Below are 112,648 nucleotides of genomic sequence, written 5' to 3' on the forward strand. Positions count from 1 at the left end.
CGGTGGGGTCGGTCAGCAGACGCCGCCAGGTCCCGTCCTGAGCCAGCTCACGAGCCATCGCCGCGGGGATCGGCCCGTAGGAGCCCAGGAACCCGGGCTGGTCGTCCAGCCCGGCCAGAGTCGTTGCGGCGATGGTGACGCCGATGGTGATCGCGTGGCCGTGGCGGCGCGGTAGCGGGGTCCCGTCCGGGGTCGCCTGCCGGTCCACGATCGAGGTGAACACGTCAGCGAACGCGTCCGCGCGGCGCTGGTCCACGCTGCGGTCATCCCCCTGCACCCGGGTGGTGCCGGCCAGGGCATCCAGAACCGTGAATGCCATGACCGCCTCGGGTGCGGGCAGGTACGCGGACAGCCACGCCATCCCATCCACCGACGCCGTCAACGACACCCCCCGGTCCTCCCGCGCCGCGACCAGGCGCTCCTGGGCCGCGTGGGGGTCGGTGGCGATCACCGCGGCGCGCACATACCGGACCAGCTGCGGACCCGTCATCCGCTCCGCCGCCGCCAACCCGAGGGCCAGGACCGCGTCACGCCCCGACGGGTCCGCGACCATCACCTCACCCATCAGCACGTCGACCTTGCGCGCATCCACCCGGCCCGCGGCCCAGGCGTCCAGGACCACCGGATGCGTGCAGGCCAGGGCTGCACGCACGACCAGCATCTCCGCCGAGCGCCGCGTGATCACCAACGCACACGCCAGCTCATCCGGCACCGGAGACGGGTGCACCGGGCGGCGGACCTCCAGCTCATGGATCGCGACCGCCTGGGCCGCCTGCGCCGCGCGGATCAGCTGCTCGAAGCCTTGGACCACCCCGATCACCGCACCCGACGGCAGATCGGCGACCTGCACACCATCAAGCAGGCCCGCCAACTCCAGAAGAGAAGCACCCGGCACCGGGAACTCCGGCAGACCGGCGGCGCGCCCGGTCGCGGAGATGGACTCGGGCGCAGGGGCGCACTCGGCGCTCGCCGCGGCGGCGGGAGCCGGGCGGGGCGCGGCGGCTGACGCCGGGTCGGACGCGTCGGGTGGTGTCGTGCTCATTCGTCGCGCCGCCCCCTTGTCCGCCGGATCGATCCGTTCGAACAAGTGTACGATCGACCACCGACACGCGACAGGGCCGCGGATGCGATCTGTGGACAACCGAGGCGAGCACCCCGAGAAGGCCGAGAGCCTTACAGCAGCCGGCGGGCGGCGGCCCAGCGGGTCAGCTCGTGGCGGCTGGACAGCTGGAGCTTGCGGAGGACCGCGGAGACGTGGGTCTCGACGGTCTTGATGGAGATGAACAGCTCGCTCGCGACCTCGCGGTAGGAGTAGCCGCGCGCGATGAGCCGCATGACCTCCCGCTCGCGGGCGGACAACCGGTCGAGCTCGTCGTCACCGATCGCGACGTCGCCGGCGGACGACCCGAAGGCGTCGAGGACAAACCCGGCCAGACGCGGTGAGAAGACGGCGTCCCCGGAGGCCACGCGGCGCACGGCGTCGGAGAGGTCGGTGCCGTCGATGTTCTTGGTGACGTACCCGCGAGCGCCCGCGCGGATGACTGCGACGACGTCCTCGGAGGCGTCGGAGACGGACAGGGCGAGGAAACGGGTCGTCCCGAGCAGGTCGGTGCAGGCGCGGATGACCTCGGCGCCCCCTCCCCCGTCGCCGCCGGGCAGGTGGACGTCGAGCAGGACGACGGGCGGCTTCAGCGACCGCACGAGCCGGATCGCGTCGTCGACGGTGTCGGCCTCCCCCACCACCCGCACGCCGGCATCGAGCGAGGCCTTCACTCCCGTGCGGAACATGTGGTGGTCGTCGACCAGGACGACATCGACGACGTCGCTCATCGTTCTTCCCTCTCGGTAGAGCCCACGGGAACCAGCAGGTGCACCTCGGTCCCGCGGCCGGGGCGGCAGGTCACGGTCGCGGAGCCTCCGCGACGACGCACGCGGCCGATGATCGACTCGCGCACGCCGAACCGGTCGGACGCGACCTCGTCGAGGTCGAACCCCTCGCCATGGTCCCGCACGAACACCTCGACCTGCGACGCACCGACCTCGAGGTAGAGCGAGACCGGCGGCAGACCGTGCACGACGGCGTTGACCAGGGCCTCGCGGGTGGCCTGCAGCAACGCCTCGGTGTCGGCGTCGGGCACGCGGTCCCCGACGACGACCGACTCGATGGCGACCGGGTCACCGGACGGGCCGGAGCGGGAGTCCTCGACCTCCGCGACGATCTCGCGCAGCGACGCGGCGACGGACGTGCCCGGCGCGGGGCGGTCGTCGTAGAGCCACTCGCGCAGCTCGCGCTCCTGCGCACGGGCCATGCGAGCGACCTCAGCGGAGTCGTCGGCACGCAGACGGATCAGCGCGAGGGTCTGGAGCACGGAGTCGTGCAGGTGGGCCGCGATGTCGGCGCGCTCGGACTCGCGCGCGCGGGCGGCCCGCTCGTCGCCGAGCTCTCGCACGAGCCGCAGCCACCAGGGCGTGAGCACGAGCGCGACCCCGCCGAGCATGACCACGGCGGCGATGATCGACTGCGCGAGGGTCGCGGGCTCGACGCCCTGGCCCGACCCGAGGCCGATGAACAGGAGCACCCCGACGCCGGCCAGCAGGATCCCGCCCGCGACGCGCAGCAGGCTCACGGGGGTCCGACCGCCCGCACGGTCCTTCAGGCGGTCGCGCTGCGCGGCGTCGAGCTGGCTCCACGCCAGCCACAGTCCGGCCAGCACGATGAGCGCGGGCAGCAGCCAGTCGGCCTCGACGTCGGCGCCGGCGCGCACCGCGACGAGCAGCACGGCCGCGACGACGAGCACCACGCCGATGGCGATGTCGGTGACCGGGATGCGTCGGCCGGGCTCCACGACGTTCTGCCGCCGCGCCAACCGGGTCAGGGTGCTCGGCCGCACGTCCTGCGCGGCATCGGCAGGATCGCCGACGGGGATCGCGAGCCACCAGAACACGTAGAGCATCGGCCCGACGGCCGCCACGGGCGTCAGCACGAGGAACGCGAGCCGCACCAGCCCGACGGGCACGTCGAGGTGCGCGGCGAGGCCCAGGGCCACGCCACCGAACCAGCGCCCGCGCACGGGGCGGCGCAGCGGCAGCCGTCGCGGGGCGACGAGAGGTTCGGTGGGGTGCACGGTCCGATCGTCACATGCCCGCAGGCCCCCTGGGGTGCATCTCGGGGGCGCTTCAGGGCTGCGGCCCCGCAGGATCAGGGTGCTCTCAGGGGCACACCCGATGCCGCCCGTCCTCGCCGACGAGCAGGATCGAGACATGGACACGAGCACTCCCCCCGCACCGGAGGAACCGGCACCCGCCCCGGCGGCCCGAGCGACCGACGGCTTCTTCGCCGCGGTCCGCCGCCTCGGCATCACGCGTGCCGACGACCGTTGGGTCGCCGGCGTCAGCGCCGGCGTCGCCGACAGGTTCGGCATCGACCCGCTGCTGGTCCGCGGCATCTTCGCCGCGTCCCTGCTGCTCGGCGGTTTCGGGCTGGTCGCCTACGGCATCGCCTGGGCCCTGCTGCCCGAGCGTCGCGACGGGCGCATCCACTTCGAGGAGATGATCCTCGGCCGGTTCGACATCGCCCTGCTCGGCGCACTCGCGTTCGTGCTGGTGGGCCTGGGCCGCGGCGACAACTGGTTCTTCTTCTGGGGACCTCCCGGATGGATCCAGGGGCTCCTGTGGCTGCTGTTCGTCGCCGGGATCGTCGCGATCGTGCTCGCCGTCGTGAACCAGCGCCCGCGACCCGTCGCGGCTCCGCCCTACGGAGGACCCATGCCCGCACCGACGGACGCCCAGCAGGACCAGACAGCACCCGCCGCGACGACCTACGCCGCCGCGACCGCGGCCCCCGCGTACACGGCGCCCGCATACTCGGCACCGGCATACACGGCACCCGCCTACACAGCGCCGGCCCCGACCGGGCCGACCTACGCCGCTCCCGCCTACGCACCGCCCGGGTACAACCCGCCCCCGCCCGTCCCGCCGAAGCAGCAGCGACCGCCGCAGCCGCCCAGGCCGCCGAAGCCGCGCACCCCGGGTGCCGGCGCCGGAACGGTCGGCGTGGTGGTCGCGCTCAGCCTGCTCACGCTCGCCGGGCTGCTGATCGCAGAGCGCTCGGGCACCTTCGACGGACCCGTCGCCCTCACGGCGCTCGGCATCGCGATCGTCCTGGCGGGCATCGGGATCATCGTCTCCGGCCTGCGCGGCCGCACCAGCGGGGCGCTCGGCGCCCTCGCGGTCCTCGGTCTGATCGCCTCCGTGCCGCTCGGGGTCGTGACGAGCACCAGCTCGTTCTGGCGAGGCGACGGAGAGCGTCAGCTCAGCGCCTCCGACGTCGCGGCCAGCAGTCGCCAGGAGGCGGCCGACGGCTACTCGATGGGGTTCGGCGACGTCGTCATCGACCTCACGGACGTCCCGATGACCGACCAGACCCTCGTCGTGCCCATCTCGCTGGCCGCGGGCGACCTCACGGTCGTCGTGCCGGAGGGTGCGAGCGTCGACGCCGACGTCAACATCGGCGCCGGCGAGATCACCTGGGACGTCGACGGCGAGAACCGGTCGCAGGACGGCGTCGCCATCGACGACGGCAACTTCACCACAGGGAGCGACGACCCCGAGCTCCGGCTCCAGATCCGCGTCGGCGCCGGTCAGGTCGCGATCACCGACTCCAGCCCGTCCGGCAGGCCGCTCCCGACCGTACCCACGCCGCCGTCCGTCCCGACGGTTCCGGCCCTTCCCGGGGAGGAGACCCCATGAGCACCGACAAGAACACCCCCGACGACGAGACCCAGGTCATGGACGTCGTCGACAAGACCCAGCAGCCCGTCGACGAGACCGAGACCACGGTCCAGGAGACCGCGCCGCTGGTCGACGAGACCGAGGTGCTCCCCGCGCTCGAGGAGCTCCCGGAAGCCGGCGCGCACGACGACGTCGTACCCGAGCCTGTGCTCGCCGAGACTCAGCCGCTCGCAGCGGCCGTGCCGACGATCGAGGACGAGCCGACGCCGACGCGTACGACGCCCGTCGAGGACCCGGATCCGTTCGAGCTGTTCAGCCCGGCACCCGCGGCGTCGGAGGGCTGGCAGCCGGCTCCGGAGCCCGCGGTCGTCGTCGAACCGAGGATCGTCGAGCCGGCAGCCGGCGAAGCAGACGCCGGACGACGCCGGCTCCGTGTCGGCACGGTGGTGTGGGGTCTGGTGCTCGCCGCCTGCGGGCTGGGCGTGATCGCCTGGGCCTCCGGGGCGCGCATCGACTTCCAGCTGGCCCTCATCGTCCTGCTCGCCGCCGCGGGCGTCGCCCTGCTGGTCGGCTCGATCGTCTCGGGGGCACGCCACGCCCGACGCTGACCACCGACGTCCGGCCCCGTCGCGGGGGCCGGACGTCGGCGTGCGTCACTGGACCGGCGGAGCCGGCGGCGCGGTCGGCGGAGCGCTCGGCGGTGCCGGAGGTGCTGCCGGCGGTGCCTGCGGCGGGACGGACGACGCGGGCGGGACGGGCGTCGTCGGCGGTGTCGGTGCGACGTGCGCCGGAGCCGACTCGGTGGCCGGACGCGTCGCGACGACGGGATCCGGCGTCGCTGCCGCCGGAGCACCGAGCCCCGCCACCGCGGCTGGCGGAGCGGCATGCGCGGCCGGCGCCGGAGCCGCGGCAACGGGAACCGCGGCGGCTACGGGTGCCGCGCTCGGCACGACGGCGACGGACCCCTTGCCGAGGTGCCGCACGGCCCAGCCCAGGAGGATGAGCACGACGCCGATCCCCACGACCAGCAGAGCCACGCCGAAGGCGACGACGGACGTGAACAGGGACGCCCGCAGGAACGAGGCCGTCATGACGGTCTGCCGGGTCGGGTCGTCCTGGGGCAGCTCGGCGTAGGTCTTCCCGCCGGACGCCTCGAGCGCGTGCGTGTTGATGATGTCGGCCTGGAACCAGGCCTCCCAGGGCGTGTCGACGAGCTGACCGCCGAATGCCTGCGCGTCGTCGGAGACCGTGATCTTCTCCGCCGCCAGGTTGCTGGACACGGCCCCCCACGTGACCCCGCCGGCCACGATGAAGATGATGCCGAAGATGATGGTCAGGAGCCCGATGACGCGGACCCCCTTGGACCCTTCGGTCCCAGTCGTCGTCGTCGTCATTTCTACCCTTCCGAATCCCGCTGCGGAAACTACGGGCCGCAAGGGCCGGATGAGCGCCGCAGCTCATGCCAGAAGTACCTAACGCGTCCACGTTAGCGAGAATTGTCCGAGAAAGCCCGGATCAGTTGGTTCGACGGTGCGTCTGATCAGGCAGAGCGCACCAGGGAACGCGCTCGCGCGTATTCCGCGTCGGCTGCGAGGAGCACGTCCGACCACCCGAATGCGGGGGGCGTCGAGCGATTGTGCGCGATGATCGTGCGCAACAGCTCGCGGTCCTTCGCCAGGCGCACGATGACGTCGGCCATCTCGTCGTCGTCGGCCACGAGAAATCCGTCGATCCCGTCCTCGACGAACTCCGCCATCCCGGTCCCCCGTCGCGCGACGACCACCAGCCCGGCGGTGCGCGCCTCGAGGGCGGCGATCCCGAACGCCTCGAGCTCGGCGGACGCGAGGAACACGTCCGCGTGCGCGTAGGCGGCGCGAACGGCCGGGCGCGTCAGCCGACCACGCAGGTCGACGACGTCCTCGAGACCGCGCGACGAGACCGCCGCGGTCACGCTCCCCTGCGCCGGACCGGAGCCGATGATCGACAGGCTCACCGCGCCGGGCCCCAGGCGACGAGCAGCACCGCCGACCAGCTCGACGAGCGGGACGGCGCGCTTGCGGGGGACGAGCCGCATCGTCGCGACGAGCCGCAGCGGTCCGTCCTCGACGGGCTCCGCCTCGGTCGGTCCCCACGCCGCCAGGTCGATCCCGTTCGGCAGGACCGCGACCTCGGCGCCGAACACCTCGCGGACCCGGGCGGCCGCCTCGTGGCTCACGGCGTTGAGCGCGGCCGGCGCCCGGTGCCAGCGCGTCCGGCCGACGACGGCGCGCAACGGCGCGACGTACCCGTCGAGCATGCAGTGCCAGGTGATCGTCATCGGCAGACCCAGGTCCAGGGCGATGCGGGCACCGTCGAACGCGAAAGGCGACAGCACGCCCGCGTGGACGTGCACGACGTCCGGCCGCAGGGTGCGCAGCGCGTCCCGGATCAGCCGGGGCCCGACCGGGTTGACCGGCAGCTCGAACGGCAGGCGAGCGCCGAGGCGGTGGACGTGGACGCCGTTCTCGACGTCGACGACCCCGCCCCGCTCCCCGGCCTCGCCGAGGGTCGCGGTGAGCACGTGGACCTCGTGCCCCGCGGCGACCTGCCGGCCGGCGAGATCCCCCACCTGCGACTCGATCCCGCCCGTGCGGGGCGCGAAGCAGTCGGAGACGTGGGTGATCAGCACGTCACGCCCACTTCACGACTGGGCGCCGGCGGCCGCCTCGATGCGGGCGACGGCCTGCGCGTGGACCTTGCGCTCCAGGATGAACGACATGACGGGCACGACGCCGGCCGCTGCCATCGTCGCCAGACGCCCGACCCGCCAGCGCATCTTGGACCACAGGTCGAACACGGTCACCAGGTAGATGACGTAGAGCCAGCCGTGCGCGTACGCGACCCAGGCGCCGATCACGGGGTTCGGGTGCCCGTCGGCGCCGACGCCGGATGCGTGGAACCCGTACTTGAGGATGAGCTCCAGGCACAGCAGCAGGAGCATCGACCCGGTGATCCAGGCCATGATCCGGTAGCGCAGCAGCGCCCCGCTCGCCCGGCGCGGCCAGGTGGCTGCCTTGTTCGTCGTCGCAACCGACTCAGTCATGGGTCGATTCTCCCCTACGCGCGGAGTCGCTCACTCCCACTCGATCGTGCCCGGCGGCTTGCTCGTGACGTCCAGGACCACCCGGTTGACCTCGGGCACCTCGTTGGTGATGCGGGTCGAGATGATCGCCAGCACGTCGTACGGCAGGCGGGTCCAGTCGGCGGTCATCGCGTCCTCCGACGACACCGGCCGCAGCACGACGGGGTGACCGTAGGTGCGGCCGTCGCCCTGGACGCCGACCGAGCGCACGTCCGCGAGCAGGACCACCGGGCACTGCCAGATGTCGCGGTCGAGGCCGGCCCTGGTCAGCTCCTCGCGGGCGATCACGTCGGCGGCGCGCAGGATGTCCAGGCGCTCGGCGGTCACCTCGCCGATGATCCGGATGCCCAGGCCGGGGCCGGGGAACGGCTGGCGCCAGACGATGCCGTCGGGCACGCCGAGCTCCAGGCCGACCGCGCGGACCTCGTCCTTGAACAGGGTGCGCAGCGGCTCGACGAGGGCGAACTGCAGGTCGTCGGGAAGCCCGCCGACGTTGTGGTGCGACTTGATGTTGGCCGCACCCTCGCCGCCGCCGGACTCGACGACGTCCGGGTAGAGCGTGCCCTGCACGAGGAACTTGACCTCCTCGTCGCTGCCCTCGACGATCTCGCGCGCCGCGTCCTCGAACACGCGGATGAACTCGCGGCCGATGATCTTGCGCTTGGTCTCGGGGTCCGTGTGGCCCGCGAGCGCCCGCAGGAACCGCTCCCGTGCGTCGACGACCTTGAGCTGCACGCCCGTCGCGGCGACGAAGTCCTTCTCCACCTGCTCGGCCTCGCCCGACCGCAGCAGGCCGTGGTCGACGAACACGCAGGTCAGCTGGCTGCCGACGGCCTTCTGGACGAGCGCCGCCGCCACCGAGGAGTCCACGCCGCCGGACAGCCCGCAGATGACGCGCGCGGAACCGACCTGCGCGCGGATCTTCTCCACCTGCTCCGCGACGACGTTGCCGGCGTTCCAGTCGGGCGCGAGCCCGGCGCCCTCGTAGAGGAAGTTCTCGATCGCCTTCTGGCCGAGCGGGGAGTGCTTGACCTCGGGGTGCCACTGCACGCCGAACAGGCGGCGGGACCGGTCCTCGAACGCGGCGACGGGGCTTCCCGACGAGGTCGCGAGGACCGTGAAGCCCTCGGGCGCGGCGTGCACCGCGTCGCCGTGGCTCATCCAGACGGTCTGGCTCTCGGGGCTGCCGCCGAGCACGGTCCCCGGATCGGTCACCGACACCGCCGTGCCGCCGTACTCGCGCTGGCCGGTCTGCGCGACCGTGCCGCCGAGCGCCGCGGCCATCGCCTGGAACCCGTAGCAGATGCCGAGCACCGGGACGCCGGCCTCGAAGAGCGCCGGGTCGACGAACGGGGCGCCGGCGGCGTACACCGACGACGGCCCGCCGGACAGGATGATCGCGGCAGGGTTCTTGGCCAGCAGGTCGGCCACGGAGGCCGTGTGCGGCACGATCTCGGAGTAGACGTTCGCCTCGCGCACGCGGCGCGCGATGAGCTGCGCGTACTGGGCTCCGAAGTCGACGACGAGGACCGGCTGGTGGTCGGTGGTGGCGGGCGGCGGGGGCGTCTGCGTCACGGGTTCAGGGTACCGGCGTGGCGGGACGCCCCGGGCCGTGCACGGCACAGTGCGAAGGCACCCCTCGTCTGCGAAAAGGGTTCGGGGCGTGTCAGTACCGACCCGTAACGTTGCCTCTCGTGCGTTCCCTCCCTCTGGCAGACCCCGGCAACCCGCCGCTGAGCGGGCCGTCCGCGCTGCTCTGGTGGCTCGCGCGCAGGCAGTGGGGCATCCTCCTGGTCGCCGTGCTCCTCGGCGTCACCATGTTCGCGGCCCAGGCCTTCACCCCGTTCGTCGTCGGCAACGCGGTCGACGACGGCCTCGAGCACGGGTTCGGACCCGAGCTGTGGCGCGCCTGCGGCAGCCTGCTCGCGCTCGGCATCGTCGTCATCGTCACCTCCGCGATCGGCCACCGGTACGACATCGCCAACTGGCTGCGCGCGGCGTTCACGTCGTCGCAGCTCGTCGGCCGCACGGTCTCGCGCAGCGGCCACGCGATCACCTCGGAGCTGCCCACCGGCGAGGTCGTCTCGGCCGTCGCCAACGACGCGCTGCGCATCGGCGAGCTCTACGCGCACGCCGCGCACTTCCTCGGCAGCCTCGTCGCGTACGGCGTGGTCGCGGTGCTCATGCTGCGCGTCTCGGTGCCGTTGGGCCTCGTCGTGATCCTCGGCCTGCCGACGGTCGCCGCCGCGCTCGGCCTGCTGGTCAAGCCGCTGCAGCGCAAGCAGGCGGCCCAGCGCGAGGCGTCCGGACGGCTGACCACGCTGGGTGCGGACACGGTCTCCGGCCTGCGCATCCTGCGCGGGATCGGCGGCGAGTCGGTGTTCACCGGCCGCTACCGGGAGCAGTCGCAGACGACGCGGCGGCGCGGTGTGGAGGTCGCGCAGACGCAGTCGATCCTCGACGCCCTGCAGGTGCTGCTGCCCGGCACGTTCGTCGTCGTGCTCATCTGGATGGGTGCGCACATGGCGCAGGCCGGCACCCTCACACCGGGCCAGCTCGTGTCGACGTACGGGTTCGCGGCGTTCCTTGCCTGGCCGGTCCAGAACGCCACGATGATGCTGCAGGCCGCGAGCCGCGCGCACATCGGCGCCGGCAAGGTGGTCAAGGTGCTGCGCGTGGTCCCGTCGACGGGCGCCACGCCCGGCACCGCGGACCTTCCGGAGGCAGGCGTCCCGCTCGCCGACGAGGTCAGCGGGCTGGTGGTCGAGCCCGGACGGGTGCTCGCGCTGGTCAGCGCCGACCCCGACGAGACGGCACGCCTCGCCACACGCCTCGGCCGGTTCGACGACGAGGCCGAGCGCGAGACGCCGGTGCGCCTCGGTGGCGTGCTGCTGGCGGACCTCGACAAGGACGACGTGCGGTCGCGGATCGTGGTCGCCGAGGCGACGCCGCAGCTGTTCTCCGGACCGCTCGGCGGTGAGCTCGACGTGCGCGGCACCGCGACGCAGGACGACCTGCTGCGCGTGATGGCGACCACCGACGCGCACGACGTCCTCGACTCGGTGCCCGACGGCCTCGCCGGTGAGCTGCCCGAGAAGGGCCGCTCGCTGTCAGGTGGCCAGCGGCAGCGCGTCGCGCTCGCCCGCGCCCTGCTCGTCGACCCCGAGATCCTCGTGCTCGTCGAGCCGACCAGCGCCGTCGACGCGCACACCGAGGCCCGGATCGCCGTGCGGCTGGCGGAGGCACGCCGCGGCCGCACGACGGTCCTGGTCACCGCGAGCCCGCTCGTCCTCGACCACGTGGACGAGGTGGCCTTCGTGCAGGACGGCGTCGTCGTCGCGCGGGGGCGGCACGAGGACCTGCTGGACGACCCGGCGTACCGCTCGGTCGTGGGACGACGGATGGACGAGGAGGTGCTGGCCGGATGAAGCTCCCCATCGCTGACACCGCGACGGTGCGCGCCTACGCCACCGTCCTCATGCGGCGGCACCGCCGGCCGCTGATCGGCATCGTCATCCTGCACACGCTCGCCGCGACGGCGGGTCTGGCGGGTCCCGCGATCCTCGGCCTCCTCGTCAACGCCGTGACCCGCGGCACCACGTCCGCGTACATCAACACGCTCGTGCTCGCGGGCGTGGTCGCCGTGCTCGCGCAGACCGTGCTCATGCGGTTCGCGCAGCGCACCTCGATGGTCTTCGGCGAGGAGGTGTTCGCCGAGCTCCGCGAGGAGTTCATCGAGGCGGTCACCGCCCTGCCGCTGTCCACCGTCGAGCGGGCCGGGACGGGCGACCTCGTCGCGCGCACCACCAACGACGTGAACAAGCTCCAGCACGCCGTGCGCTTCGGGGTGCCGCGCGTGATCGTCGCGGTCGTCACCATCGTGCTCACCGTGGTCGCGTGCCTGATCATCGCGCCGCTGGTCGCCCTCGCGATGTTCGTCGGCGTGCCCACGCTCGTGCTCCTGACGCGCTGGTACCTCAAGCGCGCGACGCCCGCCTACCAGCGCGAGTCGGCTGCCTACGCGACGCTCAACGGCAGCATCACCGAGTCCGTCGAGGGTGCGCGCACGGTCGACGCGCTGCGGCTGGGGTCGCGCCGGCTGGCCCGCGTGGACGCGGACCTGTCCGAGGCGTTCGAGGCCGAGAAGGCGACGCTGCGCCTGCGCACCATCCTGTTCCCCGGCATCGACTCGGCGTTCGTCCTGGCACCGGCCGCCGTGCTGCTGTGGGGCGGGTACCTGGCGTCGCAGGGCGTGGTGACGGTCGGCGCCGTGACCGCGATCGTCCTGTACTGCTACCAGGTGGCCGGCCCGGTGTGGGAGCTGATCTTCTGGATCGACGAGATCCAGGTGGCCGCCACCTCGCTGGCCCGCATCGTCGGCGTGCAGCTGGTCGACCCCGACCGCACGTCGCGCCCGGGCACGCCGGTCGACGAGACCATGGCCGCCCGCGACGTCACGTATGCGTACCGCGAGGGCCACAACGTCCTGCACGGGATCGACCTCGACCTCGCCGTTGGCGAGCGCTTGGCCGTCGTCGGTCCGTCCGGCGCCGGGAAGTCGACGCTGGGGCGGATGCTCGCGGGCATCCACCCGCCCAGTGGCGGCTCCGTCGCGGTCGGCGGGGTGCCGCTCATCGACCTGCCGCTCGAGGAGCTGCGCGGACACGTCGCCCTGGTCACCCAGGAGCACCACGTGTTCGTCGGGTCGGTCGCGGACAACCTGCGGCTCGCCCAGGTCGACGCGACGCAGGAGGCCCTCGAACGCGCGCTGCGCGCCGTCGACGCCTGGGACTGGGTGCAGGCGCTGCCCGAGGGCATCGCCACGGAGGTCGGTTCCGGCGGTGCGCCGCTGACCCCGGCGCAGGCGCAGCAGATCGCGCTCGCACGCCTCGTCCTGCTCGACCCGCACACGCTCGTGCTCGACGAGGCGACGTCGCTGCTCGACCCGCGGGCGGCGCGGCACCTCGAGCGGTCGCTGTCGGCCGTGCTCGAGGGCCGCACCGTCGTGGCCATCGCGCACCGGCTGCACACCGCGCACGACGCGGACAGGGTGGCGGTCGTCGACGACGGTCGGATCGTCGAGATCGGCGCGCACGACGACCTCGTGGCCGCCGGCGGCGACTACGCGGCGCTGTGGCACTCGTGGCAGCACGAGTGATGGCGCCTCACCGCGCGGGATGATGCAGACCATGAACGGGCCTCTCGAGCTGCGCGGGGGCGTCGTCGTCCCCGACGACGCCCTCGCGTGGCGCTTCTCCCGGTCCAGCGGACCCGGGGGGCAGTCGGTGAACACCACCGACTCCCGGGTCGAGCTGTCCGTGGACCTGTCGCGCATCCCGTGGACGTCGCCCACGCAGCAGGACCGGGTCCTGGACCGCCTGCGGCCGCGGCTGCGCGGCGACGTGCTCACCGTCGCCGCGTCCGAGTACCGCTCGCAGCTGCGCAACCGCGAGGCCGCCCTCGTCCGGGCCGCCGCGCTGCTCGACGAGGCCCTCGCTCCCCCGGGACCGGTGCGCAAGGCCTCCCGCCCGAGCCGCGCCTCCCGCGAGCGCCGCGCGCAGTCGGAACGCCAGCGCCGCGCCACCAAGCAGCTGCGCCAGCGCCCCCCGCACGCGTGACCGGCCCGCGAGACGCCGACGGCACCCCTCGCTCGCGACGGCCCCTGTTCTAGGTGGCGCCGTCGCGCGTCTCGGGCGCCGTCGGCTCGTCCTCGTCGTCCGACGCGCCGCGGGCCTCGTCGCGGACCAGCCGGAGCCACAGCAGGACGGCGAACGCGCCGAAGATCCACCACTGCGCCGCGTAGGCGAGGTTCTGGATGTTCAGGCCGGAGCCGGGCTTGGTCGGCGGGTCGAGGAGCGCGACGTCGGCGGACTGCGCGGGATCCGAGGACGACACGACCAGGTATCCCGTGTAGATCGGCCCGCCCCAGGCGTTCAGCAGCTCGGGCGAGCTGATCGCCTCCGTCTGCCCGTCGACCACCCCGGACCCTGCCTCCTCCGAGGCCTGCAGGTAGCCGACGACGTCGACGGTGCCGGCGGGCGGCACGTCGGCGTCGGACGGCGACTCGACCCAGCCGCGCACGACGGGCAGGACCGGCGAGTCGCCGGACGCGACGCGCAGCGGCGTCAGGACGAGGTACCCGACCTGGTCGTCGTGGGCACGGTCGGGGACCAGGAGCTGGCCGGCCGCGTCGTAGGTGCCGGTCACCGCGACCTTGCGGCCCACGAGCATCCCGGTGAAGGAGGTCTGCGGCTGGAACACGGTGTCCAGCGCGACGGGCGGCGCGGCGACGAGCTCGGCGGTGTGCCGGGCCTCGGCGGAGGCACCGCGGACCTGCGCGCGATCGAGCTGCCAGACGCCGAGACGGGCGCACAGGGCGGCGGCCGCGAGCAGGAGCACGAGGATCACGAGCATCCGAGGGCGCACGGCGGCGCGCAGCATCGTCGTCGGAGGCCGGCGTTCGACCTGCTCCCACCCGGACCGGACGGAGGGCCGGACCGGGCCGGACGACGGGCTCGGAGCACGCTCGCGCGGGGGCGCGGAGGGGCTCGGCTCGGTCACGCCTCACGGTACCCCGCAGGTCGTCGGCAACCCGAGGCGCCTGCTCCCTGGAGCGGCCCCTGTGGCGAACGCCACGAGTTCGGCGAACGTTCGCCGTTCACCAGTGCACGACGCGCTCACCTGCGGTTGTATGGCAGGACGAGGCTGCACATCCGGGCCTATCGGCCCTAGGTGTCGACGCCGTCCGACAACGAGGCTGGCACCGGGGCCGACCGAGGCCCCGAGTGATCACGGGGAGCGCGAGCACATGAGCACCACCACGACACGGCCCACCACCTGGCGACGGGGTTCCGGCGAGACGGTCGACGCCGCGACCCTGCAACGGATCGACAAGTGGTGGCGCGCCGCCAACTACCTGTCGGTGGGGCAGATCTACCTGCTGGACAACGCGCTGCTGCGCGAGACGCTCACCCGGGACCACGTCAAGCCGCGGCTCCTGGGCCACTGGGGAACGACCCCCGGCCTGAACTTCCTGTACGCGCACCTGAACCGCGCGATCGCGGAGCGCAACCAGTCGACGATCTACATCATCGGACCGGGCCACGGTGGCCCGGGGCTCGTCGCGAGCGCGTACCTCGACGGCACGTACTCCGAGGTCTACTCCGACATCACGGACGACGCCGAGGGCATGAGGCGCCTGTTCCGGCAGTTCTCGTTCCCCGGTGGCATCCCCAGCCACGTCGCGCCCGAGACGCCGGGCTCGATCCACGAGGGCGGCGAGCTCGGCTACGCGCTGTCGCACGCGTACGGCGCCGCGTTCGACAACCCCGACCTGCTCGTCGCGACGATCGTCGGCGACGGCGAGGCGGAGACGGGCCCGCTGGCCACGAGCTGGCACTCGAACAAGTTCGTGAACGTGGAGAAGGACGGCGTCGTCCTGCCGATCCTGCACCTCAACGGCTACAAGATCGCCAACCCGACCGTCCTCGCGCGCATCAGCGACGAGGAGCTCAACGCGCTCATGGTCGGGTACGGGCACAAGCCGCACGTCTTCGTCGCGGGGTTCGACGACGAGTCGCACGAGAGCATCCACGGGCGGTTCGCGACGCTGCTGGACGAGGTCCTCGACGAGATCGCGGACATCAAGGCGAGCGGCAGCGAGCAGCGCCCGATGTGGCCGATGATCGTGTTCCGCACGCCCAAGGGCTGGACCGGGCCGGACTACATCGACGGCAAGAAGACCACGGGCTCGTGGCGCGCGCACCAGGTGCCGCTGGCCAGCGCGCGGGACACCCCCGAGCACCTCGACGTGCTGCGGAGCTGGCTCGAGAGCTACCGGGTGGACGAGCTGTTCGACGAGGGCGGCAGGCTGCACGAGGACATCCGCGCGCTGGCGCCGGAGGGCGAGCTGCGGATGAGCGCGAACCCGCACGCCAACGGCGGCCTGCTGCTCAAGGACCTGCGCCTGCCCGACTTCCGCGACTACGCGGTCGACGTGCCGACGCCGGGCGGCTCGTTCAGCGAGGCCCCGCGCGTGCTCGGCGAGTGGCTGACGGACGTGATCCGGCAGAACCCCGACAACTTCCGGATCTTCGGCCCCGACGAGACCGCCTCGAACCGTCTGCAGGCCGTCTTCGAGACGACCGACAAGCAGTGGAACGCGGACTTCTACGGCCCCGACGTCGACGAGCACCTGGCCCGCGCCGGACGCGTGATGGAGATGCTCAGCGAGCACCAGTGCCAGGGCTGGCTCGAGGGGTACCTGCTGACCGGGCGGCACGGCCTGTTCAACTGCTACGAGGCGTTCATCCACATCATCGACTCGATGTTCAACCAGCACGCCAAGTGGCTCAAGGTGTCCGGGGAGATCCCGTGGCGCCGCCCGATCGCGAGCCTGAACTACCTGTTGTCCAGTCACGTCTGGCGCCAGGACCACAACGGCTTCAGCCACCAGGACCCCGGGTTCGTCGACCACGTGGTGAACAAGAAGGCCGAGGTCGTCCGGGTCTACTTCCCGCCGGACGCGAACACGCTCCTGTCGACGTACGACCACTGCCTGCGCAGCCGGCAGTACGTGAACGTCGTGGTCACAGGCAAGCAGCCTGCCCCGAACTTCCTGACCATGGACGAGGCGATCGCGCACTGCACGCGCGGCCTGGGCATCTGGGAGTGGGCCGGTACCGAGGAGCCGGGCGAGAAGCCGGACGTCGTGCTCGGCTGCGCGGGCGACGTGCCGACGCTCGAGGTGCTCGCCGCGGCGGACATCCTCAAGCGCGAGCTGCCCGACCTGAAGGTCCGCGTGATCAACGTGGTCGACCTGATGCGCCTGCAGGACGAGCGGGAGCACCCGCACGGGCTGTCGGACGCACAGTTCGACGGACTGTTCACGCCCGACCGGCCCGTGATCTTCGCGTACCACGGGTACCCGTGGCTCATCCACCGCCTGACCTACCGCCGCACCGGCCACACCAACATCCACGTGCGCGGCTACAAGGAGGAGGGCACCACCACGACACCGTTCGACATGGTGATGCTCAACGACCTCGACCGGTTCCACCTCGTCATCGACGTGATCGACAACGTGCCGTCGCTGCGGACCGCCCAGGCGGGCCTGCGGCAGCGGATGGTCGACGAGCGGCTGCGCGCGCGGGAGTACACCCGCGAGCACGGCGACGACCTGCCCGAGGTGCGCGACTGGGTGTGGCCCGACGCCGGCGACGCCGCGGCCGAGGGCGAGATCGCCGCGACGATCTCCACAGGGGGCGACAACGAATAGCCTGGCCGAACACCTAGGTCAGGAGACCTTTTCGTGGCACGCAGCATCTATGTGACCTCCCCCGAGGGCGACAGCGGCAAGTCCATCGTCGCCCTCGGGCTGGTCGACCTCCTCACGCGCACGGTGCAGCGGGTGGGGGTGTTCCGCCCGGTCGCCCGGTCGACCACGGTCCGCGACTACGTGCTCGAGCTGCTGCTCGGGCAGGACGGCGTCGACCTGACGTACGACGAGTGCGTCGGCACCACGTACGAGCAGGTGCTCGACGACCCCGAGGCCGCGCTCGCGCAGATCGTGCAGCGGTACCACGACGTCGAGCGCCGCTGCGACGCGATCGTCGTGGTCGGCACGGACTACACGGACGTCGCGGGGCCGACGGAGCTCGCGTACAACGCCCGAATCGCCGCGAACCTCGGCGCACCGGTGGTCCTCGTCGTCAACGGCAGCGGTCGTCCCGCATCGGTGATCACGCAGGTGGCCGAGGTCGTGGTGCACGAGATGCAGGCGAACCACGCGCAGGTCGTCGCGGTCGTCGCCAACCGGTGCGCGTCCGGCGACATCGACAAGGTGCGCCGGTCGCTGAGCATGGACCTGGGGCTGCCCGGCTGGGCCATCCCGGAGAACCCGCTGCTCACGGCCCCGACCATGCGCCAGCTCACCGAGGCCGTCGACGGACGGCTGATCGCGGGCGACGAGAGGCTGCTCGCCCGCGAGGTGCTCGACGTCATGGTCGGCGCGATGTCGATCGAGCACCTGCTCGACCGGCTGAGCGACGGCTCCGTCGTCATCACCCCCGGGGACCGGTCCGACGTCCTGCTGGGCCTGCTCATGGCCCACCAGGCCGACGGGTTCCCGTCGCTGGCCGGCATCATCCTCAACGGCGGCTTCCTGCCGACGCCTCCCGTGGCCCGCCTGATCGAGGGTCTCGGCAGCCGGCTGCCGATCATCAGCACAGAGCTGGGCACATTCCGGTCCGCGAGCGCCGTGGGCGACACGCGGGGGCGGCTCACCGGTGACTCCCAACGCAAGATCGACACGGCGCTCGCCCTGTTCGAGCAGCACATCGACGGCGCCGCCCTGCTCGCCGCGCTGGACGTCGAGCGCCCCGAGGTGGTCACGCCGCTGATGTTCGAGTACGCGCTGCTGGCCCGGGCGCGCGAGGACCGCCAGCACGTGGTGCTCCCCGAGGGCGAGGACGACCGGATCCTGCGCGCGGCCTCCACGCTGCTGCAGCGCGGCGTCGCCCAGATCACGATCCTCGGCGACGAGGCGTCGATCCGGGCCCGCGGCACCGAGCTCGGACTCGACCTCGAGGACGCCGCGGTGCTGAGCCCGCACGACCCGGAGATGCTGGAGCGGTTCGCGGTGGCGTACACCGAGATGCGCAAGCACAAGGGCATGACCGTCGAGCGGGCGCGGGAGATCGTCTCGTCGGTCTCCTACTTCGGCACGATGATGGTCCAGCTGGGGCTCGCCGACGGCATGGTCTCCGGCGCCGCCCACACCACCGCGCACACCATCAAGCCGTCGTTCGAGATCATCAAGACGACGCCCGGCGTCTCCAACGTCTCGAGCTGCTTCCTCATGTGCCTCGAGGACCGCGTGCTCGTCTACGCGGACTGCGCCGTCATCCCCGACCCGACCGCCGAGCAGCTCGCCGACATCGCGATCTCGTCGGCAGCCACCGCCGAGCAGTTCGGCATCGAGCCGAGGATCGCGATGCTGTCCTACTCGACCGGTGCGTCCGGGTCGGGCGCCGACGTGGAGAAGGTCCGCGAGGCGACGGCCCTCGTGCGGTCCCGGCGGCCGGACCTGTCCGTCGAGGGGCCGATCCAGTACGACGCCGCCGTCGACGCGAGCGTGGCGCACACCAAGCTGCCCGACTCCGCGGTCGCCGGACGCGCGACGGTGTTCGTCTTCCCCGACCTGAACACCGGCAACAACACCTACAAGGCGGTCCAGCGGTCGGCGGGAGCCGTCGCCATCGGACCCGTGCTCCAGGGCCTGCGCAAGCCGGTCAACGACCTGTCGCGCGGCGCGCTGGTCTCGGACATCGTCAACACCGTCGCCATCACGGCGATCCAGGCGCAGGCAGAAGAGCAGGCACAGATCTCGTGAGCACCGTCCTGGTCGTCAACTCCGGTTCGTCGTCCATCAAGTACCAGCTCGTCGACCCGGTCGAGGGCGGCGCGATCGCGTCGGGCCTCGTCGAGCGGATCGGCGAGGCGACCGGCTCGATCACGCACACGTTCGCCGGGACCACCACAGAACGCACGCGTCCGATCGCGGACCACGGTGACGGCCTGCGCGCGGTGCTCGAGCTGTTCGAGCACGAAGGCCCCGACCTGTCGACCGCGAGCGCCGTCGGTCACCGTGTGGTGCACGGCGGCTCCGTGTTCGACGGTCCGGCGCTGGTGACCGACGAGGTGATCGCCCAGATCGAGGCCCTGTCGCCGCTCGCCCCGCTGCACAACCCGCCGAACCTCACGGGCATCCGCGTCGCCCGCGAGCTGCTGCCGGACGTGCCGCACGTGGTCGTGTTCGACACCGCGTTCTTCCGCACGCTCCCGGAGGCGGCGGCGACCTACGCCATCGCCAAGGACGTCGCCGAGGCGCACGGCGTGCGGCGCTACGGGTTCCACGGGACCTCGCACCAGTACGTCTCGGCCCGCGTCGCCGAGGTGCTCGGCCGGAGGCCGCAGGACGTCAACCAGATCGTGCTGCACCTGGGCAACGGGGCTTCCGCGTCGGCGGTCCGGGGAGGTGTCGCGGTCGAGACGTCGATGGGGATGACGCCCCTGGAGGGCCTGGTCATGGGCACGCGCTCGGGGGACGTCGACCCCGCGGTCCTCATCCACCTGCAGCGCAACGCCGGACTCTCCGTCGACGACGTCGACGACCTGCTCAACCGTCGCTCGGGGCTCAAGGGTCTGGCCGGGGAGAACGACTTCCGCGCCCTGCACACGCTGATCGGCGACGGCGACCAGGACGCGGCCCTCGCGTTCGAGGTCTACATCCACCGGCTGCGCAAGTACGTCGGCGCCTACGTCGCGGTCCTGGGACGCGTGGACGTCATCACGTTCACGGCCGGAGTCGGGGAGAACGACCCCGTCGTCCGCGCCCGAGCCCTGGAGAACCTCGAGCCGCTGGGCATCGCGGTCGACGCCGACCTCAACGCGGTCCGCAGCCGCGAGCCGCGGATCATCTCGCCGGACTGGTCGACGACGACAGTCATGGTCGTCCCGACGAACGAGGAGCTCGCCATCGCCCGCCAGGCCGTGTCGTTGATCGGCGACGAGATCGACGACGATCCGGCCGAGGTGGGCCACGCCTGACTAGGGCAGGCGGAACGCCTTCATCGCGCGCAGCGCCTCGGTGTACAGGCGCGGCCAGGTCTCGGTGCCCAGGTCGAACATCCGGTGCAGCCCCACGCCGGGTCCGCCCAGGACGCCGTGCACCCCGTGCTGGACGGCGATGGTCTGCGTGCGGGTGGTGGCCCAGAGGCCCTCGCGACCGTGCCGCGACCCGATGCCCGACGACCCGATGCCGCCCTGCGGCGCCCCGACCGAGCCCCACGTGGCCACATAGCCCTCGTTGACGTTGACGGAGCCGGACCGCACCCGCGCGGCCAGCGCGGCACCGCGACGCGTGTCCGCGGTCCAGATGCTGGCGTTCAGGCCGAACTCGGTGTCGTTCATCGCCGCGACGGCCTCGTCGTCGGACGCGACGCGGTAGATCGACACGACGGGCCCGAACGTCTCCTCGCGGACCAGGCGCGCCTCGTTCGGCACGTCGGCCAGGATCGTCGGCTCGTAGAACCACGGGCCGAGGTCGGTGCGGTGCACTCCCCCGGCCAGGACGGTCGCGCCGTGCCCGATCGCGTCCTCGACGTGCTCGACGACCGTCGCGAGCTGCGCGGCCGACGTCAGGGTCCCGACGTCCGAGCGGTAGTCGAGGTCGGAGCCCAGGCGCAGCTCGCGGGTGCGGCGGACGAAGGCCGCGGTGAACTCGTCGGCCACGTCCTCGTGCACGTAGATCCGCTCGATGCTCACGCAGACCTGCCCGGTGCCGACGAAGCACGCGCGGACCGCACCCTCGGCGGCGACCTCGACATCGACGTCCTCGGCCACGTACATCGGGTTCTTGCCGCCGAGCTCCAGCGTGGCCGGGACCAGCAGCGAACCGGCCTGCGCCGCCACGAGTCGCCCGGTCCGCGTCGACCCGGTGAAGCTCACGTGGTCGACGTTCTCGGTCACCGCCGCACCGATCGCGCCGTCGCCGACGACCACCTGCAGCACGCCGTCGGGGAGCCCCGCCTCCTCCAGCAGCTCGGCGGCCCACAGCGAGGTGAGCGCCGTCTGGGGGTCGGGGCGCAGGATCACCGCGTTGCCCGCGACCAGCGCCGGCAGCACGTCGCCGAGCGTGAGGGTCAGCGGGAAGTTCCAGGGCGCGACGATGCCGACCACGCCGACCGGGTGGCGCAGCACGCGCGTCGTCGTCAGTCCAGGGATGAGTCCCGCCACCCGCCGCGGCGCGAGGTAGCGGCCCGCGCGCAGGCTGTAGTGCCGCGAGATGTTCGCGATGTCGCAGACCTCTTCGAACGCCGAGACGCGTGCCTTGCCCGCCTCCAGCTGGATGAGGTCGAGCACGTCGCTCTGCCGTTCGAGCACGAGGTCGTGGACGCGGTGGAGGACCGCGGTCCGCTCGCGCAGGGGGCGCGCGGCCCACAGCCGCTGCGCCGAACGCGCCGTCCGCGCGGCGCGCGCCACGTCGTCGGCCGTCGACAGCGGGATCGCGGCGATGGGTCCGCCCGTGAACGGCGCGTGCGACGTGTACGTCGCGGCGCCGGGTGACGCGACGACGCGTCTCAGGAGGGTGCGGATGTCGTCCGGCTCGAGGACGTAGGTCGCGAGCGGGTCGGTCTCGGGGTCGTGGAGCTCGATGTGCCCAGGGTCGTGCGCCATAACCGCGAGAGTACGCGCGGCTCCTGAGGAACCCGGACTACACGCCGAGCGTCTCGCGCACGTCCGGGTGGAGCAGCTCGACGACGGCCGCCCTGCTCTCGGTCGCCGACGGGGCCGCCAGCGCGCAGGCCGCCATCGTCGCGCACTCCGAGGTCGAGTGGTGCCGCAGCGCGTACCGGACGGCCGGGACCGCGCCCGCCGACATCGACAGGCTGGTCACCCCGAGCCCGACGAGCACGAGAGCGAGGACGGGGTCCGAGGCGGACTCCCCGCACACCCCCACGGGCTTGCGCGCCTCGGCGCCCGCCCGTGCCGTGGCCTCCACGAGGTCCAGCACCGCGGGCTGCCACGGATCGAGCAGGTCGGCCAGCTCGCCCCGTAACCGGTCGGTCGCCATCGTGTACTGCGCCAGGTCGTTGGTACCCAGCGAGACGAAGTCGACCTCGGCGAGGATCTCCCGTGCGCGCAGGGCGGCGGCGGGCACCTCGATCATCACGCCGACGGTGGCGACGCCCGCGGCCCGCGCCCGGGCGGCGAACGCACGGGCTTCCTGCGCGGTGGCGATCATCGGCGCCATGACCCAGGGGGTCGTGCCCGTCTGAGCCTGAGCCTGCGCGAGCGCCCGCAGCTGGGTGTCCAGCAGCTCGGGATGCGTCCGGACCAGCCGGTAGCCGCGCACGCCGAGGGCAGGGTTCTCCTCGTCGGGCTGCGTCGCGAAGGCGAGGGGCTTGTCCGCGCCCGCGTCGAGCGTGCGCACCACGACCTTGCGGCTGCCGAAGGACGTCAGGGTCTGCGCGTACACCTCGGTCTGCTCGGCCAGCGTCGGCGCCAACGCCCGCTCGAGGAACAGGACCTCGGTGCGGAACAGGCCGACGCCCTCGACGGCGCCGCCGGCGACGCGGGCCGCGTCCTGCGCGGTGCCGATGTTGGCGAGCAGAGCGACCGGCCGGCCGTCGGAGGTTCCGCCGGGGCCGGTGTCGGACTCGAGCGCGGTCTCGACGGCAGCCCGCCGGACCAGCTCGGCGCGCTGGGCGTCGTCGGGGTCGGTGGTCACCGTGCCGGCGGCGGCGTCGACGGCGACGACCGTGCCGTCCTCGATCGACGTCGCACCGCTCACGCGGACGATGCACGGCAGCCCGAGCTGCCCGGCGATGATCGCCGTGTGGCCCGTCGGGCCGCCGAGCTCGGTGACGATCGCCAGCACGTTCGCCAGGTCGAGCGCGGCCGTGTCGGCCGGCGCCAGGTCCTGCGCGACGACGATCGACGGCCGGTCGAGCGCAGGGACCCCCGGTGCGGGGAGGCCGAGCGAGCGGGCCACGACCCGGTCGCGCACCGAGCGCAGGTCCGTGACCCGCTCGGCGAGGTATCCGCCGGCCTGCTCGAACATGGCCGCGAACGTCGCCACCACGCCGTCGATCGCGCTCACCACGGGCTCGCCGGCGTCGATCCGCGCCAGCACCTGGTTCCGCAGCGCGCGGTCGTCGGCCATCTGGGCCGTGGCCGCGAGCACGTCCTTCACGGTGCCGGCGGACCGGGCCGACTGCTCGCGCAGACCGGCGGCGACGTCGCCGAACGCGGACTCGACGACGGCGTGCGCGGTCGCGAGGTCGGCGGGCACGCCGTCGACCAGCAGAGGCGCGTCCGGGTCGACGTGCGGCGCGGGTCGGACCTGGGCGACGGGTCCGACGACGGCGCGGCGACCGACGCCGACGCCCTGCATCACGTGACCGAGCGTCGGCGCGCTCACGACGCCTCCTGCGCGTCCAGGTCCGTGGCCAGCAGGTCGACCAGCCCGTCGAGCGCGGCGTCGGCCCCCTCGCCCTCGGCCGTGAGGGTGACCTCCTCGCCGCCCGGCACGCCGAGCGACATCACGAACAGGATGCTGCCGGCGTCGACCGGCTCCCCGCCCGGGCGGGCGATGGTCACGGGCAGTCCGGTCTCGGCGACGGCCTGCGTGAAGAGCATCGCGGGACGGGCGTGCAGGCCGACGCGGGACGCGACGACGACGGTGCGCTGGGACATGGGATCTTCTCCGATCGAGAGGTTCGACGGTCAGGCTGCGGTCGCGACGAGCGACTGGGCGTCGGCGGCTTCGGCTTCGGCGTCCGCCGCCTGCTCGGCCAGGACGAACTCGTTGGTCCGCGCGCTCTTGAGCGCGATGACCAGACCGGCGGAGATCACGGTGCCGACGACGACGGCCAGGAGGAACCCGGCCGGGTTCGAGATGAGCGGCAGGACCCAGATGCCACCGTGCGGTGCGCGCTGCCCGGACCCCATCGCCATGACGAGGGCACCGGTGGCGCTCGAGCCGACGAGGGACGAGACGATCACGCGCCACGGGTCGGCGGCCGCGAACGGGATCGCGCCCTCGGAGATGAACGACAGCCCGAGGAGCCAGGCGGCCTTGCCGTTCTCCCGCTCGGCGTGCGTGAACAGCTTCTTGCGGACGACCGTGGCCAGAGCCATGGCGAGCGGGGCGACCATGCCGGCCGCCATGACCGTGGCCATGATCCGGTACTGGACGGCGTCCGTCGCCAGGCCCTCGGTGGCCAGGCCGGTCACGGCGAAGGTGTACGCGACCTTGTTGATCGGGCCGCCCAGGTCGAAGCCCATCATCGCGCCGAGCAGCGCGCCGAGCAGGACGAGGTTGGACCCGGACAGGCCGTTCAGCCAGCTGCTCAGTCCGTCCATCAGGCTCGCGATCGGCTGCCCGATGATCAGGAACATCACGAGCCCGACGGCGAACGTGGACAGCAGCGGGATCACCACGACCGGCATGACGCCGCGTACGCCCTTCGGCACCTTCCAGCGGCTGATCCACAGGGCCAGGAAGCCGGCCAGGAAGCCGGTGACCAGGCCACCGAGGAAGCCGGCGCCGACGACCACCGAGATCGCGCCGCCGACGATGCCGGGCACGAGGCCGGGCCGGTCGGCGATCGCGTACGCGATGAACCCGGACAGGATCGGCACGAGGAACCCGAACGCGACCGCGCCCGTCTGGAACAGCAGCGCCGCCCAGTCCATGCCGTTGGTGACGGCGAAGTCGTTCAGCAGGTGCGTCACCGGGATGCTGGTCACGGCGACGACGCCGTCGCTGCCGCCGGCGAACTGGGCGACCATGAATCCCAGGGCGATGAGGATCCCTCCCGCCGCGACGAACGGGATCATGTAGGAGACGCCGGTCATGAGCCACTGGCGGATCCTGGTGCCCACGCCCGCGTTGCGGTCGACCTTCGTCACCGGACCGGTGGGCGCCGCCGGCGTACCCGCCGGAACGCCCGCCTCGACGGCCGCGACCGCCGCCGCGATGACGCCGGGTGCGTCGTGCACGGCCTTCTTCACGCCCACGTCGATGAACGGCTTGCCCGCGAACCGGCCCTTGTCCTTGACCTCGAGGTCGGCGGCGTAGATGACGCCGTCCGCCGCGGCGATGATCGCAGGGTCGAGCGGGGTGGACCCTGCGGCGCCCTGGGTCTCGACGTGGACCTCGTGCCCGGCGGCCTTGCCGGCCTGCTCGAGGGCCTCGGCGGCCATGTACGTATGGGCGATGCCCGTGGGGCAGGACGAGACGGCGACGAGCTTCATGACGGGACAACCTCTCGGGTGACGATGTCGGCGACGGTTGCTGCATCGCCGGCGTCCTTGAGCGACGTGCGGAAGGACTCGTGGACCAGGCGGCGGGCGAGCGCCGCGAGGATCTGCAGATGGTCGCTGTCGCCGGAGTCCGGGGCGGCGATCAGGAAGATGAGGGTGGCGGGCCCGTCGGGAGCCCCGAAGTCGACGCCGGCGGCGACCTTGCCGACCGCCAGGCTGGGCGCGGTGACGTGGGCGGACCGCGCGTGCGGAAGACCGATCCCGCCCGGCATCCCGGTCGCCATCTGCGCCTCGCGGGCCCGCACGTCGGCGTGGAAGCCGTCGGCGTCGGTGACGCGGCCCGCCGCGTAGAGCAGGTCGATCAGCTGACGGGTCGCGTCGTCACGGTCGGTGGCGACGAGGTCGACGGCGACGAGTTCCGGGGTGATCAGTGGTGTGCTCACGTCACATCTCCTTGAGGGCGAGTCGGGGATCGGGGTTCTGCACGACCCGGACGGCGCCCGTGTCGATGTCGAGGGGGTCGGGGACTGCGGTGCCGGGCAGCAGGACGGCGGCTCGGCCGAACGCGACCGCGGTGCGGAGGCGGTCGCCGCCGGACCCGTCCGCGCAGAGGTACCCGGCGAGGGTCGAGTCGCCCGCGCCGACGGTGGATACCGGGACGATGGGCGGGCCGCCGGCCCACCAGACCTCGTCGGCGTCGACCAGGATCGCGCCGTGCGCGCCGAGGCTGACCAGGACCGCACGGTTGCCGGCGGCCAGGACCTCGTGGGAGGCGTCCACCACGTCGCCGACGGTCACCAGCTCGCGACCGACGAGGTCGGCGAGCTCCTCGTCGTTCGGCTTGACCACGGCGAGCCCGCCGGCGCGGACGGCCTCGGACAGCGGACCTCCGGAGGTGTCCAGAGCGAACGGGACGCCGTGGCGGGCGGCCAGGTCGGCCAGCCGGACGAAGAACGTCTCGGACGCGCCCAGCGGGAGGCTGCCCGCTCCCACGAGCACGAGCGGCCGGTGCGCGAGCTGCTGCTCGACGGCCGCGAGCAGCGCGTCGACCTCGGCGGCCGTGAGCCGCGGACCGGGGGCGTTGACCTTCGTCGTCGCTCCGCCGGCCTCGACGAGCGTCAGGTTGGTGCGCGTGTCGCCGTGCACCGGGACCGCGACGGAGGTGACGCCCTGCTCGTCGAGAAGCTCGACCAGGCGCCGGCCGTCGGGCCCGCCGGTGGGGAGCACCGCGAGGGACGCGACGCCGTTGCGGACGAGCACGCGGGAGACGTTGATGCCCTTGCCGCCCGGGTGGACGTGCGAGCGGTCGGCGCGGTTGACCTCGCCCACCTCGAGGCGGTCGAGCTCGAGCGCGCGGTCGAGGCTCGGGTTGGGCGTCACCGTGACGATCACGCCGTCACCACCCGCGGGCCGGCGGCCTCGATCTCGTCGACGAGCTCGGGCTCGGCGCCGCTGTCGGTGATGACGGTGTCGATCGCGCTCAGGGGCACGACGTGCGCGAACTCGACCCGGCCGATCTTCGAGTGGTCCGTGAGGACGACCGTGCGGCGCGCATTGGCGACGAGCGCCCGCTTGACCGCGGCCTCCGCGAGGTCCGGCGTGGTGAGCCCGTGCTCGACGCTCAGGCCGTTGGTGCCGATGAAAGCGACGTCGGCGTGGATGTCGGCGAGCTCCCGCTCGGCCCAGGACCCGACCGCGGCCAGGGTCCGTCCGCGGACGGTTCCGCCGACGAGGTGCAGGGTGATGCCCGGGCGGGTGGCGAGGATCATGGCCACGGGCAGCGCGTGCGTGACGACGGTCAGCTCGCGGTCCGTCGGCAGCAGCTCGGCCAGCCGGACCGTCGTCGTCCCGGCGTCGAAGATCACCGCTCCGCCGTCGGGGAGCTCGTCGAGCGCCGCCTTCGCGATCCGCTCCTTCTCCCCTGCGAACTTGCCCTCGCGGTCGGCGACGCCCGGTTCGAACCCGAGCCGCTCCACGGGGATCGCCCCGCCGTGGACCCGACGGACCAGGCCGTGCCGCTCGAGGATCGTGAGGTCGCGGCGGACCGTCTCTGCCGTGACCTCGAGGGCCTCGGCGAGCCTGTTCACGTCGACCCGGCCCTCGGCGCGCGCCGTGGCGAGGATCTGCTGGTGCCGCTCCGGTGCGTACACGTCGACTCCGTCGTCCGCTGCGCCGACCCTGTCGTCGGCGTCCAGTGGCTCCAGGGTGCTCCTCAGAACACAGGCATGTCAAGCAATTCGGGCACATTCGGCGGTAAACGGGCGTTGATATGGGCATTTGCACGCGCGTCCAGTGGTCGCCGGACGCAAAGCGATGCCCGAGTGCGCCCGTTTCGGGCACGCTCGGACATCGCCGGGAGGGGATCAGTGCGGCTGGTACGGGCTCACGACGACCTCGACGCGCTGGAACTCCTTGAGGTCGGAATAGCCGGTCGTGGCCATCGCACGGCGCAGCGCTCCGATGAGGTTGAGGGTGCCGTCGGCCGTGTGGCCGGGGCCGAACAGGATCTGCTCGAGCGTCCCGGCGGTGCCGACCTCGACCCGCTCGCCGCGCGGCAGCTCGAGGTGGTGCGCCTCGGGACCCCAGTGCCAGCCGCGGCCCGGAGCCTCGATCGCACGGGCCAGCGCCGCGCCCAGCATGACCGCGTCCGCACCGCACGCGACGGCCTTGACCAGGTCGCCGGAGCGGCCCACGCCACCGTCGGCGATGACGTGCACGTAGCGTCCGCCCGACTCGTCGAGGTAGTCCCGCCGGGCCGCCGCGACGTCGGCGACGGCCGACGCCATGGGGGCGTGGATACCGAGCGAGAGGCGCGTGGTGTGCGCGGCACCGCCGCCGAAGCCGACCAGGACGCCCGCCGCACCGGTCCGCATGAGGTGCAGGGCCGCCGTGTAGGTGGACGCGCCGCCGACGATCACCGGGACGTCGAGCTCGTAGATGAAGCGCTTGAGGTTGAGCGGCTCGGCGCGACCCGACACGTGCTCGGCCGAGACCGTGGTGCCGCGGATGACGAACAGGTCCACGCCGGCGTCGACGACCGTGCGCCAGAACTCGTTGGTGCGCTGCGGGCTGAGCGCCCCGGCCACCGTGACCCCGGCGGCGCGCACCTCCTTGAGGCGGGCCGTGATCAGCTCGGGCTGGATCGGGGCGGCGTAGATCTCCTGCATGCGGGCGGTCGCGCCGGCGGAGTCGAACGTCGCGATCTCCTCGAGCAGGGGCGTCGGGTCCTCGTACCGCGTCCACAGCCCCTCGAGGTCCAGCACGCCGAGGCCGCCGGCCTGGCCGAGCGCAACCGCCGTCGCCGGGCTCATCACCGAGTCCATCGGGGCGGCGACGACGGGGAGGTCGAAGTGGTAGGCGTCGATCTGCCAGCCGACCGAGACCTCCTCCGGGTCACGCGTACGGCGCGACGGGACGACGGCGACGTCGTCGAAGGAGTACGCGCGGCGCCCGCGCTTGCCGCGTCCGATCTCGATGTCGTTGCTCACCGGGCAAGGCTACCGGGGCCCCGACCCGCGCCACGCGGGGTGTCCTGCGGGGTCGTGTCAGACCTGGGTGGCACTCTGGCGGTATTCGAACGAAGGGCACCACGACGATGAGCTGGACGGACGGGCCGCTGCTGGGCTTCGACACGGAGACCACGGGCATCGACGTCGACAACGACCGCATCGTCACCGCCGCACTGGTCCGTCGCGACGAGACCGGCACCCAGATCCGCAGCTGGCTGATCAACCCGGGCATCGACATCCCCGAGGCCGCCACGGCGATCCACGGAATCTCCACCGACCACGCGCGCAGGCACGGCAGCAAGCCGAAAGAGGCGCTCGAGGAGATCGCGACCGAGCTGGCGCAGGCGTTCCGGGACGGCGTCCCGGTCGTGGCCTACAACGCGACGTTCGACCTCTGCCTGCTCGACGCCGAGCTGCGTCGGCACAGGCTCAAGACCCTGCCGGACCGGCTCTACAACGAGGCCCGCCCGGTGATCGACCCGCTCGTGCTCGACCGGGCGGAGGACCAGGAGCGCCGCGGCAAGCGCAAGCTCGTCGACCTGTGCGGGTACTACGAGGTCGTCGAGTCCGGGGCCCTGCACACGGCCGACGTCGACGTCGTCGCGACGCTGGACGTGCTCGAGCGCATCGTGGGGCGCTTCCCGCACCTCGCATCGCTCGATCTGGACACGCTGCACGAGTACCAGTCGACCGCGCACCAGGCCTGGGCCGAGGGTCTGAACGCCTGGCGTCTGGAGCAGGGCCTCGACGGCCCGCAGGTATCGGACGTCTGGCCTGCACGGAAGCCAGTCGGCACGCTCTGGTGAGGTAGGTCATATCGCGGTTGAGTTGCGCCGGGTGAGATTCGCCTCTATGGGCCCGTTCGACACCCCGATCCGGGGTGGCAATATCTCATCCATGAGTTAGCGTCTTCCCCATGACGACCACCAGTACCCCGGTTCCGCTCACCACGGGTTCGTTCCCGATCGCCACCGACCCGCTGGCCCACGTCGGCTCGCTGGTCCGCTCGGCACGGCAGCACCAGGGCCTCACGCAGGCGCAGCTCGCGGAGCGTCTGGGCACCAGCCAGTCGGCCATCCACCGCATCGAGCAGGGTGCGCAGAACGTCAGCCTCGAGATGCTCACCCGCATCGGCGCCGCGCTCGACTCCCCCATCGTGACGCTCGGCGGCCCGCAGCGCACCCACCTGCGCGTGCAGGGCGGCCAGACCCTCAGCGGCCGGATCGACGTCAACACCAGCAAGAACGGCGCCGTCGCCCTGCTGTGCGCGTCGCTGCTCAACCGCGGCACCACCCGCCTGCGCAACGTCGCCCGGATCGTCGAGGTCGACCGCATCGTCGAGGTGCTGCGCTCCGTCGGCGTGAAGGCCGTCTGGTCGACCGACGGCCGCGACCTGGAGATCGTCGTCCCCGACCGCCTGCAGCTCGAGAAGATCGACGTCGACGCCGCCCGTCGCACCCGATCGATCATCATGTTCCTCGGCCCGCTGCTGGGTCAGCAGGACGAGTTCCGCCTGCCCTACGCGGGCGGCTGCGACCTGGGCACCCGCACCGTGGAGCCGCACCTGATCGGGCTGCGGCCGTTCGGCCTGGAGGTCACGGCGACCGCCGGCGACTACCACGCGCTGGTCGAGCGGTCCGAGCGCACGGACCTGTCGGTCGTCCTGACCGAGCGCGGCGACACCGTCACCGAGAACGTCATCATGGCCGCGGCCCGCCGCACGGGCATCACGACGATCCGCAACGCGAGCCCGAACTACATGGTCCAGGACCTGTGCTTCTACCTGGAGCTCCTCGGCGTCCGGATCGACGGCATCGGCACCACGACGCTGCGCGTACACGGCCTGGCCGAGATCGACGCCGAGGTCGAGTACGCCGTCTCCGAGGACCCGGTCGAGGCCATGAGCCTGCTCACCGCGGGCATCGTGACCTCGTCGGAGATCACCGTGGGGCGCGTGCCGATCGAGTTCATGGAGATCGAGCTGGCCACGCTGGCCGAGATGGGCCTGCGCTTCTCGCTGTCGGACGAGTACGCCGCCCAGAACGGCCGCACCCGGCTCGTCGACGTGACGGTGTACCCGAGCGACCTGCGGGCACCGATCGACAAGATCCACCCGATGCCGTTCCCGGGCCTGAACATCGACAACCTGCCGTTCTTCGCGGCGATCGCGGCCTGCGCGACGGGCACCACGCTGATCCACGACTGGGTCTACGAGGGCCGGGCCATCCACCTGACCGACCTGACCCGCCTGGGCGCCGACGTCCGCCTGCTCGACGCGCACCGCCTCCAGGTCAGCGGCCCGACGCACTGGTCGGGCGCCGAGGTGTCCTGCCCGCCGGCGCTCCGGCCGGCCGTCGTCATCCTGCTCGCCATGCTCGCCGCCAAGGGCACGTCCGTGCTGCGCGACGTCGACATCATCGCCCGCGGCTACGAGCAGCTCCAGGACCGCCTGGTCCAGCTGGGCGCCCGTATCGAGACGTTCCGCGATTGAGGTCGAAGCCGGTCGCCCCTACCGACGGGTGACCGGCTCGATCCGCGCGCTGCGCAGGTGCTCGAAGACGATCGACGTCCGCACGTCGGCGATCTCCGGCCGTTCCGTGAGCCGGTCGATGACGAACGCGTACAGCCGGTCGTTGTCGGCGACCGCGACGTGCAGCACGAAGTCCTCGGTGCCGCTGGTGACGAACACGCCGACCACCTCGGGCAGCGCTGCGGCCCAGGTGCGGAACCGCTCGATGTTCTGCCGCGTCGGCGGCCGGATGCGCAGCGCGATCATCGCCTGCACCGGGCGACCGATCTGCGCGAGGTCGACGTCGAGCACCGCGCCACGGATCACCCCGCGCTCGCGCAGGGACCGCGTGCGGTCGAGCGCCGTGGTCGGCGAGACCCCCACCGCGGCGGCGATGTCGCGGTTGGTCCGCCGTGCATCCACCTGCAGCTCGCGCAGGATCGCCGTATCAAGTTCGTCGAGATCGGCCATGCGCCCATGCTAGCCGTACGTCGTACGGAACGCTTGGAGTCGACCCGCACGTCTGCTTAGCATTCTGGTATCAGTACGGACGAATGCGAAGCAGGAGGCACACATGTCGGTCGATGTGACGGACCGGATCGGGTTCGCGCCGGAGGAGATCGCGCTGGGCGAGTCCACCCGCGCCGCGCGGTTGAAGTGGGTCGTCGTCGTGGACCAGGACCTGCCGGCCGGGCGCGCGGCGAACGCCGCCGTGTGCGTGGCTGCGGCGACGACCGCGGGCGTGGACGGCCTGCTCGGCCCGGCGGCCCGCGACCTGTCCGGTGTCGACCACCCCGGCATCCCGTGGGTCGGCTGCACGATCCTGGCGGCGCCCGCCGAGCAGCTGGGCGCGATCCGCGCCGGTGCCGCGGCCTCCCCCGACATGTTCGTCGCTGACATGCCCGCCGTCGCCCAGACCATCCGCGTGTACGACGAGTACCTCGAGCGGATCGCGGGCGCCGACGAGCCGACCTACATCGCCGTCAGCATCGTCGGCCCGCGCAACCAGGTCGACCGGCTGGTGCGCAAGCTCCCCCTGCTGGCCTGAGGACGCGCAGGAACGTCAGGCCGCGGGGCGCAGGAGGAACGTGAACGAGTCCGCGTCCCGGCCGGCGGGACGACCGTCGTCGTCGCGGATGGCCTCCACCAGCAGGCCCGCGGTCGACGCGAGTCGGGAGAAGCCGTCGATCGTGTGCCAGTGCAGCAGCCACTCGCGGTCGGCCGTCTCCGTGACGCCGTCCCGGACGCGCTCGTAGCGCAGCGTCGTGCGCCGCGTCCGGGCGACGGGGTCGAGGTCCTCGTCGAGCAGCGAGACCCGGATGACGGCGCCGTCCGGTTCGACCTCCGAGCGGAGCTCTCCGACCCGGCCGGAGGGCGGCGGGATCCACAGCGGGATCGCCGCGGTGCCTTCGGGCAGGAGGTGGGCACGGATGCCCGTGAGCGCGGCGAGGGCGGCCTCGTCGGACGGCAGGAGGTTGAACGTCGCACCGGCCAGGAAGATCGACCGGTACCGCCGAGGCAGGTCGAGTTCCTCGAACCGCTGCTGGAACACCGACACGTCGAGGCCGGCCGCGCGCGAGCGCAGCCGGTCCAACATGTCCGCCGACGAGTCGACGCCGTCGACGTCCAGCCCGAGGGCGCGCAGCGCGAGCAAGGGGTCGCCGTCGCCGCAGCCGAGCTCCAGTCCGGGCTCACCGCTCGAGGCGACGAACGCGACGTAGGACTGCGGCGACGGCGAGTACGACCGCAGCGGCGAGTAGAGCTCCGCGACCAGGCCCGTGTAGAAGTCCGCGGGATCCAACGAGGTCAGCGGCCGGAGTAGTTCGGCGCCTCGGAGACCATCTGGACGTCGTGCGGGTGCGACTCCTTGAGCCCCGCCGGCGTGATCCGGATGAACTTGCCGCGGGTCTGCAGCTCGGGGACGGTACGAGCGCCGACGTAGAACATCGACTGGTGCAGGCCACCGATCAGCTGGTGCGCGACGGCCGCGAGCGGGCCGCGGTACGGGACCTGGCCCTCGATGCCCTCGGTGATGATCTCGTCGTCGGACAGGTCGCCCTGGAAATAGCGGTCCTTGGAGTACGAGCGACGGTCGCCGCGCGACTGCATGGCCCCCAGCGACGCCATGCCGCGGTAGCGCTTGAACTGCTTGCCGTTGACGAAGACGAGGTCGCCGGGCGACTCGTCGCAGCCGGCCAGCAGACCGCCGAGCATCACGGTGTCCGCGCCGGCGACGAGGGCCTTGGCGATGTCACCGGAGTACTGCAGGCCGCCGTCGCCGATGACCGGGACGCCGGCGGGCTTGGCGGCCAGCGACGCGTCGTAGATCGCGGTGATCTGCGGGACGCCGACGCCGGCGACGACGCGCGTGGTGCAGATGGAGCCCGGACCGACGCCGACCTTGACGGCGTCGACACCCGCGTCGACGAGCGCCTGGGCACCCTCACGGGTCGCGATGTTGCCGCCGATGACCTGCACGTGCCTGGTGCCGGGGTCGCCCTTGATGCGGCGGACCATGTCGAGCATCAGGCGGGCGTGGCCGTTGGCCGTGTCGACGACGAGCACGTCCACCCCGGCCTCGACCAGCGCCGTCACGCGGTCCCACGCGTCGCCGAAGAACCCGACGGCGGCACCGACGACGAGCCGGCCCTCCCCGTCCTTCGTCGCGTCGGGGTACTGCTCGGACTTCACGAAGTCCTTGACGGTGATCAGGCCGCGCAGGATGCCCGAGTCGTCGACCAGCGGGAGCTTCTCGATCTTGTGCTTGGCGAGCAGCGCGGCAGCGTCGTCGCGCGCGATGCCGACCGGGGCCGTGACCAGCGGCATCGCCGTCATGATCTCGCGCACGCGGAGCTTCTCGAACTCGCCCGGCGGGACGAACCGCAGGTCACGGTTGGTGATGATGCCCAGGAGCAGCCCGTCCGGCGCGACCACCGGGAGGCCGGACACGCGGTAGGTGCCGCACAGGGCGTCCAGCTCGGCCAGCGTCGCCTCGGGCGAGACCGTCACCGGGTCCGTGATCATGCCGGACTCCGAGCGCTTGACCAGGTCGACCTGGTGCGCCTGGTCCTCGATCGACAGGTTGCGGTGCAGGATCCCGATGCCACCCTGGCGCGCCATGGCGATCGCCATGCGCGACTCGGTGACGGTGTCCATGGCGGCCGACAGCAGCGGCACGCGCACGGAGATCTCCCGCGTGAGGCGCGAGGTGGTGTTCACCTCGCTCGGGATCACGTCGGTCTCCCCCGGGAGGAGGAGCACGTCGTCGTAGGTCAGCCCGATCCGGGCGAACGGGTCGGCTGGCGTTGGCTCCGTCATTGGCTCAGGATACGCGCGCGCGAGCGCGTGCCGGATCCCGCGTTACTGGATGAGACCCCGGCGCAGGCCGATCGCGACCGCCTGAGCGCGGTCGTTCGCGCCCAGCTTGCGGAACAGGCGACGCGCGTGGGTCTTGACCGTGTCCTCGGAGAGGTAGAGCTCGGCACCGATCTGGGCGTTGGAGCGTCCGTTGCTCATGCCGACCAGCACCTCGATCTCGCGCTTGGTCAGCGGCACACCGGCGATCGCACCCGAGGTCGGGCCGGCGACCGGTGCTGCGTTTGCCGCGTCCGTGGGGACGGCCGACGAGACGCGTCCCTCACCGGAGCCGGAGCGCTGCGCGAAGCTGGCCTGGCTGGGCACGTCGACGGTCGAGGTCCGGGCGCCGGACGGGACCGGCAGCGCGGGGCTGGCGAGCACGTGGGCGGCGACGGCGGACAGCTCGGCGCGGCCGACGTCCGGTGCGAGGAACCCGCGGGCGCCGAGCGCGAGCGCCCGGTCGAGCGCCACGGTGTCGTCCGGGACGGCGAGGAGCACGATCGCGGCGGAGGGGGCGACGGCGCGCAGACGGCGGATCGCCTCGATCGCACCCGGCGCACCCAGGTGGGCGTCCAGGAGCACGACGGTCGGCGGCATCCGACGCGCGAGGCTCAGCAGCTCGTCGACGGTGGCGGCCGCACGCACAGGTCCGAGCGCCGGCACACCGATCGATGTCACTACCAGCCGCTCGCGCACGACTGCCGAGCCGTGACACACCACGACTCCTGCCATGTTGATCCCCTCTCGGGCCCCACGCGGGGCACCTGTCGTGTATCGGTCGCCCGGACGAGTGACGTTAGTTCTCCCGGCAACCGACGCGGACCACGGCGCGGGCAATCGTCCGACGATGCGTCGCAAGCGCAGAATGTCTCACCCGATAGAGCGGGTGAAATGGCTGATCACACCCCCGGGGGACCTACAGGTCGGGGGTCGCGACACCCTCGCTGGGACGGCTCGTGACGGCCAGGACCTCGTGCACCAGCCCCGTGAAGGAGTGTGCGCGGTGCACCGACCGCCCCAGCGGGACGGACGCGGAGGCCCGGTCGGGCACCATGACGAACTGCGGCAGCTCGGCGTGCTGCTCGGCTATCCGCTCGACGACCTCGAGGTCCACCTGGTGCCCCTCGCCGATCGTGACGACGGCGCGCGTGCGGGTCATCGCGACGAGCTCGAACGCGTGGTGGACGCCACCGGGTCCGCCGACGATCCGCGCGTCGACGCCGTGCGACGCGAGGGCGCCGGCCACGGCGTGGGCGACGAGCGGACGCGGTTCGCGCGGCACGACGAGCACCAGCACGACCGGCCGGCGCGCCCCCTCGAACGGGGCGGTGCGGTCGCGGAGGGCGGCGAGGGCGGCGGCGTGCACGGTCGCGGTCGCGTCGACGCCCGGGGGGTCCACGACCGTCCGGCGGGCGAGCGCGTCGAGCGCGGGCTCGACCAGGACATTCCACCACGCCAGGACGTCGGCGTCGGGCGAGAGGGCCAGGACCCGTGCGCAGGCGGCCAGGTCGCCGGCGAGCGCCGCGTCGACGACGGCCGTCGGCGTCCGCTCGGTCGGCGGGCGCACCTCCGCGGGCGCGGCGACGTCGGTGGCCAGCGCGATCCGGGCCGACTCCGCGGGGGCGACGCCGTCGAGCGTCAGGCGCCGCATGACGAGCAGCCGCTCGACGTCCGTCGACGAGTACCGCCGGTGCGCGCCGGCCGAGTGCTCGGACGGGCCGAGCCCGTAGCGACGGTCCCAGGTGCGCAGGGTGGCAGGTGCGACGCCCAGGCGCCGGGCCACGGCCGCGACGGCGAGCGCGGGCGCGTGGGCAGCCTGCGGCTCGTCGTCACCAGACATGACCATGGCGCGATTGTGCCAGTCCGAGCCGCGAAGTTCGTCCGGGGGAACCTCTGGACACGGATCGACTACCTGCGGTAACGCGGCCAATCGCTTCATCGAATGGCGGGCCGAACCGGTCTTGAACAACTCTTGAAGCGGTTGTAACGTCCTCCCCAACGCGTCATCCCGTGGGGCACACCCCACGGCAACCCGTACATCACGAACTTCCGGCACAGCCGCCGATCCGCGGCCTGTGATGGAGCGACTGAGGAGGAAACCATGGCCGAGATCTCCCGACTCCCCGGACCTGTGATGGATCTGTGGGAGTGGCAGTTCGAGGGCGCGTGCCGTGACGCAGACCAGGACCTGTTCTTCCACCCTGAGGGCGAGCGTGGATCTGCGCGACGCCGCCGCGCCGAGGCCGCCAAGGCCATCTGCGCCACCTGCCCCGTCATCAAGGAGTGCCGCGAGCAGTCGCTCACGGTGCGCGAGCCCTACGGCGTGTGGGGCGGGCTGTCGGAGGACGAGCGCACCGCCGTCCTCGCTCAGCGCAGCCGCAGGACGCGCGTCGGCTGAGACCTGACGTCCACGAGACCCCTCCGGCGATCAACGGCGATCGCGGAGGGGTCTCGCGTGTCCGGGCCGGCAACGAGAACGGCCCCCTCGGTCCGAGGACCGAGGGGGCCGTGCTACGAGGTGCGTCAGATCACTTGACCACGACGGCCAGGATGTCGCGGGCCGAGAGGATGAGGAGCTCCTCGCCCGCGTACTTGACCTCGGTACCGCCGTACTTGGAGTAGATCACCTTGTCGCCGACGGCGACGTCGAGCGGGACCCGGTTGCCGTTGTCGTCGACACGGCCGGGGCCGACCGCCAGGACCTCGCCCTCCTGGGGCTTCTCCTTGGCGCTGTCCGGGATGACGAGACCGGAAGCGGTCGTCGTCTCTGCCTCGAGCGTCTTGACGACGATCCGGTCCTCGAGGGGCTTGATGGAGACCGACACAGCGGACCTCCCCTTCGCATGTGAGTAGTTCGTGAGTCCGAAGAGCGCTGTCGGGCCACCGTCGTCGCGGGTGCCGGGGCCAGGAGCGCCGTTGGCACACTCACGGGGAGAGTGCCAGCTCCTCACTCTAGGAAGGCGTTAGCACTCGGTCAAGGCGAGTGCCAACTGCCGACAGCGAACAGTCCCGCCGTGCAAGGATCGGCGGCATGGACTCCGAGGGCCTCTCCCAGCTCCTCAGCCCCACCGGCTGGGCTCTGCTGTCGGCGTTGCCGCCCTACGACGAGTCCCGCACGATGGCGCTCTCGACCCGCCTCAAGGAGGAGGGCCTCGACCCCGTGCTCGTCGCGGCGGCGCTGACGCAGTCGCGCCTGCGGGCCAAGGCGACGACCAAGTTCGGCGACTTCGCCGGCGGGATGCTGTTCACGGTCGCCGGGCTGGAGCAGGCCACCCGCCTGAACGTCGCCGCGCACCACGCCCGGCGGTACCGGGACGCCGGCAGCACGCGCGTCGCGGACCTCACGTGCGGGATCGGCGCGGACGCGATGGCCTTCGCCGGCATCGGGCTGCGGGTGCTGGCCACGGACGTGGACGAGGCGACCGCGGCGATCGCGACCGTGAACCTGCGGCACTTCCCCGACGCCGAGGTGCGCCACGGGGACGGTCTCGCGCTGGACCTCGAGGGCGAGGGTGTCGACGGCGTGTACGCCGACCCGGCCCGCCGGACCTCGTCGGGAAGCCGGGTGTTCGACCCCTCGGCCTACGAGCCGGCGTTGGACAGGGTGCTCGAGCTGCGCGAGAGGGTGCCCGCGCTCGGGCTCAAGCTCGGACCGGGCATCCCCCACTCCGCCCTGCCGATGGACGCGCACGCGCAGTGGGTGTCCGTGGACGGCGACGTCGTCGAGCTCGGGCTGTGGTTCGGTCCGCTGGCGCCCGAGGGGCCGGGACGGTCCGCGCTGGTGCTCCGCGACGGGCAGGCGCACACGATCCTGGCGAGCAACCCGGACGGCATCTACCGGCCGCCGTCCGGTGAGGTCGGCGCGTACCTCTACGAGCCCGACGGCGCGGTGATCCGGGCGGGACTGGTGGGCGAGCTGGCCGACCAGGTGCGCGGGCGGCTGGTGGACCCCACGATCGCCTACGTGACCTCCGACGTCCTGACGCCCGTGCCGACCGCGACGGCCTACCGCGTGCTCGACACCATGCCGTTCGGGCTCAAGCGGCTCAAGACGTACCTGCGGGAGCGGGACGTCGGGAGGCTGACGATCAAGAAGCGCGGCACCGCCGTCGTGCCGGAGCAGCTGCGACGCCAGCTCGACCTGCGCGGCAGCGCCTTCGCGACCATCGTCCTGACGCGCGTCGCGGGCAGCCAGCAGGTGCTCGTGGTCGAGGCCGCCTGATGGCCGCGCCCGTCACGCTGCCGTTCGCGCACTCCGAACGGTCCACCGTCGGGATCGAGTGGGAGGTCGCACTCGTCGACGCCGACTCCGGCGACCTGCGCCAGGCGGCCGAGACGATCCTGGCCGCCGTCCGTCCCGCCGACGGCGGCGAGCACCCGCTGATCACGCAGGAGCTGCTGCTCAACACCGTCGAGCTGCGGTCGGGGAAGTGCACGGTCGTGGCCGAGGCCGTCGCCGACCTGCAGCGCGCCCTCGACATCGTCGGCGAGGCCGCGCAGCCGCTGCGGATCGAGCTCATGGGCAGCGGGACCCACCCGTTCGCACAGTGGTCCCAGCAGCGCGTCACCGACAAGCAGCGCTACGCCACCCTCATCGACCGGACGCAGTGGTGGGGCCGGCAGATGCTCATCTACGGCGTGCACGTGCACGTGGGCGTCGAGGACCGCGCCAAGGTGCTCCCGATCTCCCGCGCGATGCTCACGGTGTTCGCGCACATCCAGTCGCTGTCGGCGTCGTCGCCGTTCTGGGGCGGCAAGGACACCGGGTACGCCTCGAACCGCGCGCTGCTCTTCCAACAGCTGCCCACCGCGGGCCTGCCGTTCGGGTTCGACGACTGGGCGCAGCTCGAGCAGTACATCGGCGACATGATGCACACGGGCGTGATCGACCAGTTCGACGAGGTCCGCTGGGACGTCCGGCCCTCGCCGCGGTTCGGGACCCTCGAGATGCGGATCGCCGACGGAGCCTCCAACCTCCTCGAGGTCGGGGCGATCTCGGCGCTGACGCACTGCTTCGTCGAGCACTTCTCCACGCTGCTCGACCGCGGCGACACGCTGCCGACCCTGCCGCCGTGGTTCGCGCAGGAGAACAAGTGGCGCTCGGCGCGCTACGGCATGGACGCGATCATCATCACGAACGCGGCCGGCGACGAGGAGCTGGTCACGGACGCGATCGGCCGGTGGCTGGTCGAGCTGGCGCCGGTGGCCGCACGCCTCGGCTGCGAGGCCGAGCTCGAGCAGGTGCGCGTCATCCTGCGCCGCGGCGCGTCCTACCAGCGGCAGCGCGCGGTCGCCCGGCGTCACGCCGGCGAGCTCGACGCGGTGGTCCGCTCGCTGGTCGCCGAGCTGAAGGCCGGACGTCCGCTCTAGACGAGCACCTGCGTGAGCGGCATCGACGAGTCGACCGGCAGGTCCAGCGGCGACGGCGGCAGGCCGCGGCGCACGACGGCTGACCCGAGGGCGGCGATCATCGCGCCGTTGTCGGTGCAGTACCGGATGGGCGGGATGCGCAGCACGATGCCCGCCTCGGCGCACCGCTTGGCCGCCATGTCGCGCAGCTGCGAGTTCGCCGAGAACCCGCCGCCGATCACGAGGGTGTCGATGCCGTGCTTCTTCGCGGCCGCGATCGTCTTGGCCGTGAGCACGTCGGCCACGGCCTCCGCGAACGAGGCCGCGACGTCGTTGAGCGGGATGTCCTCGCCGGCGTCCTGGCGGGCCTCGACCCAGCGGGCGACGGCGGTCTTCAGACCCGAGAACGAGAAGTCCGCCGCATGGGCGGCCTGGTCCTTGGGCGCCGTGAGCCCGCGCGGGAACCGAATCGCGGTGGGGTCGCCCTCCCGCGCCAGCCGGTCGATGTGCGGACCGCCCGGGTAGGGCAGGCCCAGCAGCCGGCCGACCTTGTCGAAGGCCTCCCCTGCGGCGTCGTCGAGCGTCGAGCCGAGCTCGGTGACGTTCACGGTGTCGTCGATGAGCAGCAGGCTGGAGTGGCCACCCGAGACCACCAGCGCCATCACCCGGTCCGGGAACGCGCCGTCGACGAGCTCGTCGACCACGGCGTGCCCGATGACGTGGTTGACCCCGTAGAGCGGCTTGTCCAGCGCGAGAGCCAGCGCCTTGGCGGCTGACGCCCCGACGGTCAGGGGTCCGACGAGTCCCGGGCCGGCAGTCACCGCGATGGCGTCCACCTCGCCGAGCGACACGTCGGCCGTGGCCAGAGCGCGCTCTATCGTCGGGACCATGGCCTCCAGGTGGGCCCGCGAGGCGATCTCCGGGATGATCCCGCCGAACCGCGCGTGCTCGTCCACCGAGCTGGCGACGGAGTCGACGAGGAGGTCGAGGCCACGGACGAGGGCGACGCCGGTCTCGTCGCAGGACGTCTCGATCCCGAGCACGAGGGGGTCAGCCATGCGGCCTAGTTTAGGTGGGGCCGACGACGTGACGCGCCTCACCCCGTCGCCCGGAACAACCGTGAGTAGTTGATGCTTCAATCAGATATGACCACAGACACCACCGTTCTTGACGGCCTCGACTTCCCGACGCCCGCGCTGGCTGTTGCCGACGACGTCGCCGACCTCCTCTTCCGCGAGGCACGCACCGTTGCCGAGTTCGTCCCGGGCGAGGTCACCGACGAGCAGCTCGCCTCGGTCTACGACCTGGTGAAGTGGGGCCCGACGGCGATGAACACGCTGCCGCTGCGCCTGCTCGTCGTGCGCACGCCCGAGGCCCGTGAGCGCCTCGCGGCCCTGATGAGCGAGGGCAACCGCGAGCGCGTGCTCGCCGCCCCGGTCACGCTCGTCGTCGCGGCGGACACCGGCTTCCACGAGCACCTCCCGACGCTGGCGCCCCACGCCGCGGCGTTCAAGGACGTCCTCGAGGGCCAGCCCGAGACGCGCGACCAGATGGCCCGCACCAGCGCGCTGATCCAGGCCGGCTACCTGATCGTCGGCCTGCGCGCCGCCGGTCTCGGCGCGGGCCCGATGGCCGGCCTCGACTTCCCGAGCGTCGACGCCGAGTTCTTCGGCGACAGCGGCTGGAAGTCTCTGTTCGTCATCAACGTCGGCAACGTCGAGGGCACCGGGACGCACCGCCCGCGCGGCGAGCGCCTCAGCTACAACCAGATCGCCAAGACGGTCTGACCCACCCCGTTCCGACGAAGGCCGCGATCTCCCCTGGTCGCGGCCTTCGTCATGCCCCGGTCGCTACCGGCCTGTCCGGGTCGTTCGACCACTGCGACCACGAGCCCGGGTAGAGCGCGGCATCGATGCCGATCGTCGCGAGCGCGGCGACCTCGTGCGCCGCGGTGACGCCGGAGCCGCAGTAGACGGCGACCGGACCGTCCAGCGACGCGAACCTGTCGCGCAGCGCCTCGGTGCTCAGGAACGTGCCGTCCGCCTCGAGCAGCCACGCCGTCGGGAACGAGAGCGCACCCGGGATGTGGCCGGCCCGCGGGTCCACCGGCTCGACCTCGCCACGGAACCGCTCGGCGGCACGCGCGTCGAGCAGCGAGCCCACCCAGCCGGCGGCGGCATCGGCGTCGATCGTCTCGAGGGCGCCACCGGACAGGACGACGTCGCTCGGCGGCGGCGTGACCTCGCCGGGCTCGAGCGGTCCCGTCCACGCGCCGAGGCCGCCGTCGAGCAGCCGGACGTCGTGCAGTCCGGCCCACCGCAGGAGCCACCAGACGCGCGCCGCGGACATGCCGCCGACCGCGTCGTAGGCGACGACCGGGCGGTCCGCGGTGACGCCCCAGCGGCGCGCGGACGACTGCAGGTCCGACGGGAGCGGATGGCGTCCGTCGCGAGCGGTCGGCGGGTCCGCGAGCTCGGTCTCCAGGTCGACGTAGACCGCACCCGGCAGGTGGCCCGCGAGGTAGCGCTCGTGGCCGTCGGTCTGGCCGAGCGCCCAGCGAACGTCGAGCAGCACCGGGCGTCTCGGCCCCGCCAGCTCCGCCTCCAACGCCTCGGCCGTGACGAGCACGTTGTCCCTGTCGGTCATGAGGCCCCCTCGCGCAGATCCAGTCGCATGGTCCACGCGTCGATGTTTCCCGGCTGGTAGTAGGCGCGGCGCTTGCCCAGCCGCTCGAACCCGACGCTCTCGTACAGGTGGATGGCCGGCTCGTTGTCGACCCGGACCTCGAGCAGGACCACGGCGGCACCGACCTCGCGCGCCCGCGCCAGGAGGTTGTCGAGCATGAGCCGGGCGAGCCCGCGGCCCTGGAACCGCTCCTCGGTGCCGATGGTCATGACCTGCGCGTCGTAGCCGTCGAACCACAGACCCGCGTACCCGACCAGGTCGCCGTCCTGCTCGACGCCCACGTACCACCGACCGGGTCCGACGAGCTCGTCGGCCAGCCCCTCGGGCGACCACGCCGCGGCGCCGAACAGCTCGCCCTCAAGCCGCTCGAGCGTGGGCAGGTCGTCGTGGGTCAGCGGCCGGACGAGGGTGGTCATCCGAGCACGCGCTTGCGGGCCGCCTGCGGCACGGCGTCCGGGCGGCGCAGGTACAGGGGCTCGGTGTCGAGGACCTCGTCGGCCCGCTGGAGCGACAGGCGGGCCAGCTCCGCGGGGTCGGGGTCGAGCAGACCGTCGAGCGCGGGCTGCAGCGCGACCGCACCGACCGGCGCGACCACCGGGCCGTCGACCGGCGGAGCGAACACGTCCGCGTACAGGGATCCGCCACGGCCGATCACCAGCGCGCCGTTGAGGACGACGTCGGCGGCGGCCCCGACCGACGGCGGGACGAGCACCTCGATCCGCCCGGGGCCGGCGAGCCGGTACGACGACCAGTAGACCTCGCGACGACGGGCGTCGGTCGCGACCACGACGTCGGTCCCCTCGGGCAGGGTCCGCGACGCTGCCGCCGCGATCGCGTCGAGGCTGGGCACGCCACGGGCGGGGATGCCGAGGGCCAGGCCGAGCGTGCGCGCGGTCACGAGCCCGACGCGCAGGCCCGTGAAGGGCGCGGGGCCGGTGCCGACGACCACGGAGGTCAGCTCGCGGCGGTCCACCCCGGCGTCCGCGAGCACCGCGGCGATCATCGGGGTGAGCAGCTCGGCGTGGTGCCGCTGCTGCTGGTCGGACCGGGCGGCGAGCAGGACCCCGGTGTCGTCGGTCAGGCTGACGGCGACAGCGGCGGAGGTGTCGAGGGCGAGGACGGGCACGGTCTCAGCCTGCCATCGAACCGGGCAGGGTCACGTCCGCCCAGCGGGCGCCGACCGGCTTCAGCGTCACGATGCGCTCCCCTGTCGCCGCGTCGTCGAGGTTCTCCAACGTTCCACCGCGCGGCCGCTGCAGCGTGATCTCCAGGCGGTCCTCGGTCAGCCCCTCGACCCAGCCCTCGCCCCACTCGACCACCGTCACCGCCTCGTCCAGGCTCGCGTCGAGGTCGAGCGCGTCCACCTCGTCGAGTGATCCCAGCCGGTAGGCGTCGACATGCACGAGCGGGGGCCCGTCCTGCAGCGACGGGTGCACGCGCGCGATCACGAACGTCGGCGACGCGACCTGCCCGCGCACCGACAGCCCGGCACCGATGCCCTGCGTGAGCGTCGTCTTGCCGGCGCCCAGGTCGCCCGTGAGCACCACCAGGTCGCCCGCGCGCAGCACGCCCGCGAGCGCCCGGCCGAACGCCCGGGTGGCCTCCGCGTCCGGGAGTCGTACCTGCGTCATGCACCGTCCCCCGTCGTCGACTCCCCGTCCACGTGCACGCGCGGCACGCGTGCGCCCAGTCGCGTCACGATCTCGTAGGAGATCGTCCCAGCCACCCGGGCCCAGTCCTCGGCCGTCGGGCCACCGTCGGCCCCCGTACCAAACAGCTCGACCGTGTCGCCCGCCCGCTCGGAGGCATCGGGCCCGAGGTCGAGCACGAACTGATCCATGCAGACGCGCCCGGCGATGCCGACCGTCCGGCCACCGACCAGGACCGGCCCGCCGGGGCGGTCCTGCCCGCCCGACGCATGCCGGGGCACCCCGTCGGCGTACCCGAGCGGGACGAGGCCGAGCACGGTGTCCTGCCGGGTGACGTACAGATGTCCGTACGAGACGCCGGTGCCGGCCTGTACACGCTTGACGTTGGCCAGCTCGGCCTCGACGGTCATGGCCGGCACCAGACCGAACTCCTCCGGGCCGCCGAGCTGCGGCACCGGCGAGAGGCCGTAGGTGGCGATCCCGGGCCGGACCAGGTCGTAGTGGGTCGCGGGGCTGGTCAGGGTCGCGGCGGAGTTGGCCAGGTGGCGCACCTCGAGCCGCACTCCGGCACCCTCGACGACCTGGAGCGCGTCCGCGAACACCTCCGCCTGCAGCGCGACCGTCGGGTGGGTCGGCTCGTCGGCGATCGCGAGGTGCGACCACAGCCCGACGACGTCGATCGCCCCCTCGGCCTCCAGGCGCTGCGCGGCAGGCAGGAGGTCCGCCAGGTCGGCCGGCGTCAGGCCGTTGCGGCTCAACCCGGTGTCCACCTTGAGCTGGACCCGCGCGGTCTGACCGACGGCGCGCGCCGCGGCCGCCACCTCGTCGAGCGCCCACGCCGCGGACACCGTGAGGTCGATGTCGGCCTCGATGGCGTCGTGCAGCGGCGCACCCGGGGCGTAGAGCCAGGCGAGGATGCGCGGGCCGGCGATCCCGGCGCGACGCAGCTCGAGCGCCTCGGCCACCTGCGCGGCGCCGAGCCAGGACGCCCCACCGGCGACGGCAGCCCGCGCGGAGGGGACCAGCCCGTGACCGTACGCGTCGGCCTTCACCACGGCCATGACCTGCGCGGTCGGGGCGTGCGCGGCCAGCGACGCCACGTTTCCGCGGATCGCGGCGAGGTCGACGACGGCGCGCGCGGGGAACTGGCTCACGGCGTCCAGTCTCGCACTGCCGCTCACCGCACCTCGACGCGCAGGGACGCACGGTGCGCCGTCGCGGCGACGAGCCGGGCGTTCACCTCGTCGGGACCGTAGGACCACGCACGCGCCGCCTCGGGCGACTTCCCGAACGCCTCGTGCCGGGCCACGAGCCGGGCGAGCCGCACGTCGTCGGGCAGCGCCACGAACCACGACTCGTCGAGCAGCCCGGCGACGGGCCCGAACCCGTGCTCGTCGAGAAGCAGGTAGTTGCCCTCCGTGACCACGAGCGGGACGTCCGGCGGCACCGCGATCGCGCCGGCGACGGGGTTGCGCAGGTCGCGGCGGTACTCCGGGGCGTAGACGATGCCGGGCTCCGAGCGCAGCCGCCGCAGCAGGGCCACGTAGCCGGCCGCGTCGAACGTGTCGGGCGCCCCCTTGCGGTCGGCGCGACCGATGCGCTCGAGCTCGGTCTGCGCCAGGTGGAAGCCGTCCATGGGCACGACGACGGCGCGCGGACCGGCGACCTGGACCACCTGCGCGGCGAGGGTGGACTTCCCGGCGCCCGGCGCTCCCACGATCCCGAGGATCCGGCGCTCGCCCGTGGCCAGCAGCGCGTCCAGCCGGGCGCGGATCTCGTCGTTCACGAACCGTCGACCAGCGCCGCGACGGTGCCGGGGATCGCCTCGGCCACGGCGGTGGCCGAGATCGGGCCGCCCGGGTTGGCCCGGTGCGCCGCGCGGCCGTGCACGAGAGCTGCGGTCGCCGCGAGCGCGGCCACGAGGGTCGGGTCCTCGTGGATCGCCTCGACGCGGGCCGCCAGGAGGGCCCCCAGCAGTCCGGCGAGGACGTCTCCCGCGCCGGCGGTCGCGAGCCACGCGGGCGCGTCGGCCTGCGCGTAGGTGGCGCCGTGCGCGCCGACGACGAGCGTCACCGGTCCCTTGAGCAGGACCGTCGCTCCCGTGAGGTCATGGGTCCGTCGCGCCCAGCGCAACGGCTCGCGCTCGATGGCCGCGCGGTCGACGGTCTCACCGCGCGCCGTGAGCAGCGTGGCCAGCTCACCGGCGTGCGGGGTGAGCACGGCGTGCGGGCCCACCCGCTCGGGCAGCAGCTCGAGCGCGCCCGCGTCGATCACCGCGGGCTCGCCGCCGGTCAGCACGTGCTCGAACGCGTACTGGATGCGGCGCCGCTGGCTCGCGTCGTCGGTGGAGACCCCGGGACCGAACACCCACGCCTGGACCCGTCCGTTGCCGACGACGACCTCGGGGTTCGTCGCGACGACGAGCTCCCCGACGTCGCCGAGGTAGCGGACCATACCGACGCCCGCCCGCAGCGCGGACCTCGTCGCGAGGATCGCCGCACCCGGGTACGCGCGGGACCCGGCCACGACGCCCACCACGCCGCGCGTGTACTTGTGCGCGTCCGCCGTCGGTACGGGCCACAGCCCGGCCGCGTCGGCGTCCTGCAGCCGGACGACGGCGGGTGCGTCGCCGAGGTCCAGGCCGATGTCGACCACCTCGACCTGCCCCGCGTGCAGGGCCGCGGGCGGCAGGAGCAGCCCGGGCTTCGCACCGCCGAACGTCACCGTCAGGTCGGCGTCGAGCACCGTGCCGGTCGCGGTGCCGTCGTCCACGCCGATGCCCGAGGGGACGTCGACCGCGACGACGAACGGGTCGCCGACGAGGCCGTGGACGATCTCGGCCGCCCGGCCTCGCAGCCCCGACCCGTCTCCGCCGATGCCGACGAGCCCGTCGAGGACGAGGTCCGCCGCCCACGGGTCGTCGACGACCCGGCCCCCGGCGGCCGTCAGCGCGGCGAGACCGCCCTGGTGCACGCGCTCACCGACCAGCACGGCGCGCACCTCGACCCCGCGCCGGGCCAGCAGGGCCCCGGCGTACAGGGCGTCACCCCCGTTGTTGCCGGACCCCGCCAGGACGAGCACCCGCGCACCGCCGACCCGTCCGCGCCGCTCGCGCAGGGCTGCGGCCACGTGCACGTGCAGCGCGAACGCGGCCCGCTCCATGAGCGGCTCCCCCGCATCCAGGAGCGGAGCCTCGGCGGCTCGGACCTGCGACGACGTCCACGACTCCAGCACATGCCCATCCTGTCTGGTCCGCGCAGGCGGGGCGAGCCGCAGGTGGGTAACGTGCCGACCATGCGCTTCGGACTCTTCATCCCCCAAGGCTGGCGACAGGACCTCACGGGCATCGAGCCCCGCGACCACTGGGCGGTGATGAACGGGCTCGCGCGCCACGCCGACGAGGGCGACGCGTACGAGTCCATCTGGGTCTACGACCACTTCCACTCGGTGCCCCAGCCGCCCAACGGCGAGGCGGTGCACGAGGCCTGGAGCCTGATGAACGCCTTCGCGGCGTCGACCAGCCGCGTGCGCCTCGGACAGATGTGCACGTGCATGGCCTACCGGAACCCGGCCTACCTGGCGAAGGTCGCCACGACCGCCGACGTGATCTCCGGCGGCCGCGTCGAGATGGGCATCGGGGCCGGCTGGTACGAGCACGAGTGGCGCGCGTACGGGTACGGCTTCCCGCGGGCGGGCGAGCGGATCGGCATGCTCGACGAGGGCGTGCAGATCTTCAAGCAGCTGTGGACCAACGGCACCGCGACCCTCGACGGCCGCTACTACCAGGTCAACGGCGCGCAGCTGTCCCCACTCCCCCTCCAGCTGGACGGCCCGCCCCTGTGGATCGCGGGCGGCGGCGAGCAGAAGACCCTGCGCATCGCCGCGGAGCACGCGCAGTACACGAACTTCGACGGCTCGCCCGAGGGGTTCGCGCACAAGTCCGACGTCCTGCGCAGGCACTGCGCCGAGATCGGGCGGCCGTTCGAGGAGATCACGCGGTCGGCCAACTACAACGTGGTCATCGGCGAGACCGAGGCCGACGTCGACGACCGCGTCGCCTGGGCGGAGGAGCACCTGTCGAACACGGTCCCGGAGAAGGCGGCCGAGGAGGCCGAGAACCTGCGCAACGGACCGCTGGTCGGGACGCCGGAGCAGATCGTCGAGAAGCTGAACGCCCTGAAGGACCTGGGCCTCGGCTACGCGATCACGTACTTCCTCGAGGCCGCCTACGACCGCTCGGGCATCGAGCTCTTCGAGCAGCAGGTCATCCCGGCCCTGCGCTAGGGGCTCAGTCGCGCTCGGCGACGACGACCGCCGACGCGATGCCCGCGTCGTGCGAGATCGACAGGTGGAACCGGTCGACGCCGGCCGCGGCCGCCGCGGCGGCGACGGTGCCGACCACCTCGACGACCGGCTGCGCGCCGGAGATCCGGCGGACGGTCGCGTCCTGCCAGCTCATGCCGCCCGGCGCGCCGAGGGCCTTGGCGATCGCCTCCTTGGCGGCGAACCGCGCGGCGAGCGACGTCTCCGGCATCTCGCGCTCCTCGGGCGTGAAGAGCTTGTCGCGCAGGGCGGGGACGCGGTGCAGCGTCGCGACGAACCGCGCGACGTCGACGACGTCGATGCCGACACCGACGATCACTCGACGGTCACGGACTTCGCGAGGTTGCGCGGCTGGTCGACGTCGAGGCCCTTGGCGCTGGCCAGCTCGCAGGCGAAGATCTGCAGCGGCACGACTGCCAGCAACGGGGCGAGCAGGGTCGGCGACTGCGGCACGTAGAACACCTCGTCGGCGTACGGGAGCACGGCCTCGTCGCCGTCCTCGGCGATCACGAGCGTGCGGGCGCCGCGGGCGCGGATCTCCTGGATGTTGGAGACGACCTTGGAGTGCAGCGAGTCGCGGCCGCGCGGCGACGGCACCACGACGAACACGGGCTGCCCCGGCTCGATGAGCGCGATCGGTCCGTGCTTGAGCTCGCCCGCCGCGAAGCCCTCGGCGTGGATGTAGGCGAGCTCCTTGAGCTTGAGCGCGCCCTCCATGGCCACCGGGAACCCGACGTGCCGGCCGAGGAAGAGCACCGACTGCGTGTCCACCATCCAGCGGGCGATCTCGCGGACGCGGCCTGCGCGGTCGAGGACCTGCTGGATCTTGTCGGGCATCGCGCGCAGCTCGGTGAGGATCTCGGCGACCTCGTCGGCGTACTTGTTGCCGCGCAGCTGCGCGAGGTAGAGGCCCAGCAGGTAGGCCGCGGTGATCTGCGCGAGGAACGCCTTCGTCGAGGCGACGGCGATCTCCGGGCCGGCGTGCGTGTACAGGACCGCGTCGGACTCGCGCGGGATCGTCGAGCCGTGGGTGTTCACCAGCGCGAGCACCTTGGCACCCTGCTCGCGCGCGTGCCGCACGGCCATGAGCGTGTCCATCGTCTCGCCCGACTGCGAGACGGCGACGACGAGGGTGCGCTCGTTGACCACCGGGTCGCGGTAGCGGAACTCGTGCGCGAGCTCGACCTCGACCGGGATCCGGCACCAGTGCTCGATCGCGTACTTGGCCACGTGCCCGGCGTAGGCGGCCGTCCCGCAGGCGACGACGACGATCTTGTCGACCGCCCGCAGCACGGACTCCTCGATGCGGACCTCGTCGAGGACCAGGCGACCGCGTGCGTCGGTGCGACCCAGGAGGGTGTCTGCGACGGCCTGCGGCTGGTCGTGGATCTCCTTGTCCATGAACGAGCGGAAGCCGCCCTTCTCGGCGGCGGCGGCGTCCCAGTCGACGGTGTACCGGCGCGCGTGCGCGGGCAGCCCGTCGAACCCGGTGACCGCGACGGCCCCGGGCGTGATGGTGACCACCTGGTCCTGCCCGAGCTCGAGAGCCTCGCGCGTGTGCGAGATGAACGCGGCGACGTCGGAGCCCAGGAAGTTCTCCCCGTCCCCCAGGCCGACGACGAGCGGCGAGTCGTGCCGGGCACCGACCACGACGTCCGGCGCGTCCTCGTGGACGGCGAGCAGCGTGAACGTGCCGTGCAGCGTCCGCGCCACCTCGGTCATCGCCGTGGTGAGGTCGCCGGAGGTCGCATAGGCGCGGGCGATGAGCTGCGCGGCGACCTCTGTGTCGGTCTCCGAGAGGAACTCGACGCCCTGCGCGATCAGCTCGGCCTTGAGCGTCGCGAAGTTCTCGACGATGCCGTTGTGGATCACCGCGAGCTTGCCGGCGACGTGGGGGTGGGCGTTCACGTCCGTGGGCCCGCCGTGCGTCGCCCAGCGGGTGTGGCCGATCGCCGCAGTCGAGGTCGGGAGCGGGTTGAGGTCCAGCTCCTCGACGAGGTTGGCCAGCTTTCCGGCCTTCTTGGCGGTCGCGAGATGGCCGTCCGGGCTCACCAGCGCGACGCCCGCGGAGTCGTAGCCGCGGTACTCCAACCGCCGCAGACCCTCGAGCACCACGTCCAGGGGACGATCGCTGGCCACCTGGCTTCCGACGTACCCGACGATTCCGCACATGGCGGGGAGTCTATCCTCGGGCGCTGCGGCAGCCCCGTCAGTCTCTCTCGGGCACAATCGACCCGTGCCACCCTCGCTCAGCCTGGCCACCCCGTTCGTCGATCTCGATCGCGACGCGTGGGCGCGCCTGTCCGCCTCGACCCCCCTGCCGCTCACCGACGCCGACGTCGAACGGCTCGCCGGGCTGGGCGACCCCATCGACCTGGCCGAGGTCGACGTCGTCTACCGGCCGATCTCCCGCCTGCTCGACCTCCACATCGAGGCGACCCGCGGCCTGCACGCGGCGTCGAGCACGTTCCTGCGCGAGGACGTCGGCGGCACCCCGTTCGTGATCGGGGTGGCCGGGTCGGTCGCCGTCGGCAAGTCGACCACCGCCCGCCTGCTGCGCGAGCTGCTGGCCCGCTGGCCCGCCACGCCGCGCGTGCAGCTGGTCACGACGGACGGGTTCCTCTACTCCAACGCCGAGCTGGCCCGGCGGGGGCTGATGGAGCGCAAGGGCTTCCCGGAGTCGTACGACCGCCGCGCGCTGCTGCGGTTCGTCTCCCAGGTCAAGGCGGGCCGGCCCGAGGTCAAGGTGCCGGTCTACGACCACCTGACCTACGACATCGTGCCGGGTCGCGAGGTCGTGGTCAGCCGCCCTGACGTCCTGATCGTCGAGGGCCTGAACGTCCTGCAGCCGGCCCGACCCTCGTCGGAGGGCCCGTCGAACCTGGCCGTCAGCGACTTCTTCGACTTCTCCATCTACGTCGACGCCCGCACCAGCGACGTGCGCCAGTGGTACGTCGAACGGTTCCTGCGCCTGCGCGAGACCGCGTTCGCCCGGCCCGAGTCGTACTTCCACCGGTTCGCCGCGCTGAGCGACGACGAGGCGGCCGAGCGGGCCAAGTCGATCTGGGACTCGATCAACGCGCCCAACCTGCTCGAGAACATCCTGCCGACGCGCAGCCGCGCCACCCTCGTCCTGACCAAGGGTCCCGACCACGCGGTCCAGCGCGTCCGGCTCCGCAAGCTCTAGGGAGTCTCCTGGACCGGGTACTTCTCGTTGTCGGTCTCCTCGAGCGCCGCGAGGGCCTCGGTGACCTTGGCGCTGGGCTCACCGCAGCGGTCGGTCGGCCAGGTCGGTCGCAGCGCACGACCCAGGGCGTCGACGAGCCACAGGGCGGGCGCTTGGACCTGACCGGAGCTGCACGTGCCCCCGCGCCGCGCGGACGGCTCGTGCAGGGCGGCGACGAGCGGCTCGAGGTCACCCTCGCGATGGCTGGCCGTCAGGGCGAGCCAGGTCCCCGAGGCGTCGTGCAGGGAGCCGTCCGGGGTGCAGACCACGACGCTCACCGGCACGAAGCCGTCGGGCACCGTGCCGGGCTGGGGTGACGCGGTCGGGCTCAGCTCGACGTCCTCGGCGGACGCCGGGACGAGGCCCAGGTCGTTCAGGACCGCCGGCGACATGCAGTCGGCGGCCGGTGCCACGACCGCGGTCGGCGTCGTCGGCTCGCTGGGTCCTGCGCTGCTGCACGAGGCGAGGAGCAGGGCGGCGGGCAGCACGACGACTGCCGTCCACCTCGCCCGCACGTCCATCTCGCCCCGTCCCCCTCGCCGCCGGTACCCATGCCGCGGCGCACCCCCACGGGTGTCAGACGAGATGGGAGTGCCGTCCTCGCCGCCGGCACTCTTCGAGAGTAATGGCAGCCATGACGGCAGTGACCGAGCGATACCGGATCGTTAGGCCGCGGGGTCCGATCGTGAGCGTCCCGTGACCGGATGCACCGGCGGAGCCTCGTCGACGGCCGCGGCCGTCCCGGGCTCGGTCGCCCCGGCGTCGGGATGCAGCTCGTCGGACGTGTGGGTCAGCCTGCGCATGACCCAGTCGATGACGAGGCCCAGCAGGATGCCGCCCGCCACCCCGACGGCCACGGCGACGAACATGTGGTCCCCGAGCCAGGCGCCCGCCCCGATGCCGATCAGGGCGGCGTAGGCGGACCACGTCACGGCGGCGAGCGCCGTGAGCCCGACGAACCGACGCCGCGGGTAGGCGACGGCGCCGGCCGTCATGTTCACGGCCACGCGCCCGACCGGGACGTAGCGCGCGGCGATGATGAACGCCGCGCCGCGTCTGGCCAGGGTGTGCTCGGCCCAGTCGATCGCGGCCTGCCCGCGCGCCGAGCTGAGGATCCTGAGCTGGCGCACCTTGACCTTGGTGCCGATCTGGTACGCGATCTGGTCCCCTGTGAAGGCGCCCAGCGCCGAGAAGAGCATCACCAGCCAGATGTTCGGCTCGCCGCTCGAGATCGCGAGGGCGGCGAGCGCGATCACCAGCGACTCGCTGGGGACCGGCGGGAAGAACCCGTCGATGGTGGCGAACAGGTAGAGGACGACGAAGATCCACGGGGACCCCGCCAGGGCGAGCGCCCATGCCTCGATCACCTGTGTCCCCTTCCGGAGGTGTGCGTCGACCGTCGGTACGGCCGGTTGTTCACCACAACGGTAAGCCGCCCCGATACGTGCCCGGCATCAGCGACCGGCTCTGGCCGTCAAGAGGCACCCGACGCCGACCCGACGAGCTCGCGCTCGGGCTCCGCGGGCACGGCCGGCGGCGTCGGACTCTCGCTGACCTGCACCATCCGCATGACCCGGTCGATGACGAGGCCGAGCGCGATGCCCCCGACGACCCCGACCGCGACGCCCAGCATCGTGTGGCTGCCGAACCACGCACCCGCCCCGATGCCGATCAGTGCCGCGTAGACCGCCCAGGAGGCCGAGGCGATCGCGGCGAGCCCGACGAACCGTCGGCGGGGGTAGCGCACCGCGCCCGCCGTCATGTTGACCGCCACGCGGCCCACCGGTACGTACCGGGCGGCGACGACGAACGCGGCCCCTCGTCGCGCGAGCGTGTCCTGCGCCCAGCGGATCGCCGCCTGCGCACGCGCAGACCGGAAGATGCGGACCTCGTGCACCTTGACCTTGGTGCCCAGCTGGTAGGCGATCTGGTCGCCGGTGAACGCACCGAGCGCGGCCGCGAGGACGAGGAGCCACAGGTTCGGGTGTCCCTGCGAGACCGCGAGCGCGGCGACCGCGATGACGACGGACTCGCTGGGGATCGGCGGGAAGAACCCGTCGACCGTGGCGAACAGGTAGACGACCAGGAAGATCCACGGCGACCCCGCCAGGGCCACGGCCCATGCCTCGACCACCGCGCGCCTCCTCCGTCGGGGCGTCCTGACCGGCTCGCCCTCGCACTCAACGCTAGGCACGCGCCGTCGCCACCGACATGGGGGATGCCCCCGGTTCTACCCTGGGGTCAACCCACGAAGACCCTCAGTCGAGCGGGAACCCGAGAGCGTGGCTCGCGCCCGCCGGCCGCGGCTCCGCAGCCCAGCGTGCGCCGAAGCCGTCGGTCGTCGCCAGGGAACGCAGCTCGGCCCGGTCCAGGTAGAGCGTGCCGCCCAGGTGGTCGGTCTCGTGCTGGACGATCCGAGCCGACCAGCCGGTCACCAGCTCGTCGACCTCCTCGCCGTGCTCGTCGTGGCCGGTCAGGTGCACCTGTCGCGCCCGGGCCACGACGGCGGTGTAGCCGACGACGCTGAGGCAGCCCTCGTAGAAGGAGGAGCGGACGTCGCCGACCGGCTCGTACGACGGGTTCACGAGCACCCGGTACGGCAGGGCCTCGCGCTCGCGCACCTGCGCGTGCTCGTCGGACAGGGTGCCCGGGTCCTCCAGCACCGCGATCGCGAGCGGCAGGCCGAGCTGCGGGGCGGCCAGGCCGACGCCCGGCGCCGCCCGCATGGTGCGGTGCATGACCTCGAGCAGCGCCGTGAGCTCCTCGTCGGAGAGCTGCGCGTCGTAGGGCGTCGCGACCGCCCGCAGCGCGGGGTGCCCGGCCTGGACGATGGGCGCGACCCCCTGGGCCCCTGCCTCGATGATCCACAGCGCGGTGTCGCGCAGCGCCTGGTCCCACTCGGGGCCGGAGTGCGCCGCGCTCACAGTGCCAGCCGTTCCTTGACGACGTCGGCCAGCTCGTGCGCGACCCGGTCGGCCTCGGCCTGGGTGCCGGCCTCGACCATGACGCGCACGAGGTCCTCCGTGCCCGACGGGCGCAGCAGCACGCGACCCGTGTCGCCCAGACCCGCCTCGGCGAGCCGGACGGCGTCGAGCAGCGGACCGTCGGCGTCGGCCCGGCCCTTGTCGACCCCGGGCACGTTGACGAGCGTCTGCGGGAGCCGGCGGACGATGCTGGCGAGCTTCGCGATCGGCTCGCCGGTCGCCGCGACCCGGGCCGCGAGCTGTAGTGCGGTCAGCACGCCGTCCCCGGTGGTCGCGTGCGCGGCCATGATGATGTGCCCCGACTGCTCGCCGCCGAGCGAGTAGCCGCCGGCGCGCATCGCCTCCAGCACGTACCGGTCGCCGACCGCGGTGAGGACCGTCGCGATCCCCGCGTCGCGCATCGCGATCTTCAGGCCGAGGTTGCTCATCACCGTCGTGACCAGGGTGTTGTCCGCCAGGTCGCCGCGGTCGCGCATCGCCAGGGCCAGGATCCCCATGATCTGGTCGCCGTCCACGAGCACGCCGGACGCGTCCACCGCCAGGCAGCGGTCGGCGTCCCCGTCGAACGCGACGCCCAGGTCGGCGCCCGACGCGACGACCGCCGCCTGCAGCTGCTCGGGGTGCGTCGACCCGCACTTCTCGTTGATGTTGCGGCCGTCGGGCGACGCGTTGATCACGACGACGTCGGCCCCCGCGGCCCGCAGCGCGACCGGACCCACGTCGCTCGCGGCACCGTTCGCGCAGTCGACCGCGATCCGCAGACCGGTCAGCGGGGCGTCGATGGTGCCCACGAGGTGCTCGACGTACTGCTCGCCGGCGCGGCCCGTGTCCACGCGGATGCGTCCGACGTCGCCACCGAGCGGGCGCTCCCAGTGCTCGCCCATGCGCGCCTCGATGGCGGCCTCGAGCTCGTCGTCGAGCTTGTGCCCGCCGCGCGACAGGAACTTGATGCCGTTGTCGGGCATCGGGTTGTGCGACGCCGAGAGCACGACACCGATGTCGACCCCGAGCGCGGCGGTGAGGAACGCGACCGCCGGCGTGGGCAGGACGCCGACGTTGTTCACGTCGATCCCCGCCGAGGCCAGCCCCGCGGAGACCGCCGCGGCGAGGAACTCCCCCGACGCCCGCGAGTCACGTCCGACGATCGCGCGCGGCCGGTGCCCCTCGAACTCGCCGAGCGACCCGAGCACGTGCGCGGCCGCGACCGACAGGTCGAGCGCGAGCTCCGCCGTCACGTCGCGGTTGGCGAGCCCACGCACGCCGTCGGTACCGAATAGCTGCCCCATGGTCGTCAGACCCCTTCGTCGTCGCCGGGCCAGGGCGCGAGCCCACCCGCCTCGATGGTCGCAGACATGCCGATGGCCCCGCTGGTCGTGAGACCGGCGGAGCCATCGAGCGGAAGCGGAACGATCAGCGCTTCGAGTACTGCGGAGCCTTGCGGGCCTTCTTGAGACCGGCCTTCTTGCGCTCCACGACGCGGGCGTCGCGGGTCAGGAAGCCGGCCTTCTTCAGGGCCGGGCGGTTGTGCTCCTCGTCGATCGCGTTGAGCGCACGGGCGATGCCCAGGCGCAGCGCGCCCGCCTGGCCGCTCACGCCACCACCGGTGATGCGGGCGACGACGTCGAAGCGACCCTCGACGTCGACCAGCTTGAACGGGGAGTTGACGAGCTGCTGGTGCACCTTGTTGGGGAAGTAGTCCTCGAGCGTGCGCCCGTTGACCTTCCACTGCCCGGTGCCGGGGACGATGCGCACGCGGGCGATCGCCTCCTTGCGACGGCCGAGCGCGTTGGCCGGGGCCACGTTGCTCAGACCGCGCCCCGTGGGGGCAACCGTCTCGGAGGTGTAGCTGGTGGGGGTGTCATCGCCCTCGAGGTCGATGTCGACCGTGGTCTCTGCCACTGGTTTCCTCGCGTCCTTGTTCTCTGCGCTCAGCCGGCTCACGCCTGCTGAGAAACCTGGGTGATCTCGAAGGGCTTCGGCTGCTGCGCCGCGTGCGGGTGCTCCGCGCCGGCGTAGACCTTGAGCTTGGTGAGCTGCTGGCGCGCGAGCGAGCTCTTGGGGAGCATGCCGCGCACTGCCTTCTCGATCGCGCGCTCGGGGTGCTTCTCCAGAAGGTCGGAGTAGGCCACGGCCCGCAGACCACCCGGGTATCCGGAGTGGCTGTACGCGAGCTTGTTCTCGCGCTTGTTGCCGGTCAGAGCAACCTTCTCCGCGTTGATGACGATGACGAAGTCACCGCCGTCGACGTGCGGAGCAAAGGTCGCCTTGTGCTTGCCGCGCAGCAACGTGGCCACGTGAGTGGCCAAGCGGCCCAGGACGACATCGCTTGCGTCGATGATGTACCAGTTCCGCTCGACGTCGCCGGGCTTCGGGGTGTACGTACGCACGGTCGTCAGCCTTCGTTTCGATTGCGAATCTTGTCGTGGCGGAGCTCCGCAGGATGCGGGTCCGCCGATGAGAACTCTCGCTTGCATCCGGACGGCGAGCGGGAACGCACCGGTCCTGCCGTTCTGGCTCGGTGCTGAGTACACCTGCACACGAACGGGGACGCACAACGACTCACTAGATTACCGGCCGTCTCGGTGAGGGGTCAAAACGCGGTTGGTCACGCCCACCGCCGCCGGGCGCGCGTCGGACGAGGGATCACCCCGCGGCCGGCGGGCCGTGCCTCCGGACCGGTCGGAGCGCCGCGGAAGCCGCCCGCACCACGCGGTCGGTCAGGTCGTCGAGGGTCGGCGTGCGCAGCGCCCAGTGCTGCCAGTACAGCGGGACGTCGAGCGTCCGGCCGGCGCGCACCTCCACCAGAGACCCGCGCTCGAGCCCGTCCCGGGCCGCGACCTCGGGCACCATCCCCCACCCGAGCCCGGCCTCGATGAGGCCAAGGAACGCCGACTGCGAGGGCACGTAGTGGACCATCGGGGTCACGGTCCGCCTGCCGACGACGGCCGCCACGAAGCGTTCCTGCAGGCCATCCTCCCTGTTGAACGCCAGCAGGGGTGCGGCGGCGAACGCCTCGGCGGTCAGCCCGTCGGCGAACCAGCGGTCCTTGCGGTGCGGCGCGGCCACGGCCAGGTAGCGCATGGCGCCCAGCCGACGTACGCGGCAGCCCTGCACCGCGCGGGGGTCGGCGGTGACCGCGGCCATCACGGTCCCGTCGCGCAGCAGCCCCGCCGACAGGTCCTGGTCCTCGCGCCGCAGGTCGAGCAGGACGTCGGAGGGGAGGTCCGCGACGGCGGCCGGGAACCAGGTGGACATCGAGTCGTCGTTCACGGCCACGGGCAGGCGCCTCGACGCCCCGCCGGTCCTCACGGAGCGCGCACCGCCGGGTGCGGGCACCAGCTGGCCCAGGGCGTCGCGCCCGAGGAGGTCCACCTGACCCGCCAGCCGGACCAGGATCTCGCCGTCCTCCGTCGGCCGGCAGGGCCGCGTGCGCAGCACCAGAACCCTTCCCACCTGCAGCTCTAGTGCTTTGACGCGCTGGCTGACGGCCGACGGCGTGATGTGCAGGCGCTGCGCGGCCGCGTCGAAGCTGCCCTCGTGGACCACCGCCGCGAGGGCGCTCAGCTGGTCGGGATCGAACGCCACATGAAGGATCCTAATGGTTCCACAGAACCATTAACTAGGCTTCATCGACGGAACCGTCTAGCGTCGCCGACATGTTCTCCGCGGCCCTCGCCGGCTTCCTCACGTCGATGACGCTCATCGTCGCCATCGGCGCGCAGAACGCCTTCGTGCTGCGCCAGGGCATCCGTCGGGAGCACGTGCTGCCGGTCGTCGCCGTGTGCGCGACGGCCGACGCGGTCCTCATCACCGCGGGCATCGCGGGGCTCGGGGCGCTGATCACCAACCATCCGACCGTCCTGACCGTGACCCGGTACGGCGGAGCGGTCTTCCTGCTCGTGCTCGCGTTCGGGGCGTTCCGGCGCGCACGGCACCCGGAGACCCTCGACCCGGCCGCCGCCGGGCCCGCGAGCCTCTCCGCCGTGCTGACCACCTGCCTGGCGCTGACCTTCCTCAATCCCCACGTGTACCTCGACACCGTCGTGCTGCTCGGGTCGCTGGCGCACCAGCACGACCCCGGCGCGTGGGCGTTCGGCGTCGGAGCCGCTCTCGCGAGCGTCGTCTGGTTCACGGCGCTCGGGTTCGGCGCCGCCTACCTGCGTCCGGTGTTCGCCCGCCCGCGCTCCTGGCAGGTGCTCGACGTCGTCATCGGCGTCGTCATGACCACCCTGGCCGTGCTCCTGGTGGTCTGAGCCGTCAGCCCAGCTCGTCGCGACGGCGGACGAGAGCGGCCTTCTCGGCGGTGTTGCCGGTGAGCCCGACGGCCCGGTCGTACGCCGCCCGCGCCTCCTCGTCGCGCCCGAGCCGGCGCAACAGCTCGGCCCGCGTGGCGTGGAACGGGTGGTACCCCTCCAGCGGCAGGCCCTCGACCTGCGCGAGCGCCACCTGCGGACCGTCGAGCTCCGCGACGGCGACCGCACGGTTGAGCCGCACGATCGGGGAGGGGTCGAGACGGACCAGCTGGTCGTAGAGCGCGACGACCTGCGACCAGTCCGTGTCCCGGACGTCCGGTGCGTCGGTGTGCACGGCGTTGATCGCGGCGAGCACCTGGTACCGACCGGGCGCCTCGCCGGACTCCAGGCGTGCGCGGACCAGGGCGTGCCCCTCGGCGATCAGGCCGGCGTCCCAGGCGTCGCGGGCCTGCTCGTCGAGGGGGACGAGCCGGCCGTCCGACACCCGTGCGGGCCGGCGCGCCTCCGTCAGGAGCATGAGCGCCAGGAGCCCCAGGACCTCGCCGTCGGCGGGCAGCAGGTCGCGCACCAGCCTGGCCAGCCGGATCGCCTCGAGCGTCAGGTCGCTGCGGACCGGCGCGTACTGCGGGCCCGAGGCCAGGTAGCCCTCGTTGAAGATCAGGTACAGGACCGCCAGCACGCCGGTGACGCGGGCAGGGAGGTCCTCGCGGGACGGCACGCGGTACGGGATCCTGGCCGCCGCGATCTTCGCCTTGGCGCGCGTGATCCGGCGGGCCATGGCGTCCTCCTGCACCAGGAACGCGCGCGCGATCTCGGGCACGGTGAGCCCGCCGACCATCCGCAGGGTCAGGGCGATCCGCGCCTCGGGCGCCAGGGCGGGGTGGCAGCACGTGAAGACGAGCCGGAGCCGGTCGTCGTCGACGGCGCCCAGCGGTTCGGGGCCGCCGGAGAGCAGCGCCGCCTCCCGGTGCAGCTCGTCGCGCCGTGACTCGCGCCGGTATCGGTCGATCGCCTTGCGGTGGGCGGTCGTGGTGAGCCAGCCGCCCGGGTTCGGCGGGACACCGTCGGTAGGCCACCGGTCGACGGCGGTCGCGAAGGCCTCGGCGGTCATCTCCTCGGCGATGTCGAGGTCGCCCCAGCGCCGGGCCAGCGTGGCGACCACCCGCGCCCACTCCTCGCGGTGGACCCGGGCGATCTCCTCGTCGATGTCGGTCACGTCAGCGGGCGCGCTCGACCCGTCCCACGTCCCACACGGGCTCCGGCGTCTCGAGCACGTCGCCGTCCGCGCCGAACACGAGGAACCGGTCGAAGGTGCGCGTGAACCAGCGGTCGTGCGTCACGGCCAGCACGGTGCCCTCGAACGCGGCCAGGCCCGTCTCCAGCGCCTCCGCCGAGTGCAGGTCGAGGTTGTCCGTGGGCTCGTCGAGAAGCAGGAGCGTCGCTCCGCCGAGCTCGAGGAGCAGGATCTGGAGCCGCGCCTGCTGGCCGCCCGAGAGGGTCTCGTAGCGCTGCTCGGCGGCTCCGACGAGCTCGTACCGGTCCAGCGCCTTGCTCGCCTGCTCGCGGCCGATGCCCGAGCGGTGCCCGTCGCCCCGGTTCAGGATCTCCAGCAGCGTGCGGCCGACGAGCTCGGGGTGGCCGTGGTTCTGCGCGAACCAGCCGGGCCGCACGCGCGGGCCGAGGACGACGCGGCCGGTGTGCTTCACGGGCGCGACGGGTGTGTCGTCGGCAGGCTCGTGCTCGGGGCTCGGGTCGCTGCCTCCCGCGGCCAGCAGCCGCAGGAAGTGCGACTTGCCCGACCCGTTCGAGCCGAGCACCGCGACGCGCTCCCCGAACCAGACCTCGAGGTCGAACGGCTTCATCAACCCGGTGAGCTCGAGCCCCGTCGCTACGACCGCGCGCTTGGCGGTCCGACCGCCGTGCAGCCGGACGCGGACGTTCTGCTCGCGCGCCAGCAGCGTCGGCGGACCGGCCTCCTCGAACTTCCGCAGCCGCGTCTGGGCCGCCTGGTAGCGCGACGCGAGGCCGTCGTTGAACGCCGACTTTGTCTTGAGGGTGAGCACGAGCTCCTTGAGCTTGGCGTGCTCCTCCTCCCATCGTCGCAACAGCTCCTCGAGCCGCGAGCGCCGGTCCTCCCGTGCCTGGTGGTAGGTGCCGAAGCCGCCGCCGTGCACCCAGACCGTCGCGCCCATGACGCCCGGCTCCAGGGTGGCCACCTGCGTGGCGACGTTGGCGAGCATCTCGCGGTCGTGGCTGACGAACAGGACGGTCTTGTTGCTCGCGCGCAGCTTCTCCTCGAGCCAGCGCTTGGTGGGCACGTCGAGCGCGTTGTCGGGCTCGTCGAGCAGCAGGACCTCGTCGGGACCCCGCAGCAGCGCCTCCAGGACGAGCCGCTTCTGCTCACCGCCCGACAGCGAGCGCACCTCACGGTGCTGCGCCTGGTCGAACGGGATGCTCAGCACGGCGTCGGTCACGCGGTCCCAGCCCGCCTCTGCCTCGTACCCCCCGACGTCGGCCCAGTCGACGAGCGCCTGCGCGTACCGCATCTGCGACGGCTCGTCGTCGGTCTCCATGATCGCGATCTCGGCCGCGGACAGCTCGACCGCGGCGTCCCGCACCGCGGGCACGGCCAGCGACGCCAGCAGGTCGCGGATCGAGCGGTCGTCGTTGATCCGCCCGATGTCCTGGCGCATGATCCCGAGCCCGCCGCTGCGCCCGACCGACCCCGCGTGCGGCTGCTCGTCGCCGGCGACGATCCGCAGCAGGGTCGTCTTGCCCGCGCCGTTGGGTCCGACGAGCGCCACCCGGGCGCCGTCACCGACCCGGAACGTGACGTCGTCGAGGAGCGGACGGCCGTCGGACAGCACGTAGCCGATGCCGCCGATGTCGAGGTGACCCATGCGACCAGTGTCCCCTGCGGACCTGCGCGTCAGCACCGCAATACTGGCGCGCGAGGCCGCCGGGTGCGAGGGTCGGGGCATGAGCTACGACACGTCCGGTACCAGCCAAGACCCTGAGCTCGACAGCGAGGGCGACGGCGACCAGCTGTCCAGCGAGGACACCCTCCTGGACCGCGGTGTGGACGACCTGCTCGACGAGGGCTACTCGGTGCCGCTGCGGCCGCGCGCCAACCACTACGGCGAGACCCCGTGGGAGGAGGCGCACCGCGAGACGATCGACCAGCGCATCGGCCAGGAGGAGCCCGAGGTCTGGGAGGCCCGCGAGATCCCGCTCGACGACCGCGAGCAGTTCCGCGCCGGGCGCCTGGTCGAGGACGACGACGCGGTCGAGGCCGGTGGCACGGACGGGTTCGCGATCGACGCCGGGATCTCCGGCGGGGCGGCGAGCGCCGAGGAGGCCGCGGTCCACCTCATCGCCGAGGAGTACGTGGACGAGCGTCGGTACCACGACGACGACGACGAGGTCTAGGAGCAGCAGCCCCCGGGTCGCGGGTCCACGTCGTGGGCCTGGCGACGCGCCCGCGTCTGCTGAGCGCGCACGCCCAGCTCCTCGTCGAGCGGGTAGCCGACCTCCTCGAGCGTGAGCCCGTGCGCCGGGACCACGTGCGCGCCGGCCAGCCGGCTCCTGGCCGCCAGCAGCTCCGCCGGCCAGCCCACGGCCCGGCGGCCCTCCCCCACGGCCGTGCTCGCGCCGACGAGCGTGCGCACCATCGAGTGGCAGAACGCGTCGGCCTGCACGGTCGCGACGACGAGCCCGGCGTCCGGTCCGTCCAGCGGCCTCGTCCAGCGGAAGATCTCGAGCGTGCGGATCGTCGTGGCGCCCTCGCGCGGCTTGCAGTACGACGCGAAGTCGTGGCGCCCCTCCAGCGGGCGGCCGGCGAGATCCATCGCCTCGACGTCCAGCGGGCGCCGGTGCCACAGGACGTGCGCGCGGGACAGCGGGTCGCGCCGGGACGAGTCGTCGCAGATCCGGTAGGTGTACCGCCGGCGCAGGGCCGAGAACCGGGCGTCGAACCCGTCCGCGGCCGCCGACACGGCGTGGACGACGAGGTCCGTCGGCAGGACGCCGCCCAGCCGCGTGAGCAGGGCCTCGGCGACCGGCCGCTCGGCCCGTCCGCGCGAGCGTTCCAGCAGGTCCACGGGGATGTCGACGTGCGCCACCTGGCCGCGCGCGTGCACGCCCGAGTCCGTCCGTCCGGCCACGGTCACCCGCGGCGGTCCGTCGGTCCGCAGGACCATGCCCAGCGCGTCCTCCAGCACCCCCTGCACGGTGCGCAGGCCCGGCTGCACCGCCCACCCCGCGAACGCGGTGCCGTCGTACGCCAGGTCCAGCCTCAGCCGCACCACGGAGCCGGCGTCGTCGTCAGGGGTCACGCTCACGGGTCCACACGCTAGTCGCCGACCGTGCCGCACGATGCCAGGACGACGCCCGCCCCGGGCGTCGATAGCGTGGCCACGTGGCGAAGACCGGTGGGGACCTGTTCACGCTCGCGGTCGACTGCGGCGGCGGGGGGATCAAGGCGTCCGTGCTCGACGCCGCCGGCACGCTGCACGCCCCGGCGGTCCGCGTCGCGACGCCTTACCCGCTCTCGCCCGACCGGCTCGTGCAGACGATCGCGGACATCGCCTCGGGACTGCCCCCGGCCGACCGCGTCACGGTCGGGATGCCGGGGATGATCCGGCACGGTGTCGTCGTCGCGACCCCGCACTACGTCACCCGCAGCGGGCCCCGCTCCGCCGTCGACCCCGAGCTCGTCGCGGCCTGGTCCGGCTGCGACATCCGCGCGAACGTCGAGGCGTGGCTGGGACTGCCGACGCTCGTGCTCAACGACGCCGAGGTGCACGGCGCCGGCGTGATCTCCGGGACGGGGATCGAGCTCGTCCTGACCCTGGGCACGGGCCTGGGCTCCGCGCTGTTCGACGGCGGGCAGCTCGCGCCGCACCTCGAGCTCTCGCACGCGCCGGTCCGGTGGGGCACGTCCTACGACGTCTACATCGGCCAGGTCGAGCGCGCCCGGCTGGGTGACGGCCTGTGGTCGCGGCGGGTGCGACGAGTCGTCGAGGGGCTGCGGCCCGTGTTCTGGTGGGACCGCCTCTACCTCGGCGGCGGAAACGCCCGGCAGGTCACCCCGCAGGTCCTGGCCAAGCTCGGCGACGATGTCGTCGTCGTGCCCAACCAGGCCGGCATCGTCGGCGGTGTCAGGGCCTGGACGCTGGGCCGCTGACCGCCGCGCGGCTCTCCGCGTCCGCGAGCGCCTCCAGCAGCACGCGCGTGAACCGCGCCGGCTGCGCCAGGCTCACCAGGTGGGTCGCGCCGGGAACGACGACGAGCCGCCCGTCCCGGCACGCCGCCAGGAACCTGCGCTCCTCCCCGCGGAAGTGGTCGAGGCGCCCGTTCACCAGCCACACCGGCGCCTCGACGCGCGCCAGCTCCTCCAGCGGGGTCGCGGTCGCCATCTCGCTCAGCACGTCGTCGGTGACGTCGAGCGCGAACCCGCCCGCGCCCGCGTCGGCAGCGCCGGTCGGTGGCAGGACGCGGTCGACGAAGAACTGGTTGAGCGCAGCGCCACCGTCGGGCAGCCGCACGATGTACCGCGCCCCGAACGCCCAGCCGGACAGCAGGATCCGGTGCGGCCGCGTCGAGCACGAGGCCGCGAGCAGCCCCGCGACCTGCTCCGGGTGGCGCGCCGCGTGCCGGATCCCGACGTAGCCGCCCAGGGACAGCCCGACGACGAACGCGCGCCCGCCCAGCCCGTCGACCGCCTGCGCGACCGTGGCGACGGCCTCGTCGAGCGTGAACGGCTCCCCCAGGCGGGTTCCGTGCCCGGGCAGGTCGACGGCGACCGCCGGACGGCTCGCGCGCTCCAGGACCTCGAGCTGCGACCGCCACATGGTCCGCGACGTCCGCAGCCCGTGCACCAGCACCACGGGCAGGGTCATGGTCGCGACTCTAGGCACTCCGCCCCGGACACAGCGAGAGGGCCCGGAACCAWGACGGTTCCGGGCCCTCTCGTGAGCTGCGTCAGGCCTTGTCGGCCTCGGGCGCGTCGGTCTCGTCGACCGGGGCGTCCTCGACGGGCGCGTCCTCGACAGGAGCGTCCTCGACGACGGGAGCGTCCTCGACCTTGTCGGCCTTCTTCGCCTTCGGCGCGGCCTTCGAGGCGGCCTTGGTGGCCTCCTTCACGACGGCCTGCTTCGGGGAGAGCGGCTCGAGCACGAGCTCGATGACGGCCATCGGGGCGTTGTCGCCCTTGCGGGGGCCGATCTTGGTGATGCGCGTGTAGCCACCCTGGCGCTCGGCGACGGCCGGAGCGATCTCGGTGAACAGCACGTGCACGACGGACTTGTCCTTGACGACGGTCATCACGCGGCGGCGGGCGTGCAGGTCACCACGCTTGGCGAACGTGATGAGGCGCTCGGCGAGCGGACGCAGGCGCTTGGCCTTCGTCTCGGTCGTCGTGATGCGCTTGTGCTCGAACAGCTGCGTCGCGAGGTTCGCGAGGATCAGCCGCTCGTGCGCCGGTCCGCCACCGAGCCGGGGACCCTTGGTGGGCGTAGGCATGGTTATTACTCCTTGAGTTCCAGTGATGGGCGGCGAGCGAGGTCAGGAAGGCGACCCCGCCCGCTTCCCCGGCGTCAGTACTGCTCGTCCTCGACGAAGTCGCCCTCGTCGTCGCCGTAGTAGGCGGTAGCGGACGGGTCGAAGTCGAGCGGGCTGTCCTTGAGCGTCAGGCCGAGCTCGGCGAGCTTCTCCTTGACCTCGGTGATGGACTTCGCACCGAAGTTGCGGATGTCCAGGAGGTCGGCCTCGGAGCGCGCGACGAGCTCACCCACGGAGTGGATGCCCTCACGCTTGAGGCAGTTGTAGGAGCGGATCGTGAGCTGCAGGTCCTCGATCGGGAGCGCGAGGTCCGCAGCGAGCGCGGCGTCCGTCGGCGACGGGCCGATCTCGATGCCCTCGGCCTCGATGTTGAGCTCACGGGCCAGGCCGAACAGCTCCACCAGCGTCTTGCCGGCCGAGGCCAGCGCGTCGCGGGGGCCGATGGCCGACTTCGTCTCGACGTCGACGATCAGCTTGTCGAAGTCCGTGCGCTGCTCGACACGCGTCGCCTCGACCTTGTAGGTCACCTTGAGGACCGGCGAGTAGATCGAGTCGACCGGGATGCGGCCGATCTCGGCGTCGAACGACTTGTTCTGGTTCGCCGACACGTAGCCGCGGCCACGCTCGACCGTCAGCTCGATCTCGAGCTTGCCCTTGTCGTTGAGCGTCGCCAGGTGAAGGTCGGGGTTGTGCACCTCGACGCCGGCCGGCGGCACGATGTCCGCGGCGGTGACCTCACCGGCACCCTGCTTGCGCAGGTACATCACCACGGGCTCGTCGTTCTCCGAGGAGACGACCAGCTGCTTGATGTTGAGGATGATCTCGGTGACGTCTTCCTTGACACCAGGAACGGTCGAGAACTCGTGGAGCACGCCGTCGATGCGGATCGACGTGACGGCGGCACCCGGGATGGAGGACAGCAGCGTCCGGCGGAGCGAGTTTCCGAGCGTGTAGCCGAAACCCGGCTCCAGGGGCTCGATGGAGAACCGCGACCGGTTCTCCGAGATGACCTCTTCGGTCAGGGTGGGGCGCTGTGCAATCAGCACGGTGTGTTTCCTCTCAGCGGGCGTCCGCCATATGACGCTGCGCAGTACTACGAGCCGACCTGGTCTCGGTCCACCTGGTCGGACGGACTGATGCCGGGCCGGTGCCCGAAGACACCGACCCGGCTAAACCATGGTCAGACGCGGCGACGCTTGGGCGGGCGGCAGCCGTTGTGCGCCTGGGGCGTCACGTCCTGGATCGAGCCGACCTCGAGGCCGGTCGCCTGGAGCGAACGGATCGCGGTCTCACGGCCGGAGCCGGGGCCCTTGACGAAGACGTCGACCTTCTTCATGCCGTGCTCCTGGGCGCGGCGAGCGGCGGCCTCGGCGGCGAGCTGCGCCGCGAACGGGGTCGACTTGCGCGAACCCTTGAAGCCCACCTGGCCCGACGAGGCGGACGCGATGACGGCGCCCGACGGGTCCGTGATGGAGATGATCGTGTTGTTGAACGTGCTCTTGATGTGCGCCTGGCCGTGGGAGACGTTCTTCTTCTCCTTGCGGCGCGGCTTGCGCACGGCGGAACGGGTCTTGGGAGGCATTCTCTTCTTCTCTCGAGGTCTGGTCGGCTTGCCCTGGCGCGAGGCGCCCGGGGCGGAGGGCTACTTGCGCCCGGCCTTCTTCTTGCCGGCGACGGTGCGCTTGGGGCCCTTGCGGGTACGCGCGTTGGTCTTCGTGCGCTGACCGCGCACAGGAAGGCCGCGGCGGTGACGCAGACCCTCGTAGCAGCCGATCTCGACCTTGCGGCGGATGTCGGCGGCGACCTCGCGGCGGAGGTCACCCTCGAGCTTGTAGTTGCCCTCGAGGAAGTCACGGAGCGCGACGAGCTCGGTGTCACCGAGGTCCTTCACGCGGAGGTCCGGGCTGATACCGGTGGCGGCGAGGGTCGCCTGCGCACGCGTGCGCCCGACCCCGTAGATGTAGGTGAGTGCGATCTCGAGCCGCTTCTCGCGGGGGAGGTCGACTCCGACAAGACGTGCCATGTGCCTGGTGGCTCCTGAACTGCATCGGAGGTCTGCCGCACCACCCTCCCGCGTTCTGCGGGCCCCGGCCTCCGACCGGGGGTTCACCGGACCCGAGGGCCCGGAGTGGTGGTGCGCTTGCTTGCTGGTGGTGCGGTCCTGCAGAAGTGCTAGGGCGTCAGCCCTGGCGCTGCTTGTGGCGCAGGTTCTCGCAGATCACCTGGACGCGACCGTGCCGGCGGATCACCTTGCACTTGTCGCAGATCTTCTTGACGCTGGGCTTGACCTTCATCGCGTGTTTTCCTCCGCCGCCGTGTTCGCTCCCTCAAGGAGTCAGACGGCGTGATCGAGTGGGCTGTTACTTGTAGCGGTAGACGATCCGGCCACGGGACAGGTCGTACGGGCTCAGCTCCACCACCACGCGGTCCTCGGGGAGGATCCGGATGTAGTGCTGACGCATCTTGCCCGAGATGTGGGCGAGCACCTTGTGGCCGTTGGTGAGCTCCACGCGAAACATCGCGTTGGGCAGAGCCTCCACGACGCTGCCCTCGATCTCGATGACACCGTCCTTCTTCGCCATATCCTCCGCTAACTGTTCGTCCGAGTGCTGTCCAAGACTTGATCGACCCACGGCGATCGTCGTCGCCCAGCGGGAAGCTGGTCGTCGTCGCTCTCGTGGAGAGTGCGGGTGCCGTTGGCTCGCTCGTCGCGGCACACGATGACATCGCGTGACGACGAACCAGAGATTCCGATGAACCGGGCGCACACACCCAACGGACGATCTTACGCCATCAGGGCCGTTCGAGGAAACCAGCGACTGTGGCCTTGAACACCTGCTGACCAGGTCGTCGTCAGGTGAGCGGCGCGACGGTCACGCCGAGCGCCCCGAGCGCCCCCGCTCCCCCGTCGACCGCGGTGAGCACCCAGATGCCGTCCTCGAGGATCGCCACCGAGTGCTCCCAGTGCGCGGCGCGCGAACCGTCGTCCGTGACCACGGTCCACTCGTCGTCCAGCTCGCGCGTGAACCGCGAGCCGCGCACCAGCATCGGCTCCACGGCGACGCACAGGCCCGGGCGCAGCTTCGGGCCGCGGTCGCGCGCCCGGTAGTTCAGGACGTCCGGCGGCTGGTGCATCGCCGTGCCGATCCCGTGGCCCACGTACTCCTGCACGATGCCGTAGCGCACACCCCCGTTGAGGCCGGCCGCCTGGGCCTCGTCGACGAGGTCCTCGACCGCCTCGCCCACGACGCCGAGCCGGTCGCCGGTCGCGAGTGCCGCGATCCCCGCCCAGAGCGCGCGCTCCGTCGTCGCCGCGAGCTGTACGTCCTGCTCGTCGGCACCGTCCAGGACCACCGTGATCGCCGAGTCGCCGTGCCAGCCGTCCACGATCGCGCCGCAGTCGACGCTGACCACGTCACCGTCGACGAGCACTCGCGGCCCGGGGATGCCGTGCACGATCTCGTCGTCGACCGAGATGCACAGCGTGGCCGGGTAGCCGTGGTAGCCGAGGAACGACGGCTTGGCACCGTGGTCGCGGATCACCGTGGCGGCCAGGGCGTCGAGCGACGCGGTGGTCACGCCCGGAGCCGCGGCCTCGCGCACGACCCGCAGCGCCTCGGCGACGACGAGCCCGGCGCGACGCATGAGCAGCACCTGCTCGGGCGTCTTGTACTCGATCCGCTCCCGGCCGAACATGCGATCTGACCAGCCGGTCAGCGAGCCCCGGCGCCGATGGCCGCGAGCAGCCGCGTCGTGACGTCGTCGACCTCGCCGATGGCGTCGACCTGCGCGAGCAGCCCGCGCTCGGCGTACACCGAGGCGATCGGCGCGGTCTCCTGGGCGTACACGTCCAGGCGGTGCCGGATGACGTCCTCGGTGTCGTCCTCGCGGCCCTCGATCTCGGCACGCTTGAGCAGCCGGGGCACGACCGCCTCGGGGTCGGCCGTGAGCTCGACCGCGAGGTCCAGCGTCAGACCCGACTCCGCGAGGATCGCGTCGAGCTCGCCGACCTGGGCGACGTTGCGCGGGTACCCGTCGAGCAGGAACCCCTCCGCAGCATCGGGCTGGGCGAGCCGGTCGCGCACCATGTCGTTGGTAACCGAGTCCGGCACCAGCGCACCGCGCGACGTGTACTCCTGGACCTTCAGGCCCAGGGGCGTGCCGCCCTTGATGTTGGCGCGGAACAGGTCGCCCGTCGAGATCGCCGGGATGCCCAGCGACTCGGCGAGGCGGACCGCCTGCGTGCCCTTGCCCGCACCCGGAGCACCGAGCAGGACGAGGCGCGTGCTCATCGCAGGAACCCCTCGTAGTGGCGCTGCTGCAGCTGCGACTCGATCTGCTTGACGGTCTCGAGCCCGACACCGACGACGATCAGGATCGACGAGCCGCCGAACGGGATGTTCGTGCCGACGCCGAGGATGATGAACACGATCGTCGGGATGAGCGCGACCACCGCGAGGTAGATCGAGCCCGGCGCCGTGATGCGCGAGATGACGAAGTCGAGGTACTCGGCCGTCGGACGGCCGGCCCGGATGCCCGGGATGAAGCCGCCGTACTTCTTCATGTTGTCCGCGACCTCGTCCGGGTTGAACGTGATCGCCGTGTAGAAGTAGCAGAAGAACACGATGAGGAAGACGTAGAGCGCGAGGTGCAGGGGCGCGCTCGGGGACGCCAGGTGCCGCGAGATCCACTGCACCCAGCCCGCCGTCGGGTCGCCGAACTGCGCGAGCAGCCCGGGGACGGCCAGCAGCGACGACGCGAAGATGATCGGGATGACGCCGGCCATGTTGATCTTGATCGGGATGTACGTGCTCGAGCCGCCGTACATGCGCCGACCGACCATGCGCTTGGCGTACTGCACCGGGATGCGGCGCTGCGACTGCTCGACGAACACGACCATGCCGACGACCAGGACGATGACGGCCATCACGATGATGAACTTGAAGGCGCCGTTGTCGCCACCGGCGATCGACCACAGGGCGGTCGGGAAGCTCGCGGCGATCGACGTGAAGATGAGGAGCGACATGCCGTTGCCGACGCCGCGCTCCGTGATCAGCTCACCGAGCCACATGATCAGGCCGGTACCGGCGGTCATGGTCAGGACCATGATCAGCAGGACGTACCAGGAGTCGTTCGGGATGACATCGACGGAGCAGCCGCTGAACAGCTGACCGCTGCGCGCGACCGTGATGATCGTCGTCGACTGCAGGACGGCCAGGCCGATGGTCAGGTAGCGCGTGTACTGCGTGAGCTTCGCGGTGCCGGACTGGCCCTCGCGGTGGAGCTCCTCGAAACGGGGGATGACCACCCGGAGAAGCTGGACGATGATGCTGGCGGTGATGTACGGCATGATGCCGAGCGCGAACACCGAGAGCTGGAGCAGTGCTCCGCCGCTGAACAGGTTCACCAGCCCGAGCAGGTCGTTGCCCGCGGACTCGTCGATACACGTCTGCACGTTCGGGTAGGACACTCCCGGGGTGGGCAGGAACGAGCCCACCCGGAAGATCACCATGATCCCGATGGTGAAGAGCAGCTTGCGCCGCAGGTCGGGCGTTCGGAACGCCCGCACGAATGCGCTGAGCACCTGTCCTCCTGAGCCGCCTGAGCGGCGTTCGTACGACCGGCCCATTCCGGCCGTGCAGCCTGCGAAACGTCGCAGGCACCGGGGCACCCTAACTGATGCTGACGAACAAACGGAACGGGACCGGTGGGTACCTACGACCCCACCGGTCCCGTCCTTCGATCAGTCCTGCGCGACGCTTCCGCCGGCGGCCACGATCGCGTCCTTCGCGGACGCCGAGTAGGCGTCGACCGCGACGGAGACCTTGACCGTGAGCTCACCGGTGCCGAGCACCTTGACAGGCTGGCCCTTGCGGACCGCACCCTTGGCGACCAGGTCGGCGACCGTCACGTCGCCACCGTTCGGGTACAGCGCCGAGAGCTTGTCCAGGTTGACCACCTGGTACTCGACGCGGAACGGGTTCTTGAAGCCACGCAGCTTCGGGAGGCGCATGTGCAGAGGCATCTGCCCACCCTCGAAGCGCGTCGGCACCTGGTAGCGGGCCTTGGTGCCCTTGGTGCCACGACCGGCCGTCTTGCCCTTGGACGCCTCGCCACGACCCACGCGGGTCTTGGCGGTCTTGGCGCCCGGGGCCGGACGGAGGTGGTGCATCTTCAGCGTGCCACCGTTGCCGGGCAGCGCAGCTGCCTCGGCGGCCGCGGCCGCAGCAGCGGACACGGTCTTCTTCGGCGCTGCAGCCTTGGACTCGGCCTTCGGCTCGGCCTTGGCCTTCGGCTCAGCCTTGGGCTCGGCCTTCGCCTTGGCGGCAGCCTTGGGCGCAGCCTCGGTCGTCGCCTCGGCCTTGTCGGCCTTCGGCTTGGCCGCAGCCTTGGTCGCCTTCGGAGCGGACTCCGTGTCGGCGGCCTTCTTCGCGGGGGCCTTCTTGGGGGCGGCGGCCTTCTTGGGGGCCGTCACCTCCTCAGGCGTCTTGTCGTCTGCCATGGTCACTCCACCTCTTCGACCGCGACAAGGTGCGTCACCGTCTTGACCATGCCGCGGATCTCAGGACGGTCCTCCTTGACGACGACGTCGCCGATCCGCTTGAGGCCGAGGGTGCGCAGGGTGTCGCGCTGGTTCTGCTTACCGCCGATGCCAGAACGCGTCTGGGTCACCTTGAGTCGAGCCATCAGGCACCTGCCTTCGTACCCGCCGCAGCGGCCAGGCCGGCGGCCTGGGCGCGCAGGAGGGCAGCCGGGACGACGTGCTCGACCGGGAGACCACGGCGCGCGGCCACGGCCTCGGGACGCTCGAGGCCACGCAGGGCCGCGACCGTCGCGTGCACGATGTTGATCGCGTTCGACGAACCGAGCGACTTGCTCAGGACGTCGTGGATGCCGGCGCACTCGAGAACGGCGCGCACCGGACCACCGGCGATAACACCGGTACCCGGCGACGCCGGACGCAGGAAGACGACACCGGCAGCGGCCTCACCCTGGATGGGGTGCGGGATGGTGCCCTGGATGCGGGGAACCTTGAAGAAGTTCTTCTTGGCCTCCTCGACGCCCTTGGCGATCGCCGCGGGCACCTCCTTGGCCTTCCCGTAGCCGACACCGACCGTGCCGTCGCCGTCGCCGACCACGACGAGCGCAGTGAAGCTGAAGCGACGACCGCCCTTGACGACCTTGGCGACGCGGTTGATCGTCACGACGCGCTCGAGGAACGCGCTCTTCTCTGCAGAGTCGCGGCCACCACGGCCGCCGTCGCGGCCACCGCGACCGCCGTCGCGACGGTCACCGCCGCCGCCGGCTCCGGCGCCGCCCGCAGGCGCGCCGGTGTTGCTGCGCTGAGGAGCAGCCATCAGATTGTCCTCTTCTTCAGTCCGTTGTTCGTCGTCGTCGTCACAGCTTCAGACCGCCCTCGCGAGCGCCGTCCGCAACCGCTGCGACGCGGCCGTGGTACTTGTTGCCGCCGCGGTCGAAGACGACAGCCTCCAGGCCGGCAGCCTTCGCGCGCTCGGCGATGAGCTCGCCGACCTTGCGGGCCTTGGCCGTCTTGTCGTCGTTCGAGCCGCGCAGGTCGGCCTCGAGGGTCGACGCGGACACGAGCGTCTGGCCGATGCCGTCGTCCACGACCTGCGCCGTGATGTGCCGGGCGGACCGGGTCACGACGAGACGGGGACGAGCAGCCGAGCCGGAGACCTTCTTGCGAAGGCGGACGTGGCGACGCTGGCGGGCCTTGCGCTTGCCCTTGCCAATGATCTTGAGTGCCATGGTTACTTACCGGCCTTTCCGACCTTGCGGCGCACGTTCTCGCCCGCGTACCGCACGCCCTTGCCCTTGTACGGCTCAGGCTTGCGGATCTTGCGGATGTTGGCGGCGACCTCGCCGACCTGCTGCTTGTCGATGCCCTGCACCGAGAAGCGGGTCGGAGCCTCGACGACGAAGGTGATGCCCTCCGGCGGGTTGACCGTGACCGGGTGGCTGAACCCGAGCGCGAACTCGAGGTCCGAACCCTTCGCCGTCACGCGGTAACCGGTACCGACGATCTCGAGCTTCTTGACGTAGCCCTCGGTGACGCCGATGACGAGGTTCGACAGCAGCGTGCGGGTGAGGCCGTGCAGCGAACGCGAGGCGCGCTCGTCGTCGGGGCGGGTGACCACAAGGGCACCTGCCTCGTCGCGCGCGACCTCGATGGGCGCAGCGATCGTGTGGGAGAGAGAACCCTTGGGGCCCTTCACCGTCACGACGGCGCCGTTGATGTTGACCTCGACGCCGGCGGGAACCGGGACGGGGACTCTGCCGATTCGGGACATTGGCTAGCTCCTTTCCGTCTCGGACTTACCAGACGTAGGCGAGGACTTCCCCACCCACGCCCTTCTTGGCGGCCTGCTTGTCGGTGAGGAGACCAGAGGACGTGGACAGGATCGCCACGCCCAGGCCGCCGAGCACCTTGGGCAGGTTGGTCGACTTGGCGTACACGCGCAGGCCCGGCTTGGACACGCGCTTGACACCGGCGAGCGCACGCTCGCGGTTCGGGCCGTACTTCAGCTCGATGATGAGGTTCTTGCCGACGACGGCATCCTCGACCTTCCAGCCCGAGATGTAGCCCTCGGCCTGCAGGATCTCCGCGATGTGCGACTTCAGCTTCGAGAACGGGATCAGCACGGTGTCGTGGTGAGCCGAGTTCGCGTTACGCAGCCGCGTGAGCAGGTCTGCGATGGGGTCGGTCATGGTCATGGGGCTATCGCCCTCTCTCGCCGGGGTATCCCGCCCATCTCTGGGCTGGACCTACCGACGCTCGTATTGCCTGAACTACAAGTGCGTGGGTTACCAGCTGCTCTTGGTGACGCCGGGAAGCTCGCCACGGTGGGCCATCTCGCGCACGCAGATCCGGCACAGGCCGAACTTGCGGTACACCGAGTGGGGCCGGCCGCAACGCTGGCAGCGCGTGTAGCCACGCACCGCGAACTTCGGCTTGGCAGCAGCCTTGTTCTTGAGGGCAGTCTTCGCCATGGTCAGATCTCCTTGAACGGGAAGCCGAGGAGCTTGAGGAAAGCGCGACCCTCGTCGTCGGTGTCAGCGGTCGTGACGACCGTGATGTCCATCCCGCGGACCCGGTCGATCTTGTCCTGGTCGATCTCGTGGAACACGGACTGCTCCACGAGGCCGAAGGTGTAGTTGCCGTGACCGTCGAACTGCTGCGGCGAGAGGCCACGGAAGTCACGGATGCGCGGGAGCGCGGTCGACAGCAGACGGTCCAGGAACTCCCAGGCACGGTCGCCGCGCAGCGTGACGTGCGCGCCGATCGGCATGCCCTCACGCAGCTTGAACTGCGCGATGGACTTGCGGGCCTTGGTGACCTGGGGCTTCTGGCCGGTGATCTGCGTGAGGTCGCGGATCGCGCCCTCGATCAGCTTGGAGTCCTTGGCGGCCTCGCCGACGCCCATGTTCACGACGACCTTGACCAGCCGCGCGACCTGGTTGATGTTCTCGTGGGAGAACTGCTCGAAGAGCGCGGGGCGGATCTCGTCGTTGTACTTGGTCTTCAGACGGGGCAGCTCGACTGCTGCGAGTGTCTCGGTCATCAGATGTCCTTACCGGAGCGCTTGGCGACGCGGACCCGAACGGTGCGGGTACGGCCGTCGCGCTCGACCTGCTCGGTGCGGTAGCCGACCCGGGTGCCCTTCTTGGTCTCCGGGTCGACGAGCATCACGTTGCTGATGTGGATGGGGGCCTCGATCGTCTCGATGCCACCGGTGCGCGTGCCGCGCTGCGTCTGGCCGGCCTTGACGTGCTTGGTGACGCGCTGGACACCCTCCACGACGAGGCGCTGCGACTCGACGAGGACCTCGAGCACACGGCCCTGCTGTCCCTTGTCGCGGCCGGAGATGACGACGACGAGGTCGCCCTTCTTGATCTTCGCCATGGTCAGAGCACCTCCGGTGCCAGCGAGATGATCTTCATGAACTTCTTGTCGCGCAGCTCGCGCCCGACCGGGCCGAAGATGCGCGTGCCGCGGGGCTCGCCGTCGGCCTTGAGGATCACTGCGGCGTTCTCGTCGAACTTGATGTACGAACCGTCCGGACGGCGGCGCTCCTTGCGGGTGCGCACGATGACCGCCTTGACGACATCGCCCTTCTTGACGTTGCCGCCGGGGATGGCGTCCTTGACGGTGGCGACGATGACGTCACCGATGCCTGCGTAACGACGGCCGGAACCGCCGAGAACACGGATGCACAGGATCTCCTTGGCACCAGTGTTGTCAGCGACACGAAGCCGCGACTCCTGCTGAATCATTACTACTCCTGTCGTCTGGCGGGTTCTCGTACTGGTCAGCGCGAGCCTGGCCGAACGGATAGTTGCCGTGATGCACACGTTGCGCCGGGTGTCGCTGCTGCGTCACCCGGCGCCCGTGGGCAACTGGGGGTCGTGCTGGTCTTGCTGGGCTTACTGGGCTTACTTAGCCTTCTCGAGGACCTCGACCAGGCGGAAGCGCTTGGTGGCGCTCAGCGGCCGAGTCTCCATGATGAGGACGAGGTCGCCGACGCCGGCAGTGCCGTTCTCGTCGTGCGCCTTGACCTTGCTCGTCCGACGGATGACCTTGCCGTAGAGCGGGTGCTTGACCCGGTCCTCGACCTCGACCACCACGGTCTTGTCCATCTTGTCGCTGACCACGTAGCCGCGGCGCGTCTTGCGGTCGCCACGCTTCTCGGCGACAGCGGTCGTCTTCTCGTTCTTCTCGTCTGCCATCAGTCTCACTCGCTCGCGCTCGGGGCGGTACGGATGCCGAGCTCGCGCTCACGCAGGATCGTGTAGATCCGCGCGATGTCGCGACGAACGGCCTTCAGACGCCCGTGGCTCTCGAGCTGACCGGTTGCCGACTGGAAGCGGAGGTTGAACAGCTCCTCCTTGGACTTCTTCAGCTCGGCGACCAGCTTGTCGTCGTCGAAGGTGTCCAGCTCGCTGGGAGCCAGCTCCTTGGTGCCGATAGTCATCAGTTACCACCCTCGCGAACCACGAAACGTGTCTTCATCGGGAGCTTGTGCTGGGCGCGACGCATGGCCTCGCGCGCCAGGGGCTCCGGGACGCCGGCGAGCTCGAAGAGAACTCGGCCCGGCTTGACGTTGGCGATCCACCACTCGGGCGAGCCCTTGCCGGAACCCATGCGGGTCTCGGCGGGCTTCTTCGTGAGGGGGCGGTCCGGGTAGATGTTGATCCAGACCTTCCCTCCACGCTTGATGTGGCGGGTCATGGCAATACGTGCAGCCTCGATCTGCCGGTTCGTGACATACGCAGGCTCGAGAGCCTGGATGCCGAACTCACCGAACGAGATCGCGGTACCACCGGTCGCGGCGCCGGAACGCCCCGGGTGGTGCTGCTTGCGGTGCTTCAGCCTGCGCGGGATGAGCATTGCGGTCAGGCCTCCGTTCCGGTGTCAGTTGCGGGTGCCGCTGCCTCGGCCGGAGCCTCGACTGCAGCCTCAGGAGCGGCGTCACGGTCGCGACGAGGAGCGCCACCGGCACGGGGGCCGCGGTCACCGCGGTCACCACCGGGACGGTCCGTCCGCGGGCCACGAGCCGGGCGCGGGGCCTGGGTCGCCTGCTCGCGAGCAAACTCCTTCTCGGTCATGTCGCCCTTGTAGACCCACACCTTGACGCCGATGCGCCCGAAGGTCGTGCGAGCCTCGAAGAACCCGTAGTCGATGTTCGCGCGGAGCGTGTGCAGGGGCACGCGGCCCTCGCGGTAGAACTCCGTGCGGCTCATCTCCGCGCCGCCGAGGCGGCCGGAGACCTGCACGCGGATGCCCTTGGCACCGGCGCGCTGGGCCGACTGGATGCCCTTGCGCATGGCGCGGCGGAACGAGACGCGGCTCGCCAGCTGCTCGGCGATGCCCTGGGCGACCAGCTGAGCCTCGATCTCGGCGTTCTTGACCTCGAGGATGTTCAGCTGGACCTGCTTGCCCGTGAGCTTCTCGAGCTCGCCACGGATGCGGTCGGCCTCCGCGCCACGACGCCCGATGACGATGCCCGGGCGGGCGGTGTGGATGTCGACACGAACGCGGTCACGCGTGCGCTCGATCTCGACCTTGGCGATACCGGCGCGCTCGAGACCCGTGCTCATGAGCTTGCGGATCTTGACGTCCTCGCCCACGTAGTCGCGGTAGCGCTGACCCGGCTTGGTCGAGTCGGCGAACCAACGCGAACGGTGGTCGGTCGTGATGCCCAGGCGGTACCCGAGCGGGTTGACTTTCTGTCCCACTATCGGGCCCTTCCCTTCGAGGTCTCACGCTCAGCGACGACCACGGTGATGTGGCTCGTGCGCTTGAGGATCTGACTGGCACGGCCCTGCGCACGCGGACGGAACCGCTTGAGCGTCGGGCCCTCGTCGACGAACACCTCAGAGATGTAGAGGTCGCTCTCGTCGAGACGCTCGTTGCTGCGCTTGGCAGCCTCACGAGCGTTCGCGATCGCGCTCTCGACGACCTTGAGGACGGTCTCCCCCGCGGCCTGCGGTGCGAACTTCAGCACCGCCACGGCCTCGCCGGCCTGCTTGCCACGGATGAGGTCCACGACGCGCCGGGCCTTCTGGGGCGTGACGCGGACGAACCGCGCCTTCGCCTTGGCTTCCATTGCTGTCCTGCCTTCTTGTCTCTGCCGGTGAGGGCGTCGCCTGGCTGACCCGGGGGTCAGCGGCGACGACCCTTCCGGTCGTCCTTCTCGTGGCCGCGGAACGTCCGCGTCGGGGCGAACTCGCCGAGCTTGTGCCCGACCATCGCCTCCGTCACGAACACCGGGGTGTGCTTGCGTCCGTCGTGCACAGCGAACGTGTGGCCGAGGAAGTCCGGCGTGATGACCGAACGGCGCGACCACGTCTTGATGACGTTCTTCGTGCCGGCGGTGTTCTGGACGTCGACCTTCTTCTGCAGGTGACCGTCGACGAACGGGCCCTTCTTCAGGCTACGTGGCATCTCAGGCTCCTATCAGCGCTTGTTCTTGCCGGTGCGCCGACGGCGCACGATGAGCTTGTCGCTCGGCTTGTTCGGACGACGGGTACGACCCTCGGCCTGGCCCCACGGGCTGACGGGGTGACGTCCACCGGACGTCTTGCCCTCGCCACCACCGTGCGGGTGGTCGATCGGGTTCATGGCGACACCACGGACGGTCGGGCGCTTGCCCTTCCAGCGCATGCGGCCGGCCTTGCCCCAGTTGATGTTCGACTGCTCGGCGTTGCCCACCTCGCCGACCGTCGCGCGGCAGCGCAGGTCGACGTTGCGGATCTCACCGGAGGGCATACGCAGCTGGGCGTAGGCACCGTCCTTGGCGACGAGCTGCACGGACGCACCAGCCGAACGCGCGATCTTCGCACCGCCACCGGGCCGGAGCTCGATCGCGTGGATGACCGTACCGGTCGGGATGTTGCGCAGCGGCAGGTTGTTGCCGGGCTTGATGTCGGCGCCGGGGCCGTTCTCGATGCGGTCACCCTGCGACAGCTTGTTCGGCGCGATGATGTAGCGCTTCTCGCCGTCCGCGTAGTGCAGCAGCGCGATGCGGGCCGTGCGGTTGGGGTCGTACTCGATGTGAGCGACCTTGGCCGGCACGCCGTCCTTGTCATGGCGACGGAAGTCGATGACGCGGTACGCACGCTTGTGACCGCCACCCTGGTGGCGCGTGGTGATGCGACCCGTGGAGTTGCGGCCGCCCGTCTTGTGGAGGGGACGGACGAGCGACTTCTCCGGCGTGGATCGCGTGATCTCGACGAAGTCGGCCACGCTCGAGCCACGACGGCCCGGCGTTGTCGGCTTGTACTTACGGATTCCCATGAGTTCTCAGTCCTTCTCAGCCGACCGGACCACCGAAGATGTCGATCGTGCCCTCGCGGAGGGTGACGATCGCACGCTTCGTGTCCTTGCGGCGGCCGGTGCCGAAACGGGTCCGACGGGACTTGCCCTGCCGGTTCGCGGTGTTGACCGAGTCGACCTTGACGCCGAAGACCTGCTCGACGGCAATCTTGATCTCGGTCTTGTTCGCCCGCGGGTCGACGAGGAAGGTGTACTTCCCCTCGTCGAGCAGGCCATAGCTCTTCTCGGAGACGACCGGCGCGAGCAGGATGTCGCGCGGGTTCTTGCCGATGTCGGTCACTTGGTCTCCTCCTTGGCAACGGAGGACGTGGGACCCGCGAGGAACGCGTCGAGCGCGCCCTGCGTGAACACGACGTCGTCCGAGATCAGGACGTCGTAGGTGTTGAGCTGGTCAGCGACCAGCAGGTGCACCCGCTCGACGTTCCGCAGCGACTTCCACGTGATCTCGTCCTGACGCTCGACGACGACCAGGACGTTCTTGCGTCCCGAGAGGTTGTCGAGCACGGCGAGCGCGGACTTGGTCGACGGCGCGGTGCCCGGGGCGAAACCCGTGACGACGTGCACGCGGCCGGCACGAGCGCGGTCCGAGAGAGCACCGCGGAGCGCCGCGGCCTTCATCTTCTTGGGGGTGCGCTGTGCGTAGTCACGCGGGGTGGGGCCGTGAACGACGCCACCACCGGCGAACTGCGGAGCACGCGTCGAACCCTGACGGGCGCGGCCGGTGCCCTTCTGCTTGTACGGCTTGCGGCCACCACCACGGACCTCGCCACGAGACTTCGTGTCGTGGGTGCCCTGGCGAGCCGCCGCGCGCTGCGCGACGACGACCTGGTGGATCAGCGGGATGTTGGTCTGAACGTCGAAGACCTCGGCGGGCAGATCGGTGGAACCGGTCTTCTTGCCCTCGAAGTCGACGACGTCGACGGTCAGCGTGTCAGACATGGTCACGCCCCCTTCACAGCGGAACGCACGACCACGACGCCACCCTTGGGGCCGGGAACGGCACCCTTGACGAGGAGAAAGCCCCGCTCGACGTCGACCGCGTGCACGGTCAGGTTCTGGGTGGTCTGGCGGTCCACGCCCATGCGACCGGCCATCTTGATGCCCTTGAACACGCGCGACGGCGTCGAAGCGCCACCGATCGAGCCGGGCTTGCGGTGGTTGCGGTGCGCACCGTGCGAGGCGCCGACGCCGTGGAAGCCGTGACGCTTCATGACACCGGCGGTGCCCTTGCCCTTGGTGGTGCCGATGACGTCCACGAGCGCGCCGGCCTCGAACAGGTCGGCGGTGAGCTCCTGGCCGAGCGTGAACTCGGAGGCGTTCGGCGTGCGGATCTCGGCCACGTGCCGGCGCGGCGTGACGCCGGCCTTCTCGAAGTGGCCCTTCAGCGGCTTGGTGACCTTGCGCGGGTCGATCTGGCCGTGGGCCAGCTGGACCGCGGCGTAGCCGTCAGCGTCAGCGGAGCGCACCTGGGTCACGACGTTCGTGCCGACAGCGACCACGGTGACGGGAACGAGACGACCGTTGTCGTCCCACACCTGCGTCATGCCGAGCTTCGTGCCGATCAGAGCCGTGACTGCGCGCTCGTTCTGCTGGGTAACCATAGAAATCAGTTCCTTCCCAGCGTCAGAGCTTGATCTCGATGTTCACGTCCGCAGGCAGGTCGAGACGCATGAGCGAGTCGACGGCCTTCGGCGTGGGATCGATGATGTCGATGAGCCGCTTGTGCGTGCGCATCTCGAAGTGCTCGCGGCTGTCCTTGTACTTGTGGGGCGACCGGATGACGCAGAAAACGTTCTTCTCCGTCGGCAGCGGCACCGGACCCACGACCGACGCACCAGCGCGAGTCACCGTGTCGACGATCTTGCGCGCCGAGCTGTCGATGACTTCGTGGTCGTAGGACTTGAGCCTGATGCGGATCTTCTGTCCCGCCATGGCGCGTCTACTTCTCTCTCTTCATGAACCGGTCCGTCCGACCCCCGCACTCGGGCGTGTCGCTTGGCGCGACACACCGTTGCGCTGCGTACCGTTGTCGGCACGAGATCGGTGGTTGTTGTCGGGCGCCAACCTCCGGGTGAACCCGGGGTCCAGACGCCGTCCACGTGTGCGAGCCCCGTCGTGTGCAGCGCGCGCAAACGCGCCGCCCTCGACTAGGCAACCTGAACAGTGTGCCAGACCGGGCGCCGGAACTCCAATCGCCTAGGTCACACCAGCCGGGGATTCCCGCGTGATCTCCGGCACTCCGGCCAGGCGCGGCCGGCGCTGCCGCTTCGGCACCTGGCGTCGGACCACCACCGAACGCCATCCGCCGTCATCGAGCGCCGCCGCGCGTCGCTCAACGCGTCCCCCACAGGACGGCGGTGGATGACGGACGACCGCTCTCGACGACGCGGGACAGCGCGCGCGGGAAAGGGGAACGCGCGCGGGGCGCCGACGGGACCGCGCGGCCGGCGGCATGTTGAGCGGTCGTGTCAGCGGACGCCGGCGGAGCGGAGCCGGGCGACCATCGGACCACCCGTCCAGGCGTCGGCCCAGGTCCATCGCACGACGGCCGCGCCGGTGCTGCGAATGCGGTCCTCACGTTGCTTCTCCCGCCACAGCCGGTCGGCGGCGGCACGAGGGTCCTCGTCGACCGCGACCCCGTACTTCTGACGACCGTCGAACTCACCGACCACGCCGCACCCGCGCCACCAGAAGTCCACGCGTCCGACGAACCCCCGCGCGTCCGACACGACGTGCTGGAGGACCGGCGCCGGGACCCCCAGCTGATGCATCCGCACCCGGCTGAGCGACTCTCCGACGGACTCGGCCGCAGGCGAGGCGAACCCGACCATGCTTCGCGCGTCCCGGACGCCGCGCACGGCACCTATCACGGCGACCTCTCGAGCGAGTTCCGAGAGCGTCGTCATGCGCTCGCGCAAGGCGTGGTCGGCGGCGCAGACGCCGGCGAGCAGCCCACCCGCGCGTGCCAGGTCGACGACCGTCCTCGCCACCGGTGTGAGCCGAAGCCCCTCCACCTCTGCGACGTCGTCCACGCCGGCCGCGGCGTGCCGCACCACTGCATGACTGGAGCGTCCGCCGCTCGCGGGCGCGTGGGTCACGTGCACGCTCGACCCCCGACGCCCGACCATCGGCAGGTTCCACACCGCCGCGGCGGACCAGTGCGAGAGGACCGCGGACTCGAACCCTCGCGCCGCGGCGACGACAGTCACGCGGTAGCGCTCGTCGTCGGACATCGCCTTCCAGGTGCGCGCGCCGAGGTACCACCCCCGACGGACGCGGACCAGGTCACCTCGTCTGCACGCGGCCGCGAGGTAGGCGCGGTCGTGGCCGACGGTCGCCCCACGGACGCCAGCGACCGCGAGCAGTCCCGCGTCAGGAAGCACGCCCACGATGTCCACCTGCGCACCCTAGAAACGTCACACGACGTCCGACGGCGCTTGTCCACAGCCCGCCGACGCGCACCGAAAGCGCCCGTCAGGGATTGAGCGCGCGCAACCGTCGTCGAGCGCGGCCGCCATGCGGGCGCGTTCGAGAACGGACGGCCGCGCTCGGTGACGACCGGGCGTGCGCGGGTGCACATGCGGAAGGGCCCGGTCGCCTTGGCGACCGGGCCCTTCTGCAGATCAGCTGCCCCGAGGGGCTCGCATCACTTGATGATCTTGATGACCTTGCCCGAGCCGACGGTGCGGCCACCCTCGCGGATGGCGAAGCCGAGGCCCTCTTCCATCGCGATGGGCTGGATGAGGTTCACGTGGATCTCGGTGTTGTCGCCGGGCATGACCATCTCGGTGCCCTCGGGCAGCGTGATGACGCCGGTGACGTCGGTGGTGCGGAAGTAGAACTGGGGGCGGTAGTTCCCGTAGAACGGGTTGTGACGGCCACCCTCGTCCTTGGCCAGGATGTAGACCTGGCCCTCGAACTCGGTGTGCGGCGTGATCGAGCCGGGCTTGACGACGACCTGGCCGCGCTCGACCTCCTCGCGCTTCGTGCCACGCAGGAGCAGACCGACGTTCTCGCCGGCCTCGGCGTAGTCGAGCAGCTTGCGGAACATCTCGACGCCGGTGACCGTGGTCTTGATCGCCTTCTCCTTGATGCCGACGATCTCCACCTCCTCGTTCACCTTGAGCTTGCCGCGCTCCACGCGACCGGTGACGACGGTGCCACGACCGGTGATCGTGAAGACGTCCTCGATCGGCATGAGGAAGGGCTTGTCGATGTCGCGCACCGGGTCCGGGACGCTCTCGTCGACGGCGTCCAGCAGGTCCTGCACGGACTGGACCCACACCGGGTCGCCCTCGAGGGCCTTCAGGCCCGAGACGCGCACGACGGGGACGTTGTCGCCGTCGAAGCCCTGCGCGGTGAGGAGCTCGCGCACCTCGACCTCGACGAGCTCCAGGATCTCCTCGTCGTCGACCATGTCGGTCTTGTTCAGCGCGACGAGCAGGTACGGCACGCCGACCTGACGGGCGAGCAGGACGTGCTCACGCGTCTGGGCCATCGGGCCGTCGGTGGCGGCGACCACGAGGATCGCGCCGTCCATCTGCGCGGCACCGGTGATCATGTTCTTGATGTAGTCCGCGTGCCCGGGAGCGTCGACGTGAGCGTAGTGACGCTTCTCCGTCTGGTACTCCACGTGCGCGATGTTGATGGTGATGCCGCGCTGCTTCTCCTCAGGGGCCTTGTCGATCTCGTCGAAAGGCGTGAAGGGGTTCAGGTCCGGGTACTTGTCGTGCAGCACCTTCGAGATGGCCGCGGTCAGCGTCGTCTTGCCGTGGTCGACGTGGCCGATCGTGCCGATGTTGACGTGCGGCTTCGTCCGCTCGAACTTCGCCTTGCCCACTGGGTGTCCTCCTCAGGACTTGGTAGAGATTGGCCGACGCTGTGCGGCTACCGGACGGTAGCCGCTTGACGCGGCGTCCTACGGGTCGGTTTGTGTGATGGAACTACAGATGTCGACCTGTGGGACTACTCGCCCCGGGTCTTCTTGATGATTTCCTCGGCAACGTTCCGAGGAACCTCGGCGTAGCTGTCGAACTGCATCGAGTACACCGCGCGACCCTGGGTCTTCGACCGCAGGTCACCGACGTACCCGAACATCTCGGAAAGGGGGACCTGCGCACGGACGACCTTCACGCCCGTCGCGTCCTCCATGGACTGGATCATGCCGCGGCGCGAGTTGATGTCGCCGATGACGTCACCCATGTACTCCTCAGGGGTACGGACCTCGACGGCCATGACCGGCTCCAGGAGAACCGGGTCGGCCTTGCGGACCGCTTCCTTGAGGATCATCGAGCCCGCGATCTTGAACGCCATCTCCGAGGAGTCGACGTCGTGCGCGGCACCGTCGAGCAGGATCGCCTTGACGCCCACGAGCGGGAAGCCCGCGAGGACGCCGAGCTGCATCGCGCTCTGGATCCCGGCGTCGACCGACGGGATGTACTCGCGCGGGATGCGGCCACCGGTGACCTTGTTCGAGAACTCGTAGATCTCGCCGTCGGCGGTGTCCAGCGGCTCGAAGGTCATCTGCACCTTGGCGTACTGGCCGGAGCCACCCGTCTGCTTCTTGTGCGTGTAGTCGATCTTCTCGACCGAGCGACGGATCGTCTCGCGGTAGGCCACCTGCGGCTTGCCGACGTTGGCCTCGACCTTGAACTCGCGACGCATGCGGTCGACGAGGATGTCGAGGTGGAGCTCGCCCATGCCGCCGATGACGGTCTGGCCGGTCTCCTCGTCGTGCTTGACGCGGAAGGTCGGGTCCTCCTCGGCCAGCTTCTGGATGGCCACGGAGAGCTTCTCCTGGTCACCCTTCGTCTTCGGCTCGATGGCGACGTCGATGACCGGCTCCGGGAACGTCATGGACTCGAGCACGACCGGGTGTGCCGGGTCGCACAGGGTGTCGCCCGTGGTGACGTCCTTCAGACCGATGAAGGCGTAGATGTGGCCGGCCGTGGCGTCCTCGACCGGGTTCTCCTTGTTGGAGTGCATCTGGAAGAGCTTCCCGATGCGCTCCTTCTTGTTCTTGGTCGAGTTGAGCACCTGGGCGCCCTGCGCGACCTTGCCGGAGTACACCCGGACGTAGGTCAGCTTGCCGAAGAACGGGTGCGAGGCGACCTTGAACGCGAGGGCCGAGAACGGCTCCGTCGAGTCGGGGTGGCGCTCGACGACGAGCTCGGGGTCCTTCATGTCGTGGCCCTCGACAGCCGGGACGTCCAGGGGCGTCGGCAGGTAGTCGATGACGGCGTCGAGCATGGGCTGGACGCCCTTGTTCTTGAACGCCGAGCCGCACAGGACGGGGTACGCCTGCGACTTGACCGTGAGCTGGCGGATGCCGGCCTTGATCTCGGCCTCGGTCAGCTCCTCGCCACCGAGGAACTTCTCGAGCAGCTCGTCGTCGGTCTCGGCGACGGCCTCGAGGAGCTCGGCGCGGTACTGCTCCGCCTTCTCGACGAGGTCGGCCGGGATGTCCTCGACCTCGTACTTCTCGCCCAGGGCGGTCTCGCCGCGCCAGACGAGGGCACGCATGGTGACCAGGTCGACGACGCCGATGAAGTCGTTCTCGGAGCCGATGGGCAGCTGGATGACCAGCGGCTTGGCCTTGAGTCGGTCGACGATCGTCTTGACCGTGAAGTAGAAGTCGGCGCCGAGCTTGTCCATCTTGTTGACGAAGCAGATGCGCGGGACGTCGTACTTGTCGGCCTGACGCCAGACGGTCTCGGACTGGGGCTCGACGCCCTCCTTGCCGTCGAACACGGCGACGGCACCGTCGAGGACGCGCAGCGAGCGCTCCACCTCGACCGTGAAGTCCACGTGGCCGGGCGTGTCGATGATGTTGATCTGGTTGTCGTGCCAGTAGCAGGTCGTCGCGGCGGACGTGATCGTGATGCCGCGCTCCTGCTCCTGCTCCATCCAGTCCATCGTCGACGCACCGTCGTGCGTCTCACCGATCTTGTAGTTGACCCCGGTGTAGAACAGGATCCGCTCGGTGGTCGTCGTCTTGCCGGCATCGATGTGAGCCATGATGCCGATGTTGCGGACCTTCGTGAGGTCCGTCAGCACATCCAGTGCCACGTGAGTTGCCCCTTACAGGTTGGCTTGGGTGGCGCCACCGGCCCGGCCCGAGGATCGGACCGGCGGCGCAGCGCCCGAGGGTGCCGGGATTACCAGCGGTAGTGCGCGAAGGCCTTGTTGGACTCGGCCATCTTGTGCATGTCCTCGCGACGCTTCACCGCGGCACCGAGGCCGTTGGACGCGTCGAGGATCTCGTTCATGAGGCGCTCGGTCATCGTCTTCTCGCGACGAGCGCGCGAGTAGTCGGTGAGCCAGCGCAGCGCGAGGGTGGTCTGGCGGACCGGGCGCACCTCGACGGGCACCTGGTACGTGGCGCCACCGACGCGGCGCGAACGCACCTCGAGCGACGGGCGGACGTTGTCCAGCGCGCGCTTGAGCACGACGACCGGGTCGCCCTGCGTCTTCTCACGGACACCCTCGAGGGCGCCGTAGACGATGTGCTCCGCGACGGACTTCTTGCCGTCGAGCAGGACCTTGTTGATCAGCTGCGTGACGACCGGCGACCCGTAGACGGGGTCGATGACGAGCGGCCGCTTGGGGGCCGGACCCTTGCGAGGCATCAGCCCACCTTCTTCGCGCCGTAGCGGCTGCGCGCCTGCTTACGGTTCTTCACGCCCTGCGTGTCGAGGGCGCCACGGACGATCTTGTAACGGACACCCGGGAGGTCCTTCACACGGCCGCCGCGCACGAGCACGATCGAGTGCTCCTGCAGGTTGTGGCCGACACCGGGGATGTACGCGGTGACCTCGACCTGGCTCGAGAGACGAACGCGCGCGACCTTGCGGAGGGCGGAGTTCGGCTTCTTCGGGGTCGTGGTGTAGACGCGGGTGCACACACCGCGTCGCTGGGGGGAGCCCTTGAGGGCAGGCGTCTTCGACTTGTTCGACTTCGCCTGCCGGCCCTTGCGGACCAGCTGCTGGATCGTAGGCACTACGTCTCCGTCTGTTGGATGATCTCTGGTCGACCGGACCCGTCACCCAGGACGGCCGGCATGGTCGAGGTTCGTCGCCCGTCGCGCGACTACCTCCGGTCTTTCGTCCCGCACCGACCCCCGCGCTCGGGCGTGTCGCCCCGGCATTCCGCACGGCATTCCGCAAGACGTTCCTTGCCGGAGTGACGACGCGGTGGAGGGGGACACCACCTGATGCTCCCGTAACGGATCGCCCGCAAGAGCGAACCTTCAGGTGCATGCGCGAGAGCCCGACGGCGCGGGCACGGTGTCCTACGTTACCTGGCGCCCGTGAGGGCGTCAAAGCGGGGGCGCGTCCAGCGCTGCGCCTGCACCGGTGCCACGGGACTTCGGATACAACTCCGCGGGGTCGTGAATTCATCCCCTGCACACCTGCCCGCCCTCTCGTGCCCGGTATCACACCGTTTGCCCCGTTCCCCCTCCTGGGTGAGGCGCCGCCCGGGTGCCGTCACTTGAGGGGGCTGTGCCATGAAGCGTCACTACTACCTGCGCGGAGACCTGGTCGAGGTGGACGAGGTCGACGACGTCGTCGCCGTCCGCGGCGCCGGACCAGCGCCGGAGCTCGCCCAGGGCGTCGACACCGCGGCCGCCGTGCGCACGGCCGTCCCGGGTGTCGACGAGGCCTCGCTCGCCGCGTTCGCCGCCGCCGGGTGGCGAGTGGTGCAGCCCGCGCCAGGACGTTCGCTCGACGAGGTCCGCAGCACCGGTCAGCGCGCCGACACGGAGGCCGGCGCCGTCCTGGTCGTGCGCGGCGGACGCGTGGCGATCGCGACCGGCCTGCTGAACGTGCAGCTGTCCGGGGACCCGAGCGAGAGCGAGACCGACGCGATCCTCACCGAGGTGGGGCTGGCCAAGGTGGGCGTCCTGCGGTTCGCGCCGCACCTGTTCGAGGTCCGGGCGACCTCCGGCGACGCGCTCGCCGCCTCGGTCGCGCTGCACGACGACCCCCGGTTCGTGTTCGCGGAGCCGTCGCTGGTCGAGCACATCCCGGGCCGGTTCACCCCGACCGACCCCCGCTACGGCGAGCAGTGGCAGTGGAGCAACACCGGCCAGGCCGGCGGGACCGCCGGCGCCGACGTCAGCGCCGAGGCCGCCTGGGACCACACCTTCGGCGCGGGCGTGCGCGTCGCCGTCATCGACAACGGGTTCGAGACGACCCACGAGGACCTGTCCGCCGCCATCGCCGCGGGCTCGGGCTTCTTCCAGTCCGGCTCCCCCGCGACGTTCATGTCCGGGACGGCCGGGATGCCGTCGGGCGACCACGGCACCTTCTGCGCGGGCATGGTCGCCGCGCGGTCGGGCAACGGCCTGGGCGTCGTCGGTGCCGCCCCCCAGTCCGACCTCATGCTCGTCGCCTGCCTGAACGACCAGGTGGGCACGCAGACGACGCTGGCCCGGGCGATCGCCTACGCCGCCGACCCGACCACCGAGGGCGGCTCCGCGGCGGACGCCGCGGACATCATCGTGTCCTCGCTCGGGCCGAACGGCGCGGCGTGGGACCTGACCTCGACGCTCGACCTCGCACTGGTCGGCGCCGCGGCGAACGGTCGCGGCGGGCTCGGCACCGCCATCTTCTGGGCGGCGAGCAACGGCAACAACGTCGACGTCCTCGAGGACCACGTGGTCTCGCACGCGGACGTCATCGCCGTGGTCCGGTCCACCAACATGGACCTCGAGGACAACGCCGCGCGCGGGTCCGAGGTCGAGCTCATCGCCCCCGGGGTGGACGTGGTCAGCACGCACGACGGCAACGACTACGGCCCGTGGACCGGCACCAGCTTCGCCGCGCCCTGCGCCGCAGGATGCGCCGCGCTCGCCCTGTCCGTGCGCCCGACCCTGACGCGCGACGCCCTGCGCGAGATCATGCACACGACCGCCGACCAGATCGGCGGGGTGGTGTACGACGCCAGCGGCCACAACGACGACTACGGCTTCGGCCGCGTCAACGCGTTCGCGGCGGTGCAGGCGGCGGCCCGGCGGGTCACGCTCATGACGAACCCCGTCGTCTTCAACGACGTGCCCGAGGGCGAGACGACCGCCCGCTCGGTCACGTGGGACGTCGAGGGCGTCGAGGACCTCACGTTCGAGGTCACGGCCGGCCCGACCACCACGACCGGCCCGGCGAGCTCGTTCCAGCTGCTGCTGGGCCCGAGCGTCACGGTCACCTCCCCCGGTGTCGGCGTGACCGCGCAGGCCCGGATCTGGCTCACCTACACGGGCACCGCGGCCGGCGACACGGCGAGCGGCACGATCGAGGTGCACAGCGTCGCGACGGACGAGACGTGGACCGTCGATCTGCAGGCCAACACGATCGAGCGCCCGACGGCCGCGGTCGTCATGGTCCTGGACAAGTCGGCGTCGATGGACTGGGACGCGGGTGACGGCCGGGCGCGGGTGCAGGTGCTGCGCGAGTCGGCGGGGATCTTCGTCGACACGCTCCACTCGGACACGGGCGTCGGGATCGTGCGGTTCGACCAGGACGCGACCGCGGTGATGCCGGTGACCGACGCGGGACCCGAGATCTTCGGGGCGGGCCGCGCGCAGGCCGCCGCGCTCGTCGCTAGCCACGTGGCGAACCCCGCGGGGAGCACGTCCATCGGCGACGGGGTCGTCGAGGGAGGCCTGCTGCTCGACGCGGCCGCGCCGAGCTACGACACCACGGCGATGATCGTGCTCACGGACGGTCAGGAGACCGCACCGGCGTACATCGCGGACGTCACGGGAAGCATCGACGACCAGGTCTTCGCGATCGGGCTCGGCGACCCGTCGGACATCAACCCGTCCGCCCTCACTGCGCTGACCAACGGCACGGGCGGCTACGTCAACGTCACCGGCAACATCTCCGCCGACGAGCGCTTCCTGCTGGCGAAGTACTACCTGCAGATCCTGGCCGGGGTGACCAACGACCAGGTGGTCCTCGACCCCGACGGCTACCTGCGGCCCGGCGATGTGGTCAAGGTGCCGTTCGACCTGACCAGCGCGGACATCTCCAGCGACGTCATCCTGCTGACCCCCGTGCCGGATGCCGTGAGCTTCTCGGTCGTCGCGCCGAGCGGGGCGACGCTGTCCCCGACCGCGAGCGGCGTCACGTTCGTCAAGGGCGCGCAGGTCGCCTACTTCCGGTTCACGCTCCCGCAGGTGGACGCCGGCGGGAGCGCCGACTGGGCGGGCACCTGGACCGCGGTTCTCGAGATCGACAGGCGCGTCTACGACTCGTACCTGAAGAAGCTCGAGTCGACGGACATCACGACCTACCAGCAGGTCGTCGAGAACGGTCTGCGCTGGGTGGTCGAGGTGCACAGCCGGTCCAACGTCCGGTTCGGTGCGACGCTCGAGCAGTCGGCGATCACGCCGGGCGCGCTGATGACGATCACCGCGACGGTCGACGAGATGTCGATCCCGGTCGGCAAGGACCGGGTCAAGGTCTACGCCGAGGTCACCGCCCCGTCGGGACCGGACACGATCGTGCTCGACGCCGTCCAGGACGGGGTCTTCGTCGCGAAGTACACGGCCAAGGACTACGGCCTGTACACGTTCCGCGTGATCGCGGACGGGACGACGCTGCGCAACGAGCACTTCACGCGCGAGCAGCTGCTGTCGGGTGCGGTGTACGTCCCCGGCAAGCCCAACGACCCCGAGGGCGGCGGTGACGACAACGGCGGCAAGGGGTGCGACCGGACGATCGCGATCTTCGTCGAGACGGTCAAGGGCAACGCGCGCCTCGCGAAGATGCTCGACACCTACCTGCGCCGCAACGGCTCCAGCCTCAAGGAGCTGCTGCACTGCCTGGGCAGGCGCACGGTCGACGGCAGCGCCGACGCCACGGCCACCTCGACCCTGGCCCAGGCCCTGCGCACCGCCGCGGACGCCCTGGAGTCGCGGTGAGCCTCCTGCTCTGCCGCGCGACCGGCGACGCACCGACCCTGCGTGCGTTCCTGGCCGAGCCCGGTGTCGCCGTCCCGTGCCGCCCCGTGGCGGTCCGGGCCGGCGGCGCGGGGCTGGCCGTCCACGTCCTGGTCGAGGACACCGAGGTCGCCGCACGAGCAGGGCGCGCGGGCGGCCCGACGCTCGAGGTCCTCGAGGACGTCACGGCCTCCACCGAGGCGGCCCGGCGCGAGGTCTCCCCTGGCGGGCGGTACGCCGACCGGGCGGCCGTCCCGCGCGGGCTCGGCCGGAAGGAGTGAGGGCGTGTACTCCACGACCGACGAGCTCGAGGCGGCGCTGGCCGCCCTCGCCACCGCCTATCCGACGACGAGCACGCTGCACGCGGTGCCGCACCCGACGCACGACGGCCGCACGGCCCACGTGCTGCGGGTCGGCGCCCGTACCGACGCGCCCGACGGCGTGGCCGTCCTCGGCGGGGTGCACGCCCGCGAGTGGGTGCCGCCCGAGCTGTGCGTCAGCCTGGCCGCCGACCTCCTGGAGGCCTATGCGACCGGGACCGGCCTCGGCTACGGCGGTGCGTCGTTCACCGCGGCCGAGGTGCACCGGCTCATGAGCACGGTGGACCTGTACGTGTTCGCGTGCGTCAACCCGGACGGACGCGTGCACAGCCAGACCACCGGGGCGCTCTGGCGCAAGAACCGCCGACCGAACGGCGGGGGCTGCGTCGGCGTCGACGTCAACCGGAACTTCGACTTCCTGTGGGACCACACCGCCAGGTTCGCCGCCGACGCGGGCGTGAACACCTCGTCGGACCCCTGCGACCACGACGTCTACCGCGGCCCGTCCGCGGCCTCCGAGCCCGAGACGCAGAACGTCGTCTGGCTGCTCGACACCTTCCCGGTCCGGTGGCTCGTCGACGTGCACAGCGCCGTCCCGGTGGTCCTCTACAGCTGGGGGTCGGACACCGATCAGACCGCCGACACGACGCAGAGCTTCCTCAACCCCGCGCTCGACGCCGTCCGCGGCCGGGTGGGCGACGCGTACGGCGAGTACCTCACCGCGCACGACCTGTCCGTCGGCAGCACGCTCGCGACCGCGATGAGCACCCAGGCGCTCGCCGTCCGCGGGACGGTCTGGCCGGTCGAGCAGGCCATGACCCTCTACCCGACGTCCGGCGCGAGCGACGACTACTCGTTCTCGCGGCACTTCGCCGACCCCGCCAGGAGGCTCGTGCACGCCTGGACCATCGAGTGCGGGTCGTCGTTCCAGCCGGCGTGGTCGGAGGCCGAGCAGGTCGCGATCGAGACCTCTGCGGCGCTCCTGCGGTTCGCGCTGGACGCGCTGGCGACGACCGACGGCCTGTCCGTGACGATGGTGAGCACCGCGCTCGACCTGCAGGTGGTCGAGGGTGAGACGTCCGCACAGGCCGTGGTGCTCGACGTCTCGGGCGCGCACGACGTGACTCTTGTCGCGAGCGTCACCGCAGGTTTTCAGCTGCCGTTGGGCGGCACCGTGCACGTCGCCGGTCCCGGGGTGGGATCGACGACGCAGGGCAGGGTCTGGGTGTCGTGGACCGCCGGAGCGGCGGGGACCACGGCGTCCGGCACCGCGACGGTGCGCTGCCTCGAGACGGACCAGGAGTGGGTGGTGCCCGTCGGCGCGACCTCCCTGCCGGCCACCAAGGTCGCCGTCGGGCTGGTGCTCGACGCGTCCGCCTCGATGCTCGACGACGCGGGCGACGGACGGCGTCGGGTCGACGTCCTCAAGGACGCCGCGGGCGTCTTCCTCGCCGTCGTCGCACCGCGGCACGGCGTGGGGCTCGTCCGTTTCGACCAGGACGCGACCGCGGTCCTGGCGGTGACGACGGTCGGGCCTGAGCACTTCGGGCCCGGACGGGCCGCGGCCCAGGCGGCGGTCGCCGCGCACACGCCGAACCCGGCCGGCAGCACGTCCATCGGCGACGGCGTGCTGGCCGGCCAGGCGGTGCTCGCCGGAGCCGCCGGGTTCGACACGGACGCGCTGGTGGTCCTCACCGACGGTCAGGAGAACGCGCCCGCCTGGATCGCCGACGTGACCCCGGGCAACCGCACGTTCGCGATCGGGCTCGGACGTCCGGAGGACCTGAACCCGGCGGCCCTCGGCGCGCTCGTCAGCGGGGACGGCTGGGTCGGCGTCACGGGCGACCTCTCGGTCGACGAACGGTTCCTGCTCGCGCAGTACTTCCTGCAGGCGCTGGCCGGCGCGACGAACGACCAGATCGTCACGAGCTGAAGCGGCGGGCGAGATCTGGGGTAGAACGGTCGTCGTGGAGGTCCTGCGCTACGCCGCGTTCTCGATCGTGCCCACGGGCGGCAACCCGGCGGGGGTGGTGCTCGACGCCACGGGCGCGACGGACGACGAGCTGCAACGGGTCGCGACCGACGTCGGGTACCCGGAGACGGCGTTCCTCGTGCCCACGTCCGTGCCCGGCGAGCTCGACGTCCGGTACTTCAGCCCGCTGGCGGAGGTCCCGTTCTGCGGGCACGCGACGATCGCGTCGGCGGTGGCGCTCGCCGAGCGCGGCACCTCGGGCCCGGTCCGGTTCGCCACCGCAGCGGGCCCGGTCGCCGTACGGACGTCCACGGCCGAGGACGGCCGGATCGTCGCGACGCTGGTCAGCGTGCCGCCGCGGTCGACCGCGCTTGCCGACGACGACCGCGACGAGCTGCTCGCCGCGCTCGGCTGGGAGCAGGACGACCTCGACCCGGCGCTCCCGCCGAGGGTGGCGTTCGCCGGTGCCCGGCACCCCGTGGTCTCGACCCGGACCCGGCAGCGGCTCGCCGACCTGGACTACGACTTCGACCGCCTCGGCGCCCTGATGGCCGCGCGGGACTGGACGACCGTCGCCCTCGTGCACCGCGAGACCGCGGACGTGTTCCACGCGCGCAACCCGTTCCCGCCCGGCGGGGTGCGGGAGGACCCGGCGACGGGCGCTGCGGCGGCCGCGTTCGGCGGCTACCTGCGCGAGCTCGGGCTGGTCGCCGTGCCCGCGACGGTCACGATCCACCAGGGCGACGACCTGGGCCGGCCGGGCGTGATCACGGTCGGGATCCCCCGTGACCCGGGCTCGGGCATCGAGGTGTCGGGCACGGCGGTCCCGATCCCCTGAGAACGCCGCAGGGGGCCCACCGTCACCGGTGAGCCCCCTGCGGGTCAGAACAGATCGATCAGCGCTCGTTGTCGGTCTCGGCCTGCGCTCCGCAGTCGGCGGGTGCCGCTCCGCGACCCCCACCGACTGCTGCGCTACGGCCGTGACCTCAGCGGTAGTCGCCGAAGTCGATGTCCTCGAGCGGGATCGCCTCGCCGGAGCCGAGGCCCAGGGCGGGGAAGTCGATCTCGTCGTAGCCGAAGGTCGGGTACAGCTCGGCCTTGGCCTCCTCGGTGGGCTCGACCGCGATGTTGCCGTAGCGGGGCAGACCCGTTCCGGCCGGGATGAGCTTGCCGAGGATGACGTTCTCCTTGAGGCCGAGCAGCGGGTCGGAACGACCCGACATCGCAGCCTCGGTGAGCACGCGGGTGGTCTCCTGGAAGGAGGCCGCCGAGAGCCACGAGTCCGTCGCGAGCGACGCCTTCGTGATGCCCATGAGCTCGGGACGACCGGAGGCCGGCTGGCCGCCCTCGGACACCGCAGCGCGGTTCGCGTCCTCGAAGCGCCCACGCTCGGCGAGCTCGCCGGGCAGCAGGTCGGTCGTGCCGGAGTCGAGGACCGTCACGCGACGCAGCATCTGCCGCACGATGACCTCGATGTGCTTGTCGTGGATGTCCACGCCCTGCGACGAGTAGACGACCTGCACCTCGTCGACCAGGTGCTTCTGCGTCGCACGCGGGCCGAGGATGCGCAGGACCTTCTTCGGGTCGACCGCACCCTGGACCAGCTGGGTACCGACGGAGACGTGGTCGCCGTCCGAGATCAGCAGGCGCGTGCGCTTGGTGATCGGGTAGGCGATCTCCTCCGAGCCGTCGTCCGGCGTGAGCACGAGGCGACGCGAACGGTCCCCGTCCTCGACCGCGATGCGACCGGAGAACTCGGCGATCGGCGCCTCACCCTTGGGGGTGCGGGCCTCGAAGAGCTCCTGGACGCGGGGCAGACCCTGCGTGATGTCGTCGGCCGAGGCCACGCCACCGGTGTGGAAGGTACGCATGGTCAGCTGCGTGCCGGGCTCACCGATCGACTGGGCCGCGATGATGCCGACGGCCTCGCCGATGTCGACGAGCTTGCCGGTGGCCAGCGAACGGCCGTAGCAGCGCGCGCAGGTACCGACGCGGGACTCGCAGGTGAGGACCGAGCGGATCTTCAGCGTGTCGACGCCCGCCTCGAGGAGGCGGTCGAGCAGCACGTCGCCGACGTCGTCACCGGCGTGACCGATGACCTCGCCGTCCACCTCGATGTCGCTCGCCAGGGTGCGCGAGTAGACGCTCGTCTCCACCTTGTCGTGGCGACGAAGAGCGCCGTCCGCACCCGGGACGCCGATCGGCATCGTCAGGCCACGCTCGGTGCCGCAGTCGTCCTCGCGGACGATGACGTCCTGCGAGACGTCCACCAGGCGACGGGTCAGGTAGCCCGAGTCGGCGGTCCGCAGAGCGGTGTCCGCCAGACCCTTGCGGGCACCGTGCGTCGCGATGAAGTACTCGAGGACCGACAGCCCCTCGCGGTAGTTCGACTTGATCGGGCGAGGGATGATCTCGCCCTTCGGGTTGGCGACGAGGCCACGCATACCGGCGATCTGGCGAACCTGCATCCAGTTACCACGGGCTCCCGAGCCGACCATCTTGTAGACGGTGTTGTGCTTCGGGAAGTTCTCCTGCATCGCCTTGGCGACCTTGTCCGTGGCCTGCGTCCAGATCTCGATGAGCTCCTGACGACGCTCGTCGTCGGTGATCAGGCCCTTCTCGTACTGGCCCTGCACCTTCGCCGCGCGGCCCTCGTGCTCCTCGAGGATGCCGGCCTTGGCCGACGGGGTCGCGACGTCCGAGATGGAGATCGTGACGCCCGAGCGGGTGGCCCAGCGGAAGCCGGCCTCCTTGAGCGCGTCCAGAGAGGCAGCGACCTCGACCTTGGGGTACCGCTCGGCCAGGTCGTTGACGATGACCGAGAGGCGCTTCTTGTCGACGACGCCGTTCTCGTACGGGTAGTCCACGGGCAGCAGCTCGTTGAACAGCGCACGACCCAGGGTCGTCTCGAAGAGCAGCGCGTCGCCCTCGGTCCAGCCCTCGGGCGCCTGCTCCTCGGTGAGGACCAGGTCGTCGAAGCGGATCTTGATCACGGCGTTGAGGTCCAGGGAACCCTGGTCGAACGCCATGATCGCCTCGGAGACCGTGCTGAACGCGCGGCCGGCGCCGAGCGCCTCGTCCTTGTCGTTGGTCAGGTGGTACAGACCGATGATCATGTCCTGCGAGGGCATGGTCACCGGACGCCCGTCCGACGGCTTCAGGATGTTGTTGCTCGAGAGCATGAGGATGCGGGCCTCGGCCTGCGCCTCGGCGCTCAGGGGCAGGTGGACGGCCATCTGGTCACCGTCGAAGTCCGCGTTGAACGCGGCGCAGACGAGCGGGTGCAGGTGGATCGCCTTGCCCTCGACCAGCTGGGGCTCGAACGCCTGGATGCCCAGGCGGTGCAGCGTGGGTGCGCGGTTGAGCAGCACCGGGTGCTCCGTGATGACCTCTTCGAGCACGTCCCAGACGACGGGGCGCGCGCGCTCGACCATGCGCTTCGCAGACTTGATGTTCTGCGCGTGGTTCAGGTCGACGAGGCGCTTCATGACAAACGGCTTGAACAGCTCGAGCGCCATCTGCTTGGGCAGGCCGCACTGGTGCAGCTTGAGCTGCGGGCCGACGACGATGACCGAACGGCCCGAGTAGTCGACGCGCTTGCCGAGCAGGTTCTGGCGGAACCGACCCTGCTTGCCCTTGAGCATGTCCGAGATGGACTTGAGCGGGCGGTTGCCCGGACCCGTCACCGGACGGCCACGGCGGCCGTTGTCGAACAGCGAGTCGACGGCCTCCTGGAGCATCCGCTTCTCGTTGTTGACGATGATCTCGGGCGCGCCGAGGTCGAGCAGCCGCTTGAGGCGGTTGTTCCGGTTGATCACGCGGCGGTACAGGTCGTTCAGGTCCGAGGTGGCGAAGCGGCCACCGTCGAGCTGGACCATCGGACGCAGGTCCGGCGGGATGACCGGGACGGCGTCGAGCACCATGCCGGTGGGCGAGTTGCTCGTCGTGAGGAACGCGTTGACGACCTTCAGACGCTTGAGGGCACGCGTCTTGCGCTGGCCCTTGCCCGTCTTGATGATCTCGCGCAGCGAGTCGGACTCCGCCTCCAGGTCGAAGGCCTCGAGGCGCTTCTGGATCGCCGCGGCGCCCATCGAGCCCTCGAAGTAGTTGCCGAAGCGGTCCTGGAGCTGGCGGTACAGCATCTCGTCGCCCTCGAGGTCAGCGACCTTGAGGTTCTTGAAGCGGTCCCACACGGTGTCCAGGCGCTCGAGCTCGACGTCGGCCCGCTTGCGCAGCTGAGCCATCTCGCGCTCGGCCGAGTCGCGCACCTTGCGGCGGGCGTCGGCCTTGGCACCCTCGGCCTCGAGCTCGGCCAGGTCGGCCTCGAGCTTGCTGGCACGGGTGTTGATGTCGTTGTCGCGGCGGTCCGCGATCTCCTTCTTCTCCAGGTCGATCCCGTTCTGGAGGTTGGGGAGGTCCTCGTGACGACCGTCGACGTCGACCCAGGTGATCATGTACGCCGCGAAGTAGATGACCTTCTCAAGGTCCTTCGGGGCGAGGTCGAGCAGGTAGCCGAGTCGCGACGGCACACCCTTGAAGAACCAGATGTGCGTGACGGGCGCGGCGAGCTCGATGTGGCCCATGCGCTCACGACGGACCTTGGAGCGGGTCACCTCGACGCCGCAGCGCTCGCAGATGATGCCCTTGAAGCGCACGCGCTTGTACTTGCCGCAGTAGCACTCCCAGTCCCGGGTGGGACCGAAGATCTTCTCGCAGAACAGGCCATCCTTCTCCGGCTTCAGGGTCCGGTAGTTGATGGTCTCGGGCTTCTTGACCTCGCCGTGCGACCAGGCACGGATGTCGTCGGCAGTGGCAAGGCCGATACGCAGCTCGTCGAAGACGTTGACGTCGAGCAAGGGGGGTCCTACTTCCTTCGCTTGCCGGTGCTACCGGCGGAACGGAAATGTTGCTAAGGGTGCGGGCGCCCGCCGCCCACCCTCACGGAAAGGGCGGCGGGGCTCGACGTCAGATCTCTTCGATGCTGCTGGCGTTCGGGCGCCGCGACAGGTCGATGCCGAGCTCCTCCGCTGCGCGGTAGACCTCGTCGTCGTTCTCCTTCATGTCGATGGAGACGCCGTCCGAGGAGAGCACCTCCACGTTCAGGCAGAGCGACTGCATCTCCTTGAGGAGCACCTTGAAGGACTCCGGGATGCCCGAGTCGGGGATGTTCTCCCCCTTGACGATCGCCTCGTACACCTTGACGCGCCCGGGGACGTCGTCCGACTTGATGGTGAGGAGCTCCTGCAGCGTGTAGGCAGCGCCGTACGCCTCGAGGGCCCACACCTCCATCTCGCCGAACCGCTGGCCACCGAACTGCGCCTTACCACCCAGCGGCTGCTGCGTGATCATCGAGTACGGGCCCGTGGAGCGAGCGTGGATCTTGTCGTCGACAAGGTGGTGCAGCTTCAGGATGTACATGTAGCCGACGGCCACCGGCTCCGGGAACGGCTCGCCGGAGCGACCGTCGAAGAGGCGGGCCTTGCCGTCACCACCGACGGTGCGGACACCGTCGCGGTTGGGCAGCGTCGAGGACAGCAGACCGGTCAGGGTCGCCTCGGGCACACCGTCGAACACCGGGGTCGCGACCGGGTTGCCGGCCGGCGACTTCGCGGCGATCGCGGGAACCTCGTCACGCCACGACAGGTCGTCGCCCTCGGCGATCTCGATGTCCCAGCCCTGCTTGGCCACCCAGCCGAGGTGCGTCTCGAGGACCTGGCCGACGTTCATGCGGCCGGGCACACCGAGCGGGTTCAGGACGACGTCGACCGCGGTCCCGTCCGCGAGGAACGGCATGTCCTCGACGGGCAGGATCTTGGAGATGACGCCCTTGTTGCCGTGACGGCCGGCGAGCTTGTCGCCGTCCGTGATCTTGCGGCGCTGCGCGATGTACACGCGGACCAGCTCGTTGACGCCGGCGGGCAGCTCGTCGCCGTCCTCCCGGCTGAACGTGCGGACCTCGATGACCGTGCCGGACTCGCCGTGGGGCACCTTGAGCGACGTGTCGCGGACCTCGCGCGCCTTCTCACCGAAGATCGCGCGGAGCAGGCGCTCCTCGGGGGTCAGCTCGGTCTCGCCCTTGGGCGTGACCTTGCCGACGAGGATGTCGCCGGCCGCGACCTCGGCACCGATGCGGATGATCCCGCGCTCGTCGAGGTCCGCGAGGACCTCCTCGGAGACGTTGGGGATGTCCCGCGTGATCTCCTCCGGGCCGAGCTTGGTGTCGCGCGCGTCGACCTCGTGCTCCTCGATGTGGATCGAGGACAGGACGTCGTCCTGCACGAGACGCTGCGACAGGATGATCGCGTCCTCGTAGTTGTGACCCTCCCAGGACATGAACGCCACCAGCAGGTTGCGGCCGAGCGCGAGCTCGCCCTCGTCCGTGGCGGGGCCGTCGGCGAGCACCGAGTTGACCTCGACGCGGGCGCCGGTGTCGACCAGCACGCGCTGGTTGTAGCTGGTGCCCTGGTTGGAGCGGCGGAACTTGGCGACGCGGTGCGTCGACGTGGTGCCGTCGTCGTTCGCGATGACGATCAGGTCGGCGGACACCTCGGTGACCACGCCCGGCTTCGTCGCGACGATGACGTCGCCCGCGTCGATGGCCGCACGCCGCTCCATGCCGGTACCCACGAGCGGGGCCTCGGAACGGACCAGCGGCACGGCCTGGCGCTGCATGTTGGCACCCATGAGGGCGCGGTTGGCGTCGTCGTGCTCGAGGAACGGGATCAGGGCCGTGGCCACCGACACCATCTGGCGCGGGGAGACGTCCATGTAGTCGACGGCCTCGCCGGCGACGTACTCGATCTCGCCGCCCTTGACGCGGACCAGGACGCGGTCCTCCTCGAAGGCACCGTTCGCCTTGAGCGGGGCGTTCGCCTGGGCGATGACGTGGCGGTCCTCGTCGTCGGCGGTCAGGTAGTGGACCTCGTCGGAGACCTTGCCCTTGATGACCTTGCGGTACGGGGTCTCGACGAAGCCGAACGGGTTGATGCGCCCGTACGTGGCGAGCGAGCCGATGAGGCCGATGTTCGGGCCCTCAGGGGTCTCGATCGGGCACATGCGGCCGTAGTGCGACGGGTGGACGTCACGGACCTCCATGCCGGCGCGGTCACGGGACAGACCACCCGGGCCCAGCGCGGACAGACGACGCTTGTGCGTCAGGCCGGCGAGCGGGTTGTTCTGGTCCATGAACTGCGACAGCTGCGACGTGCCGAAGAACTCCTTGATCGACGCCACCACGGGGCGGATGTTGATCAGGGTCTGCGGCGTGATCGCCTCGACGTCCTGCGTCGTCATGCGCTCGCGCACGACGCGCTCCATCCGCGACAGGCCCGTGCGGACCTGGTTCTGGATGAGCTCGCCGACCGCGCGGATGCGACGGTTGCCGAAGTGGTCGATGTCGTCGGTCTCGACGCGGATCTCGACGGCCTCGCCGGCGCGGCGGCCGGGCAGGGTCGGGAGGTCGATGTGCAGCGACGCGAGGTACTTGATCGTCGCGACGATGTCGTCACGCGAGAGCACCGAGTCGGCCAGCGGGACGTCCTCGCCGAGCTTCTTGTTCAGCTTGTAGCGGCCGACCTTGGCGAGGTCGTAGCGCTTCGGGTTGAAGTAGAAGTTCTCGATGAGCGCGCGACCGGCCTCGACCGTGGGCGGCTCGCCCGGGCGGATCTTGCGGTAGAGGTCGAGCAGCGCCTCGTCCTGCGTCTGGACGTGGTCCTTGTCCAGCGTGTCGATGACGGCCGGGTAGGCGGCGAACTCCTCGCGGATCTCGGCGTCCGACATGCCGAGGGCCTTGAGCAGCACGGTGGCGTTCTGCTTGCGCTTGCGGTCGACGCGCACGCCGACGTTGTCGCGCTTGTCGATCTCGAACTCGAGCCAGGCACCACGGCTGGGGATGACCTTGGCCGTGAGGACGTCCTTGTCGGACGTCTTGTCGGCCGTGCGCTCGAAGTACACGCCGGGCGAACGGACGAGCTGCGAGACGACCACGCGCTCGGTGCCGTTGATGATGAAGGTGCCGCGCTCGGTCATGAGCGGGAAGTCGCCCATGAAGACCGTCTGGCTCTTGATCTCGCCGGTGGTGTAGTTGACGAACTCCGCCGTGACGAACAGCGGGGCAGCGAAGGTGAAGTCCTTCTCCTTGCACTCCTCGGCCGTGTACTTCGGCGGCTCGAAGCGGTGCTCGCGGAAGGAGAGCGACATGGATCCGCCGAAGTCCTCGATCGGCGAGATCTCTTCGAAGATCTCCTCCAGACCGGCGGTCTCGGGGACGTCCTGGCGGCCGTTCTCGAGGGCCTTGGCCACTCGGGCCTGCCACTTCTCGTTACCGAGGAGCCAGTCGAAGCTCTCGGTCTGCAGACCCAGGAGGTCCGGGACCTCAAGAGGCTCGTGAATCTTGGCGAAAGAGATACGACGGGATGCGGTGCGGTTCGCGATGGCGTCGGCGGTCGGAGCAGAAGGGGTGCGCGAGGCAGCCAAAAGAGGGGTCCTTCCCAGCGGATCGAGTGCACGCTGCACTGGTCCCGGCTAGGCGCGATCCCCCGGCCGAGCGAGCCTGCCACGACGTGTACGAACGACGTGGGTGGGCTCGGGTTATACGGGATCGCGGGCACAGGCCAGCGCAAAGCGCTAGCATACTCATCCGCGCGGGTAAAGTCCACCCGCCATCGACACCCCTTGCGTCTCCCGTCTGTCGACGAGACCCGCCCGAGGCGTCCGGTCCGTGTCAGCCGCTCTGCTGCACGTGGCGACGACGTTGGCGCCGCGCACATGGTGGCACACCCGGCCGTGCCGACGAAAGTCCGCCTGTGGAAGGTTCGCCCGTGCGTTCCCTCGGATACAGCAACGAGGCCCGCACCCCCGGGGGGTACGGGCCTCGTCGGAACTCCGGCTCTCCGTGGAGATCCCGGAGGTCAGATCACTTGAGCGTGACGGTGGCGCCAGCAGCCTCGAGGGTCTCCTTGGCCTTCTCGGCGGCGTCCTTGGCGACACCCTCCAGGACGGCCTTGGGGGCGGCGTCAACGAGGTCCTTGGCCTCCTTCAGACCGAGGGACGTCAGGACGCGCACCTCCTTGATGACCTGGATCTTCTTCTCGCCGGCAGCCTCGAGAACGACGTCGAACGAGTCCTTCTCCTCCTCGACAGCGGCCTCGGCGGCGCCGCCGCCGGCACCCGGGGCCGCAGCAACGGCGACGGGGGCAGCAGCGGTGACCTCGAAGGTCTCCTCGAACGCCTTCACGAACTCGGAGAGCTCGATGAGGGAGAGCTCCTTGAACGCGTCGATGAGCTCGGTGGTGGTGAGCTTCGCCATGATGGCGGTTCCTTCCGTTCGGTGCCCGGTGGCCGGTGCGGCCTACCTGGGCGGGGTTTCAGAGAGCCTGTGCCGAATGGCTCAGGCAGCGACCTCGGCCGACTCCTCGAGCTTGAGCCGGAGGGCGTCGACGGTGCGTGCAGCCTGAGCAGCAGGGGCGGTGAACAGGTAGGCCGCCTGGTAGAGCGACGCCTTGAACACGCCGGCGGCCTTGGCCAGCAGAACCTCACGGGACTCGAGGTCCGCGAGCTTGGTGACGTCCGCAGCGGTCAGGGTGCGTCCGTCGAGGACACCGCCCTTGATGACCAGTGCGGGGTTCGCCTTGGCGAAGTCACGCAGTCCCTTGGCCGCCTCGACCGGGTCACCGGAGACGAAGGCGATCGCCGACGGGCCTGCAAGCGCGTCGTCGAGGCCCTCGAGGCCGGCATCCTTGGCCGCGATCGCGGTCAGCGTGTTCTTCACCACGGAGTACGTTGCGTTGCCGCTGAGCGCCTTGCGCAGCTTCTTGAGCTGAGCAACGGTGAGCCCGCGGTACTCGGTCAGCACAGCCGCGTTGGACTCGCGGAACAGGTCCGTGAGCTCTGCGACAGCGGCTGCCTTGTCCGGCCTCGCCATGGCAATCCTTCCGATGGTGGTGCCACCGGTCGTCACGCCCCACAAACGAAAGAGCCCCGCGCAGGCGCGGGGCTCGACATCCAGCTCGGCACAGGCCGAACCTTCCGGGAACACTCACCTGCGCTGGCCTCCGCGTGCTGCGGGACTTCGGGCGATCGCCATGCGCTCACTGCGTGGGCGCGCGACGGTCGACGACCGGCGGTCTTTGGATGTCCCCAAGGTACGGCATGGGCGGACGACCGACCAAATCCGGTACGCGACGCAGGACCCATCCGTTCTCGGACCTGGTCCGAACACCCCGTGTACGCACCACACCGACCACCTGCACGGGGCTCCGGCCCTGAGAGGGGGACCCATGTCCCAGTCACCCAACCGGCTCGTCGGCGCAGTCTTCGGCGTCGTCTACCTGCTCGTCGGCATCGCCGGCTTCTTCGTGACCACCGACGTCTCGTTCGCCGCGACCGACGGCCAGCCGCTCGTCGTCTTCGACGTCAATCCGCTGCACAACGTCGTCCACCTGCTCATCGGGGCGGCCCTGCTCGTCGCGTCCCGCACGGTCGGGTCCGCCAAGGCCGTGAACACGACCGTCGGCGCCGTCTACCTGCTCGTGGGCATCGTCGGGCTGTTCCTCGTCGGCTCGGCGGCGAACATCCTGGCGCTCAACGGTGCCGACAACGTGCTGCACTTCGCCTCCGCGATCCTGCTGCTCGGCGTCGGCCTGTCGGCCGACCGCTCCCCCGCACCGGCACCCGCCACGGCGACCTGGACCCCGTGATGACCGCGCTGCCGCTGCCGCACGAGGGCGCACGCGCGTTCATCGGCCGCACCTGGTCCGCCTACGCGGTCCTGGGCGCCGGCCTCGTGCTCCTCGCGCTCGCGGCAGAGCACCTCGCCGCCCACCTCGCGCTGGGGGTCGCGCTCGCGGCCCTCGGCGTGGCCGAGGTGCTCTGGGCGGTGCTCGCGCTGCGCGGTCCCGCGCCGGCACCTCGGACCGCGCTCGCCGTGCTCGTGGTCGGCGGCGCGGGCTGGCTCCTGACGGCCGTCCTCGTCGACGGGGCGCTCTCGGGCGCCGACGTCGCCGCGGGCGTCCTGCAGCTCGCCGGCGCCGTGCTGCTCGCCGTGACCCTGCGACCGGCGCTCGTCGTCGTGGTGGTGGAGGAGGAGCCCGCGGCCGTCGCCCCCACGGAGGCCGGCACCGGCACCCGCCTCGCCGCGCTCACGCTCGGCTCGCTGCTGTTCGCGACCATCACCGTCCCGGGCCTCGCGGCGACGGACGCGGGCGACCACGCGCACATGCCCGGCATGTCCTCGATGCATCCCGGCTGACGCTCAGGCGGCCCCGTGGGCGCTGAACGTGCACCAGTTGACGAACCCCTCGGGGCTGTCCCGGTCGATGCGCCCGCGGGCCGCGTGCAGGGCGCGGGCGAGCGTCTGCCCCGCACGCAGCTCGAGGTGCAGCTCGAGCATGAGGTCGACGGCGGCCACGTCGGGCACGGCGGCGATGCTCGCGACGACGCCCGCGGTCCCCTGCGCCAGCATCGCCGAGACGAACCCGAGCACCTCGTCGCCCAGGTAGGCGACGTCCGCACCCGAGTGGCACGACGCCAGCACCAACCGGTGGGGCGCCACCCCCGCGCCGTGCAGCTCCTGGACCGTCACCGGGCCGTCCGCGAGCAGCAGCGACGAGAACATCGGGTTGTCCGTACGCGGTGTGCCGTGGCACGCCAGGTGTGCCAGGTCGGCGTCCGCGAGCGCGGCGACCACCTCGTGCGCGCGGCTGTCCTCCGGCGCGAGCATGCGCGCACCCTCGTGCACCTGGGTGAGCGCCTCGACCTCCTCGCGGGCGCCGTCGAGGTCGGGACCGGCGACGAGTACCGTGCCGCCCGTGCCGGGGCGCTCGGCCGCGGCCCGGCGGGTCCGGACCCAGAACGTGGCCGACGGGGCCTGTGCGAGCGGCCCGTCGTGCAGGCACGACCACGGCACCCCGTGCAGCAGGCCGACGGGCACGATGACCAGCTCGTCGTCGGGCGCGACGCCGAGCGGCGCGACCAGCAGTGCCCGGAGGCGGGCGATCCGCAGGTCCGCGCTGGCCCGCGCCGCGTCCGCAGCCGCCGGGCCGCGGGGGTTCGCCAGCCGCCGCAGCGCGAAGAGCAGGGGCCGCAGCTCGGACTCGACGTCCGCCTCGTCGCCGAGCTCCACGAGCCTGGTCCGGCGGGGTCCGACGACGACCGCGACGAGGCGCCCCTCGAACCTGCCGATCTCGACCAGCGTCCGGCGGTCGAGCGCGGCGCGCAGCTGCGCGATGCCCAGCCGGTTCAGCTCGCCCCCGGTGGCCGGCCCGGCACCGGGGCGCGACCAGTCGGCGGCGGAGAACCGGGGTCCGTCGTCGACCTCGAGCGTGGCCGAGCGGCCGTCGCGGCCTGCCGCCGGACCGGCCTCCAGCGCGGGGCGCTCTGCGAACGGGGCGTCGGGCGGGGGCGTCCGGGCCAGCAGCGCGGCCGCGCGGGTGCGCTCCATCCACGCGAGCGCCCTCGCCGGCGACCCGCCGGCCAGCACGACCCCGAGGCCGATCTCCCCGAGCTCGGCGCCGTGACCCGACGCCAGGGCCCGCAGCTCGATGGTCGGCAGCGCGGAACGATGGACGGCCAGGTCGCGCAGCCCGGCGCGGCACTCCGTCAGGACGTCGCTCGGACGGCGAGCCGCCCGCGCGGCCAGGGCGCCCGCCACCCGGCCCCGGAGACGGACGAGCACCGGACCGCTGCGCGCCAGCGCCTGCGCGCGCGCGAGGGTCTCGACGGCGTCGCGCGGCCGGTCCACGCCCAGGGCGACCCGCCCGGCGACGAGGTACCCCTCGACAGCGCTCTGCGGGTTGCCTGCCCGCTCCAGGCGCGCCGCCGCCCGACGGGACAGGGCCAGCTCCGGCACGCCCGCGGCGCCGGCCTGCATCCTCGCCTCGACCCCGATGAGGACGGCGCGGTCCCGCCAGCCGCTGCGGCGCTGCCGCCGGGCGCTCTCCGCGGCGGCGTCCGCGTGCTCCGTCGCCGCGACGACGTCGCCCGTCAGCAGGGCGATGCGGGCGAGCCTGAGCTGGGCCTCGGTGACCATCATCAGCAGCCCGGAGGCCTCGAGGGTGGTCATCGCGCTGCTCGCTGCGGCCGCGGCCTCGGGGAGCAGCCGCAGGTCCATCATCACGTCCGCGTACTCGGTGTAGTACTCGCCGAGAGGCATGCCGGACGCGGTGTACTCACGGGCCGCGATCTCGAAGTCGCGCATCCCCTCGTCGAGCCGTCCGGCACGCACGGCGATCCACGCGCGGGTCTGGAGCAGGGGGCCCAGCAGAGCGCGCCGCCGGTCCCGGACGAGCTCCACCGCGAGGTCGGACCGCTCGAGCGCACGGTCGTAGTCGCCCCGCTCCGCCAGGATGAGCGCCAGGTTGTTCGCGGCGATGGCTCGGCTGCGCTCCTCGAGGCCCCCGCCGTCCAGGAGGGCCTGGTAGCCGTCCTCGGCCGCGCCCAGCCGGCCGGCGTTCTGGTCGACGATGGCCCGCGACAGCATGACCCTGGCGCGCAGCTCCGTGTGGTCGACGGTCGCCGGGCCACCGCGGTCCAGGGCCGCGAGCGCAGCGTCGAGATCGCGTGCGGACGCCGCAGCCCGACCGAGCTCCTGGAGGACCGCCGACCGGCTCGTCAGGACGTTCGCCTCGACGAGCGCAAGATCGTGGCGCCGCGCCAGCCGGACGGCCTCGTCGAGCAGCCGCTTCGCCGTGATGTCGTCCCCCCGGGCGCGATGTGACGTAGCCAACACCCTTAGGCTCAGAGCAAGGAGCTCCGGGTCCCGCCGCCGCCGCGCCGTGGCGACGAGGGCGGCTGCGCGGGACTCCGCTGCACGAGGATCGACATCGACCTCGACGAGCATCTCCGTCGCACGTATCAGGAGCTCTTCCCGGCCCTCTATACGAGCGAACGGACTGTCGCTCGACGTCGGCGGCTCGTTTCCGAGCCCAGGCGGGCACATCTCTCGGAGTCTAGGCGGAAGGCATGGAGCACAAGTGAGCGAAAACTCGCAGGGCCCGGAGCCCGGGCGGCCGTTCGGACGCGACTACCACGCGGGTCCGGCGGGGGCCGACGTCGCCCCGACCGTCCGCAGGCGCGTGCAGCGGCAGGTCGACGACCTCGCGCAGCGCAGCAGCGACGCCGGTCTGCGCCGACGTCTGAACAGCGCGCTGGCCGACCGCTGGTCGCTGCGCCGGGACACGCGGCTCGCGGTCCTGACGAACGACCGCGGCACCGAGTCCATGGTCGTGGCCGGCGAGCTCCTGCTCACCACGACCTCCTGGGCGGTGCCCAACGTCCAGGCGTACGTCGCTCGTCGCGGTCTGGCCCAGGCCGACCTCGGCTGCGTCGACCTCGAGAGCCGCCTGGTCCGCGTCGTCACCACCGGGCCGACGACGACCCAGCACCTCGAGGACACCGTCGCGGAGCTGCGGGAGCGCGGCGCGGAGGCGTCGCTCACGCACATCACGCCGCTGGCTCCGGTGGTGAAGCCGCAGAGCGGGGTCTCGGTCCCGACCATCGGCACCTTCGACGAGTACACGCCGTACTCCACGGGCGACAACAGCTCGGGCGCACGCGTGGCGATCGTCGACACGGGGATCGATGGGACGCTGCGGACGGACGGCTGGCTCACCGGCATCCCGCGGATCACCGCCGACGACCCGGCGACCGACGGCGACGACGTCAACGTCGACCCGCTCGACGTCGACCCCGGTGACGGCTACCTGGACTTCTCTGCCGGCCACGGCACGTTCGTCAGCGGGATCATCGCGCAGGTCGCGACGAACGCCGACATCACCGTCTACCGGGCGCTCGGCTCCGGCGGCACCGGCAGCGAGCTCGAGGTCGCGTGCGCACTGATCCGGGCGGTCCGGGACGGCGCCCAGATCGTCAACCTGTCGCTCGGGACGCAGACGCAGTACGACCAGCCGTCCCTCGCCCTGCGCGCCGCGCTCGAGGTCGTCCACGAGATCGAGGTCGACCGGGGCGAGGAGGTCCTGGTGGTCGCCGCGGCGGGGAACTTCGGGGACACCGCCCCCGTCTGGCCCGCGGCGTTCAAGCGCGTCATCTCCGTCGGCGCGCTCACCGCGGACCTGCGGCCCAGCGCCTTCTCCAGCCGCGGCTGGTGGGTGGACTGCTCCACGGTCGGGGAGGGCATCCTGTCGACCTTCGTCTCCGGCGAGCAGTCGCCCGACTTCACGTCGGACCCGGAGTCCTTCCCCGTCGACGCCTTCGCCCGGTGGAGCGGGACCTCGTTCGCGGCACCGCAGGTGGTGGGGGCCATCGCGCGCCTCATGCACGAGCGCGGGCTCGGCCCGCGAGACGCCTACGTCCAGCTGCTGGCCACCGGCAGGCCCCTGCCGGACTTCGGCCAGACCTTCAGCATCCTTCCGGGCGTGTAGAGATGCTGGGCACAGTGTGGCGGGCGCGCCATGATGGCATCCACGTCGACAGACGAAAGGATGGACGCGTGGACAACGACGACCCGTACCGAGCGTGGGACTCGCCGGCGCTGGTCGCGGGTGCGCTCGACGGTGACCAGGGTGCCTGGACCGAGATCGTCCGCCGGCACGCACCCGCCGTCATCGCACGCGTGCGGCAGTTCCGACTCACCCCGCACCAGGCCGAGGACGTGGCGCAGACCGTCTGGCTCAACCTCCTCGAGAACCTCGACAAGCTCCGCGACCCGCACGCCCTTCCGGGCTGGATCGCGACGACGGCGCGGCACGAGTGCATCCGCGTCACCAACCTCAACCGTCGCACGGTGCCGGTCGACCCCCAGGGCGGCCGGCTCGACGGGGCCGCGGAGTCCGACCTGGACCAGCGGATCCTGCTGGTGGAGCGCGAACGGGCGCTGCGGGAGGGGCTCGCCGAGCTCCCGACGCACCAGCGAGAGGTGCTGCTCATGCTGGCGGTGGACCCACCGCTGAGCTATGCCGAGATCGCCGAGAAGCTCGGCGTACCCATCGGCTCGATCGGCCCCACCCGGGGTCGAGGCCTCGCGCGGCTCCGTGAGACGGCCGCGATCAAGAACTATGTGGCGGCCTGGACGGCCTCCGCAGCTGGAGAAGGAGGCCGCGATGTCCTGGCACTCGGATGACCGCGCCCACACACCTTGGGCGAACGACGACGCACTGGGGTCCGACCTGGTGACCGCCGTCGCGGAGGCAGACCTCTACGACCGGGTCCTGGCGAGCGCCGACCTGGCGTTCCGCGCGCACCGCGGGATGGTCGACGCCCGCGCCGGCCTGGAGATGGATCTGCTGCTGCTCGAGCTCGTCTACGACTCGGGTGCGCTCGACGCGACCGCCGGCGTGCGCGACCGCTCTGGCGGCACGTCCCGCACCCTCGTCTTCGAGGGCGACGCCCTCAGCGTCGAGGTCGAGGTCGAGACCGCCTCGATCGAGGGGCAGCTCATCCCGCCCCGGCCCGGCCACGTGACGCTGCGGACGCCGTCCGGCGACGTCGCGTCGGTTGACACCGACGACGTCGGGTACTTCCGGTTCGACCTGCGCCCCGACGGGCCCCTGCGGCTGGAGTGCAGCAACGGAGAGGGCACCTGCGTGACGCAGTGGCTCCCGTACTGATCACTCGGAACTGAGTCGTCGAACGACGAAGGCCCGGTCCCCACGGGGACCGGGCCTTCGTCGTTCGTCCAGACCCAGATCAGGCCGCGTCGTCCTCGGAGGTGAGGTTCCGCGTCTTGTTCTGGTCGACCAGGATGCCGGGGCCGTTCGTGGTCGAGAACGTCGCCTTGGCGATGTAGCGACCCTTCGAGGCGGACGGCTTCAGGCGCAGGATCTCGTCGAGCGCTGCGGCGTAGTTCTCCACCAGCTGCACGTCGCTGAACGACGTCTTGCCGATGATGAAGTGCAGGTTCGCGTGACGGTCCACGCGGAACTCGATCTTGCCGCCCTTGATGTCGGACACGGCCTTGGCCACGTCCATCGTCACGGTGCCGGTCTTCGGGTTCGGCATGAGACCACGCGGGCCCAGGACCTTGCCCAGTCGACCGACCTTGCCCATGAGGTCCGGCGTCGCGACGGCGGAGTCGAAGTCGGTGTAACCGGCCGCGACCTTGTCGATCAGCTCGTCGCCACCGACCTCGTCGGCGCCGGCGGCGCGGGCCTGCTCGGCACGCTCACCCGTCGCGAAGACGATGACGCGGGCGGTCTTGCCGGTGCCGTGGGGCAGGTTGACCGTGCCACGGACCATCTGGTCCGCCTTGCGCGGGTCCACACCGAGGCGGAAGGCGACCTCGACGGTCGCGTCGTACTTGGTGGTCGACGTCGCCTGCGCGAGCCGGACAGCCTCGAGGGGGGCGTAGAGCGTCCCCTCCTCGATCTTCTCGGCGGCGTTGCGGTACGCCTTGCTGTGCTTGGCCATCTGCTTGGTTCTCCTTGGTAGCAGTCGTGGTCTGTCGGGCCGCACATGGCCCTGCCACTGGGGGTGTTACGGGGAAATCAGCCCTGGACCGTGATGCCCATCGACCGGGCGGTGCCGGCGATGATCTTCTCGGCCGCGGCCAGGTCGTTCGCGTTGAGGTCCTCGAGCTTCGTCGTCGCGATCTCGGTGATCTGCGCCTTGGTCAGCGAGGCGACCTTGACGGTGTGGGGCGTGGGCGAACCCTTGGCCACACCGGCGGCCTTCTTGATGAGCTCGGCGGCCGGCGGCGTCTTCGTGATGAAGGTGAACGAGCGGTCCTCGTACACCGTGATCTCCACGGGGATGACGTTGCCGCGCTGCGACTCGGTCGCCGCGTTGTACGCCTTGCAGAACTCCATGATGTTGACGCCGTGCTGACCGAGCGCCGGACCGATCGGCGGCGCGGGGGTGGCCGCGCCGGCCTTGATCTGGAGCTTGATCAGGCCGGTGACCTTCTTCTTCGGGGGCATGCTGAACTTCCGTTCTGTGTTGTGGGCCGACGCCGTGGGCGATGACCCGGTTGCAGGCTCGAACAGGTCAGATCTTGGCGACCTGGCTGAACGAGAGCTCGACCGGGGTCTCMCGGCCGAAGATGGAGACGAGCACCTTGAGCTTCTGGTTCTCGGCGCTGATCTCCGAGATCGTCGCCGGCAAGGTGTCGAAGGGGCCGTCGGTCACGGTGACCGACTCCCCGATGGTGAAGTCGACCTTGATCGCCGCGGCGGCCTTGGCGGCGCTCGCGGCGGTGGTCGGGGTCTTGGGCTCGAGCGACGGCGCGAGCATCGAGAAGACCTCGTCGAGCGTCAGCGGCACGGGCTGGTGCGTGTGGCCGACGAACCCGGTGACGCCCGGGGTGTGCCGGACGGCGCCCCACGACTCGTCGGTCAGGTCCATGCGCACCAGGACGTAGCCGGGGATCCGCACGCGCTTGACGACCTTGCGCTGCGCGTTCTTGATCTCCACGACCTCTTCCATGGGGACCTCCACCTGGTAGATGAAGTCCTCCATGTTCAGGCTCTGGCGACGGTTCTCCAGGTTGGCCTTCACGCGGTTCTCGTAGCCGGCGTA

General features: G+C 71.4%; 116 protein-coding genes (1 of these 116 cut by a window edge). 29 read left to right on the top strand and 87 right to left on the bottom strand.

All coding sequences use genetic code 11. The annotated features are described in order from the left end of the window. The 3 genes from AC1DZC_RS00005 to AC1DZC_RS00015 all read right to left on the bottom strand — a co-directional run. Positions 1-1,042, bottom strand: a 1,042-nt coding sequence (locus AC1DZC_RS00005; protein WP_477041831.1) for a DUF222 domain-containing protein, incomplete at its 3' end; no start/stop codon positions are given. Positions 1,043-1,173: 131 nt separating this feature from the next. Next, positions 1,174-1,830, bottom strand: a complete 657-nt coding sequence (locus AC1DZC_RS00010) for a LuxR C-terminal-related transcriptional regulator (protein WP_477040274.1) — start codon at positions 1,828-1,830, stop codon at positions 1,174-1,176. Further along, the gene (locus tag AC1DZC_RS00015; RefSeq protein WP_477040273.1) at positions 1,827-3,125 is read right to left on the bottom strand and encodes a PspC domain-containing protein; all 1,299 of its coding nucleotides are present in this window, start codon (positions 3,123-3,125) and stop codon (positions 1,827-1,829) included. The genes AC1DZC_RS00010 and AC1DZC_RS00015 overlap by 4 nt, the downstream gene beginning before the upstream one ends. Positions 3,126-3,261: 136 nt before the next feature. On the opposite strand from AC1DZC_RS00015, the gene AC1DZC_RS00020 reads away from it, so the two are divergent. Continuing rightward, positions 3,262-4,749 (top strand): PspC domain-containing protein, encoded by a 1,488-nt coding sequence (locus AC1DZC_RS00020; protein WP_477041832.1) that lies wholly within the window; start codon positions 3,262-3,264, stop codon positions 4,747-4,749. Next, positions 4,746-5,339, top strand: coding sequence for a hypothetical protein (locus tag AC1DZC_RS00025; protein WP_477041833.1), 594 nt, complete (start codon positions 4,746-4,748; stop codon positions 5,337-5,339). Before AC1DZC_RS00020 ends, AC1DZC_RS00025 begins: the two co-directional genes overlap by 4 nt. Positions 5,340-5,384: 45 nt before the next feature. Here the strand turns inward: AC1DZC_RS00025 and AC1DZC_RS00030 are convergent, their stop codons facing one another. The 4 genes from AC1DZC_RS00030 to guaA all read right to left on the bottom strand — a co-directional run bounded on the left by AC1DZC_RS00030 (position 5,385) and on the right by guaA (position 9,427). Beyond that, positions 5,385-6,125, bottom strand: coding sequence for a hypothetical protein (locus AC1DZC_RS00030; RefSeq protein ID WP_477040270.1), 741 nt, complete (start codon positions 6,123-6,125; stop codon positions 5,385-5,387). Positions 6,126-6,271: 146 nt separating this feature from the next. Then, a complete protein-coding gene (locus AC1DZC_RS00035) occupies positions 6,272-7,399 on the bottom strand; it encodes a glycosyltransferase family 4 protein (protein ID WP_477041834.1) in 1,128 nt (375 codons plus the stop codon). Positions 7,400-7,411: 12 nt separating this feature from the next. Then, the gene (locus AC1DZC_RS00040) at positions 7,412-7,813 is read right to left on the bottom strand and encodes a DUF3817 domain-containing protein (RefSeq protein ID WP_477040268.1); all 402 of its coding nucleotides are present in this window, start codon (positions 7,811-7,813) and stop codon (positions 7,412-7,414) included. Positions 7,814-7,843: 30 nt separating this feature from the next. Continuing rightward, on the bottom strand, positions 7,844-9,427 hold the full coding sequence (gene guaA, locus AC1DZC_RS00045; RefSeq protein ID WP_477041835.1) for a glutamine-hydrolyzing GMP synthase: 1,584 nt from the start codon (positions 9,425-9,427) through the stop codon (positions 7,844-7,846). 119 nt (positions 9,428-9,546) lie between these two features. Between guaA and AC1DZC_RS00050 the strand changes: the two genes are divergently transcribed. The 3 genes from AC1DZC_RS00050 to arfB are packed head-to-tail and all read left to right on the top strand — an operon-like array spanning position 9,547 to position 13,470. Continuing rightward, a complete protein-coding gene (locus AC1DZC_RS00050; RefSeq protein WP_477041836.1) occupies positions 9,547-11,280 on the top strand; it encodes an ABC transporter ATP-binding protein in 1,734 nt (577 codons plus the stop codon). Continuing rightward, positions 11,277-13,010 (top strand): ABC transporter ATP-binding protein, encoded by a 1,734-nt coding sequence (locus AC1DZC_RS00055; RefSeq protein ID WP_477040265.1) that lies wholly within the window; start codon positions 11,277-11,279, stop codon positions 13,008-13,010. The genes AC1DZC_RS00050 and AC1DZC_RS00055 overlap by 4 nt, the downstream gene beginning before the upstream one ends. Positions 13,011-13,041: 31 nt before the next feature. After that, a complete protein-coding gene (gene arfB, locus AC1DZC_RS00060) occupies positions 13,042-13,470 on the top strand; it encodes an alternative ribosome rescue aminoacyl-tRNA hydrolase ArfB (RefSeq protein ID WP_477041837.1) in 429 nt (142 codons plus the stop codon). 49 nt (positions 13,471-13,519) lie between these two features. On the opposite strand, the gene AC1DZC_RS00065 is transcribed toward arfB, so the two are convergent. Continuing rightward, entirely contained in the window at positions 13,520-14,413 is an 894-nt protein-coding gene (locus tag AC1DZC_RS00065) for an SURF1 family protein (RefSeq protein ID WP_477041838.1), read from the bottom strand. A gap of 247 nt (positions 14,414-14,660) precedes the next feature. On the opposite strand from AC1DZC_RS00065, the gene AC1DZC_RS00070 reads away from it, so the two are divergent. Genes AC1DZC_RS00070 through AC1DZC_RS00080 form a run of 3 tightly spaced genes read left to right on the top strand, consistent with a single transcriptional unit; the run spans position 14,661 to position 20,461 of the window. Continuing rightward, complete coding sequence (locus AC1DZC_RS00070; RefSeq protein ID WP_477041839.1) at positions 14,661-17,129, top strand: phosphoketolase family protein; 2,469 nt, start codon at positions 14,661-14,663, stop codon at positions 17,127-17,129. A 33-nt stretch (positions 17,130-17,162) separates the two neighbouring features. Next, positions 17,163-19,244: a phosphate acetyltransferase gene (pta, locus tag AC1DZC_RS00075; RefSeq protein ID WP_477041840.1), complete on the top strand. Its 2,082-nt coding sequence runs from the start codon at positions 17,163-17,165 to the stop codon at positions 19,242-19,244. Further along, positions 19,241-20,461 carry an acetate/propionate family kinase gene (locus AC1DZC_RS00080; RefSeq protein WP_477041841.1) on the top strand — a complete coding sequence of 407 codons (1,221 nt, stop codon included), beginning with the start codon at positions 19,241-19,243 and terminating at the stop codon, positions 20,459-20,461. Before pta ends, AC1DZC_RS00080 begins: the two co-directional genes overlap by 4 nt. On the opposite strand, the gene AC1DZC_RS00085 is transcribed toward AC1DZC_RS00080, so the two are convergent. The 8 genes from AC1DZC_RS00085 to AC1DZC_RS00120 form a co-directional block, all read right to left on the bottom strand. Continuing rightward, complete coding sequence (locus AC1DZC_RS00085) at positions 20,462-22,090, bottom strand: succinic semialdehyde dehydrogenase (RefSeq protein ID WP_477041842.1); 1,629 nt, start codon at positions 22,088-22,090, stop codon at positions 20,462-20,464. It lies immediately after the preceding gene. Between the two features lie 37 nt (positions 22,091-22,127). Further along, positions 22,128-23,810, bottom strand: coding sequence for a phosphoenolpyruvate--protein phosphotransferase (gene ptsP, locus AC1DZC_RS00090; protein WP_477042122.1), 1,683 nt, complete (start codon positions 23,808-23,810; stop codon positions 22,128-22,130). Positions 23,811-23,833: 23 nt separating this feature from the next. Then, the gene (locus AC1DZC_RS00095) at positions 23,834-24,112 is read right to left on the bottom strand and encodes an HPr family phosphocarrier protein (RefSeq protein WP_477040257.1); all 279 of its coding nucleotides are present in this window, start codon (positions 24,110-24,112) and stop codon (positions 23,834-23,836) included. 30 nt (positions 24,113-24,142) lie between these two features. After that, positions 24,143-25,675 (bottom strand): PTS fructose transporter subunit IIC, encoded by a 1,533-nt coding sequence (locus tag AC1DZC_RS00100; protein WP_477040256.1) that lies wholly within the window; start codon positions 25,673-25,675, stop codon positions 24,143-24,145. Beyond that, on the bottom strand, positions 25,672-26,127 hold the full coding sequence (locus AC1DZC_RS00105; protein WP_477040255.1) for a PTS sugar transporter subunit IIA: 456 nt from the start codon (positions 26,125-26,127) through the stop codon (positions 25,672-25,674). Before AC1DZC_RS00105 ends, AC1DZC_RS00100 begins: the two co-directional genes overlap by 4 nt. Position 26,128: 1 nt before the next feature. Then, positions 26,129-27,076, bottom strand: a complete 948-nt coding sequence (gene pfkB / locus AC1DZC_RS00110) for a 1-phosphofructokinase (RefSeq protein WP_477041843.1) — start codon at positions 27,074-27,076, stop codon at positions 26,129-26,131. Beyond that, a complete protein-coding gene (locus tag AC1DZC_RS00115) occupies positions 27,073-27,834 on the bottom strand; it encodes a DeoR/GlpR family DNA-binding transcription regulator (RefSeq protein WP_477041844.1) in 762 nt (253 codons plus the stop codon). The genes pfkB and AC1DZC_RS00115 overlap by 4 nt, the downstream gene beginning before the upstream one ends. A 213-nt stretch (positions 27,835-28,047) precedes the next feature. Then, positions 28,048-29,172: a GuaB3 family IMP dehydrogenase-related protein gene (locus AC1DZC_RS00120; protein WP_477041845.1), complete on the bottom strand. Its 1,125-nt coding sequence runs from the start codon at positions 29,170-29,172 to the stop codon at positions 28,048-28,050. A gap of 107 nt (positions 29,173-29,279) precedes the next feature. Here AC1DZC_RS00120 and AC1DZC_RS00125 point away from each other — a divergent pair, with 107 nt between their 5' ends. Together AC1DZC_RS00125 and AC1DZC_RS00130 are read left to right on the top strand one after the other, a co-directional pair. After that, on the top strand, positions 29,280-29,999 hold the full coding sequence (locus AC1DZC_RS00125; RefSeq protein WP_477041846.1) for an exonuclease domain-containing protein: 720 nt from the start codon (positions 29,280-29,282) through the stop codon (positions 29,997-29,999). A gap of 110 nt (positions 30,000-30,109) precedes the next feature. Continuing rightward, positions 30,110-31,684, top strand: a complete 1,575-nt coding sequence (locus AC1DZC_RS00130; RefSeq protein WP_477040250.1) for a helix-turn-helix domain-containing protein — start codon at positions 30,110-30,112, stop codon at positions 31,682-31,684. Positions 31,685-31,702: 18 nt separating this feature from the next. Here AC1DZC_RS00130 and AC1DZC_RS00135 read toward each other — a convergent pair whose 3' ends face one another. Then, the gene (locus AC1DZC_RS00135; protein WP_477040249.1) at positions 31,703-32,173 is read right to left on the bottom strand and encodes an Lrp/AsnC family transcriptional regulator; all 471 of its coding nucleotides are present in this window, start codon (positions 32,171-32,173) and stop codon (positions 31,703-31,705) included. 103 nt (positions 32,174-32,276) lie between these two features. Between AC1DZC_RS00135 and AC1DZC_RS00140 the strand changes: the two genes are divergently transcribed. After that, positions 32,277-32,750, top strand: a complete 474-nt coding sequence (locus tag AC1DZC_RS00140) for a DUF2000 domain-containing protein (protein ID WP_477041847.1) — start codon at positions 32,277-32,279, stop codon at positions 32,748-32,750. Positions 32,751-32,765: 15 nt separating this feature from the next. Here AC1DZC_RS00140 and AC1DZC_RS00145 read toward each other — a convergent pair whose 3' ends face one another. The 4 genes from AC1DZC_RS00145 to AC1DZC_RS00160 all read right to left on the bottom strand — a co-directional run bounded on the left by AC1DZC_RS00145 (position 32,766) and on the right by AC1DZC_RS00160 (position 36,905). Beyond that, a complete protein-coding gene (locus AC1DZC_RS00145) occupies positions 32,766-33,503 on the bottom strand; it encodes a class I SAM-dependent methyltransferase (protein WP_477041848.1) in 738 nt (245 codons plus the stop codon). Positions 33,504-33,508: 5 nt separating this feature from the next. After that, positions 33,509-35,020 (bottom strand): IMP dehydrogenase, encoded by a 1,512-nt coding sequence (gene guaB, locus AC1DZC_RS00150; RefSeq protein ID WP_477041849.1) that lies wholly within the window; start codon positions 35,018-35,020, stop codon positions 33,509-33,511. Between the two features lie 42 nt (positions 35,021-35,062). Beyond that, entirely contained in the window at positions 35,063-35,791 is a 729-nt protein-coding gene (locus tag AC1DZC_RS00155) for a response regulator transcription factor (protein ID WP_477040245.1), read from the bottom strand. Between the two features lie 184 nt (positions 35,792-35,975). Further along, positions 35,976-36,905, bottom strand: a complete 930-nt coding sequence (locus AC1DZC_RS00160; RefSeq protein ID WP_477041850.1) for a MerR family transcriptional regulator — start codon at positions 36,903-36,905, stop codon at positions 35,976-35,978. Between the two features lie 255 nt (positions 36,906-37,160). Between AC1DZC_RS00160 and AC1DZC_RS00165 the strand changes: the two genes are divergently transcribed. Then, positions 37,161-37,457 (top strand): WhiB family transcriptional regulator, encoded by a 297-nt coding sequence (locus tag AC1DZC_RS00165; protein ID WP_477040243.1) that lies wholly within the window; start codon positions 37,161-37,163, stop codon positions 37,455-37,457. 130 nt (positions 37,458-37,587) lie between these two features. Here the strand turns inward: AC1DZC_RS00165 and groES are convergent, their stop codons facing one another. Next, entirely contained in the window at positions 37,588-37,884 is a 297-nt protein-coding gene (gene groES, locus AC1DZC_RS00170; protein WP_477040242.1) for a co-chaperone GroES, read from the bottom strand. Between the two features lie 206 nt (positions 37,885-38,090). On the opposite strand from groES, the gene AC1DZC_RS00175 reads away from it, so the two are divergent. Together AC1DZC_RS00175 and AC1DZC_RS00180 are read left to right on the top strand one after the other, a co-directional pair. Then, entirely contained in the window at positions 38,091-39,281 is a 1,191-nt protein-coding gene (locus AC1DZC_RS00175; RefSeq protein WP_477040241.1) for a class I SAM-dependent methyltransferase, read from the top strand. Next, complete coding sequence (locus AC1DZC_RS00180; protein ID WP_477041851.1) at positions 39,281-40,429, top strand: glutamate--cysteine ligase; 1,149 nt, start codon at positions 39,281-39,283, stop codon at positions 40,427-40,429. Before AC1DZC_RS00175 ends, AC1DZC_RS00180 begins: the two co-directional genes overlap by 1 nt. Here the strand turns inward: AC1DZC_RS00180 and tsaD are convergent. Then, the gene (gene tsaD, locus AC1DZC_RS00185) at positions 40,426-41,466 is read right to left on the bottom strand and encodes a tRNA (adenosine(37)-N6)-threonylcarbamoyltransferase complex transferase subunit TsaD (protein WP_477041852.1); all 1,041 of its coding nucleotides are present in this window, start codon (positions 41,464-41,466) and stop codon (positions 40,426-40,428) included. The two genes, AC1DZC_RS00180 and tsaD, sit on opposite strands and share 4 nt — an antisense overlap. An 87-nt stretch (positions 41,467-41,553) precedes the next feature. Here tsaD and AC1DZC_RS00190 point away from each other — a divergent pair, with 87 nt between their 5' ends. Continuing rightward, positions 41,554-42,195 (top strand): malonic semialdehyde reductase, encoded by a 642-nt coding sequence (locus AC1DZC_RS00190; RefSeq protein ID WP_477041853.1) that lies wholly within the window; start codon positions 41,554-41,556, stop codon positions 42,193-42,195. Between the two features lie 49 nt (positions 42,196-42,244). Here AC1DZC_RS00190 and AC1DZC_RS00195 read toward each other — a convergent pair whose 3' ends face one another. From AC1DZC_RS00195 to AC1DZC_RS00225, 7 genes are read right to left on the bottom strand one after another with little or no spacing between them, the layout of a single operon-like run. Then, a complete protein-coding gene (locus AC1DZC_RS00195; RefSeq protein ID WP_477041854.1) occupies positions 42,245-43,054 on the bottom strand; it encodes a sulfurtransferase in 810 nt (269 codons plus the stop codon). Further along, positions 43,051-43,509, bottom strand: coding sequence for a ribosomal protein S18-alanine N-acetyltransferase (gene rimI, locus AC1DZC_RS00200; protein WP_477040236.1), 459 nt, complete (start codon positions 43,507-43,509; stop codon positions 43,051-43,053). The genes AC1DZC_RS00195 and rimI overlap by 4 nt, the downstream gene beginning before the upstream one ends. Further along, positions 43,506-44,219 carry a tRNA (adenosine(37)-N6)-threonylcarbamoyltransferase complex dimerization subunit type 1 TsaB gene (gene tsaB / locus AC1DZC_RS00205; RefSeq protein ID WP_477041855.1) on the bottom strand — a complete coding sequence of 238 codons (714 nt, stop codon included), beginning with the start codon at positions 44,217-44,219 and terminating at the stop codon, positions 43,506-43,508. The genes rimI and tsaB overlap by 4 nt, the downstream gene beginning before the upstream one ends. Before the next feature lie 4 nt (positions 44,220-44,223). Beyond that, on the bottom strand, positions 44,224-44,724 hold the full coding sequence (gene tsaE, locus AC1DZC_RS00210; protein WP_477041856.1) for a tRNA (adenosine(37)-N6)-threonylcarbamoyltransferase complex ATPase subunit type 1 TsaE: 501 nt from the start codon (positions 44,722-44,724) through the stop codon (positions 44,224-44,226). Then, positions 44,721-45,896 carry an alanine racemase gene (alr, locus tag AC1DZC_RS00215; RefSeq protein ID WP_477041857.1) on the bottom strand — a complete coding sequence of 392 codons (1,176 nt, stop codon included), beginning with the start codon at positions 45,894-45,896 and terminating at the stop codon, positions 44,721-44,723. The genes tsaE and alr overlap by 4 nt, the downstream gene beginning before the upstream one ends. 23 nt (positions 45,897-45,919) lie before the next feature. Further along, the gene (locus AC1DZC_RS00220; RefSeq protein WP_477041858.1) at positions 45,920-46,528 is read right to left on the bottom strand and encodes a nucleoside/nucleotide kinase family protein; all 609 of its coding nucleotides are present in this window, start codon (positions 46,526-46,528) and stop codon (positions 45,920-45,922) included. Next, positions 46,525-47,976 carry a bifunctional ADP-dependent NAD(P)H-hydrate dehydratase/NAD(P)H-hydrate epimerase gene (locus AC1DZC_RS00225; RefSeq protein ID WP_477041859.1) on the bottom strand — a complete coding sequence of 484 codons (1,452 nt, stop codon included), beginning with the start codon at positions 47,974-47,976 and terminating at the stop codon, positions 46,525-46,527. Before AC1DZC_RS00225 ends, AC1DZC_RS00220 begins: the two co-directional genes overlap by 4 nt. Before the next feature lie 60 nt (positions 47,977-48,036). Here AC1DZC_RS00225 and AC1DZC_RS00230 point away from each other — a divergent pair, with 60 nt between their 5' ends. Beyond that, complete coding sequence (locus AC1DZC_RS00230) at positions 48,037-49,026, top strand: LLM class F420-dependent oxidoreductase (protein WP_477041860.1); 990 nt, start codon at positions 48,037-48,039, stop codon at positions 49,024-49,026. A 4-nt stretch (positions 49,027-49,030) separates the two neighbouring features. Here the strand turns inward: AC1DZC_RS00230 and AC1DZC_RS00235 are convergent, their stop codons facing one another. Next, positions 49,031-49,384 carry a holo-ACP synthase gene (locus tag AC1DZC_RS00235; RefSeq protein ID WP_477040229.1) on the bottom strand — a complete coding sequence of 118 codons (354 nt, stop codon included), beginning with the start codon at positions 49,382-49,384 and terminating at the stop codon, positions 49,031-49,033. Beyond that, entirely contained in the window at positions 49,381-51,237 is a 1,857-nt protein-coding gene (gene glmS, locus AC1DZC_RS00240) for a glutamine--fructose-6-phosphate transaminase (isomerizing) (RefSeq protein ID WP_477041861.1), read from the bottom strand. Before glmS ends, AC1DZC_RS00235 begins: the two co-directional genes overlap by 4 nt. Between glmS and coaA the strand changes: the two genes are divergently transcribed. Then, a complete protein-coding gene (coaA, locus tag AC1DZC_RS00245; RefSeq protein WP_477040227.1) occupies positions 51,236-52,252 on the top strand; it encodes a type I pantothenate kinase in 1,017 nt (338 codons plus the stop codon). The genes glmS and coaA overlap by 2 nt on opposite strands. Here the strand turns inward: coaA and AC1DZC_RS00250 are convergent. The 8 genes from AC1DZC_RS00250 to AC1DZC_RS00285 all read right to left on the bottom strand — a co-directional run bounded on the left by AC1DZC_RS00250 (position 52,249) and on the right by AC1DZC_RS00285 (position 58,860). Next, a complete protein-coding gene (locus AC1DZC_RS00250; protein ID WP_477041862.1) occupies positions 52,249-52,812 on the bottom strand; it encodes a hypothetical protein in 564 nt (187 codons plus the stop codon). The genes coaA and AC1DZC_RS00250 overlap by 4 nt on opposite strands. A gap of 144 nt (positions 52,813-52,956) precedes the next feature. Further along, positions 52,957-53,658, bottom strand: a complete 702-nt coding sequence (locus AC1DZC_RS00255; RefSeq protein WP_477041863.1) for a DedA family protein — start codon at positions 53,656-53,658, stop codon at positions 52,957-52,959. A gap of 107 nt (positions 53,659-53,765) precedes the next feature. After that, positions 53,766-54,425, bottom strand: coding sequence for a DedA family protein (locus tag AC1DZC_RS00260; RefSeq protein WP_477041864.1), 660 nt, complete (start codon positions 54,423-54,425; stop codon positions 53,766-53,768). 124 nt (positions 54,426-54,549) lie between these two features. Further along, on the bottom strand, positions 54,550-55,215 hold the full coding sequence (locus tag AC1DZC_RS00265; protein WP_477040223.1) for a peptide deformylase: 666 nt from the start codon (positions 55,213-55,215) through the stop codon (positions 54,550-54,552). Beyond that, complete coding sequence (gene glmM / locus AC1DZC_RS00270) at positions 55,212-56,561, bottom strand: phosphoglucosamine mutase (protein ID WP_477040222.1); 1,350 nt, start codon at positions 56,559-56,561, stop codon at positions 55,212-55,214. The genes AC1DZC_RS00265 and glmM overlap by 4 nt, the downstream gene beginning before the upstream one ends. Before the next feature lie 124 nt (positions 56,562-56,685). Continuing rightward, positions 56,686-57,174, bottom strand: a complete 489-nt coding sequence (rpsI, locus tag AC1DZC_RS00275; protein ID WP_426593009.1) for a 30S ribosomal protein S9 — start codon at positions 57,172-57,174, stop codon at positions 56,686-56,688. A gap of 38 nt (positions 57,175-57,212) precedes the next feature. After that, entirely contained in the window at positions 57,213-57,662 is a 450-nt protein-coding gene (gene rplM / locus AC1DZC_RS00280; protein ID WP_028045033.1) for a 50S ribosomal protein L13, read from the bottom strand. Positions 57,663-57,918: 256 nt separating this feature from the next. Further along, a complete protein-coding gene (locus AC1DZC_RS00285; RefSeq protein WP_477041865.1) occupies positions 57,919-58,860 on the bottom strand; it encodes a LysR family transcriptional regulator ArgP in 942 nt (313 codons plus the stop codon). Positions 58,861-58,931: 71 nt separating this feature from the next. Between AC1DZC_RS00285 and AC1DZC_RS00290 the strand changes: the two genes are divergently transcribed. Beyond that, entirely contained in the window at positions 58,932-59,528 is a 597-nt protein-coding gene (locus AC1DZC_RS00290; protein ID WP_477040220.1) for a LysE/ArgO family amino acid transporter, read from the top strand. A 4-nt stretch (positions 59,529-59,532) separates the two neighbouring features. Here the strand turns inward: AC1DZC_RS00290 and AC1DZC_RS00295 are convergent, their stop codons facing one another. Then, positions 59,533-60,744 (bottom strand): RNA polymerase sigma factor, encoded by a 1,212-nt coding sequence (locus AC1DZC_RS00295; RefSeq protein ID WP_477041866.1) that lies wholly within the window; start codon positions 60,742-60,744, stop codon positions 59,533-59,535. A 1-nt stretch (position 60,745) separates the two neighbouring features. After that, positions 60,746-62,428 (bottom strand): ABC-F family ATP-binding cassette domain-containing protein, encoded by a 1,683-nt coding sequence (locus AC1DZC_RS00300; protein WP_477040218.1) that lies wholly within the window; start codon positions 62,426-62,428, stop codon positions 60,746-60,748. 79 nt (positions 62,429-62,507) lie between these two features. On the opposite strand from AC1DZC_RS00300, the gene AC1DZC_RS00305 reads away from it, so the two are divergent. Further along, positions 62,508-62,957, top strand: coding sequence for a DUF5709 domain-containing protein (locus AC1DZC_RS00305; protein WP_477040217.1), 450 nt, complete (start codon positions 62,508-62,510; stop codon positions 62,955-62,957). Here AC1DZC_RS00305 and truA read toward each other — a convergent pair. After that, entirely contained in the window at positions 62,954-63,868 is a 915-nt protein-coding gene (truA, locus tag AC1DZC_RS00310) for a tRNA pseudouridine(38-40) synthase TruA (protein ID WP_477041867.1), read from the bottom strand. The two genes, AC1DZC_RS00305 and truA, sit on opposite strands and share 4 nt — an antisense overlap. Before the next feature lie 77 nt (positions 63,869-63,945). Between truA and AC1DZC_RS00315 the strand changes: the two genes are divergently transcribed. After that, positions 63,946-64,713 carry an ROK family protein gene (locus AC1DZC_RS00315; RefSeq protein WP_477040215.1) on the top strand — a complete coding sequence of 256 codons (768 nt, stop codon included), beginning with the start codon at positions 63,946-63,948 and terminating at the stop codon, positions 64,711-64,713. Here the strand turns inward: AC1DZC_RS00315 and AC1DZC_RS00320 are convergent. The 36 genes from AC1DZC_RS00320 to rpsL form a co-directional block, all read right to left on the bottom strand. Next, positions 64,688-65,428, bottom strand: coding sequence for an alpha/beta fold hydrolase (locus tag AC1DZC_RS00320; protein WP_477041868.1), 741 nt, complete (start codon positions 65,426-65,428; stop codon positions 64,688-64,690). The two genes, AC1DZC_RS00315 and AC1DZC_RS00320, sit on opposite strands and share 26 nt — an antisense overlap. A gap of 82 nt (positions 65,429-65,510) precedes the next feature. Further along, a complete protein-coding gene (gene rplQ, locus AC1DZC_RS00325) occupies positions 65,511-66,050 on the bottom strand; it encodes a 50S ribosomal protein L17 (protein ID WP_477040213.1) in 540 nt (179 codons plus the stop codon). A 74-nt stretch (positions 66,051-66,124) separates the two neighbouring features. After that, on the bottom strand, positions 66,125-67,135 hold the full coding sequence (locus AC1DZC_RS00330) for a DNA-directed RNA polymerase subunit alpha (RefSeq protein WP_477040212.1): 1,011 nt from the start codon (positions 67,133-67,135) through the stop codon (positions 66,125-66,127). Between the two features lie 134 nt (positions 67,136-67,269). Then, positions 67,270-67,671, bottom strand: coding sequence for a 30S ribosomal protein S11 (rpsK, locus tag AC1DZC_RS00335; protein ID WP_028050085.1), 402 nt, complete (start codon positions 67,669-67,671; stop codon positions 67,270-67,272). A 60-nt stretch (positions 67,672-67,731) separates the two neighbouring features. Further along, positions 67,732-68,112: a 30S ribosomal protein S13 gene (gene rpsM, locus AC1DZC_RS00340; RefSeq protein WP_477040211.1), complete on the bottom strand. Its 381-nt coding sequence runs from the start codon at positions 68,110-68,112 to the stop codon at positions 67,732-67,734. 157 nt (positions 68,113-68,269) lie between these two features. Further along, complete coding sequence (rpmJ, locus tag AC1DZC_RS00345; protein ID WP_013117849.1) at positions 68,270-68,383, bottom strand: 50S ribosomal protein L36; 114 nt, start codon at positions 68,381-68,383, stop codon at positions 68,270-68,272. A 66-nt stretch (positions 68,384-68,449) separates the two neighbouring features. After that, a complete protein-coding gene (gene infA / locus AC1DZC_RS00350) occupies positions 68,450-68,671 on the bottom strand; it encodes a translation initiation factor IF-1 (RefSeq protein WP_013770189.1) in 222 nt (73 codons plus the stop codon). A 271-nt stretch (positions 68,672-68,942) separates the two neighbouring features. Continuing rightward, positions 68,943-69,785 carry a type I methionyl aminopeptidase gene (gene map / locus AC1DZC_RS00355; RefSeq protein WP_477041869.1) on the bottom strand — a complete coding sequence of 281 codons (843 nt, stop codon included), beginning with the start codon at positions 69,783-69,785 and terminating at the stop codon, positions 68,943-68,945. 17 nt (positions 69,786-69,802) lie between these two features. Then, positions 69,803-70,381, bottom strand: coding sequence for an adenylate kinase (locus AC1DZC_RS00360; RefSeq protein ID WP_477041870.1), 579 nt, complete (start codon positions 70,379-70,381; stop codon positions 69,803-69,805). Next, positions 70,378-71,673 (bottom strand): preprotein translocase subunit SecY, encoded by a 1,296-nt coding sequence (gene secY, locus AC1DZC_RS00365; protein WP_477040208.1) that lies wholly within the window; start codon positions 71,671-71,673, stop codon positions 70,378-70,380. Before secY ends, AC1DZC_RS00360 begins: the two co-directional genes overlap by 4 nt. Before the next feature lie 159 nt (positions 71,674-71,832). Continuing rightward, positions 71,833-72,591 carry a 50S ribosomal protein L15 gene (rplO, locus tag AC1DZC_RS00370; protein WP_477040207.1) on the bottom strand — a complete coding sequence of 253 codons (759 nt, stop codon included), beginning with the start codon at positions 72,589-72,591 and terminating at the stop codon, positions 71,833-71,835. A gap of 2 nt (positions 72,592-72,593) precedes the next feature. After that, on the bottom strand, positions 72,594-72,776 hold the full coding sequence (gene rpmD, locus AC1DZC_RS00375; protein WP_028045050.1) for a 50S ribosomal protein L30: 183 nt from the start codon (positions 72,774-72,776) through the stop codon (positions 72,594-72,596). After that, a complete protein-coding gene (rpsE, locus tag AC1DZC_RS00380; protein WP_477040206.1) occupies positions 72,776-73,447 on the bottom strand; it encodes a 30S ribosomal protein S5 in 672 nt (223 codons plus the stop codon). Before rpsE ends, rpmD begins: the two co-directional genes overlap by 1 nt. Positions 73,448-73,487: 40 nt before the next feature. Further along, positions 73,488-73,859, bottom strand: coding sequence for a 50S ribosomal protein L18 (gene rplR / locus AC1DZC_RS00385; RefSeq protein WP_477040205.1), 372 nt, complete (start codon positions 73,857-73,859; stop codon positions 73,488-73,490). 2 nt (positions 73,860-73,861) lie between these two features. Then, the gene (gene rplF / locus AC1DZC_RS00390; RefSeq protein ID WP_477040204.1) at positions 73,862-74,401 is read right to left on the bottom strand and encodes a 50S ribosomal protein L6; all 540 of its coding nucleotides are present in this window, start codon (positions 74,399-74,401) and stop codon (positions 73,862-73,864) included. 25 nt (positions 74,402-74,426) lie between these two features. Then, complete coding sequence (gene rpsH / locus AC1DZC_RS00395; RefSeq protein ID WP_028050095.1) at positions 74,427-74,825, bottom strand: 30S ribosomal protein S8; 399 nt, start codon at positions 74,823-74,825, stop codon at positions 74,427-74,429. 90 nt (positions 74,826-74,915) lie between these two features. Beyond that, entirely contained in the window at positions 74,916-75,101 is a 186-nt protein-coding gene (locus AC1DZC_RS00400) for a type Z 30S ribosomal protein S14 (protein ID WP_028045055.1), read from the bottom strand. A 2-nt stretch (positions 75,102-75,103) separates the two neighbouring features. Further along, positions 75,104-75,673 carry a 50S ribosomal protein L5 gene (rplE, locus tag AC1DZC_RS00405; RefSeq protein ID WP_477040203.1) on the bottom strand — a complete coding sequence of 190 codons (570 nt, stop codon included), beginning with the start codon at positions 75,671-75,673 and terminating at the stop codon, positions 75,104-75,106. Continuing rightward, complete coding sequence (rplX, locus tag AC1DZC_RS00410; protein WP_055912166.1) at positions 75,673-76,014, bottom strand: 50S ribosomal protein L24; 342 nt, start codon at positions 76,012-76,014, stop codon at positions 75,673-75,675. The genes rplE and rplX overlap by 1 nt, the downstream gene beginning before the upstream one ends. Before the next feature lie 2 nt (positions 76,015-76,016). After that, entirely contained in the window at positions 76,017-76,385 is a 369-nt protein-coding gene (gene rplN, locus AC1DZC_RS00415; protein WP_028045058.1) for a 50S ribosomal protein L14, read from the bottom strand. A gap of 159 nt (positions 76,386-76,544) precedes the next feature. Continuing rightward, positions 76,545-76,838 carry a 30S ribosomal protein S17 gene (gene rpsQ, locus AC1DZC_RS00420; protein WP_477040202.1) on the bottom strand — a complete coding sequence of 98 codons (294 nt, stop codon included), beginning with the start codon at positions 76,836-76,838 and terminating at the stop codon, positions 76,545-76,547. A 5-nt stretch (positions 76,839-76,843) separates the two neighbouring features. Continuing rightward, positions 76,844-77,083, bottom strand: coding sequence for a 50S ribosomal protein L29 (gene rpmC / locus AC1DZC_RS00425; RefSeq protein WP_028045060.1), 240 nt, complete (start codon positions 77,081-77,083; stop codon positions 76,844-76,846). Then, the gene (gene rplP / locus AC1DZC_RS00430) at positions 77,083-77,499 is read right to left on the bottom strand and encodes a 50S ribosomal protein L16 (RefSeq protein ID WP_028045061.1); all 417 of its coding nucleotides are present in this window, start codon (positions 77,497-77,499) and stop codon (positions 77,083-77,085) included. The genes rpmC and rplP overlap by 1 nt, the downstream gene beginning before the upstream one ends. A gap of 5 nt (positions 77,500-77,504) precedes the next feature. Continuing rightward, a complete protein-coding gene (gene rpsC / locus AC1DZC_RS00435) occupies positions 77,505-78,347 on the bottom strand; it encodes a 30S ribosomal protein S3 (protein ID WP_477040201.1) in 843 nt (280 codons plus the stop codon). Continuing rightward, a complete protein-coding gene (gene rplV, locus AC1DZC_RS00440; RefSeq protein WP_426593030.1) occupies positions 78,347-78,718 on the bottom strand; it encodes a 50S ribosomal protein L22 in 372 nt (123 codons plus the stop codon). Before rplV ends, rpsC begins: the two co-directional genes overlap by 1 nt. A 56-nt stretch (positions 78,719-78,774) precedes the next feature. Further along, positions 78,775-79,056, bottom strand: a complete 282-nt coding sequence (gene rpsS / locus AC1DZC_RS00445) for a 30S ribosomal protein S19 (RefSeq protein ID WP_055912154.1) — start codon at positions 79,054-79,056, stop codon at positions 78,775-78,777. A 12-nt stretch (positions 79,057-79,068) separates the two neighbouring features. Then, positions 79,069-79,908: a 50S ribosomal protein L2 gene (gene rplB, locus AC1DZC_RS00450; RefSeq protein ID WP_477041871.1), complete on the bottom strand. Its 840-nt coding sequence runs from the start codon at positions 79,906-79,908 to the stop codon at positions 79,069-79,071. Positions 79,909-79,924: 16 nt separating this feature from the next. Beyond that, positions 79,925-80,227: a 50S ribosomal protein L23 gene (rplW, locus tag AC1DZC_RS00455; protein WP_028045066.1), complete on the bottom strand. Its 303-nt coding sequence runs from the start codon at positions 80,225-80,227 to the stop codon at positions 79,925-79,927. Next, positions 80,224-80,886: a 50S ribosomal protein L4 gene (rplD, locus tag AC1DZC_RS00460; protein ID WP_477041872.1), complete on the bottom strand. Its 663-nt coding sequence runs from the start codon at positions 80,884-80,886 to the stop codon at positions 80,224-80,226. The genes rplW and rplD overlap by 4 nt, the downstream gene beginning before the upstream one ends. Positions 80,887-80,888: 2 nt before the next feature. After that, positions 80,889-81,548: a 50S ribosomal protein L3 gene (gene rplC, locus AC1DZC_RS00465; protein WP_034610223.1), complete on the bottom strand. Its 660-nt coding sequence runs from the start codon at positions 81,546-81,548 to the stop codon at positions 80,889-80,891. A 22-nt stretch (positions 81,549-81,570) separates the two neighbouring features. Continuing rightward, a complete protein-coding gene (gene rpsJ, locus AC1DZC_RS00470) occupies positions 81,571-81,879 on the bottom strand; it encodes a 30S ribosomal protein S10 (protein WP_013117879.1) in 309 nt (102 codons plus the stop codon). 536 nt (positions 81,880-82,415) lie between these two features. After that, entirely contained in the window at positions 82,416-83,345 is a 930-nt protein-coding gene (locus tag AC1DZC_RS00475; protein WP_477041873.1) for a hypothetical protein, read from the bottom strand. A gap of 248 nt (positions 83,346-83,593) precedes the next feature. Beyond that, complete coding sequence (gene tuf / locus AC1DZC_RS00480) at positions 83,594-84,787, bottom strand: elongation factor Tu (RefSeq protein ID WP_477040198.1); 1,194 nt, start codon at positions 84,785-84,787, stop codon at positions 83,594-83,596. A gap of 125 nt (positions 84,788-84,912) precedes the next feature. Continuing rightward, positions 84,913-87,015 carry an elongation factor G gene (gene fusA, locus AC1DZC_RS00485; protein WP_477040197.1) on the bottom strand — a complete coding sequence of 701 codons (2,103 nt, stop codon included), beginning with the start codon at positions 87,013-87,015 and terminating at the stop codon, positions 84,913-84,915. 89 nt (positions 87,016-87,104) lie between these two features. Continuing rightward, a complete protein-coding gene (gene rpsG / locus AC1DZC_RS00490) occupies positions 87,105-87,575 on the bottom strand; it encodes a 30S ribosomal protein S7 (protein ID WP_028045072.1) in 471 nt (156 codons plus the stop codon). After that, positions 87,575-87,946 (bottom strand): 30S ribosomal protein S12, encoded by a 372-nt coding sequence (gene rpsL, locus AC1DZC_RS00495; RefSeq protein ID WP_028050107.1) that lies wholly within the window; start codon positions 87,944-87,946, stop codon positions 87,575-87,577. The genes rpsG and rpsL overlap by 1 nt, the downstream gene beginning before the upstream one ends. 507 nt (positions 87,947-88,453) lie before the next feature. Between rpsL and AC1DZC_RS00500 the strand changes: the two genes are divergently transcribed. Genes AC1DZC_RS00500 through AC1DZC_RS00515 form a run of 4 tightly spaced genes read left to right on the top strand, consistent with a single transcriptional unit; the run spans position 88,454 to position 95,018 of the window. Next, positions 88,454-91,870 (top strand): S8 family serine peptidase, encoded by a 3,417-nt coding sequence (locus AC1DZC_RS00500; RefSeq protein ID WP_477041874.1) that lies wholly within the window; start codon positions 88,454-88,456, stop codon positions 91,868-91,870. Beyond that, the gene (locus tag AC1DZC_RS00505; RefSeq protein ID WP_477041875.1) at positions 91,867-92,169 is read left to right on the top strand and encodes a hypothetical protein; all 303 of its coding nucleotides are present in this window, start codon (positions 91,867-91,869) and stop codon (positions 92,167-92,169) included. The genes AC1DZC_RS00500 and AC1DZC_RS00505 overlap by 4 nt, the downstream gene beginning before the upstream one ends. A 4-nt stretch (positions 92,170-92,173) precedes the next feature. After that, entirely contained in the window at positions 92,174-94,141 is a 1,968-nt protein-coding gene (locus AC1DZC_RS00510) for a M14 family zinc carboxypeptidase (RefSeq protein ID WP_477041876.1), read from the top strand. A gap of 34 nt (positions 94,142-94,175) precedes the next feature. Then, positions 94,176-95,018 carry a PhzF family phenazine biosynthesis protein gene (locus AC1DZC_RS00515; RefSeq protein ID WP_477041877.1) on the top strand — a complete coding sequence of 281 codons (843 nt, stop codon included), beginning with the start codon at positions 94,176-94,178 and terminating at the stop codon, positions 95,016-95,018. Positions 95,019-95,166: 148 nt separating this feature from the next. On the opposite strand, the gene AC1DZC_RS00520 is transcribed toward AC1DZC_RS00515, so the two are convergent. From AC1DZC_RS00520 to rplJ, 4 genes are all read right to left on the bottom strand, one after another. Then, positions 95,167-99,036 carry a DNA-directed RNA polymerase subunit beta' gene (locus tag AC1DZC_RS00520; protein WP_477040192.1) on the bottom strand — a complete coding sequence of 1,290 codons (3,870 nt, stop codon included), beginning with the start codon at positions 99,034-99,036 and terminating at the stop codon, positions 95,167-95,169. A 109-nt stretch (positions 99,037-99,145) separates the two neighbouring features. Then, positions 99,146-102,655: a DNA-directed RNA polymerase subunit beta gene (rpoB, locus tag AC1DZC_RS00525; RefSeq protein ID WP_477040191.1), complete on the bottom strand. Its 3,510-nt coding sequence runs from the start codon at positions 102,653-102,655 to the stop codon at positions 99,146-99,148. Between the two features lie 439 nt (positions 102,656-103,094). Continuing rightward, positions 103,095-103,487, bottom strand: a complete 393-nt coding sequence (rplL, locus tag AC1DZC_RS00530; RefSeq protein WP_477040190.1) for a 50S ribosomal protein L7/L12 — start codon at positions 103,485-103,487, stop codon at positions 103,095-103,097. An 81-nt stretch (positions 103,488-103,568) separates the two neighbouring features. Further along, positions 103,569-104,102: a 50S ribosomal protein L10 gene (gene rplJ, locus AC1DZC_RS00535; RefSeq protein WP_477040189.1), complete on the bottom strand. Its 534-nt coding sequence runs from the start codon at positions 104,100-104,102 to the stop codon at positions 103,569-103,571. A 355-nt stretch (positions 104,103-104,457) separates the two neighbouring features. On the opposite strand from rplJ, the gene AC1DZC_RS00540 reads away from it, so the two are divergent. Together AC1DZC_RS00540 and AC1DZC_RS00545 are read left to right on the top strand one after the other, a co-directional pair. Next, positions 104,458-104,877 carry a DUF4383 domain-containing protein gene (locus AC1DZC_RS00540; RefSeq protein ID WP_477041878.1) on the top strand — a complete coding sequence of 140 codons (420 nt, stop codon included), beginning with the start codon at positions 104,458-104,460 and terminating at the stop codon, positions 104,875-104,877. Beyond that, on the top strand, positions 104,877-105,428 hold the full coding sequence (locus AC1DZC_RS00545) for a hypothetical protein (RefSeq protein ID WP_477041879.1): 552 nt from the start codon (positions 104,877-104,879) through the stop codon (positions 105,426-105,428). The genes AC1DZC_RS00540 and AC1DZC_RS00545 overlap by 1 nt, the downstream gene beginning before the upstream one ends. Before the next feature lie 3 nt (positions 105,429-105,431). Here the strand turns inward: AC1DZC_RS00545 and AC1DZC_RS00550 are convergent, their stop codons facing one another. Next, positions 105,432-107,903 (bottom strand): CHAT domain-containing protein, encoded by a 2,472-nt coding sequence (locus AC1DZC_RS00550; protein WP_477041880.1) that lies wholly within the window; start codon positions 107,901-107,903, stop codon positions 105,432-105,434. A 247-nt stretch (positions 107,904-108,150) separates the two neighbouring features. Here AC1DZC_RS00550 and AC1DZC_RS00555 point away from each other — a divergent pair, with 247 nt between their 5' ends. From AC1DZC_RS00555 to AC1DZC_RS00565, 3 genes are all read left to right on the top strand, one after another. Continuing rightward, the gene (locus AC1DZC_RS00555) at positions 108,151-109,557 is read left to right on the top strand and encodes a S8 family peptidase (RefSeq protein WP_477040185.1); all 1,407 of its coding nucleotides are present in this window, start codon (positions 108,151-108,153) and stop codon (positions 109,555-109,557) included. 68 nt (positions 109,558-109,625) lie between these two features. After that, entirely contained in the window at positions 109,626-110,255 is a 630-nt protein-coding gene (locus AC1DZC_RS00560) for an RNA polymerase sigma factor (protein WP_477040184.1), read from the top strand. Next, entirely contained in the window at positions 110,236-110,742 is a 507-nt protein-coding gene (locus tag AC1DZC_RS00565) for a hypothetical protein (RefSeq protein ID WP_477040183.1), read from the top strand. Before AC1DZC_RS00560 ends, AC1DZC_RS00565 begins: the two co-directional genes overlap by 20 nt. Before the next feature lie 79 nt (positions 110,743-110,821). On the opposite strand, the gene rplA is transcribed toward AC1DZC_RS00565, so the two are convergent. The 3 genes from rplA to nusG form a co-directional block, all read right to left on the bottom strand. Next, positions 110,822-111,541, bottom strand: coding sequence for a 50S ribosomal protein L1 (rplA, locus tag AC1DZC_RS00570; RefSeq protein WP_477040182.1), 720 nt, complete (start codon positions 111,539-111,541; stop codon positions 110,822-110,824). Positions 111,542-111,618: 77 nt separating this feature from the next. Next, positions 111,619-112,050, bottom strand: a complete 432-nt coding sequence (gene rplK / locus AC1DZC_RS00575; protein WP_477040181.1) for a 50S ribosomal protein L11 — start codon at positions 112,048-112,050, stop codon at positions 111,619-111,621. A 67-nt stretch (positions 112,051-112,117) separates the two neighbouring features. Beyond that, a protein-coding gene (gene nusG, locus AC1DZC_RS00580) for a transcription termination/antitermination protein NusG (protein WP_477041881.1) crosses the window boundary here: on the bottom strand, positions 112,118-112,648 show its 3' portion. Its footprint extends 270 nt past the window's final position; 531 of the gene's 801 nt are visible here — the last part of the coding sequence; its start codon lies off the right edge, out of view — the gene reads right to left on this strand; its stop codon occupies positions 112,118-112,120.

This window comes from Cellulomonas sp. P2_B4, from assembly GCF_056404795.1.

Coding starts and splice junctions, on each gene's coding strand:
- AC1DZC_RS00175 (WP_477040241.1), top strand. CDS start 38,091: ATGGACTCCGAGGGCCTCTCCCAGCTCCTCAGCCCCACCGGCTGGGCT.
- AC1DZC_RS00140 (WP_477041847.1), top strand. CDS start 32,277: ATGTCGGTCGATGTGACGGACCGGATCGGGTTCGCGCCGGAGGAGATC.
- AC1DZC_RS00100 (WP_477040256.1), bottom strand. CDS start 25,675: ATGAAGCTCGTCGCCGTCTCGTCCTGCCCCACGGGCATCGCCCATACG.
- rpsE (WP_477040206.1), bottom strand. CDS start 73,447: ATGGCTGCTCCTCAGCGCAGCAACACCGGCGCGCCTGCGGGCGGCGCC.
- AC1DZC_RS00540 (WP_477041878.1), top strand. CDS start 104,458: ATGTCCCAGTCACCCAACCGGCTCGTCGGCGCAGTCTTCGGCGTCGTC.
- rplR (WP_477040205.1), bottom strand. CDS start 73,859: ATGGCACTCAAGATCATTGGCAAGGGCAAGCGCAAGGCCCGCCAGCGT.
- rplB (WP_477041871.1), bottom strand. CDS start 79,908: ATGGGAATCCGTAAGTACAAGCCGACAACGCCGGGCCGTCGTGGCTCG.
- rpsG (WP_028045072.1), bottom strand. CDS start 87,575: ATGCCTCGCAAGGGTCCGGCCCCCAAGCGGCCGCTCGTCATCGACCCC.
- rpsQ (WP_477040202.1), bottom strand. CDS start 76,838: ATGGCAGACGAGAAGAACGAGAAGACGACCGCTGTCGCCGAGAAGCGT.
- AC1DZC_RS00020 (WP_477041832.1), top strand. CDS start 3,262: ATGGACACGAGCACTCCCCCCGCACCGGAGGAACCGGCACCCGCCCCG.
- rpsM (WP_477040211.1), bottom strand. CDS start 68,112: ATGGCACGTCTTGTCGGAGTCGACCTCCCCCGCGAGAAGCGGCTCGAG.
- AC1DZC_RS00230 (WP_477041860.1), top strand. CDS start 48,037: ATGCGCTTCGGACTCTTCATCCCCCAAGGCTGGCGACAGGACCTCACG.
- AC1DZC_RS00300 (WP_477040218.1), bottom strand. CDS start 62,428: ATGGGTCACCTCGACATCGGCGGCATCGGCTACGTGCTGTCCGACGGC.
- guaB (WP_477041849.1), bottom strand. CDS start 35,020: ATGACGGAGCCAACGCCAGCCGACCCGTTCGCCCGGATCGGGCTGACC.
- rimI (WP_477040236.1), bottom strand. CDS start 43,509: ATGACCACCCTCGTCCGGCCGCTGACCCACGACGACCTGCCCACGCTC.
- AC1DZC_RS00190 (WP_477041853.1), top strand. CDS start 41,554: ATGACCACAGACACCACCGTTCTTGACGGCCTCGACTTCCCGACGCCC.
- rplN (WP_028045058.1), bottom strand. CDS start 76,385: ATGATTCAGCAGGAGTCGCGGCTTCGTGTCGCTGACAACACTGGTGCC.
- rplK (WP_477040181.1), bottom strand. CDS start 112,050: ATGCCCCCGAAGAAGAAGGTCACCGGCCTGATCAAGCTCCAGATCAAG.
- rpmJ (WP_013117849.1), bottom strand. CDS start 68,383: ATGAAGGTCAAGCCCAGCGTCAAGAAGATCTGCGACAAGTGCAAGGTG.
- AC1DZC_RS00095 (WP_477040257.1), bottom strand. CDS start 24,112: ATGTCCCAGCGCACCGTCGTCGTCGCGTCCCGCGTCGGCCTGCACGCC.
- rpsJ (WP_013117879.1), bottom strand. CDS start 81,879: ATGGCGGGACAGAAGATCCGCATCAGGCTCAAGTCCTACGACCACGAA.
- rpmC (WP_028045060.1), bottom strand. CDS start 77,083: ATGACTATCGGCACCAAGGAGCTGGCTCCCAGCGAGCTGGACACCTTC.
- AC1DZC_RS00290 (WP_477040220.1), top strand. CDS start 58,932: ATGTTCTCCGCGGCCCTCGCCGGCTTCCTCACGTCGATGACGCTCATC.
- AC1DZC_RS00565 (WP_477040183.1), top strand. CDS start 110,236: ATGTCCTGGCACTCGGATGACCGCGCCCACACACCTTGGGCGAACGAC.
- arfB (WP_477041837.1), top strand. CDS start 13,042: ATGAACGGGCCTCTCGAGCTGCGCGGGGGCGTCGTCGTCCCCGACGAC.
- coaA (WP_477040227.1), top strand. CDS start 51,236: ATGGCGGGGAGTCTATCCTCGGGCGCTGCGGCAGCCCCGTCAGTCTCT.
- AC1DZC_RS00160 (WP_477041850.1), bottom strand. CDS start 36,905: ATGGTCATGTCTGGTGACGACGAGCCGCAGGCTGCCCACGCGCCCGCG.
- AC1DZC_RS00195 (WP_477041854.1), bottom strand. CDS start 43,054: ATGACCGACAGGGACAACGTGCTCGTCACGGCCGAGGCGTTGGAGGCG.
- AC1DZC_RS00030 (WP_477040270.1), bottom strand. CDS start 6,125: ATGACGACGACGACGACTGGGACCGAAGGGTCCAAGGGGGTCCGCGTC.
- AC1DZC_RS00165 (WP_477040243.1), top strand. CDS start 37,161: ATGGCCGAGATCTCCCGACTCCCCGGACCTGTGATGGATCTGTGGGAG.
- AC1DZC_RS00305 (WP_477040217.1), top strand. CDS start 62,508: ATGAGCTACGACACGTCCGGTACCAGCCAAGACCCTGAGCTCGACAGC.
- rplC (WP_034610223.1), bottom strand. CDS start 81,548: ATGGTTACCCAGCAGAACGAGCGCGCAGTCACGGCTCTGATCGGCACG.
- rplQ (WP_477040213.1), bottom strand. CDS start 66,050: ATGCCTACGCCCACCAAGGGTCCCCGGCTCGGTGGCGGACCGGCGCAC.
- AC1DZC_RS00500 (WP_477041874.1), top strand. CDS start 88,454: ATGAAGCGTCACTACTACCTGCGCGGAGACCTGGTCGAGGTGGACGAG.
- rplP (WP_028045061.1), bottom strand. CDS start 77,499: ATGCTCATCCCGCGCAGGCTGAAGCACCGCAAGCAGCACCACCCGGGG.
- infA (WP_013770189.1), bottom strand. CDS start 68,671: ATGGCGAAGAAGGACGGTGTCATCGAGATCGAGGGCAGCGTCGTGGAG.
- rpsH (WP_028050095.1), bottom strand. CDS start 74,825: ATGACCATGACCGACCCCATCGCAGACCTGCTCACGCGGCTGCGTAAC.
- rplF (WP_477040204.1), bottom strand. CDS start 74,401: ATGTCCCGAATCGGCAGAGTCCCCGTCCCGGTTCCCGCCGGCGTCGAG.
- rplX (WP_055912166.1), bottom strand. CDS start 76,014: ATGGCGAAGATCAAGAAGGGCGACCTCGTCGTCGTCATCTCCGGCCGC.
- rplJ (WP_477040189.1), bottom strand. CDS start 104,102: ATGGCGAGGCCGGACAAGGCAGCCGCTGTCGCAGAGCTCACGGACCTG.
- AC1DZC_RS00250 (WP_477041862.1), bottom strand. CDS start 52,812: ATGGACGTGCGGGCGAGGTGGACGGCAGTCGTCGTGCTGCCCGCCGCC.
- AC1DZC_RS00320 (WP_477041868.1), bottom strand. CDS start 65,428: ATGACCCTGCCCGTGGTGCTGGTGCACGGGCTGCGGACGTCGCGGACC.
- AC1DZC_RS00025 (WP_477041833.1), top strand. CDS start 4,746: ATGAGCACCGACAAGAACACCCCCGACGACGAGACCCAGGTCATGGAC.
- rpsK (WP_028050085.1), bottom strand. CDS start 67,671: ATGCCTCCCAAGACCCGTTCCGCCGTGCGCAAGCCGCGCCGCAAGGAG.
- rplA (WP_477040182.1), bottom strand. CDS start 111,541: ATGGCCAAGCACAGCAAGGCGTACCGCAACGCCGCCGAGAAGATCGAG.
- rplL (WP_477040190.1), bottom strand. CDS start 103,487: ATGGCGAAGCTCACCACCACCGAGCTCATCGACGCGTTCAAGGAGCTC.
- AC1DZC_RS00130 (WP_477040250.1), top strand. CDS start 30,110: ATGACGACCACCAGTACCCCGGTTCCGCTCACCACGGGTTCGTTCCCG.
- AC1DZC_RS00400 (WP_028045055.1), bottom strand. CDS start 75,101: ATGGCGAAGACTGCCCTCAAGAACAAGGCTGCTGCCAAGCCGAAGTTC.
- rplO (WP_477040207.1), bottom strand. CDS start 72,591: ATGGCAGACGACAAGACGCCTGAGGAGGTGACGGCCCCCAAGAAGGCC.
- AC1DZC_RS00545 (WP_477041879.1), top strand. CDS start 104,877: ATGACCGCGCTGCCGCTGCCGCACGAGGGCGCACGCGCGTTCATCGGC.
- AC1DZC_RS00360 (WP_477041870.1), bottom strand. CDS start 70,381: ATGAGCACGCGCCTCGTCCTGCTCGGTGCTCCGGGTGCGGGCAAGGGC.
- AC1DZC_RS00135 (WP_477040249.1), bottom strand. CDS start 32,173: ATGGCCGATCTCGACGAACTTGATACGGCGATCCTGCGCGAGCTGCAG.
- glmS (WP_477041861.1), bottom strand. CDS start 51,237: ATGTGCGGAATCGTCGGGTACGTCGGAAGCCAGGTGGCCAGCGATCGT.
- AC1DZC_RS00010 (WP_477040274.1), bottom strand. CDS start 1,830: ATGAGCGACGTCGTCGATGTCGTCCTGGTCGACGACCACCACATGTTC.
- AC1DZC_RS00125 (WP_477041846.1), top strand. CDS start 29,280: ATGAGCTGGACGGACGGGCCGCTGCTGGGCTTCGACACGGAGACCACG.
- glmM (WP_477040222.1), bottom strand. CDS start 56,561: ATGGGGCAGCTATTCGGTACCGACGGCGTGCGTGGGCTCGCCAACCGC.
- rplD (WP_477041872.1), bottom strand. CDS start 80,886: ATGTCTGACACGCTGACCGTCGACGTCGTCGACTTCGAGGGCAAGAAG.
- rplE (WP_477040203.1), bottom strand. CDS start 75,673: ATGACCGAGACACTCGCAGCAGTCGAGCTGCCCCGTCTGAAGACCAAG.
- rpsS (WP_055912154.1), bottom strand. CDS start 79,056: ATGCCACGTAGCCTGAAGAAGGGCCCGTTCGTCGACGGTCACCTGCAG.
- tsaD (WP_477041852.1), bottom strand. CDS start 41,466: ATGGCTGACCCCCTCGTGCTCGGGATCGAGACGTCCTGCGACGAGACC.
- AC1DZC_RS00155 (WP_477040245.1), bottom strand. CDS start 35,791: ATGGCAGGAGTCGTGGTGTGTCACGGCTCGGCAGTCGTGCGCGAGCGG.
- rplV (WP_426593030.1), bottom strand. CDS start 78,718: ATGGAAGCCAAGGCGAAGGCGCGGTTCGTCCGCGTCACGCCCCAGAAG.
- AC1DZC_RS00055 (WP_477040265.1), top strand. CDS start 11,277: ATGAAGCTCCCCATCGCTGACACCGCGACGGTGCGCGCCTACGCCACC.
- AC1DZC_RS00040 (WP_477040268.1), bottom strand. CDS start 7,813: ATGACTGAGTCGGTTGCGACGACGAACAAGGCAGCCACCTGGCCGCGC.
- rpmD (WP_028045050.1), bottom strand. CDS start 72,776: ATGGCTCGACTCAAGGTGACCCAGACGCGTTCTGGCATCGGCGGTAAG.
- map (WP_477041869.1), bottom strand. CDS start 69,785: ATGTTCGGCCGGGAGCGGATCGAGTACAAGACGCCCGAGCAGGTGCTG.
- ptsP (WP_477042122.1), bottom strand. CDS start 23,810: ATGCAGGGCGTCGGCGTCGGTCGCCGCGCCGTCGTCGGACCCGTCGCC.
- AC1DZC_RS00085 (WP_477041842.1), bottom strand. CDS start 22,090: ATGGCGCACGACCCTGGGCACATCGAGCTCCACGACCCCGAGACCGAC.
- AC1DZC_RS00070 (WP_477041839.1), top strand. CDS start 14,661: ATGAGCACCACCACGACACGGCCCACCACCTGGCGACGGGGTTCCGGC.
- tsaE (WP_477041856.1), bottom strand. CDS start 44,724: ATGACGCAGGTACGACTCCCGGACGCGGAGGCCACCCGGGCGTTCGGC.
- AC1DZC_RS00180 (WP_477041851.1), top strand. CDS start 39,281: ATGGCCGCGCCCGTCACGCTGCCGTTCGCGCACTCCGAACGGTCCACC.